This window comes from Mycobacterium sp. MFM001, assembly GCF_003402475.1.
In the GTDB taxonomy this organism is placed as follows: Bacteria; Actinomycetota; Actinomycetes; order Mycobacteriales; family Mycobacteriaceae; genus Mycobacterium.
The window spans coordinates 1-115,343 of sequence record NZ_BFAB01000013.1 but is presented as its reverse complement, the minus strand read 5'-3'; the positions used below and the strand labels follow the sequence as shown (position 1 = coordinate 115,343).

Genomic DNA, 115,343 nt, shown 5'->3' with positions numbered 1-115,343 from the left:
AGCTGGTGGCGTTGTGCTCACGCGCCACCCGGGCCAGCTGTTGCTGCAACTCGACAGGCCACTCCACGGCCACGCGGGCGCCGCGGTAATCGGCAACCGGCGGGTAGGGCCGATCGGTGGGCAACTGGAGCCGTCCGGGCATCCCGGCCAGCGCCCGTTCCCAGTAAGCCAACTGGGAGGCGATGGGGCTGTTGTCATCGTCGAGGTCGCCGAACTGTGCGCGTTGCCACAGCGTGTAGTCGGCGTATTGCACCGCCAACGGGTTCCAGTCGGGAGCGTGTCCGGCGGACCGGCTGGCATACGCGACGCCCAAGTCACGCACCAGCGGGGTGGTCGACCAGCCGTCGGCGGCGATATGGTGCACCACCGTCACCAACACGTGCTCATCGTCGGTGACACGGAAAAGTGTTGCACGCAATGGGATTTCGACTGCCAGATTGAAGCTGTAACGCGCCGCGGCCTCGACGGCCTCGCCCAGCCGGGTTGCGGGCAAACCGGTGGCGTCCACCACCTGCCAGCCGAAATCGGCTCGCTCGACGGGGATTACCAGCTGCTGCGGTATGCCGCCGGGCGCCGCGAACAGTGTGCGCAGGCTTTCATGGCGGCCCACCACATCGGCCAACGCTTGACCCAGCGCATCGGCATCGAGATCCCCGGCCATCCGCAGCGCCACCGCAATGTTGTAAACCGGTGACGGCCCTTCCAGTTGGTCGATGAACCACAACCGGCTCTGCGCAAACGACAGCGGCACGACTGCCGGCCGCTCCGCCGGCCGCAGCGGCTCCAGCCGCTTCCCGTCCCCGCCAATGCGGGGCGCCAGTTGAGCCACCGTCGGCGCCTCGAACACCGTCCGCACCGAAAGGCCCGCATCCAGGCTGGCATTGACCGCGGCGACCAAGCGCATCGCCGACAGTGAATCGCCACCCAGATCGAAGAAGGAGTCGTCGATCCCGACCCGATCGGCGCCGAGGACGTGGGCGTAGATACCGGTCAGGATCTCCTCGACCGCAGTGGTGGGTGCGCGGTAGTGGTCGGCGTCCTGGTACTCCGGCGCCGGCAGGGCGCGCTTGTCGAGTTTGCCGTTGACCGTCCGCGGCAGGGCCTCCAACGCCACCAACGCCACCGGCACCATGTAGGCCGGCAGCCGCTCGGCCAGTGCGGCTTTCACGGTGGCCGGGTCGGCCGTCCCGGTGAAATAGCCCACCAGCTGCTTGTCGCCCGGGCGGTCCTCGCGGGCGATCACCGCCGCCTGCTGCACCCCGTCCAGAGCTGCCAGCGCCGTCTGGACCTCGCCGAGTTCGATGCGATAGCCGCGGATTTTGACCTGCTCGTCGATGCGGCCGAGATATTGCAACTGTCCATCGGCACCCCAGCGCACCAGATCCCCGGTGCGATACATCCGCGATCCGACGCCGCCGAATGGACAGGCCACAAATCGCGACGCCGTCAACCCGGACCGACCCCCATACCCACACGCAACGCCACGACCGGCTGCATACAGCTCACCGACCACGCCGACCGGCACCGGACGCAACCAGCCATCCAGCACGAACAACGCCGCCCCGGACGTCGGCGATCCGATCGGCACCGCGCCCGTGCCCGCCGTGAGCGGCGCGCTGAGCGTCACCCACATCGTGGTCTCGGTCGGACCGTAGGCGTTGACCATCATCCGCCCGGGCGCCCACCGATCCACCACCTCGGCCGGGCAGGCCTCACCCCCCACCAGCAACTCCGTCGACTCCAAACCCTCAGGGGTGAGAACCCCTACGGCAGACGGGGTTTGGCACAAAACACTGACCTGCTCGCCGACGATCAAAGCGTGGAAGTCTCCCGGTGAGGCCGCCACTGCTTCCGGCACCACCACCAATCGCCCACCATGCAGCAAAGCACCGAAGATCTCCCAGCCGGAGATGTCGAAGCCATAGGAATGAGCCTGCGACCACACCCGGTTCGGCGCATCCAAACCGTGATTCACTGACTCCAGCAGCTGGGTCACATTGTGGTGAGTCACCACCACGCACTTGGGGATCCCGGTGGTCCCCGAGGTGTAGATCAGGTAAGCGACATCGTCGGGAAGCGGCGCCGGCAGTGCCGTGTTGGGTTGCGTCTCGATGGCAGGGTCGTTGACATCGATGACCACCGCGCTATGCCCGCGAAGCCGGTCGGCCAGGCCGCTGGTGGTGATCGCGGCGGTCGGCGTGGCATCGTCGAGCATGAACGTGATCCGGGCCTCCGGCAGCACCGGATCGATCGGCAGATACGCCGCCCCGGTTTTCAGCACCGCCAGGATCGTAATGATCGCCTCGGCCGACCGCGACAACAGCAGTGCCACACACTGTCCCGGTCCCGCACCGTGACCAACCAACAAGTGCGCCAACTGGTTTGACGCTTCGTCGAGTTCACGGTAGGTCCACGACCGCCCCCCGCACCTCAGCGCCACCGCATCCGGCGTGCGAGCCACCTGCTCGGCGAACAACACCGGTACCGACACCGACGTCGGCGCTGGCTGGTCCAACACCCCCCGGTTGCCCCAACGATCCAGCCGTGCCTGTTCTGCCTCATCGAGCAGATTCACCGTGGAGAGAGCCCGTACCGGGTCGGTGGTCATCGCGACCAACAGCCTGCGCAACCGCTCGATCAGCGCCTCGATGCTGGCAGACTCGAACACGTCGGTGCGAAATTCCACCTCCCCGCGAATGCCGGCGGGCGCCCCGCCCTCGCTCCAGTGCTCGCCGAGGAAGAACGCCAGGTCCATTCGCGCGGTGTGCGTGTCCACCGGTAGGCGGGTCACCTGCAGATCACCCAACGCCAGCCCGGCCGCGGGATCCTCGTCCTGCCAGTTCTGCCAGCCCAACACCACCTGGACCAACGGGGAATGCGCGAGGGAGCGGACCGGGTTGAGTCGCTCGACCAGTACCTCGAACGGCACATCCTGATGCTCGAAGGCTTCCAGGCTGCGCTGCCGCACTTGGGCCAGCACCCCGGCGAGAGTGGGGTCGCCGGTCAGGTCGACCCGCAGCACCAACGTGTTGACGAAGAATCCCACCAACTCGTCGAGCGCGGGATCGCGTCGCCCGGCGACCGGGAATCCCACTGCCACATCGGAACTGGCGCTCAGCTTGGACAGCAGCACCGCCAGGGCGGCCTGCACGACCATGAAACTGGTCGCGTTGTGCTCACGAGCTACCCGCGCGATCTGCTGCTGCAACTCGGCCGGCCAGTCCACGTTCACCCGGGCGCCGCGCTGATCGGCGACCGGCGGATAGGGCCGATCGGTGGGCAACTGCAGTCGCTCCGGCATCCCGGCCAGCGCCTGCTCCCAGTAGGTCAGTTGTGCGGCGATCCGGCTCTCGTGATCGTCAAGGTCACCGAGATGAGCGCGCTGCCACAGCGTGTAGTCGGCGTACTGCACCGGCAACGGGCTCCAGTGGGGGGCGCGCCCGGCGGCGCGGCTGGCGTACGCCACCCCGAGGTCGTGCATCAGCGGGGTGATCGACCAACCGTCTGCGGCAATGTGGTGCACGACCGCCACCAGCACGTGCTCGTCATCGGCGATACGGAAAAGCGTTGCCTGTAAAGGTATCTCAGTCGCAAGGTCAAACGTGTAACGCGCCGCTGCACCGATCGCGTCATCGATCTGGGTTGCCGGCCAGCCCGTGGCATCCACGACGTCCCAACCGAAGTCGGCCCGCTCGGCCGGCAGCACCACCTGCTGAGGGATGCCCTCATGCGCGACGAACAGAGTGCGCAGGCTTTCGTGGCGGCCCACCACATCGGCCAATGCCTGTCCCAGCGCGTTGACGTTGAGGTGCCCGGCCAGCCGTAACGCGGTGGCCATGTTGTAGACCGGGGACGGTCCCTGGAACTGGTCGATGAACCACAATCGCTGCTGGGAGAACGACAACGGAATCACCGCGGGCCGCGGGCCGACCACCAACGGCTCGAGCCGGCCGGCGTCCCCGCCGATGCGCGGCGCCAACTGGGCCACCGTCGGCGTGTCGAACACGGTACGCACTTCCAGGCCGGCATCCATCGTGGTGTTGACCGCGGCCACCAGGCGCATCGCCGACAGCGAGTCGCCACCGAGATCGAAGAAGGAGTCGTCGACGCCGACCCTCTCGACACCGAGCACCTCGGCGTAGATGCCCGCGAGGATCTCCTCGGTGAGGGTGGAGGGGGCGCGGTACCGCTCGGCATCGGAGTATTCCGGTGCCGGCAGCGCGCGGGTGTCAAGTTTGCCGTTCACCGTCATTGGCCATGCGTCGAGCGTCACCACCGCCGCGGGCACCATGTAGGCCGGCAGCCGCTCGGCCAGTTTCACGCGTAGTTGAGCAGGCTCTGCTGCGCCGGTGACATAAGCCACGAGCCGTTTGTCGCCGGGCCGGTCTTCGCGGGCGATCACCACCGCCTGCTCGACACCGTCCAAACTTGCCAGCGCAGTTTGGATTTCGCCGAGTTCGATGCGATACCCGCGGATCTTGACCTGCTCGTCGGCGCGGCCCAGATAGTCCAACTGACCGTCGTCGCGCCAGCGCACCAGATCCCCGGTGCGATACATCCGCGCACCAACCCCGCCGAAGGGGCAGGCCACAAACCGCGACGCCGTCAGCCCGGTGCGACCCACGTACCCGCACGCCACGCCACGCCCGGCCACATACAACTCCCCGGCCACGCCTGGCGGTACCGGACGCAACCAGCTGTCGAGCACAAACAGCGCCGCCCCTGGCACCGGCGAACCGATTGGTGCACCAGATCCCGGAACCAAAGGCGCGCTGATCGCCGCATAAACCGTGATCTCGGTCGGGCCGTAGGCATTGACCATCACCCGCCCGGGTGCCCACCGATCCACCACCTCGGCCGGGCAGGCCTCACCGCCCACCAGCAATGCTGCCGACCCAGCAATCACCGGCGAGAGCGCCGCCACTGCGAACGGGGTTTGGGTCAGCACGCTGACCTGTTCGCGCGCCAGCAACGCGTGGAAGTCGTCCGGCGACGCTGCCACCGACTCGGGCACCACCACCAGCCGTCCGCCGCGCAGCAACGCACCCCAGAGCTCCAGCACCGAGAAGTCGAAGATATAGGGGTGGCACTGCGTCCACGCCCCTGCCGGCAGGCCGGAGTCCAGGGACTCGAGCAGCTGAGTCACGTTGCGGTGAGTAACCGCAACACCTTTCGGTTTCCCGGTGGTCCCGGACGTGTAGATCAGGTACGCGATGTCGTCGGAAGCCGGCGCCGGTAGCGCGGCAGTGGGCTGAGCATGCACGACTGGGTCGTCGAGGTCGACGACGGACAGGTCATGCCCGGCCAGTCGCCCGGCCACCGCGCCTGTGGTGACCGCGGCAATCGGTGCCGCATCGGAAAGCATGAATTCGAGGCGGGCATCCGGTAGTGCCGGGTCGATCGGCAGATACGCCGCACCGGTTTTCAGCACTGCGAGGATCGCGACGACAGCCTCGGCTGACCGGGAAAACAGCACCGCGACGCGTTGTCCCGGTCCCGCGCCCTGCGCAACCAGCAAGTGCGCCAACTGATTCGACGCCTCGTCAAGCTCACGGTAAGTCATCGAGCGCCCTTGGCAGCTGACCGCCACTGCGTCGGGCATGCGCGCCATCTGCTCGGCGAACAACGCGGGCACCGAGGCCGCCGGTGGCACGGGCCGAGTCAATGTCGCGCGGTTGCCCATCTCATCCAACAGCGCACGCTCAGCGTCATCGAGCACGTCGATCGACGACAGCGGTCGCGTCGGGTCGGCGGTGAGCGCCGTCAACACCCGTGCCAGCCGCTTGATCAGTGTTTCGATGCTGTCGGCGTCGAACACGTCGGTGCGGAACTCGACTTCGCCACCGATTCCGGCGGGCTCACCAGTCTCGCTCCAGCGCTCGGTCAGAGAAAATGCGAGATCCATTCGGGCGGTATGGGTGTCGACCGGCAACGGAGTGATCCGCAAATCACCCAATGCCAGCTCGGCGGTCGTGTTGTTCTGCCAGGCCAACAGCACCTGTACCAACGGGTGGTGAGTCCGCGACCGGGTCGGGTTGAGCCGCTCCACCAGCACCTCGAAGGGCACGTCCTGGTGCTCGTAGGCATTCAGGCTGCGGGAGCGCACCTGGGCCAAAAACTCGGCGACAGTGGGGTCCCCGGTCAGATCAGCGCGCAGCACCAACGTGTTGACGAAAAAGCCCACCAAGTCATCGAGGGCGGGATCCCGCCGCCCGGCGACTGGGAACCCCACCGCCACATCGGAACTGGCGCTCAGTTTCGACAACAACACGGCCAGGGCGGCCTGCACCACCATGAAGCTGGTCGCGTTGTGCTCACGAGCCACCTGCGCGATCCGCTGCTGCAACTCCGCCGGCCAGTCCACGTTCACCCGGGCGCCGCGCTGATCAGCAATCGGCGGATAGGGTCGATCGGTAGGCAACTGCAGCCGCTCGGGTATCCCTGCCAGCGCCTGCTCCCAGTAAGTCAACTGCGAGGAGATGCGGCTGTCGCTGTCCTCCAGGTTCCCCAGTTGCGCGCGCTGCCACAGCGTGTAATCGGCGTACTGCACCGGCAATGGCGCCCAGTCGGGAGGCTGTCCGGCAGACCGGCTGGCATACGCCACCGCCAGATCACGCACCAACGGGGTGATCGACCAGCCATCCGCGGCGATATGGTGCGCTACCGCCACCAAGATGTGTTCGTCATCGGCGATTCGGAAAAGCGTTGCCCGCAAGGGGATCTCGTTGGCCAAGTCAAAGGTATGACGAGCTATGGCATCGATAGCCTCATCGAGCCGCCCAGCCGGCCAGCCGGTGGCATTCACGACGTCCCAACCGAAGTCGGCCCGCTCGGCGGGCAGTACCACCTGCTGCGGGACGCCCTCGTGCGCGGCGAACAAAGTGCGCAGACTTTCATGCCGGGCCACCACGTCCGCCACGGCTTGGCCCAGCGCGTCGGCGTCAACTTGGCCGCTCAACCGCAATGCGGTCGCCATGTTGTAGACCGGTGAGGGCCCCTGCAACTGGTCGATAAACCACAACCGGTTTTGTGCAAACGACAACGGAATAACGGATGGCCGCTCCACCGGTCGCAACGGCTCCAGCCGACCGGCGTCTCCGCCGATCCTGGGCGCCAATTGGGCCACCGTCGGCGACTCGAACACCGCACGCACCGAAAGCCCGGCATCCAGGCCGGTATTGACCGCCGCGACCAAGCGCATTGCCGATAGCGAATCACCGCCCAGATCAAAGAAGGAGTCGTCGACGCCCACCTGGTCCAGGCCGAGAACCTGGGCGTAGATGCCGGCCAAGACCTCCTCTATGGCGTTGCCGGGGGCGCGGTACCGATCGGCATCGGTGTATTCCGGAGCGGGCAGCGCCCGCTTGTCGAGTTTGCCGTTGACAGTCAATGGCCACGAGTCAAGTACCACCACCGCCGCGGGCACCATGTACTCGGGCAGCCGCGGTGCCAGTGCGGCGCGCGTCGCCGCGGGGTCGGCCGTCCCGGTCACGTAGCCCACCAGCCGCTTGTCGCCGGGGCGGTCTTCGCGGACGATCACCACCGCCTGCTCTACCCCGTCGCAGGCAGCCAACGCCGCCTGGATATCGCCGAGCTCGATGCGATACCCGCGGACCTTGACCTGCTCGTCGGCACGGCCAAGATATTGCAGCTGCCCGTCAGCACCCCAGCGGACCAGATCGCCGGTGCGATACATCCGTTGTCCCGCACCACCGAACGGACAGGCCACAAACCGCGACGCGGTCAGCCCGGCCCGGCGCCAATACCCGCAGCCCACCGCGGCGCCGGCCACGTACAACTCGCCGATCACCCCGATCGGCACCGGACGCAACCAGCCGTCCAGGACGAACAAGGACGCCCCTGGCACCGGTGAACCGATCGGTACCACTGCCGACCCCGGTGTCAGGGGCGCACTCAACGTCACCCACATGGTGGTCTCGGTGGGGCCGTATTCGTTGATCATCACCCGGCCGCCGGACGCCCAGCGATCCACCAATTCGGGCGAGCAAGCCTCACCGCCTACCAGTAACTTGGTCGACTCCAACCCCTCAGGGGCGAGAACGCCTACCGCAGAAGGCGTTTGGCACAAGATGCTGACCTGCTCGGAAACAAGCAAGGCGTGGAAGTCGTCCGGTGAGGCCGCCACCGACTCGGGCACCACCACCAGCCGGCCCCCCTGCAGCAGAGCGCTGAAGATCTCCCAACCCGAGATGTCGAAGCTGTAGGAGTGCCACTGCGTCCAAACTTGCTCCGGCGCAGCCAAACCCGGATCCAGCGACTCCATCAGTCGGGTGACGTTGTGGTGGGCGATGGCCACTCCCTTGGGCACGCCGGTGGTACCCGAGGTGTAGATCAGGTAGGCGATGTCATCGGGTGAGGGCGCGGGAAGTGCTGTGTTGGGTTGGGCACACACGGAGGGGTCGTTGACATCGATGACCGCCACGTCGTGCCCGTCGAGCCGGTCGGCAAGCCCCGCGGTGGTGATGACGGCGATCGGGGTGGCGTCGGCGAGCATGAAGCCGACCCGCGACGCCGGCAGCACCGGGTCGATCGGCAGATAAGCCGCGCCGGTCTTCAGCACCGCCAGGATCGAGACGATTGCCTCGGCCGACCGGGAGAACAGTAATCCCACACAGGTACCGGGACCCGCTCCCCGATCAATCAGCAGGTGCGCCAACCGATTAGCGGCCTCGTCGAGCTCACGGTAGGTCATCGAGCGGCCTTGACAGCTGATCGCCACCGCCTCCGGGGCTCGCGCCACCTGCTCGGCGAACAACACCGGAATCGATACCGGCGTAGGCGTGGATGCGGTCAGTGCCGCCCGATTACCGATCTCATCCAGGCGGGTCCGCTCGACGTCGTCGAGAACATCGAGCGACGAGACGCGTCGGGTGGGCTCGGCGGTGATGGCCACCAACATCCGCCGCAACCGCTCGGTGAGGGTTTGGATGCTTTGCGGGTCGAAAACGTCGGTGCGAAATTCCACCTCGCCGACGATCCCGGCGGGATCGCCTGCGTCGCTCCAGTATTCGTTCAGTGAGAACGACAGGTCCATACGGGCGGTCTGAGTGTTGACCGGCAGCGGCGTGACCTGCACGTCGCCCAACCCCATCCCCGCCGCGGGATCGCTGTGCCCGGTGAAGTTCTGCCATGCCAACAGCACCTGCACCAGCGGGGCGTGGGTCAGGCTGCGACTGGGATTGAGCCGCTCCACCAGCACCTCGAAGGGCACGTCTTGGTTCTCGTAGGCGGCCAGGCTGCGTTGACGCACCTGCGCCAACAGCTCAGCCACTGTGGGATCCCCGGACAGATCCATCCGCAGCACCAAGGTGTTGACGAAAAACCCAACCAACTCATCGAGTGCGGGATCGCGCCGCCCCGCGACCGGGAAACCCACGGCCACATCGGAACTGGCGCTGACCTTCGACAACAGCACCGCCAAAGCGGCCTGCACCACCATGAAACTGGTCGAGTCGTGCTCGCGAGCGACCTGCGCCACTCGCTGCTGCAACTCGGCCGGCCACTGCACGGCCACCCGGGCGCCCAGGTGATCGGCGACCGGCGGGTACGGCCGATCGGTGGGAAGGTCAAGCCGCTCAGGCAATCCCGCCAGGGCATCTTGCCAATAGCCCAGCTGCGCAGCGATGCGGCTTTCGGGGTCGTCCAGAACTCCCAATTGGTCCCGCTGCCACAACGTGTAGTCGACATACTGCACCGGCAACGGGTCCCACTGCGGGGCCTGCCCGGCGCACCGGCTGGCGTAGGCCGCGCTGAGATCACGCGCCAGCGGAGTGATCGACCAGCCGTCGGCGGCGATATGGTGCACCACGATCACCAACATGTGCTCGACATCGGTGATGCGGAAAAGCCTTGCCCTTAATGGAATTTCGGCGGCCAGGTGGAAGGTATGCCGTGCTGCCGCATGGATGGCCTCATCGAGCCGGTCGGCCGACCAGCCGGCGGCGTCCACGACGTCCCAGCCGAAGTCGGCCTGCTCCGCCGGCATCACCACCTGCTGCGGGACCCCGTCGGGTGCGACGAACAGGGTGCGCAAGCTTTCATGGCGGGCCACCACGTCGGCCACCGCCTGACCCAGCGCGTCGGCGTCAAGACGCCCGGACAGCCGCAACGCAGTCGCCATGTTGTAAACCGGGGACGGGCCCTGGAACTGGTCGATAAACCACAGCCGGTTTTGGGCAAACGACAACGGAATGACCGCCGGCCGCTCCACCGGCCGCAACGGCTGCAGCCCACTGCCGTCCCCGCCGATCCGCAGCGCCAACTGAGCGACGGTGGGAGCTTCGAACACGGTTCGCACCGAAAGCCCAGCATCCAGACCGGCATTGACCGCGGCGACCAAGCGCATCGCCAACAGCGAATCGCCACCCAAATCAAAGAACGACTCGTCGACGCCCACCCGCTCGACACCGAGTACCTGAGCATAGATGCCGGCCAACACCTCTTCGACCGCGGTGGTCGGGGCGCGATACCGATCAACATCGCTGTATTCCGGTGCCGGCAGAGCGCGCTTGTCGAGTTTGCCGTTGACTGTCAGCGGCAGCGCCTCAACGACCACCACTGCGGCCGGCACCATGTAAGCCGGCAGCCGCTCGGCGATCGCGCTACGCAGCTCGCGCGGGTCGGCTGTCCCGGTGACATACCCGACCAGCCGCTTGTCGCCGGGGCGGTCCTCGCGGGCGATCACCACCGCCTGATTCACACCTTCGAGGACACTCAATGCCGCCTGGATTTCACCGAGTTCGATGCGATACCCGCGGATCTTGACCTGCTCGTCGGCGCGCCCCAGATAGTCCAACTGCCCATCGGCGCGCCAACGCACCAAATCCCCGGTGCGATACATCCGCGCCCCGGGCTCGCCGAACGGGCACGCCACAAACCGCGACGCCGTCAACCCCGAGCGCCGCCAATAGCCGCAGCCCACGCCGCCGCCGGCCACATACAACTCACCGACAACGCCCTCAGGCACCGGACACAGCCAGGCATCCAGCACAAACAGTGCCGCTCGCGGTACCGGCGATCCGATTGGCGCACCCGACCCGGGCTCCAACGGCGCGCTGACCGCCGCATACACCGTCGCCTCGGTCGGGCCGTAAGCGTTGATCATCACCCGCCCGGGCGCCCACCGATCCACCAGCTCGGCCGGGCAGGCCTCACCGGCCACCACCAACGCCGTTGACTCCAGCCCCTGCGGCGACAGCATCCCCGCCGCCGACGGGGTTTGACACAAAACATTGACCTGCTCGTCAATCAGCAAGGCGTGCAAGTCATCTGGCGAGCCTGCCACCGATTCGGGCACCACCACCAGCCGTCCGCCACCCAACAACGCACCGAAGATCTCGAACACCGAAACGTCGAAGACCAACGAATGCCACTGCGACCACACCCCCGGCGCCGGCAGCCCAATGTCCAGCGACGCCAGCAGCTGCGTCACGTTGCGGTGGGCGACCGCAACGCCTTTGGGCACACCGGTGGTGCCGGAGGTGTAGATCAGGTAGGCGATGTCATCGGCAGCCGGGCTCGGCATCGCGCTGCTGGGTTGGCTATCCAAAGCGGGGTCGTTGACGTCGATGACCGTCACGCCATGCGGCTCGAGCCGCTCGGTCAGCCCGCTGGTGGTGATGACCGCAATCGGCGAGGCATCGCCGAGCATGAACTGCAGGCGGGCGGCGGGTAGTGCCGGATCGATCGGCAGATAAGCAGCGCCGCTCTTGAGTACCGCAAGGATCGCCACAATTGCCTCGGCCGACCGGGAAAGCAGCAGCCCCACACAGGCCCCCGGGCGCGCACCCTGAGCGACCAGCACGTGCGCCAACCGGTTGGCCGCCTCGTCGAGCTCCCGGTAAGTCAACGAGACACCACCGCAGGTCAGCGCCACTGCCTCCGGCGTTCGCGCCACCTGCTCACCAAACAACGCCGGAACCGACACCGGCGAGGGTGCCGGCGCCGTCAACACCCCCCGGTTACCGATCTGCTCCAGCCGGAGCCATTCGGCCTCGTCGAGCAGATCCACCGACGACACCGCCCGTTTCGGGTCGGCGGACATCGCCACCAACAACCGCTCCAAACGCCTCGCCAGCTCCGAAACGTCAAACCTCGACCAAGGCTGCCCACCACCAACCGTGCTCAAAAAGAGCTGGTCATCAGCGGTGGAGAAGATCAATCCGAAGCCGCCGACAATGCCGGGATTCGTGTATGACGCCCGTGCTGCAGCACCTCCGAAGGACAGTGTGACCGCAGGCGGAAGGAAATTCACGCTCACCCGGTCGGCCAGCTGCCCCGGGCTGCGGAGGTGGGTCTTGCGTTCGAGCGCTTGCACCGGGAACCTCTGATGCTGCAACGCTTCCCGGATCCGGGTGTCGACGTACTCAGAGAAATCGGCAAGCGTCGAATCCGGCGAAACCCTCAGCACCAGTGGCACAATCCCGGCGAGCATGCCGGGAAGCGTCTTCGACTCGGGACTTACCCGCCGATTGACTGGGAAGTCGAGTACCACCTCTGAGCCGTCAGCGCACCACCCACGCACCAGGAGCGCGCACGCCGCGGTGATGACCGATGATCGGGGCACGTTCCAAGCTCGCGATAATTCGTCAACTCGGCCGACGACTTCGGGGTCCAACTGAACTGTCGCAGAAAGCGCGTACGCATCATCGTCGCCTGCAGCCTGCGACAATCGATAATCCAGTCCGCCTTCCGACGGAAGATTCCCAGTCCAATACGCCTGATCTTCCAGATAATCGTCGGAGGCTTCGTACTCCAACTCGCAGTCGACCAAGTCCTGTAATGAGCCAAACAGCGCAGGAGGGACTGGTGCACCAGAAACGATCGCCGAGTAGACAGAGGCAATCCGATGGCCGACCAGCAAGATGCCCGTTCCGTCAATGACTATGTGGTGGCCGCACGCAAATAAGTAGAATTCATTGGCTTGAGTCCGGAATAACGCAAACTTGAAGAGCGGCCCGGTCGGCGGCATTGGGATACGCCGGATTGATTCCGCTAGCTGGTGCGCCTCCTGCACGGGATCGGGCACGTGCCTGAGATCGTAGAACGGAAGCTCGACGTCCGGGTAGTCAATCGGCCGTTGGAAAACCTGGCCGTCCACCTCGAAAAACGCGGCTCTGGCCGGCTCGGCCTCCGTCACCACCCGGCGGATGGCCCATTCCAGGGCATCACGATCTAGGGCGCCCTCGATCTTCACGAAAAGGGCAAGCTGCCACTCCGTACCAGCGGGATGTGTTTCCTGCGCAAGCCATATATCCAGTTGCCCGCGCGTCACCGGAAGTGCCCGGTCGTCAAGCTCCATCCGCCGCCCCCGCGTTATCTGAAGTTCCCCGTCATTAAGGTCCACCGGACTCCCCCAAACCCAGACGGTTTACTTGTCAGAAGCCCTACTCTCTGCCAGCCTGTCGCGCAGACTCTTCGGCCGTATATCGGGCCAGTTCTGTTCGATGTAATCCAGACACGCCGCACGGTCCGCTTCGCCGTAAACTACGCGCCAACCGGCCGGAACATCTGCGAAGGTCGGCCACAGGCTGTGTTGCTCCTCGTCGTTGACCAAGACGAAAAAGCTGCCATTGTCATCGTCGAACGGATTGATGCTCACCAGCTCTCCAGACCGCCTAGTCGACACGAGTGGAACGGTTCCAAACTCTACTGAAGGCCACAGGGTCGGTCCGGGGTTTCGAGAAAGTTCCTGGTGCGGTTTCCGGCCCAGCCCAGAAATTGGCGGGTGACGTCGGGTTTCGGTGGTGGCGACTTTCGGTGCGGTGACCTCCCCGAGCAGGTTTGGCTTTGCGCCGTTTAGCAATTGAGCAGGCACGACCCTATCGAGGACGAAGTAGTTTTCGGTGCTCGTACTACGGCGACCGTCCCAGGCTGCCACGACATGGATTACTCAGGAGCGGCCCGGAGCGATGCCAGCGATCGACCGAAGCGCTTCTGCGACAAGGACATCGGACGCCCGGCCGACTTAGGTCCTCTTCGTATTGGGCGAACCTGACATGTCCTCTCGAAGAACCCGTCGGGGTGCCGGCACCGGATCCATGACCGTATCAAGCTGCACTCGATCAACTCTTTGCGATGGAGCAGTCACCCCAGTCGACGTCACCAAAGCGTCGGACGTCGGCGCCGCCAGGACGAGGCCTGACGATCGGCGGCACAACCGGTTGGTGCGCCCCTCAATCGCTACGCTGCCTGCGCGAACGCCAAACATACGCCGTACCGCCCCGTTACGCACGTGCCATGCATTACGATCCGATATCGCGTTGGAAACGAGCCGATACGGAGGGCACGGGCATGGTTTACTCGTCAAGATCTGGTCGGGCTCCCGCGGGGCTGCTCGTTTGAAGTGATCGCCGCACAGCTAGCCTGCGACGTCCACCTCATCCGAGATGCCGTCTGGCGTGTCGCGGCCGCGGTGTAGTTGCATGTGCGAACGGGTGACACGGCCAGATATGGAAATAGGTGGAGGAGATTCGCGATTTTCAGCGTTTTGAGACGGGTGTGGATTCCGCTGGTCATACTGGTGGTCATCGCCAGCGGAGGATTCACCGTGACCCGACTCCACAATGTATTCGGCAATGAGAAGCGGCCGTCGTACGCCGACACCAAAGTCGATGACACCAAACCTTTCAACGCCAAGCACCTGAGGTACGAAATCTTCGGACCACCTGGGACTACGGCCGACATTAGCTATTTCGACGTCAATGCCGACCCCCAGCGAGTTGAGGGGGCGCACTTGCCGTGGTCGGTGGAGTTCGCGACCACCGAGGCGACGGCCGTGGGAAGTGTTGTCGCGCAGGGCGACAGCAACACTATCGGCTGCCGCATCTTGGTCGACGATGAAGTAAAAGCTGAACGAACTTCGCACGAAGTAAACGCCTTTACCTTCTGCCTACTGAAGGCCGCATGAGCTACGAACCGCTGGGCAACCACCACACCGCACCGCCATTTTTTGCGCGGACGATTCATCGATGGTCGGCACCTATCATCTTGGCCTGGTTGGTCATCACTGTGATCCTGGGTGCCGCCGTCCCCCCACTCGAGCAAGTCGAGAAAGAGAATTCGGTATCGCTGAATCCTCCGGATGCGCCGTCGTTCAAGGCGATTACGCGCATCGTCGAGGACTTCAAGGAAGCCAGTTCCGGCAATGCGGCGATGATCGTCTTGGAGAGCGATCAACCCCTGGGCGATGAGGCTCACCGCTACTACGATCGCTTGATTCGTAAACTGAAAGACGATCCTAAACACGTACAGCACATTCAAGATTTCTGGGGAGATCCACTCACGGCCGACGCGGCGGAAAGCGCGGATCGCAAGGCCGTATATGTCCAGTTGGACCTCTCCGGTGAGCTTGGCCAGACCCAAGGAAACGAATCGGCCGAAGCCGTCCGCGACATCGTGGCGAACACGCCACCGCCGCCCGGACTCAAGGCTTATGTCACCGGCCCGGCGGCCCTGGCCGCCGACATGGGCCACAGCGGTAACAGGACGGTCATCCTTATTACATTGGTGAGCCTCGCAGTGATCTGCACTACGTTGCTCCTCGTCTACCGGTCGATTGTCACAGTCATTGTTTTGTTGCTGATGGTGGGGATAGAGCTGCAGGTGGCTCGCGGTGCTGTAGCCTTCCTCGGCCATCATCACGCTGTCGGGCTCACGACGTATGTCGTCAACCTGCTGACATCCCTCGCGATCGCCGCGGGAACCGACTACGGCATATTTTTCTTCGGTCGATATCAAGAAGCGCGTCAGGCCGGCGAAGATCGGGAAACCGCGTTCTATACGACCTACCGTGGCGTTGCCAAGGTTGTGCTGGCCTCTGGTTTGACGATCGCCGGAGCGCTTTTCTGTCTGAGCTTCACCCGACTATCCGCTTTCCAAGCAATCGGCGTTCCTTGCGCGGTGGGTATGGTCATTGCGGTCGCGGTGGCCCTCACGCTGGTACCTGCCGTCATTGCGCTGGGTGGCGGTCGCTTCGGGCTTTTCGAGCCCAAGCGCAGGATTTCGGCTCGGGGATGGCGGCGGGTAGGCACGTCGATCGTTCGGTGGCCCGCGCCAATTCTCGCCGCCACTTTGGCTGTCGCGCTTATCGGTCTACTGGCCCTGCCAGGTTTCAAAGCCAGTTTTAACGATCAGAAGTATATCCCTAAAGATATTCCCGGCAATGTGGGTTATGCGGCCGCGGAGCGGCATTTTCCCTCGTCCCGAATGTCAATGCCGGAGCTCCTGTTGATCGAAGCCGATCACGATATGCGCAATTCGGCGGATATGCTGATTTTGAACAAAGTGGCGAAGAACGTATTCGCTGTTCCGGGCATTTCCAGTGTGCAGGCGATAACTCGTCCTACCGGGGACCCCATTGCGCATACGTCGATACCGTTTATCTTGAGCATGGGGCAAGCAAGCCAAATGGCGAACCTGCAGTTCCAGAAAAAACGCATGAATGACATGCTCAAGCAGGCTGACGATTTGGCGCAAACGATCAGTTTGATGCAGCGCATGTATGGCCTGATGCAACAGCTCACCAACACAACCCATCACATGATCGGCGAAACGCATGAGATGGTGGCGATCACGGAAGAGCTGCGAGACCACGTAGCGGATTTCGAGGATTTCTGGAGGCCGATCCGCAGCTACTTCTACTGGGAAAAGCACTGCTACGACATTCCGATCTGCTGGTCGCTCCGGTCCATCTTCGATTCAATCGACGGTATTGACGAGGTCAGCGACAAGTTGGAAGACCTTGTCAAAGATATGGATCAGCTCGATCTGATCATGCCGCAACTGCTCACGCAGTTCCCGCCGATGATCGCAACCATGCAGAGCACGCGGACCATGATGCTGACCATGCACAGCACCATGTCCGGAATTTTCAGCCAGATGGAGGAGTCGAGCGATAACGCGACAGCCATGGGCAAGGCTTTCGACGCCGCCAAAAACGACGACTCCTTCTACCTGCCGCCGGACACGTTCAAGAACAAAGACGTCCAACGCATCATGAAAGTGTTCTTGTCGCCGGACGGTAAGGCGACCCGCATGCTTATTTCCCAAAGAGGCGATCCCGCATCGCCCGAGGGTATTTCACGGGTCGACGCAATAAAAACTGCGGCCGAGGAGGCGCTCAAGGGCACTCCCCTGGAAGACTCCAAGATCTATCTCACGGGCACCGCAGCGATGGCGAAGGACATTGTGGACGGCTCCAAATACGATTTGTTGATCGCGGCAGTCGCGGCGCTCTGCCTGATTTTCATCATCATGCTGATCATGACGCGAAGCTTTATTGCCGCCTTGGTCATCGTCGGTACGGTGGCGCTTTCACTGGGAGCCTCGTTCGGGCTGTCCGTGCTGGTCTGGCAATATCTACTCGGCATACAAATCCACTGGGTCGTCCTAGTGATGGCGGTGATTGTCCTCTTGGCGGTGGGATCTGACTACAACCTGCTGCTGGTATCCCGGATGAAGGAGGAAATAGCCGCCGGCATAAACACGGGCATCATCCGCGCCATGGGCGGCACCGGCAAGGTCGTAACGAATGCGGGCCTGGTGTTCGCCTTCACGATGATGTCCATGGTGGTCAGCGACCTGACCATTGTTGGTCAGATCGGTACCACGATCGGCCTCGGGCTGTTGTTCGACACGTTGGTCGTGCGCGCGTTCATGACGCCGTCGATCGCCGCATTGTTGGGCCGCTGGTTCTGGTGGCCGCAACAGGTGCGGCCCCGCCCCGCCAGCTCGTTACTTCGGCCGGTCGGACCCCGACCGTTGGTCCGTTCCTTGCTGCTGAGGAGCTAGCGGGTGTTCACCTTCTGCTTGGTGAAGCCATCATGAGCACCGAACGCCCGCCATCGCCTTTCGTCGCGCGGACAATCCGCCGGTTGTCACCGCTCGTGATCCTGGCCTGGGTGGCGCTGGTTTTGCTTGTGACTTTCGGAGTTCCATCGCTGGAGCGAGTCGGGCAAGAGCATTCGGTAGCGCTGAGCCCCACTGATGCGCCCGCGGTGCAGGCCATGCTGCGCATGGGCAAGGATTTCAAAGAATTCGATTCGGACAGTTTCGCGATGGTCGTCCTCGAGGGGCAGCAGCCGCTCGGCGAGGATGCTCACAGGTACTACGACGGATTGGTTCGGGAATTACGAGCCGATCCGAAGCATGTGCAGAATGTGCACGATTTATGGGGAGATCGACTCACGGCGGCGGGCGCGCAAAGCTCGGATGGCAAAGCCGCATATGTCCAAGTCAATCTTGCCGGCAACCAAGGTACGACCTTGGGTGAGGAATCTGTGGCGGCCGTCCGGGATATCATAAAGCGAACGCCGCCGCCGCCCGGGGTCAAGACCTATGTCACCGGCGCAGCACCGCTCGTTTCGGATATGCAGCACAGCGGCAACAAATCGATTCTGAAGATCACCATAGTGACAGTCGCGATGATCTTCACAATGCTACTTCTTGTCTATCGTTCGGTCATCACCGTAATTCTTCTATTGGTGACGGTGGGCATTGAATTAGGGGCTGCCCGCGGGATCGTCGCATTTCTGGGCCATCACAATATTCTTGTACTATCGACCTTTGCTATTAACCTGCTGGTGTCCCTGGGTATCGCGGCTGGTACCGATTACGCGATTTTCTTCTTTGGTCGATACCAAGAGGCACGGCAAGCCGGCGAGGACCCCGAAACGGCCTACTACACCACGTATCGTGGTGTAGCTCCAGTTGTTTTGGCGTCCGGTTTGACAATCGCAGGAGCCCTCTTCTGCCTAAGCTTCACCCGGATGCCCATGTTCCAGACTATGGGCGTCCCGTGCGCCCTGGGCCTGTTCGTTGCAGTCGCAGTCGCGCTCACGTTGGTTCCGGCGGTAATTGCGGTCGGAAGTCGCTTTGGCCTTTTCGACCCCAAGCGCGTAATAGGGGTCCGTCGTTGGCGCCGGATCGGCACCGCAATCGTCCGCTGGCCGGCGCCCATCCTTACTGCAGCGTGCGCACTCGCGCTGATTGGCCTGCTCACGCTGCCAGGCTATAAAACGAGCTACAACGATCGGCTCTATATCCCAGCAGACCTTCCGGCCAATTTGGGGTTTGCGGCCGCTGACCGCCATTTTTCACAGTCACGAATGATGCCGGACATTTTAATGGTCGAATCAGACCACGATATGCGCAATCCGGCAGATTTTATCGTGCTGAACAAGCTGGCTAAAGCCACTTTTCGAGTTCCTGGTATCTCTCGGGTCCAGGGCATAACCCGTCCCGAGGGAACTCCAATCGCCCATACATCGATACCCTTTCTGCTGAGCATGCAAAGTGCGGCCCAGAAACAAACCATGCATTATATGGAAGCGCGCACGCACGACATGCTGAAACAAGCCGACGATATGGCGAAAATGATCGGCATCATGCAGCACATGTACGGTCTGATGCAACAACTCAACAACACAACTCATGCCACGATCGCCAAGACGAAAGAAATGAGCCTGGTCATGGATGAGTTGAGGGACCACGTTTCGGATTTCGAAGACATGTGGAGACCGATCCGCAGCTACTTCTACTGGGAAAAGCATTGCTACGAGATCCCGATCTGCTGGTCCCTCAGATCGATATTCGACACCATCGACGGTATCGACATACTCAGCGATAAGGTGCACGACCTGATCAAAGACCTTGATCAAATGGATGCGCTGATGCCTCAGATGCTTCAAAATTTCCCGCCGATGATCGCGACCATGCAGAGCATGCGGACGATGATGCTGACCATGCACAGCACTATGTCGGGCGTTTTCGATGAGATGAATGAAACGAGCGAGAACGCGAGCGCATTGGGCCAGGCGTACGACGCCGCCAAGAACGACGATTCGTTCTATCTGCCTCCGGAAGTGTTCGAGAACAAGGATTTCCAGCGTGCGATGGATTCCTTCCTTTCCCCTGACGGGAAAGCGGCTCGATTCATAATTTCCCAACGCGGCGATCCCGCGACGCCCGAAGGAATCAAACGGATCAAGCAGGTAAAGATGGCGGCCGAGGAGGCGCTCAAGGGAACACCCTTGGCGAGCGCGAAGGTCTACCTTGCCGGCATCTCGTCGACGTATAAAGACTTCGCAGACGGGTCCAAATTTGATCTCTTGATTGCCGGGGTTGGTTCGCTTTGCCTCATTTTCATCATCATGCTCATCATCACGCGAAGCTTTATTGCCGCGCTCGTCATTGTGGGTACGGTTGCGGTTTCATTGGGAGCATCGTTTGGGATGTCGGTGCTGATATGGCAGTATGTTTTGGGCATCAAATTGCACTGGATGGTGCTTCCGATGTCGGTGATCATTCTTTTGGCGGTGGGGTCTGACTACAACCTACTGCTTGTATCGCGCATGAAAGAGGAAATCGCTGCCGGCGTAAAGACCGGCATCATCCGCGCAATGGGCGGTACAGGAAAGGTCGTGACGAATGCGGGATTGGTTTTCGCGTTCACCATGATGTCCATGGCGGCCAGCGATCTGCAGATCATCGCTCAAGTAGGTACCACGATCGGGCTCGGCCTGCTGTTCGACACGTTGGTCGTGCGGTCGTTCATGACACCGTCTATCGCCGCGCTGTTCGGACGTTGGTTCTGGTGGCCGCAAGTAGTGCGCCCGCGGCCGGCGAGCGCCCTCCTGCGACCGTACGCTCCGCGCCCTGTAGTCCGGGCCTTGCTGCTGAGGGACGACGACGAGGACGCGATCACAGCCCCGATTCCAAGGCCCATCCCTCGGGGCTGACCCTCGCTGTCGACGGCGTGCCGCCACCATGCCGCATTGTGACAGCAGACACCGGAACAGCTAGCAGGACAACCGTTCCCGGGCTCCGACCTGATTCGAGTTGCCAGCTATCTGGTTTCGGCCGCCACGCGTCAGCCACGGCACTGCCGCTGCCCAGCCGGTTACACGCCGGAGCGCGGCGCGATTTTCGTCGTCGTACTAGTCTGGTCTGGTTCCGAAAAGCATGGGCAAGGGTTGCGCTGAGCCGTTAGAGTCGATGAAATCAGCTGGGAGGAGTTCACAATGATCAATCTGTCGGTGATCAGACTGGGGGCCGCGGTTTGCGGTCTGGCATTGTCGTTGGCTGCCGGGGCCGGGATTGCGTCCGCAGATCCCGCTACGGATCCGATCGTCAACACCACCTGCAGTTATGACCAGGCAGTGGCAGCGCTCAACGCGGAGAATCCGCAAGCTGCCGCGGAATTCAACTCATCGCCGCAGGCGCAGGCCGCTTTGGGCCAGTTCCTCTCGGCACCGCGGTCTCGACGCGCGATAATGGCCCAGCAGATTCAGAGCTCGCCGTACTTTCCGGTAATGCAACAGATCGCGGCCACCTGCAACAACTACTGAGTGATCGGGCAAGGGCTTCTCGCCTGCGCCCATCCGTTGTCAGGCTCCACGCACTCGGTAGTCCCGTCCGAGTCGGAGTGGGAGCCGAGTCAAGCTCGAGGTCTGCGGTCACGGGTTCAGTTGGTTTGGGCATCCAACGTGCTAGGCGCGGCGGTGGCGACTAAACCCTATGGGACACTGCAGGATTCAGCGTTGTGTGCGTGTCGTCGAATTATCGAGGTTTGTTTCTGATCCTCAAGGCTCGCGGAACTATCCCGAATAGAGCAGATCTGGGCCATCTCTCCGGCCGCCGATTCTCGAATGTCGTCACTGGTCGAGATCCGAACGGGTTTCACGAAATCAGCGGCGCCGCAACGCGAGTGCGTGAACTCATTCCCAGCCTCGGGGAACGTCGCCGCTGAAGTCACCGTTCCGAAACCTCGAAAGCCCATTCCATCCCGAATCAGCCCTCCACTTCTGACGAAATGCCACAATGCCTGCATTGGAAGAACGCGGCTTTTTACGAGGGGGGTCTGTGCGCCAGTCCAGCAGTGTTAGCCCTGTCGAAGGGATGCAGGGTCGGCGCCCGGAACACACGGAATTCCGCTCGGACATCGAGGGCCTGCGTGCCGTGGCGGTGTTGGCAGTTGTCCTGTTTCACGCCGGGGTCCCTGGTGTCGGCGGCGGCTACATCGGCGTGGACGTCTTCTTCGTCATCTCAGGCTTTTTGATCACCGGGCTGCTCTGGCGCGAGGCCAGCAGCACCGGCACCATCCGACTGCGTCGCTTTTACGGAGCGCGAGCCCGCCGGCTACTGCCGGCCTCGGCCACTGTCGGCGTCGTAACCGCGATCGGCGCGGTTATCCTGTTGCCCCCGTTGCAGGCCCGCATCGCCTTCGGAGACGGCATTGCCTGCGCCTTGTATGTCGGCAACTACCGCTTCATTCTGCAAGGCGTCGACTACTCCGCCCCTATCCTGCCGCCGTCGCCGTTTCTGCATTACTGGTCGTTGGCGTCGAGGAGCAGTTCTACCTGCTGTGGCCGGCCTTGATCCTTGGGACCGCGTGGCTGATCCGGCGTGTACGTAAGCGCACCAGAGCCCAAGCCACTTCGTCGCAAACCTCCTACCTGGTCGTCCTCGCACTCGTCGCGCTGGCGTCGTTTGCGCTCTCGCTTGTGGCGACGCACTTCCTGCCTCCGATTGCGTTCTTTTCACTGCCCACCCGGGCCTGGCAGTTGGCCGTCGGTGGCCTGATAGCCCTCACAGCCGGCAGGTGGCGACGCCTACCGCCAGCACTGGCGGCGATCGCGGGTTGGGTTGGACTGGGCCTGATCCTGTTGGGCTGCGCCATATTAGGCACGAGCACGCCCTATCCCGGCACCGCCTCGTTGTTGCCCGTGCTGGGTACCGCGCTCGTGATCGGCACCGGCTGTGCCGCACCCTCGTGGGGATGTGGGCGTGTCCTGGCAGTGACTCCGATGCGGGCGATCGGCCGGGTGTCGTACTCGTGGTACCTGTGGCATTGGCCGGTATTGCTGTTCGCACCACCACTGCTGGGCCATGCACTCGGGTTGACCGCCAGACTGACCGCGGCTGCTGTTTCCGGCGTCCTGGCGGTGCTCACCCTGCATTTCGTCGAAAACCCGTTGCGCTTCGCTAGTTTCATGCGCCGCTCGCCCGGCCGCAGTCTTGCGCTTGGTGGCCTCGCCACAGCAGTCGCGGTGGCGGTGAGCGGGGCGTTGTTGGTAGTCGTGCCCGCGCCGGTCGGGCGTGGCGCGCCCGCTGCGCCGCTGACGGTCACTGCCGCCTCTCCCCCAACGGGCGACAACATTCATCTTTACGACGAAGCGGTGCGGGACGCTTTCGCCCAAGTGCAGGCCGCGGTTGCGGCATCCGTCAACCTCAAGGCAGTACCCTCGAACCTGGTTCCTCCACTTTCGGATGCAGCGGCCGAAAAGCAGGCCATTATGCGCATCGGCTGCCTGCGTAATTTCTTGCAAGTCGAACAGCCCGAGTGCGCGACGGGCGACACTACGTCGGCGACGACGGTGGCGCTGATCGGCGATTCGAATGCCGCGATGTGGAGTCCGGCGTTCCAGCGGGTCGCCGAGCAGCGCCACTGGCGGCTGGAAACTCTGGACAAGGCGGGCTGCCCACTGATCGACCTGCCCATCTTCAACCCCTACATGCACCGCGAGTACACCGAGTGCGAGCAGTGGCGCAGCCAGATTGTCCCTCGCTTACAAGCCGGCCATCCGCGACTGGTGGTGGTAAGCGTGACGCGCACGTACGGTGATCGCTACGGTTATCCGGCAGGTTTCACGTCATACGACCCGCCGTGGATCGACAGCATGGGCCGCCTGGTTCGGCAACTGCGTAGCACCGGCGCCAAGGTACTGGTGCTCGGGCCGATCCCGGATCCCGGTGCACTGATGCCGTTTTGTCTGTCCGCGCACCTCGATGACGCGACAGCTTGCTCGCCGCCCCGGTCTACGGCGGTAAATGAAGCCGGAATCGCGACCGAGACCGCCGCCACCAAAGCCGGCGGCGGACAATACGCCGACCTCACCAAGCTGTTCTGCACCGCCGACCGCTGCCCGGTGATTGTCGGCAACACCCTGGTCTACGTTGACGAGGCCCACGTATCGATCGAGTATTCCCGGCAGCTCGCACCGGTAATGGCGGCTCTGGCCGATCGCGCACTTGCCGGCGATTGATACCTGGCGGACTGTTAAAGACCTTACATAGCAATGGATTTCGTGCTTGACACGTTGGCCTAGGATCGCAGCGCCGGTAGAAACTGCGCCGAAGTGCGCCACCTTGAGCGTCAAGTTGTCGAATTGCGGCGCAGAGAATTTCAAAGCTGCGTCCGCGCTTCCGCTGCGGTGTTCGACCGCCCCTGTCACGAAATGGCGGTCTTCATCTTCCGAATCGCTTCTTTTGGTGCTGGGGGATGTTTGAATCACTTTGCTTGGGATGGTGTTTCTTTTTACCGACCGCGGGGTGATGTTGAGTCAGACGGAGAGTGTGCGTCCTGTTGAGCGGCTGGAGGGTGGGCGGCCGGCGGGGTCGCGGTTTCGTGGTGATATTGAGGGGCTGCGTGCGGTCGCGGTGTTGGCGGTGGTGCTCTTTCACGCCGATGTGCCCGGTGTCGGTGGCGGTTATGTCGGCGTGGACGTGTTCTTTGTCATCTCAGGCTTTTTGATCACCGGGCTGCTGTGGCGCGAGGCCAGTAGCACCGGCACCGTGCGATTGGGCCGCTTTTATGGGGCGCGGGCCCGCCGGCTGCTGCCGGCCTCGGCAGCTGTCGGGGTGGTGACCGCGATCGGCGCCGCAGTGCTGTTGCCCCCGTTGCAGGCCCGCACCGTCTTCGGTGACGGCATCGCCAGCGCGCTGTATGTGGTCAACTACCGCTTCATCTTGCAAGGCGTGGACTACCTGGCCCCCTACATGCCACCCTCACCGTTTCAGCACTACTGGTCACTAGGGGTTGAAGAACAGTTCTATCTGCTGTGGGCGCCGCTGATCTTGGGCACCGCCTGGCTGATCCGCCGGCTGCGCAAACGCAGCAGGGCCCAAGCCACCTCCTCGCGACGGCCCTACCTGGTGGTGCTGGCACTGATCGCCATCTTCTCGTTTGCCCTGTCGCTGGCCACCACCCACTGGCTGCCCTTCGTGGCGTTCTTTTCCCTGCCCACCCGGGCCTGGCAGCTGGCCCTGGGCGGGCTGATCGCATTGACCGTCGGCCAATGGCGCCGACTACCAGCCCTACCGGGCGCGATCACCGGATGGGCCGGACTGGCCCTAATCCTGTTGGGCTGCACCATCATCAACGCCAACACCCCCTACCCCGGCATCGCCGCCCTGCTACCGGTGATCGGCGCCGCACTGGTCATCGGCGCCGGTACCGCCACACCCACACACGGCTGCGCGCGCCTGCTCGACACCGCACCCATGCGCGCCATCGGCCGCATGTCCTACTCCTGGTACCTATGGCACTGGCCCATCCTGGTCCTGGCCCCACCGCTATTCGGCCACCCGCTAAGCCTGCCCGCCAAACTCGCCGGGGCCGCCCTCTCGGCCGTGCTGGCCCTCCTCACCTTGCACCTGCTGGAAAACCCGCTGCGCTTTGCCGCCCCCATCCGCCGCTCCGCCGCAGCCAGCCTCACCCTGGGCGCGGCGGCCACCGCCATCGCCGCCTGCCTAAGCGCCGCACTACTGATCGTGGTGCCACCGCCCGTCGGACACGGCGCACCCGCACCCACCCTGACCGTCACCACCGGCCCCCCACCCACCGGCCACAACCTCCAGCCATACGACACCGCAGTCCAACACGCCTTCGCCCAAGTCCAAGCCGCCGTCAGCGCCTCCGCCAACCTCAAAGCCATCCCCTCCAACCTCACCCCGCCGCTGGCCGGCCAAGATGACGAAGCCAAGGCTCTCCGGACATTGCTCGACGGCTGCCTTCGCAGTTTGATCGAAGTCGGGCACCCGGAGTGCGCGTCGGGCGATACCTCGTCCAAAACCACGGTGGCCGTGATGGGCGACTCGGATGCGGCGATGTGGACCCCGGCATTGCGGCAGGCCGCCGAGCAGCGGCACTGGCGGCTAGAGACTTTGGCCAAGGCAGGTTGCCCACCGATGGACTTGCCCATCACTAGCCCTTACCTTCACCGGGAATACACCGAGTGCATCCAGTGGCGCGGTGAAATCCTCAACCGCTTGCGCGACGAACACACCCAACTGGTCGTCGTGAGCATGAAACGTCACTACGGTACCGAATTCGGTTTCGCATCAAACGGTCCCGCGTGGGACGAAAGCCTGACACGCCTGGTGAAACAGCTTCGCGCGACCGGCGCCCAAGTGCTGGTGCTCGGACCGATTCCCGATCCGCAGTCGCGGATGGTGCCGTTCTGTTTGTCCGCCCACCTCGATGACGCAACGGCTTGCTCCCCCACCAGATCGACAGCGGTCAACGCAGCCCGCATCGCCGCTGAATCCGCTGCCACCAAAGCCGGCGGCGGACACTACCAAGACCTCACCGATCTGTTCTGCACCCCCGACCGCTGCCCCGTCATCGTCGGCAACACCCTGGTGTACATCGACGAATTTCACCTGTCGATCGAATACGCCCGGCAATTAGCGCCCGTAATGGCGACCCTGGCCGACCGCGCCCTCGCCCAGGCTTGACGCTGTAGGCGCGGTGCCGATCAGTCCTTAACGCGCACCCGAGCTCTCTCCTCTAAGAGATCGGCTGCGGCCGTGATGCTTTCGGCGGGTTTGGTCATCCGGGTGGCGAGCTCGCGAGCCCGGGTAGCGTAGTCCGGGGCAAGAATTCTGCGGAGGTCTGCGACCAACGACTTCTCGGTAGTGGTCGACAGGCGCCGAGCAGTGCCCACTTTCAGTCGCTTGACCGCAACTGCCCAGTACGGCTGATCGCCTGTGGTCCAAAGGATTAGCGCTGGCACTCCGGCGCGCAAGCCGATCGCCGTGGTGCCCGCGCCGCCGTGGTGCACGACAACGCGGCAGCCTGGGAAGGTACTCGCATAGTTCACGGCGCCAACGACTTTGACGTGTTCGGAATGTGGGACTTCGCTGAGATCACTACCGCCGGCGCATACCAATGCTCGCTCGCCCAACTGCCCGCAAGCCCCGCTGATCATCGCGAGCGCCTCGGCAGCAGACTCGAGCGGGATGCTGCCAAAAGCGAAGAATACCGGTGGAGTTCCCGCGGCAATCCACGAGGCGACCTCCTCGTCGGCATCGGTCGGCAAGTCCATCGACAGCGCGCCAACGAAAGGCCGCCGGCCATCCCACTTCGCCCATTCGGCTGCCAGCCCCGGAAAGCAAACCTCGTCGTACGCCTGGATTTCCAGTGTTCCGCGTTCGGTGATTCGCCGCGCCGCTGGGCCGGTTGCCTTCGGCAGACCCAGTTCGCGACGCTGAGCATCTTCGGTCTTCTTCGTCAAGCGCCAAAACAGCCACTCGTCGCCCGCCCTGATCGATCGGATCAGCGGAGCGGGCAAAATGGCCGGGTAGAGGCTGTGAGCGTTGACCCGCGCCGGGAAGTAATGCAGGGTGGCCAACGGAATGTCGTAGTACTCAGCGACATTCGCCGCGGGCTGCTCGAAACTCACACCGGTGAACAGCAGGTCGGCTCCATCGGCCAGCGAGAGCAACGTCGTCATCATTTCCGACCAGCATCGGCTACCGATCTCCCAGGCTTCACGCCACAACCTTTTCAGCTCCTGGATCCGCCAGAAGCTGCGGTAGAAACACGTCGAGAAGTTGCGCTGCGCTTCAAGAATGGCCTGCGGATCCAGGCCGTAAGCAACCGCCGGCAATCCAGCCGCTTCGGCGAAGCCGACCAGGTTAGGTGGGACAGCCATGCGCACATCGTGCCCGCGGTGCAGCAACTCACGACCGACAGCAACGCTAGGCTCGATATCACCGCGAGTGCCATAACTTGCCAGCACAAATTTCATCGCGTGATCCTGGCCTTTCACTTCCTGTGCGCCATCTGCGAAACGAAGCGGCAGCCTCGCGCCCGCGGCTCAGCCGTCCCGAAGCATAACCCCTGTACTGGCGTTTTCCTGCTGAAAGCGAGAAGTCCCTGGATGCCAATATTCCTCGCCCGACCGGGTCCGCATGTCGATCGATCTTTGCTGTGGACGCCTCAGTGCCCCGTTTCCATCGGGACGATCGGCCAGGCCCCAATTAGACTGGCCTGCTGAGGAATTAGCGAGCTCTGACTAAGCAGAGAATTGCCTGCTCAAGTGTAAAGTCGCCGAATTGCGTTGGGCGGTTGCCAACGCTCGGTAATGAAATGCGGTCTTCATCTTCCGAATCAGCCCTTCGATCCTGACGGAATGCAACAATCACTCTGTTTGAGGAACGGACCCCTGACACCAAGTGAGTGATGTTGAGTCAGACGGAGAGTGTGCGTCCTGTTGAGCGGCTGGAGGGTGGGCGGCCGGCGGGGTCGCGGTTTCGTGGTGATATTGAGGGGCTGCGCGCGGTCGCGGTGTTGGCGGTGGTGCTCTTTCACGCCGATGTGCCCGGTGTCGGTGGCGGTTACATCGGCGTGGACGTGTTCTTTGTCATCTCAGGCTTTTTGATCACCGGGTTGCTGTGGCGCGAGGCCAGTAGCACCGGCACCGTGCGATTAGGCCGCTTTTATGGGGCACGGGCCCGCCGCCTGCTGCCGGCCTCGGCCGCTGTCGGGGTGGTGACCGCGATCGGCGCCGCAGTGCTGTTGCCCCCGTTGCAGGCCCGCACCGTCTTCGGCGACGGCATCGCCAGCGCGCTGTACGTGGTCAACTACCGCTTCATCTTGCAAGGCGTGGACTACCTGGCCCCCTACATGCCACCCTCACCGTTTCAGCACTACTGGTCACTAGGGGTTGAAGAACAGTTCTATCTGCTGTGGGCGCCGCTGATCTTGGGCACCGCCTGGCTGATCCGCCGGCTGCGCAAACGCAGCAGGGCCCAAGCCACCTCCTCGCGACGGCCCTACCTGGTGGTGCTGGCACTGATCGCCATCTTCTCGTTTGCCCTGTCGCTGGCCACCACCCACTGGCTGCCCTTCGTGGCGTTCTTTTCCCTGCCCACCCGGGCCTGGCAACTGGCCCTGGGCGGGCTGATCGCATTGACCGTCGGCCAATGGCGCCGACTACCAGCCCTACCGGGCGCGATCACCGGATGGGCCGGACTGGCCCTAATCCTGTTGGGCTGCACCATCATCAACGCCAACACCCCCTACCCCGGCATCGCCGCCCTGCTGCCAGTGATCGGCGCCGCACTGGTCATCGGTGCCGGTACCGCCACACCCACACACGGCTGCGCGCGCCTGCTCGACACCGCACCCATGCGCGCCATCGGCCGCATGTCCTACTCCTGGTACCTATGGCACTGGCCCATCCTGGTCCTGGCCCCACCGCTGTTCGGCCACCCGCTAAGCCTGCCCGCCAAACTCGCCGGGGCCGCCCTATCGGCCGTACTGGCCCTCCTCACCTTGCACCTGCTGGAAAACCCGCTGCGCTTTGCCGCCCCCATTCGCCGCTCCGCCGCAGCCAGCCTCACCCTGGGCGCCGCGGCCACCGCCATCGCCGCCTGCCTTAGCGCCGCACTGCTCATCGTGGTGCCACCGCCCGTCGGACACGGCGCACCCGCACCCACCCTGACCGTCACCACCGGCCCCCCACCCACCGGCCACAACCTCCAGCCATACGACACCGCAGTCCAACACGCCTTCGCCCAAGTCCAAGCCGCCGTCAGCGCCTCCGCCAACCTCAAAGCCATCCCCTCCAACCTCGTCCCTCAACTTGCGGACGCGGCGGCCGAAAAGAAGGCGATGTTGGTCGAGGCCTGCATGCGCGGTCTGTTGGGATCCGGACAGCCGGAGTGCGCGTCGGGCGACACCTCGTCCAAAACCACCGTGGCCGTGATCGGCGACTCGAACGCCGCGATGTGGAGCCTGGCCTTCCAGCGGGTGGCCGAGCAGCGGCACTGGCGGCTAGAGACTTTGGCCAAGGCGAGTTGCCCACCGATCGACTTGCCCCTCTTCACCCCGCCTCTTCACCGGGTCTACACCGAGTGCGAGCAGTGGCGCGGTCGAATCCTCAGCCGGCTGCGCGACGAACACCCCCAACTGGTCGTGGTCAGCGTGACGCGACGATACGGCGATCGCTACGGGTTCCCGTCGGGTTTCACGTCATACGAACCGGCCTGGAACGACAGCCTGACCCGCCTGGTGCAACAGCTGCGCACCACCGGCGCGCAAGTCCTGGTTCTCGGCCCCCTGCCAGATCCGCATGGAGAGATGCCGACCTGCTTGTCGGGGCATCTCGACGACGCAACGGCCTGCGCACCGACCAGGTCCGCGGCGGTGGACGAATCCGGCATCGCCAAGGAGACCGCCGCCACCAAAGCCGGCGGCGGACACTACCAAGACCTCACCGATCTGTTCTGCACCCCCGACCGCTGCCCCGTCATCGTCGGCAACACCCTGGTCTTCGTCGACCAGAATCACCTGTCGGTTGAATACGCCCACCAGTTGGCGCCCGTAATGGCGACCCTGGCCGACCGCGCCCTCGCCCAGGCGTGACAGGCTCCCCGCTAAGCCGTAGCTGCGGTAACCTCATTCTCGTAGCGCCTTTGTTGCGCGGCGGAAGAGGAGAGCGGATGGCCGGCACGAACGACGACGTCGAAGTAACGCGCGGCGAGCGTTTCATCAAAACCGCGGTCGAAATCCTCGGCGAAACCGGGCGCACCGATTTCACCGTCCAGGAAGTGGTCGCGCGGTCCAAGACGTCACTGCGGGCGTTCTACCAACATTTCGCCAGCAAGGACGAGTTGCTGCTCGCCCTGTTCGACAAGACCATGGCGCAATCGGCGCAATCCTGGCGTGCCGAGACCACCGGGCTGGACAGCACCGCGGCGATGAAGCTGGTGATCGACCGGATCAGCGCACAACCGGAATCGAGCACGCAGGACAGCCTCAACCGGGCGCTGAGCCTCTACAACCAGCATCTGGCCGAAACCCGGCCCCGCGACTACGCCCGGGTGCTCTCGCCGCTGCACCAGTTGATCCGCGACATCGTGCAGCGCGGCATCACCGAAGGGGTTTTCCGGCCGGGTATCGACGCTGGCGCGGCGGCCGCGATCGTCATGCAGACCGTGTTGGGCGCACAGCGATTGCATTGGCTGGGAGCCGAATTGAGCGGTGCACCGATTGACGCCGCACAGCTTTACGACTTCTGCATCCGCGCGCTCGGCGCCGACGACGAGCGCGAGGTGACGGTGCCGACACTGGGTGAATTGTTCGACCAGATCGGGTTGCGCGACGGCGACGCCGATGACGGGTACGCGATGGAATTGCCGGTCAGCCCACAGGTGGTCAACACCTCCGGCGCGGTCCAGGGCGGCCTGCTGGCCACCCTCGCCGACGTCGCCGCCGGGCAGCTGGGGCTGACCTACCTGCCCGCCGGGGCGGGGCTGACAACCGCCGACCTGTTCATCCGCTACCTGCGGCCGATTACCGGCGGTTCGGCGCGGGCGGTGGCCCGGGTGCTGCGTGCCGGCCGGCGCGCCGTCGTCACCCAGGTGGACATCTTCGGCAACGGCGACGACGAGCTCGCCGCCACCGCCACGGTGAATTTCGCGGTCGTCAACCGCGGAGATGCGGACCAGCCATAAATACGACGCCGACTATTACGCTTTACGGATCAAGGTGGTAATGTCATTACCGCTTAACCTGGATCACCATAGCTAGGAGTCGTCATGCCCTCCCGCGAACTGTCCTTCCCAGTGTTCGACGCGGACAACCACATGTACGAAACCCAGGAGGCGCTGACCAAGTTCTTGCCCGACAACCGCAAGCACGTCATCGACTACGTGCAGGTACGCGGTCGCACCAAGATCGTGGTCCGCGGCCACATCAGCAACTACATCCCCAACCCCACCTTCGAGGTGGTGGCCCGGCCCGGCGCCCAGGAGGAGTACTTCCGGCACGGCGCGGGCGGCAAGAGCTACCGCGAGATCCTGGGCGAGCCGATGAAGGCGATCCCCGCTTTCCGCGAGCCCGGCCCGCGGCTCGAGGTCATGGACGAACTCGGCATCGACTACGCGCTGATGTTCCCGACGCTGGCCAGCCTGGTCGAAGAGCGCATGAAGGACGACCCGGAGATGACCCACGACGTCATCCACGCGCTCAACCAGTGGATGTATGAGACGTGGACGTTCAACTACGAGGGCCGAATCTTCGCGACCCCGGTGATCACCTTGCCGATCGTCGAGCGGGCCCTGGAGGAACTCGAGTGGTGTCTGGAGCGCGGTGCCCGCACGGTCCTGGTTCGGCCGGCGCCGGTGCCCGGCTACCGCGGTAGCCGCTCGTTCGGTCTGGAGGAATTCGACCCGTTCTGGCAGGCCTGCATCAAAGCCGAGATCCCCGTCTCGATGCACGCCTCGGACAGCGGTTACTCAGACTTTGCGAATGTGTGGGAGCCCGGCGACGAGTTCCTGCCGTTCAAGCCGACCGCCTTCCGCTCCCTGACGATGGGCCATCGGCCGATCATGGACGCGATGGGTGCGTTGGTCTGCCACGGCGCGCTGTCGCGCAACCCGGAGCTGCGGATCTTGTCGATCGAAAACGGCGCCGACTGGGTACCGGACCTCTTCAAGGGCCTCAAGGGCGTGTACAAGAAGATGCCGAACTCGTTCAGCGAGGACCCAATTGAGGCGTTCAAGCGCTGTGTCTACATCACTCCGTTCTGGGAGGACCGGTTCAGCGAGATCGTCAAGATGGTGGGCACCGACCGGGTGCTGTTCGGATCCGACTGGCCGCACCCCGAAGGTCTGAAGGACCCCATCTCCTTCGTCGACGAGCTCACCGACTTCCAGCAGGAGGACGTCGCGAAGATCATGGGCGGCAACCTGATGAAGTTGATGAAGGTCGCCAAGCCGGTTGCCGCCTAACCGCGCGAGCAGACGGTCAGCGTCGGACGTCTTTGAACGGCACGTCGCGGTCGGCGGCATACTCGCGGGGGAAATTCAGCACCCGCTCGCCAATCACGTTGCGCGCCATCTCCGTTGTGCCGCCGCCCATGCAGACCGTCTGCCGCGCCAGATACCGCAGCCCGGTCTCCAGGCCCTCCCCCGGCTCGCCGACCACCCCGGTCGATCCGGTGATCGCCAAACCGGTGTCCATATCCAACGTCACGGTGTCGGCGTGAAAGAGCCGGATCAGCGTGCCGGCCGCCGGCGGCAGCGTGCCGTCTTCGACACCCCGATAAACATGCCCGGACAGCTGCTCGCTGACCGCCCGGTGCACCAGCACCCGACCGGCCATCTCCCGCACCCGCTCGTTGCCGGCCTGCCCAGTCTTCTCGACCAGCGCTACATAGTCCACCGGCGTCGAGCGGCCGCCTTCACTGCCTGTGCCGCTGGCGAATTCGGAGCTCTGCCCCACCGCGCGGCGCTCATGGTAGAGCTGACGCGACGCTACCGCCCAGCCGTCGTTCACCTCGCCGACAACCGCGTCGTCGCCGACGTCCACGTTGTCGAGGAACTCTTCACAGAACTCCGTCGAGCCGTTGAGTTGGGTGATGCGCCGCAACGTGATTCCGGGATGGGCGATCGGCACCAAGAACATGGTCAGCCCGTCGTGCTTGGGCACATCCCAGTCGGTGCGCGCCAAGCACAACCCGTAGTCGGCGGCAAAAGCACTGGTACTCCACGTCTTTGCGCCATTGATCACCCAGCGATCGCCCTTACGGTCGGCACGGGTGAGCACACCGGCCAGGTCCGATCCCCCGCTCGGTTCACTCAACAGCTGCACCAGCACCTCGTCGCCGCGCAGCGCCGCCGCGATGTGTTGTTTCTTCTGCTCCTCGCTGCCGGTGTCGAGCAGCGTCGCGCAACAGATCGTGAACGTCGGCGTGTTGAGAATCAGCGGCATCTCATAGTTGACGCTCTCCTCGTCGAACGTCTTCTGGTACTCGTAATCCAAGCCCAGCCCGCCGTATTCGCGCGGAAAGCAGATGCCGGCGAAACCGCCGTCGTAGAGCCGCTTTTGCAGTTCCCGGGCCCGCTGCCAGCTGCGTTCGTCGTCGCGATGCGCGGCCGGCGGGGACGCCGGGTCGATGCGTGGCATGTTGTCGGCCAGCCAGGCCCGGGCGCGGGCTCTGAACTGGTCGACGGACTCGGTCATCAGGCCGACCTCGACGCTTCCTTCCACGCGTACACCGCCAGGTTGTGCTCTTCCGGCGTGCCGAACATGGAGCGATACAACGCAACTCGCCGCAGATACAGGTGCAGGTCGTGCTCCCACGTCACACCGATCCCGCCGTGCATCTGCACGCAGCCCTGCACGATCTGCGGCGACATCTCCCCCACGTACGACTTCGCGATGCTGGCCGACAACCCGGCTTCTGGTGAGCGAGCGGCGATGTCGGCGACCGCGGCGCCCGTCGTCGCCCGGCATGCCTCCAACCACATCTTCATATCGGCGAAGCGATGCTTGAGCGCCTGGTAGGACGCCAGCGGACGGCCGAAGGTATGCCGGTCCAGCGCCCACTGCACGGTGAAGTCGAACACCGTCTGCAAGATCCCGACCACTTCGGCGCACTGCAGCACCTGCGCCATCTGGCTTTGCCGCTCGATCAGTGCGGCGGTCTCGGCAGCGCTGCCGACCGCGGCCTCGACATGCACCCCGTCGAATTGCACTCGGGCGTACTGCTTGACCAAGTCGATCGACTGCTGCGGCTCGATGCTCACCCCGGGCGCGTCGGTCGGCACCAGGAACTGGCGCACACCGTCGTCGGCGCGCGCCACGACCAACAGCAGATCACTCTGTGCGCCGGCTTCCACGCGGTCTTTGACGCCGTCAATGCGGTAGCCGGAGTCTGTCGCGGTGGCGGTTACCGACGGCTGGTGAGGCGCCCAGCCCTGACCCGGCTCGTAGACGGCCCAGGACGCCACGGTCTCTGCGGAAATCAGCGATTCGATGATCGCGGCATGGGTTTCGGGCTCGGCGCTATCCACCAGCCCGGCCAGCACGACGCTGACCGGATAGAGCGGACCCGGAGCGACGGTCTTGCCGAGCAGCTCGGCGACCATGGCCAGGTCGGCGACGCCGCTCTCCGACACGCTGCCCCCACCCAGCTCCTCGGGAACCAGCAAGCCTGTCCAGCCGAGCTCGGCAGCGCGCCGCCACCAGTCCCGGTCGAACGCGATACCCGCGGCATGCAGCTCCCGCACCCGGCTCAGCGGCACCTCTTTTTGAAGAAATGCTTGGGTGGTGGAGGCAAAGAGTATCTTTTCGGGGGAGTCGACGGCAGTCATGGTCCTGGCTACGGCCTTCCTTCGCCGATCGGTCCCAGTCGGGGGTTCGCTGGTCCTCCGATGGTAGCAATGGCCAATACAGTAAGAGATACCGGAGTTCAGTCGATAATGACGTTGACAAGGTGGGTCGGCCGTGGCTAACGCCGAAGATCGAGCCGACGACGCCAAGGCGAAAGAGGACGCCCTCGCGCTGGCCGAGCAGGCCGAGGCCGAAGCCGCCGAAGCCGAAGCGCTGGCCGCCGCGGCCCGTGCCCGGGCGCGGGCAATCCGGCTGCGCCGCGAGGCCGAGGCCGAAGCCAAGGCCGAAGCACCAGCCGACGACACCGAGGCGACATCCGACGAGCCTGTCGATGAAACCCCCGAACCGGCCGAACCAGCCGAGTCCCCCACCGAGTCAGCGCCGCGCCGGCAGCGTGCGCGCATCGCAGCCAGAGCGCTGGCTGCCGCTGCGATCGTCGCGATCTGCGCCCTGCTCGGCGCCAGCGGATACATGATGTGGCACCACCACACCGCCGATCAGCAACGGCAGCGAGACGCAGCGTTCGTTGCGGCGGCCCGGCAGGGCGTCGTCAACATGATGTCGCTGGACTTCCACAAGGCCAAGGAAGACGTGCAGCGGGTAATCGACAGCTCCACCGGCGAATTCCGCGACGACTTCCAAAAGCGCGCCGCCGATTTCACCTCCGTAGTCGAGCAGTCCAAGGTCGTCACGGAGGGATCGGCGAAGACCACCGCGATCGAATCGGTGGGCAAGGATTCCGCCGTCGTGCTGGTGCTGGCGAACGAACGCGTCACCAATTCCGCTGGCGCCAAGGAAGAACCGCGGTCGTTCCGGTTGCGGGTCAGCGTGGCCCGCGACGGCGATCAAATCAAGATGTCGAAAGTCGAGTTCGTGCTGTGAACGTGGACGACAAGACGGAGGCAGAAAACACCGACGAGGCGCGCGATGTCGAGGCCACCGAAGGCGTGGAGATCGACAAAGCCACCGAGGTTGAGCAAGCACCGCAGAAGGCCACGCGCGGGAAGATCACGCTGCGGCTCAAGGTCGTTCCGGTCGTGTTGGTGCTGTTGCTGCTGGCCTCCGGCGGGCTGGCCGCCTGGCTGTATTTCAAGCAGTACCGGCCCGACGAGCAGACCAGCCACGCCGCCGCACAGGCGGCGGTCAACGCTGCAAAAGAGGGCACCGTCGCGTTGCTGTCCTACAAACCGGACACCCTCGCCCAGGATTTCGCGGCCGCCAAGTCGCACCTCACCGGCGACTTCCTGAACTACTACGACGAGTTCACTCAACAGATCGTGACCCCGGCCGCCAAGGAGAAAGCGGTGACCACCACCGCTCAGGTCGTGCAGGCGGCCGTGTCGGAAATGCACCCCGACTCGGCGGTGGTACTGGTCTTCGTCAACCAGAGCACCACCAGCAAGGACAGACCTGACCCTTCGATGGCGGCCAGCAGCGTACTCGTGTCGATGACCAAAGTCGACGGCAAGTGGCTGATCACGAAATTCGAACCAGTCTAATTAGCCGCCGCTGAATTCCCGGCCGCGGCAAGCACTTCGACCACGTCTCAACCCGCGGCACTACCGTCGTTGGGCTTCGTTGCTATTTATACTATGATAGCGATGTTCGGTCCCTCGGACCTCATCGGCTGCTCAGGAGGGATGCTGATGGCAATCAGCACCGTCACGCTCGACCTCACCGGCCAAACCAGCCCGTATCCCTTCTTCGAGTACAAGCGGCGCACCGAACCTGTTTGGCACGGTTCGCTCACCGACCAATCGCAGCTGCCAGACGAGCTCAAACCCGCCGACGAGTGGGTGCTCTTCGGCTACGACGACGTCTTTCACGCCTTCCGCGACGATCGGGTCTTCAGCTCGCACGGCTACGACCAGACCATCGGCCTGGTCATCGGGCACACCATTTTGGCGATGGGCGGCAAGGAGCATCACGACCACCGCAACCTGGTGGCCAAGGCATTTCGCGCCACCGCGCTGGAGCGCTGGGAACCGGCGGTGATCGGGCCGGTCTGCAATCAGCTGGTCGACGAGATCAAGCACGACGGCGCAGCCGATTTGGTCCAGGCCGTCACGTTCGAATTCCCCACCCGGGTGGCGGCGACGCTGCTGGGGCTGCCGCGCGAGGACCTGGACCTGTTCCGCCGGTTGTCGTTCGACCTGATCTCGATCCCGGTCGACATCGAGGCCGGGCTGAAAGCGTCGATCGACCTATACGACTACTTCCTCGACCAAGTCGAGCAGCGACGGCGCAAAATCACCGACGACATCATCGGCGACCTGGTCAGCGCCGAAATCGACGGCGAGAAACTGACCGACGAGGCCATCATCTCGTTCCTGCGGCTGTTGTTGCCGGCCGGCCTGGAAACCACCTACCGCTCGTCGGGCAACCTCCTGTACCTGCTGCTGACTCATCCCGAGCAATTGGCGGAGGTTTACCGGGACCGCAACCTGATCCCCGCCGCGATCGAAGAGGGACTGCGCTATGAAACCCCGCTGACCAACGTCCCGCGCACCACCACCGAAGACGTCGAAATCGGCGGGCAGACAATCCCTTCCGGCTCGCAAGTCGATTTGTGCATGGGATCGGCCAACCGCGACGAAAGCCGGTGGACCGATCCCAACATCTTCGACATCCACCGGCCCCGGCAGGCACACCTGGCGTTCGCCGGCGGTATCCACATGTGCCTCGGTATGCACCTGGCCCGGCTGGAAACCCGGATCATGTTGAACAGCTTGTTCGACCGGGTCACGAATCTGGAGCTGGCGCCCGACGACGACACCGGGATCGTCGGCCTCACCTTCCGCTCCCCCAACAAGTTGCCGGTCACCTTCACGCCGGCGTCATGAGGAGCCGCGCGGCAATCCTGCACGACGTCGGAGGCCCTTGGTCTGTCGAGGAATTCGAACTCGACCCGCCGCGCGCCGGTGAGGTTCTGGTCGAGATGGCCGCCGCGGGACTCTGCCACTCCGACGACCACATCCTCAAGGGCGACATGTCGGCGCCCAACGAGGTGCTGCGCTCGCTCGGATTGCCGACCATGTTCCCGACGATCGGCGGCCACGAAGGTTCCGGGATCGCCCGCGAAGTCGGCGACGGTGTCACCGAATTCGCGCCCGGCGATCATGTGGTGACCTCGTTCGTCGCCGTGTGCGGCCAATGCCGTTGGTGTGCAACGGGGATGGAATACCTGTGCGATGCCGGCATCGGCACGCTGACACCGGGGATGCCGACCGATGGCACTTTTCGCCACCACACCGCCGATGGCAAGCCATTGGGCCATATTTCCAAGATCGGCGCGTTCGCCGAACACACTGTGGTGGCGGCGGATTCACTGGTCAAGATCGAACCCGAGTTGCCGCTGCTGCCGGCCGCGCTGCTAGCGTGCGCCATTCCCACCGGATACGGGTCTGCGGTCAACCGCGGCGAGGTCCGTGGCGGCGACACCGTCGTCGTGATCGGCGCCGGCGGCATCGGCACCGGCGCGATCCAGGGCGCCCGCATCAACGGCGCCGCGCAGATCGTCGCCGTCGACCCGGTGGAATTCAAGCAGAAGTCGGCGCTGCGGTTCGGTGCGACGCACAGCGCGGCCACCGCCGCCGAGGCGCTGGATCTGGTGCGGGACTTGACCTATGGGGTGATGGCCGATGCCGTGGTGGTCGCGCCGTCGCTGATCACCCCCGACGACGTCCGCGACGCGCTGAAACTCACCCGCAAAGGCGGGACGTGTGTCCTCACCGGCATGACGTCGCAGCTGACCCACTCGGTCAGATTGAACCTGCAGGATTTCATCCTGATGAACAAGACGTTGGCCGGCACGGTGTTCGGGTCCTGCAACCCGAGGGCGGACGTCTTCCGGCTGGCTAGGCTTTACCAGACCGGCCAGCTGATGCTCGACGAGATGATCACGCGGCGCTACCGCCTCGACGACATCAACGACGCCTACGCCGATCTGCTCAACGGCGAGATCATCCGCGGAGTCATCGACTTCGGGATCAGCTGACCGCAGCCGGCTCCAGCCTGATCACGATCGCCTTGGATACCGGCGTATTCGATTTGGCCGCAACGTGATCCAGCGCCACCAGAGCATTGGTCTCGGGGTAGTAGGCGGCTGCATTGCCGACCGGGGTGGCGTACTCGACAACCATGAAGTCCTTGGCCCGCCGCTCCTGGACGTCACCGTCGCCGTCGGTGAACTCCGAGACCAGGTCGACGCGGTCGCCGGCTTGTAACCCGAACTTTGCGATGTCGGCCGGGTTGACGAACACCACCCGCCGGCCGCCCTTGACGCCGCGGTAGCGGTCGTCGAGGCCGTAGATGGTGGTGTTGTACTGGTCGTGGCTGCGCAGCGTTTGCAGCACCAGTCGTCCCTCCGGCACCGGCACCCACTGCAGCGGGTTGACGGCGAAGTTGGCTTTCCCTGTGCTGGTGGGAAATTCGCGCGAGTCGCGCGGCGGGTGGGGCAGCTGGAACCCGTCGGGTTGGCGAACCCTGGCGTTGTAGTCCTCGCAACCGGGCACGACGGCGGCGATCGCGTCGCGGATGGTGTCGTAGTCGCCTGCGAACCGTTCCCACGGCACCGGGTGCTGCGGACCCAGCAAGGTGCGGGCCAGCTGGCAGATGATCGCGACCTCGCTGCGCACCTGATCGCTGGGGGGATGCAGGCTGCCGCGCGACAGGTGCACCATCGACATCGAATCCTCTACGGATACTTGCTGTTTGACACCGCCCTGGATGTCGCGGTCGGTGCGGCCCAGCGACGGCAGGATCAACGCCGTCGCGCCGTGCACCACGTGGCTGCGGTTGAGTTTGGTCGACACCTGCACGGTCAGCGAGCATCGGCGCAGCGCGGCCTCGGTCACCGCGGTATCCGGTGTCGCCGAGGCGAAGTTGCCGCCCATGCCCATGAACACCTTGGCCCGCCCGTCGCGCATCGCGCGGATCGCGTCGACGGTGTCCAGGCCGTGCTTGCGCGGGCTGACGATGCCGAACTGGACGTCGAGTGCGGCGAGGAACGACTCGGGCATCTTCTCCCAGATGCCCATCGTGCGGTCGCCCTGTACGTTGGAGTGCCCACGCACCGGGCATAAACCGGCGCCGGGCTTGCCGATCATGCCGCGCATCAGCAGTACGTTGGCGATCTCGGAAATCATCGGCACCGCATGGCGATGCTGGGTCAGCCCCATCGCCCAGCACGCGACCGTCCGCTGCGACCGCGCCAGCATGGCCGCGACGCGCTCCAGCTGATCCCGCGAAATGCCGGTGGCTTCCTGCACGGTGTCGAGGTCGACGGCGCGGGCATGCGCCTCGTACTCGGCGAAATTCGAGCAGTGCGCGGCAATGAAGTCGCGGTCCACCACGCTGCCCGGTGCGCGGTCGTCGGCCTCCAGCAGCAGCCGGCCCAAACCCGCGAACAATGCCATGTCGCCGCCGAGACGGATCTGGACGAATTCATCTGCGATCGGCACCCCACGCCCGACCACGCCGTGTACCTTCTGCGGGTCCTTGAACCGGATCAGCCCGGCCTCGGGCAGCGGGTTGACGGCAATGATTTTGGCGCCGTTGGCTTTTGCCTTCTCCAGCACCGACAGCATCCGGGGATGGTTGGTGCCGGGATTCTGGCCGGCAATGATGATCAGGTCGGCAAGCGTGACGTCCTCGACGGTCACCGAGCCCTTGCCGACGCCGATCGCGTCGACCAGCGCCGCGCCCGAGGACTCGTGGCACATGTTGGAGCAGTCGGGCAGGTTATTGGTGCCGAAGCTGCGCACCATCAACTGGTAGAGGAACGCCGCCTCGTTGCTGGTGCGCCCCGACGTGTAGAACACCGCCTCGTCGGGGCTGTCCAGCCCGCGCAGTTCGTCGGCGATCAGCCGGTAGGCGTCGTCCCAGGCGATGGGCCGGTAGTGGGTGTCGCCGGGGCGTAGCACCATCGGCTCGGCCAGCCGGCCCTGCTGGCTCAGCCAGTGCTCCGGGCGCGCCTGTAGGTCCGCGATCGAATGCCGGGCGAAGAAGTCGGCGGTGACCACCCGCTTGGTGGCCTCTTCGGCGACCGCCTTGGCCCCGTTCTCGCAGAACTCGGCGAGCTTGCGCCCGCCGTGCTCCTCCGGCCAGGCACAGCCGGGGCAGTCGAATCCGTGCCGCTGATTCACCCGCGCGAGCGCCGCGGCGGTGCGCAGCGCGCCCATCGAGGCCAGCCCGCGCTGCAGCGACACCAGAACCGCCTTCACCCCGGCGGCCTCGCGTTTTGGTCCTGCCGCCACCACCGCGTGCTCGTCGTAGCGCACGTCGCGATCCTTCACGACGTCCATCTTGCCGGACGGCTATCGGAACGAGTAGCGCACCGGCAGGTGTTTGAGGCCGCCGACGAAGGTGGTGGCGACGAATTGCGGATCACCGGTGAGCTCTATGGATTTCAGTCGCGGCAGCAGCTCGCTGAAAAAGCTGTTGACCTCCATCCGGGCCAGTGCCGCGCCCAGACAGAAGTGCACGCCGTAGCCGAAGGACAGGTGCTTGTTCGGGTCGCGGCCGACGTCGAAGCCGAACGGGTCGTCAAAGATGTCCTCGTCGCGGTTGGCCGACACGTAGGAGAGCAGCACCGACTCGCCCGCGGCGATCGGCACCCCGTGCACGGTGGTGTCCTCTGCGGCGGTGCGCATGAACGCCTTGACCGGCGTGACCCAGCGGATCATCTCCTCGGTGGCCAGCGGCATCAGGCCGAGGTCGTCGCGCAGCCGGCGGTGCTGGTCCGGGTTCTCGATCAGCGCCAACAGGCCGCCGGAGATGGTGGCGCTGGTGGTGTCGTGCCCTGCCGCGGCGACGATGAGGTAGTAGGACATCGTGTCGATGTCCGACAACGGCTCACCGTTGATGCGGGCATTGGCGATCGCCGACGCCAAGTCCTCGGTCGGGTTTTCGCGCCGTGACGCGGTCACTGCGCTGAAATACTGGAACATGTCGAGCAGCACAGCCGTTTGGTCTTCCGTGGTGGTGCCGCGCTTGAATTCGGTGTCGTCGCTGCCGAACAGCTCCTGGGTGAGTCGCAGCATCCGCGGGAAATCCTCCTCCGGGATGCCCAGCAACGACATGATCACGTAGAGCGGCAGGTTGACCGCGACCTCCTGGACGAAATCGCACTCGGGCCCGGCGGCGGCCATCTTGTCGACGTAGATCTTGGCCAGTTCGTCGACTCGGGCCTTGAGCGCTCGCATTGCCTTGGGGCGGAACCAATCTGCGCCGATCGCCCGTACTTCCCGGTGCTGCGGGTCGTCCATGTGGATCAGGGTGCGCACCCCCAAGGCGACCTGCTGGTCGTCACCCTCGGCGGTGGTCAGTACCGGACGCGGCCAGTTGGTGAACAACATGTTCTCGCGCTCGATGTCCATGATGTCGACGTGTTTGGTGATCGCCCAGAACGGCCGGTAGTTCGGCACCTCGACCCGCGACACGGGCGCGTGGGCGCGCAAATGAGCCAGCGCTGCATGCAGTTTCGGCTCGTCGGTATAGGCCATCGGATCGGCCAGCAGTCTGGCGGCGTCGTCCATTGTCGGTGTACTCACTGTCGCAACTCCTTCAACACGGCAGTAACGGTGTCCTCGGAAAGTGTGGGCGGCAGGGACGGCATCACCCGGTCGATCACGCCGTCGCAGCGGCTGCGCAAGGCGGCTGCCAGCTTTTCGACGGGTGCAACGACGGCGAACGCGTCGAGCATCTCGTCGTCGATCAGCGAGCCCATCGCATCCCATTTGCCTTGCAGCGAAAGCTGATGCAGCTCGGTCGCGGCGTCGCCCCATCCGTGCAGCTCGAGGACCTTGCGGTAGGCGGGTGTCGACCCGTAGAAGGCGATCTGCTTGCGGATACGGGCGACGGCGTCGTCATCGGTCGCCACAAAAACCGGGCACGCCACTTCGACGTCGGCCCGGTCACGGCCGGCACGACGCAGGCCACGCTGCAGCGCTGGAATCGTCACCTCGTGCAGGTAGCGTGTGGTCGTAAAGGCATGGGCCAGTAGGCCGTCGGCGACTTCGCCGCACATCTCGGTCATCGCTTCGCCGACCGCAGCGATGAACACCTTCGGCGCCGGGTACGGCTGCGGCTCAGGGGTGAACATCGGCGTCATGAGCTTGTGGGTGTAGAACTCGCCATCGAAGGCCAGCGGGGTGCCGTCCGTCCAGGCCGACCAGATCGCGTGCAGCGCCAGCACGAATTCACGCATCCGTCGCACCGGGTGACTCCACGGCATGCTGAAGCGCTTTTCGATGTGCGGCTTGATCTGAGTGCCCAGCCCGAGGATGAACCGGCCCTGAGAATACGTCTGCAGATCCCAGCCGAGGTTGGCGACGGTCATCGGGTTGCGCGCGAATGCCACCGCGATGCTGGTGCCCAGTTCCAGTCGCGATGTGTGTTCGGCGGCCAGCAGCAGCGGCAGGAACGGGTCGTGGTTGATTTCGCCGGTCCAGCAGCCGTCGTAGTCCTGTTTTTCGAGCGTGCCCGCCAACTCCGGCACCCGAGCGAGGTCGCAGAAAAGCCCGCCGTCGACCTTCATCTCGCTGACGCTACAGTAAGCAATTCAGTATGGTCAACGGACGTTAGGATACGACCATGACGAAGCCGCCCGATTGGGAGGAGACGCTCGACGACCTCGATCGTCGGCGTACGTATGCGCGCGGCATGGGTGGGCCGGAGCGGCTCGCCAAGCACCGCGGCAAGGGCAAGCTCGACGCGCGGGCACGGTTGGAGCGGCTGCTGGACCCGGGCTCGTTTCGCGAATTGGGCACGCTGGTCGGCGGTGAGGCAGCCGCGGACGCGATCGTGGTGGGGTCCGGCTGCATCAACGGCTCCCCGGTCATGGTCGGCGCCGAGGACTTCACCACGCTGGCGGGCAGCATCGGGCCGGGCGGTAATTCCAAGCGGTACCGCATCGCGGAATTGGCGCTGCGCGACAAGATTCCGTTGGTAATGCTGCTGGAGGGCGCCGGCTTCCGACCGACCGGCGGGCATTACGGGCGCAGCCCGACCGACCTGCTCGCCCAGACGCAGTGCTCGGGGCGGGTCCCCACCGTCGCTGCCGTGCTGGGACCGTCGGCCGGGCACGGCGCGCTGGTGGCGCCGGTGTGCGACTTCCGGATCATGAGCAACCAGGGCGCGATCTTCACCGCCGGCCCACCCGTCGTGAAAGAGTCGACAGGCGAAGACATTTCGAAGGAAGACCTGGGCGGCCCGGATGTCGCGCTGCCCAGCGGGGTGATCCATAACGTTGCCGAGGACGACGAAGCGGTGCTCTCCGAGGTCCGCCGCTACCTGTCGTATTTCCCGCCCAGCGCGTGGTCGTACCCGCCGTCGCTGCCCGCCGACGACACCGCCGAGCCGCGGCCGACACCTGAGCTACTCGGCATCGTCTCGCGCGACAACCGCCGCGTCTACGACATGCGCGCGGTGCTCGACGTGGTGTTCGACCGGCCCGACTGGTTCGAGGTGCAGCCGCAGTTCGGGCGGGCGATCATCTGTGCTTTGGCTCATCTGGGTGGTCACCCGGTGGCGGTGGTGGCCAACCAGCCGCAGGTGCTGGCCGGCTCCATCGACGCCGACGCCGCCGACAAGGCAGCGCATTTCATCATGGTGGCCGACTCGTTCCACCTACCGATCGTGTTCCTGGCCGACAATCCCGGGATGCTGCCGGGAAGCCGGTCCGAGCGCGCCGGGGTGCTGCGCGCCGGCGCACGGATGTTCGCCGCGCAGACCGCGGCCACCACGATCAAGCTGCATCTGACGCTGCGCAAGGCGTACGGGTTCGGGTCGATGGTGATGTCGCTACTCGGATTCGACTCGCAGGCAGCAACATTCGCCTATCCCGGTGCGACGATGGGCGCAATGAGCGCCGCGGCGTTGAGCCGGGCGTCGCACGCTGGCGAAGACCTCTCCGTCCGGCTGCGCAACGCGGAGTTGCAGGCGTCGTACCGGTCGGCCGAACACATGGGTTTCGACGAGCTCATCGATCCCCGTGAAACCCGCGACGCGCTGCTGGCCGCGCTGCAGCGCGGCCTGCACAGTCGCCAGTCGGTGCCTGAGCCGGTCACGCGGACGGTGATCCTGCCCTGATCCTTCAGTACACGTAGTTCTCGCCGCTGGCCCGCACGGTGACGTCGCTGATGGTGATTCCCCAAGGCTGGTCGACGACGTGTACCACTGCGTTCGCCAGGTCGTCGGGGGTGATCAGCCAGTACTGCATTGATTCGCTGTCCATCTGCTCGGGCCGAAGGGTGCCGTTCTGCAAATTGCCGACGTTCTCGAGGAACTGGGCGGCCTTCTGTCCGACGATGCCGATCACCGCTGCTTCGTTGACGACCCAGCTGGCGAGATTGGTTCCCAGCACGCCGGTCGGCTTGACGTTGGTCACTTTGATCTTGCCCTGGGCTTCGACGCGCAATGACTCCGACAGCGCGTCGACAGCAGCCTTGGTCGCGCTGTAGACCCCGGAGCCTTCAGTTCCGGCGTTGCCGTAGATCGACGAGATGTTGACGACGTGACCTCGGCCCTGCTCGACCATCGTGTCGTAGACGGCCGAGATGCCGTTCACGACGCCCTTGATGTTGATGTCGATTGCCTTGTGCCACTTCTCCCATGCGCGTTCGTGGTCGGCGAAGAACGCCAGCGGCATCACGCCCGCGTTGTTCACGATCACGTCGATCGCGCCGTAGGTGTCGACGGCAGTGCGGGCCGCCGCTTTGAGCTGGGCCATGTCGGTGACATCGGCGACATGGGCGGTGCCCGCAAAGCCGGCGGCCCGGATATCGTCGAAAGCCTGGTTCAGGTTCTCGGCGTTGACATCCACACCGACGACCTTCGCGCCACCGGCGGCACACTTTTCCGAAATCAGCTTCCCGAAGCCGCTACCGGCTCCGGTGACGATAATGACTCTGTCCTTTATGTACGTCATGTACTTCGACATACCGCTCATGGTTGCACGGCGCGGTATGCGGCGACGATCGGTTCCAGCTCGTCGGGCGTTGCCCCGTGCATGATCACCGCGTCGGCACCGTAGTCGAATTCTGTGCGGATGCGGTCGACGCACTGAGTAGCCGATCCGGTGGCCGAGGGCTCCAGCCACTCGTCGGGAATCAACGTCGCGATGTGCTCGATCTGCTCGGGAGTGGCCTTGTGGTCGATGCCGCCGGCAATCGACGTCACCACGGGGTCTTCCCGGAAACGTTGCAGCACAGCGGGATCCCAGCCATTGGTCTGCACCATCAGATCGCCGTAGCCCTGCAGATAGGTGGCCAGTCGCGCGACCGTCTTCTTCAGCCGCAGCTGTTCGGGCAAGTGGTCACCCACGGTGGCGAAACACGACCACACCCGCACGCTGGATGGGTCGCGGCCGGCTTGTTCCGCGGCGTCTTTCACGGTTTTGACGCAGCGCTGCAACGTTTCCGGTGTGAAGTAGGTGTGCAGGATGACATCGTCGAAGACCCGGCCGCCCAGCGCAAGCGTCTTCGGCCCGAACGCCACCAGCGCCAGCCGGATGTCCTCGTCGAAGTCAGGGTCGAGAAACAGCACCTGGTACTTGCCCATCGGGCCGTCGTGGTTGAAGATCACCTCGCCGTGCCACAGCCGGCGCATGACCTGAGCCCAGTCCTCCATCTGCGCGGTCGTCACTGTCGGGATACCGAACGCGTTGTAGATGGCGCCGATCCCGCGGCCGATGCCCAGCGTGAACCTACCGCCGGACAGTCGGTGCATGGTAGTTGCCCACGACGCAATGATCAGCGGATGACGGGTGTTGTGATTGGTTGCGGCGGTGGCGATCTGCATCCGATTGGTGACCGCGCAGGCGGCGCCGACCAGAGACGACGCTTCTTTGACGTTCCAGCGTTCGGAGATGAATGCGGTGCCGAAGCCCAGCTCCTCGCCGCGGCGGGCCTCGTCCATCAACGTCGCGGGTCCTTCACCACCTGCACCGGCAAGCAGGTAGTAGCCCAGTTCGTCAAGCACCCGATCGCTCAATGCCCAACTCCTTCACCACTTCTCGCAGGAATCGCTCCGATACCGCCTGCACGCGGCGGGAGAAGATATGGCCGACGTGACTGCCGTCGTACCAATGGAACTGGCCGCGCCACCGCTCCTGCAAGGCCAGCGCCGGCTCGCGCATCGCCATCCGGTCGTGCCATGCCCCGACGATGAGCCGGCGCTGCGGCGGCGGCGCCGGCTCGACGGTCAGCGGGTCGATCGCCGACGTCAGCGCGGACACCACTTCAGACTGCAACAGCTCGCGGATGCCGTCGCGCGCCCCTCCCCTGCGGGCCAGATGCTGCGCAATCATCGCATTGAGACCCAGGATCGGCGTGTACAAAGCGACCGCGTCGACCCGTTTCTCGAAGTGCGAGACCAGGGCCGCCACCGCACTGCCCATCGAAACACCCGATAGCACAACAGCTGTCGCCTGCGGCTGAACCCATTGCACGATGGCCCGAACCTCGGACACCGCACGCATCATGCCGGCGACGTTGGTCAGCGGATCCATGTCCGGGTAGGGCGGCCACTGCCGGCGCCGGCTGCCGTGCCCGGGCTGCACCGGTACCGCAACGTTGAAGCCAAGCCGTCGCTGCAGCCGCCCGGCCCGCGACACCAACAGGTCGTCGGGTCGACCTTGGCCGGCGCCGTGAACCCACACCAGCCACGGCCGCGGCCCGTCGCGGTGCCGACACAGGTGCACCACCGCGGTCGCGGGACCACCCAGACCCGCCGCCTCAAGCGTGCTCGGCAGCGCGGGGTCGTGCTCATAGGTCACTTGCTCGTAGGCGAGCATCCCGAGGCGACGACGCCGGATCGACCGCACCCGCAGTGGTTGCGGGTCGGCGTGCGCACCGTCGGTGCCCAGTGCGGACAGCTGCTCGGCCGCCGCGCTGCAGGTGTCCAGCGGCCGCACCGCCAGATCGACCGGCATCAGCGAAAAACCCGCCAGCACAAGCTCGTCCATCACCACCTCGCCCAGCTGGCGCACCCCGCGGGGCGAGGCCGGCGACCAACCGTTCGACGCGGTGATACCCGACACCGCGCGCGGCAGCACCAGGGCCAGCTCGCGGGTGACGTCGAGTGCGCGGTTGGTCATCTATGCCTGCGCTCGATGTAGAACTGGGCCGCCCGCCGTATCGCCTCCGATGTCGGACGGGGTTGCCAGCCCAACTCGCGGACGGCCTTGCTGTGATCCAGCGGCGAGGTCAGCCGCATCAACCGCACGGTGGTGGCGTTCACCGGGAAATCGCGACGTAGCAGCTTGCCGCCCACGCTTGCTGCGTAACCGAATGCAGTAACCACCGACAACGGAACACCGACGCGCGGCGGCTCGGCCCCGACGGCGTTGGCGGCAGTTTCGAGGGTTTCGCGCATGGTCATGAAGCTTTCGGAGATGATGTAGCGCTCGCCGACGCGGCCGTGTTCTCCGGCCAACAGCAATGCCGCGGCGGCATCTTCGATGCCGACCACTTCCGCCGCCACGCCCTTGACATACAACGGCATCTTCCCCATCGCGGCGCGCGCCACGAGCGAGCCGTGCGGTGTCGGCTGCCAGTCTCGCGGGCCGTAGGTGTTGGAGACGCACATCGCCACTGCCGGCAGGCCGCGTTCTCGCGCATACTGCAAAACCAACTGCTCGGCCTGCAGGCGGGACTCGATATAGGGCCCGCCCTTGCCGTGCCAGTTGAACGGCGCGTCCTCGTCGGCCGGCGCGCCACGAGTGCCGACCGCGACGGTGCCGATGGTGCTCAGGAACATGAAGCGGTGCAGGTTCGCCGCGGCGGCGATGTCGAGGACGCGACGAAGCCCCCCTACATTCGTGGCGAACAGCGGCGTCGAATCACGCAGCCACGCACGGGCGTCGACCACGCAGTAGTACACGACGTCGCGGTCGGCGATCGCGCCGCGCACGGCTGGCTCGTCGAAGATGTCGCCGTAGTGACGCTCGACGTCCAGGTCGTCGATTCCCCGGGTCGAGCTGGTTCGCCGCAGCAGCACCCGCACGTCGTCGCCGCGCTCCACGAGCTGGCGGGTGACATGCGAACCCACGAAGCCGCTGGCACCCATGACGAGCGCTCGGGTGTGGTGTTCCATCGCTGCTCCCAGGGCCGACCGTCTGCCGAATTGATACTGTAACAATTACAGTATTGCTTTACCCAGCCCGCAGGACGGCGGACCCCACACGCTGGACCCGATCGCGGCGTTGAGCTTCGGCTCGTCGAACGTGGGGGATATGGACGAAAAGTGGTCGGGTTATGTGCATTTCCCCACGCTCGGCGTACCTAGTCAGGCGAATCCCCCGTCACCTTCAGGATGGTTCGGGTCAGATGCAGGGTCTTGATCCGCCACGCGCCGTCCTGTTTGACGTAGGTCTCGTGGTAGTGGCCAGCGCCGTGCAACTCGCGGCCGTCGGGAAAGATCAGCCAGTCCTCCATCGCCCAGACACCGGTGGCCGTGGTGGCCGAGGTGAGCGTGAGCTCCGGGGTGTGGCAGTGGTGCATGGTCGCCACGCCCTCGAGACCGCCCATCACCGTGGGAGCGAAGTTGTCGACGCCCTCGATCGGCGGGGCGGTCAGCGGGTCGGCGCCGCCGGTTGACACCGCCATGTCCAACGTGACCACAACATCGCTGGTGAACACGCCGCGCCACGAGTCGAGGTCCTTGGTGTCCAGGAAACGGCAGTAACGCGCCTTCAACTGCCGGATCGCTTCGAGTTCGTCGTCCACCGTGCCTCCTTTACCTGAAACCACTACTGTAATGTCCTTAGTATCAACGCACGGATGCGGGAGGCGACGGCGTGAAGGTCCCATTCACCTGGAAGGTCACCGGCTGGTTCATGATCGGCTGGTCACCGGAGTTTCCGATTGGTGAGGTCAGGCCGCTGCACTACTTCGGCGAGGACATGGTGGCCTACCGCGACGAGGACGGTGAGCTCCACGTCCTCGAAGCGCACTGCAAGCACCTCGGTGCGCACATCGGCCACGGCGGCAAGGTGGTCGGCGACTGCGTCGAGTGCCCCTTCCACGGCTGGCGCTGGGGGCCCGACGGTTGCAACAAATACATTCCGTATCAGCCGGACCGGCCCAACCGCGCACTGAGGTTGCGCGTCTACCCGGTCGCCGAACAGCATGACTGCGTATTCATCTGGCATCAGCCGGACGGCAAAGAGCCGCAGTGGGAGATGCCGGACATCTTCGGCAAGTTCCCGCAATTCGAGACCGATCCCGCCGCCTACTACCGCGCGTACCCTGAGTTCTCGCGGCGTGCGGAGCGCGAACCGGTGCATCCGCAGATCGTCGCCGAGAACGCCCCCGACAGTGCACATTTCGAGTACGTACACCACGCGACGGTGACGCCGAAGGTGCTGGACTGGAAAATCGTCAACCACGAGTGGCAGTTCGTCGCCGGCTGGCCGGACGCCAGCAGCGACAACCCCGACGATCTCGCGTTGCGGTTCCACAGTCACTTGTTCGGACTCGGCGGGGCGATCAGCGTCTTCGAGGGCGCACAGAACCACCGCCTGATCTTCACCTGCACACCGGTCGACGACGAGTGTTCCGACTTGTTCTACTCCATCTGGTGGCCACGCAATCCCGGCGACACCGCCGACGTGCCGTCCGGCAAGCTCCGCGAGGTCATCGAAAAGCAGTTCTTGTCCACCGTCTTCGACGACCTGCAGATCTGGCGCTACCAGCGCTACGTCGAGCATCCGCCGCTGTCCAAGACCGACGCGAAAGGCTATATGGCGCTGCGGAAGTGGGCGACACAGTTCTACGACGTGCCGGCATGACCGCGCCGCGACGATGCAGAGCGAAGCGATGAGGAGGAGCGGCGCCATTGGCACCGGCCTCGACGAGCTCGCGGCCCCGGCGCACACCGCGAGCATCACCCAGGAGTGCCAGGGCGCGCCACGTGGGCGGCCACCACGCGGCGCACGGCGGCGTGATACCACTTCCATATGAGTTGCATGGTCCGCCTGCTCCCCCGCCAACCGTGAGAGGCACGATGTCAGAAACGCAGTTCACGGTGCCGCAGGTGGCGGCCGCCGTCGCCGCGGCCATTCCGGACCGCGAGTTCGTCGTCCAGGGCGACAAGCGCTACACGTACGCGCAAATCCTCGAGCGGTCCAACCGGCTCGCGACCTACCTGCATTCGCGGGGGCTGGGGTGCCACACCGAACGCTCGGCGCTGGCCGGGCACGAGGTGGGCCAGGACCTCGTCGGGCTCTATGCCTACAACGGAAACGAATTCGTCGAAGGGTTGCTCGGCGCCTTCACCGCGCGGGTCGCCCCGTTCAACGTCAACTTCCGGTATGTCAAAAGCGAGTTGCAGTACCTGCTCGCCGACGCCGGCGCCACCGCGCTGATCTACCATGCCGCGTTCGCGCCGCGGGTGGCCGAGGTACTGCCGGACCTTCCGCAGCTGCGGGTGCTCATCCAGATCGCCGATGACTCCGGTAACGACTTGATCTATGGCGCAGTCGATTACGAGAAGGTCGTCGGTTCCAGTGCGCCGACGGCACCACCGGTGCAGCACTCGCCGGACGACCTGTACGTGCTGTACACCGGCGGCACCACCGGGATGCCGAAAGGCGTGCTGTGGCGCCAGCATGACATCTTCATGACGTCGTTCGGCGGACGAAACCTGGTGACCGGTGAGCCCTTCGGCTCCCTCGACGAGATCGTCGCGGGGGTCACGGCTGGGCCGGGCACCAAGCTGATGGTCTTGCCGCCGCTGATCCACGGGGCCGCGCAGTGGACCGTGATGACGGCGCTGACCACCGGGCAGACTGTCGTATTCCCCTCGGTTGTCGACCATTTGGACGGCGACGACGTCGTCCGCACGATCGAGCGGGAGAAGGTGTCGGTGGTGACGGTGGTCGGTGACGCGGTGGCGCGGCCGCTGCTCGCCGCGATCGACAAGGGCATCGCGGATGTGTCGTCGCTGGCGGTGATCGCCAACGGCGGCGCGCTGCTGACTCCGTACGTCAAGCAGCGACTGATCGAGGTGCTGCCCAACGCGATGGTCGTCGACGGCGTCGGGTCCTCGGAGACCGGTGCCCAGATGAGCCATCTCTCGACGACGGGCGCGGTGTCGACCGGCACGTTCAACCCCGGCCCGGACACCTTCGTCGTCGCCGAAGATCTCGACTCGGTGCTGGCACCCGGCCACGACGGGATGGGTTGGCTCGCGCAGCGCGGTTACGTGCCGCTGGGCTACAAGGGCGATGCCGCCAAGACCGCCAAGACCTTCCCGGTCATCGACGGCGTGCGCTACGCCGTCCCGGGCGATCGGGCACGCCACCGCGACGACGGCGCCGTCGAACTGCTCGGCCGCGACTCGGTGTGCATCAACTCCGGCGGCGAGAAGATTTTTGTCGAGGAGGTCGAGACGGCAATCGCGTCGCATCCCGCGGTGGCCGACGTGGTGGTCGCGGGGCGGCCGAGCGAACGCTGGGGCCAGGAGGTGGTCGCCGTCGTCGCGCTTGCCGAGGAAGCTGCCGCCGACACCGACGAGTTGATTGCGCACGCGGCAAAGTCGTTGGCGCGCTACAAGCTTCCCAAAGCAGTCGTGTTCCGTCCGGTCATCGAGCGCAGCCCGTCGGGCAAGGCGGACTACCGGTGGGCGCGCGAACAGGCGATCAGCGACAGCTAGGCGATCGCCTACCCCAGCCTGGGTCTACGCTCGAAGAGGTACTCAGGAAAGGTACGCGATGTTTGCAGCGTTCGGATTCGAGACCCTCGGGGTAGTCATCGGCGACATGTACTTCGTCGACCCGAGCCCGCTGGAAGGTCAGGAGACCCCGGAACGGGGAGTCAGACTGGAACTCCGCCTCGTCGACCGGGATGCGCCCCAAGGTTCCATCTACGCCGGCGTCCCGATCATCCTCGGCCGCCCGGTCTGGCGGGTGGACCTGTTCGGGTCGACCGAAAGTCCGCCCGGCACGCTGGATCGGGCGCATCACCACCCGCGATTCGACGGGTGGGAACCGGGACGCCGACACTTCGTCCCCGAGCTGTCGGCCGACCCGGTGGCCTGGCTGGCCGGTCAGCTGGCCGACCCAGCCGCTGTACTGGCCCGGGCAGGCGTCGACCCGGACGAGACCAGCGACGCCGACAAGGCCGGGCTCGCCGCGGCCGGCCCGGAGATTGTCGCCACAGTGAAACGGATGCTCGATGGTGTGCGCGACGGCGAATTGGCGCCCGTCCCCGCAGCGCCGGTTGCTGCCGCTCGCACCGGCTGGCTCTAGTCGTTGGTGACCTTGGTGACCAGTGCCGCTAACTTGGCGTCGAGTTGCTCTGCGGCGCTGAGCAATTCGGGATTATGCTCGACGACCATCAACGACGAGGGCTTGACGTAGGTCAGACTGCTGCGGCCCTGCCCCTCGTCGACGAGCAGCATCTCGGCCGGTGCGAACAACCCTGCGGTCACGTCGTGGCGCAGCATCGTGATCGCGATCAGCGGGTTGCCGAGGATGACACGCAACACCTTGCGGTCGATACCCGCCTTGGTGATCCAGGCGCCGTGGTCGACCAGGCCGAACAGCATGAATCCGCTTGGCCCGACGTGGGATTCCACCCGTTCCCGGTAAGCGTCCCAGCTGTCGGTGCCCGCCGCTATGTCGTTGATCGGCACTGGCTTTTCGCCGATATCGGCCAGCAGCGCGGCGACCAGCTCGTCGTAGCTCTTGGCACTGTCGTAGCGCACTCGCACTCCGTCAAAGCTGATCTCACGCGGCTCAGACTGCGGCACAATCGTCCTCCTTACACGCGTACTCGAGTTCGAACAGCGAGCGGTGTTCGTTTACGAAGTCCCCGACCGTGCTGAGGCGATGCCCGATTATTGTCGGGGCTACATCGCTGATCCCCGCCAAGCGTCCTTCTTGTTGATCGATTGTCACCGCCTCGAAATGCCTGAGCTTGGCCGTGTCATCAGGCATGCCAATAAGATCCAGGAACGTCGTCACGGTGGTTTGTTCGAACGGTAGGTCCTTACCGAGGACACGGCTGACCTCTGCAGCCAGCTCCCGATGGGTGTACTCAACGGGACCGGTCAATGTGTAGGTGCGGCCGCCGTGCCCCTCAGGTTTGGCCAGGATGGTGGCCGCGGTTAACGCGATATCTCGTGCGGCGATCGGGGCGAAGCGACTGTCAGCGTCAAATGGCATGACGTAGCGGCCGTATCGGATCAACTCGGCAATGTAGGTCAACCACTCCATGAAAAACGTGACCCGCAAATTAGTAGTCGGGATTCTTGACCAGTCGAAGACCTGCTCGGAGAGCCAGTGGTTCTGCGTCGTTTTACTCCGGGCCGCGGGGCGCGACTGGATTTGTGACATGTTCACGATCAGCTCGAGGCATTGTTCCTTTGCTGCCTGGGCGAACATGACTGCACTTTCGACAAGTCCTTCGCCGACCGGGAAATTGAAATAGGCACGCTGCACGCCGTCCAGTGCCGCGCGAACATCGCGGAGGGCCTGCAGGTCACCGAACACGACTTCGGCACCGCTATCGCGAAGACGTCGGGCCCGATCGTCGTCTTTGCGGACCATCGCCCTGACCTGTAGTCCCCTATTGAGTAAGTACTCGACCATCGGGCGTCCGGTATCGCCATTGGCGGTCGTCACCAGGACTGTCGTCATCGCAGTGTCGTTCGCTAGCCGAGTCGTTCGATGATGGTGGCGTTGGCCGTGCCGCCGCCCTCGCACATCGTCTGCAAGCCGTAGCGACCGCCGCGTTGCTCCAACGCATTGACCAACGTCGTCATGATGCGAGCACCGCTGGCGCCCAACGGATGTCCGATAGCGATGGCGCCGCCGTTGACGTTGGTCTTAGCCAGATCGGCCCCGGTGTCATGCGCCCATGCCAGCACTACCGGAGCGAACGCTTCGTTGACCTCGAACAGGTCGATGTCGGAAAGGTCCAGACCGGCCCGGCGTAACACCTTCTCGGTCGCCGGGATAACACCGGTCAGCATGTAGAGGGGGTCGGAGCCCACCACCGTCGCGGTGTGGATTCGGGCCAGCGGTCGCAGGCCGAGTTTCTTCGCGGTTTCGCGGCTCGCGATCAGCACCGCGGCGCTGCCGTCCGACAGCGGCGACGAGTTGCCGGGCGTGATCTCCCAATTGATCTGCGGGAAGCGCGCTTCGGTTGCCGGATCGTAGAAGGCCGGCTTGAGCCCGGCCAGGGTCTCGACCGTGGTCCCGGGCCGGATGATCTCGTCTGTGCTCAACCCGGCGATCGGGGCCAACTCGTTGTCGAAGAGCCCCTCCTTGGTCGCCCGCGCCGCTTTCTCGTGACTGGCAGCGGAGAATTCGTCGAGCTGTGCGCGCGAGAATCCCCACTTGGCGGCGATCAGTTCGGCGCTGATGCCCTGCGGCACCAGCCCGTCGGGATACCGGCGCGTCATGTCCTCGCCGAACGGGTTGCTGCCCGGCAACACCGAGCTGCCCATCGGAACGCGGCTCATCGACTCCACACCGCCGGCGATCACCAGGTCGTAAGCGCCGGAGACGACGCCCTGGGCGGCGAAGCTGATGGCCTGCTGGCTGCTGCCGCATTGCCGGTCGACGGTAGTACCGGGTACCGACTCAGGAAAGCCGGCGCCCAGCAGGGCGTTACGTGCGATGTTGACCGCCTGGTCACCCACCTGCGTCACGGCGCCGGCGATGACGTCGTCGATCTGGCCGGGTTCCACGCCGGTGCGCTCAACCAGTTCTCGCAAGCTGTGCGCCAGCAGGTCGGCCGGCAGCACGCCGTGCAGTGCGCCACTGGCCTTGCCCTTGCCGACGGGTGTCCGTACCGCACCAACGATGACGGCGTCTCGACCCTGATATGCCATGACTCCTCCTTGAGCCGATGCTAAGTATCAATAGCTATACCCAGCTAAACACCTAGGTATACTGGATGCAACCCAGATTGGAGGTGATGTGCGTGACACTCCTACAGGGAGCGCTGGCCGATCGTGACGCGTGGTCGGCAGTTGGTGAGTGCGCTATCGAGAAGACCATGGCGGCGGTCGGCACCAAATCCGCGATGCTGATCATGCGCGAGGCGTATTACGGCACCACCCGGTTCGACGACTTCGCTCGTCGGGTGGGCATCACGAAGGCCGCTGCCTCGGCGCGGCTGGCCGAATTGGTCGAACTCGGCCTGCTGACGCGACGGCCATATCGCGAGCCGGGGCAGCGGACCCGCGACGAATACGTTCTCACCGACGCCGGCATCGATTTCATGCCGGTGGTCTGGGCGATGTTCGAGTGGGGCCGCCGGCACCTGCCCGGCCGCCATCGGCTGCGACTCATCCACCTCGGTTGCGGTTCCGAAGCGTCCGTCGAAATTCGTTGCACAGAGGGCCATCCAGTGCCGCCCGACGAGCTCGGCGTGCAGTTGGTCAGCCGCAACTCACGCCGTCGCGATTGAGCCAACGAGAGCTGTTTCAGGTCGGCGGCATTGCGGAGGGCGGACGAAATCCCGAGTGCGCCAATGAAACAGACACACCACTGCCCACCGGACCGTTGTGGTCGACGAGCACGGCGGAGCCGACGGCTATCCCGTCGTCGCTGTAGTGGGCAAGTGAGGCAAGGCCTATGTGAGGTCCTTCGGGCAGGCGACTCAGCGTGAGGGTGTAGTCGACGTTGATGAACTGCAAGGCGCGGGTTCCCCAGTTGGCGATGGAAGCCGTGACATCGCCGGCCATCGCCGCGCGCGTGAATGCGCTCAATGGCTCCGCGTCGACCAGCGGGCGGGTCTCTTCCAACCACGTGTATTTCGGTCCAGGTGCGTCGTCATCCCATTCGGGATCGGGATTCTGAACGCCGGCGCCCCAGCCGTAGGTCCGGATGAAAAGCGACGGGTGGTTGCCGTTCTGCTCGACGGGTAGCGGCGGCATCTGCACAGGCGGTGACCACACATCTCCCTCCGGCTGCTCTCCGCGCCGCAAAAACAGCGCGCTCCCGCGTGCCACCGCGGCCCCCCGCTGCATGAGAAGAGCCTCCACGAGCCGCAACCGCCACCGATCGTGGTGGACGCGAGTATGCACCTCCAGCGATTCGAGCGCGGTGGGCGCGGGCAGGTCGACGGTCAGCCGTGCGGGGTGCAGCTCCGGATCGTCGACCGCGTGTTCGACCGCCCGGGCCAGGAGGCCGCCGACGACATGCCCGCTGATCGTCGGGCCCCACCCGCCACGTGCGATCGCGGTTGGCACGTAGCGATGTTGATCGCGCAGAAAGTATGCCGAGAACGCCGTCGGGTCAAGGTCATTCGCGACGGTGGTCACTGAGCTGCCTTCCGGAGTCGACGGTGCGTGCGCATGCGGGCGAACTGCATCGCGGCGTTGGCGCCGAGCCGCAACGGCATGCCGAACGGCGGTGCCGCCGTCCCGGTGATGGAAAACGGCAGATCGTTGCCCACCACGGTGCGGTAGTGGCTGAACGTGTCGAAGCCGGCCTTGCCGTGATAGGCGCCCATTCCACTGCGGCCCACTCCCCCGAACGGTGCGGCGGACGGAATCATCTGTGCGGCAAAGTCGTTGCGTGCGACACCGCCGCTGCGGGTGCTCCGGATGAACGTGCGAAAGTCGTCATCGTCCGGCCCGAACCAGTAGGCCACCAGCGGCGCGGGTCGCTGGTTGATGTCGTCGATGGCGTCGCTCAGCCGCGAATATCCCCTCACCGCCAAGACCGGTCCGAAGATCTCTTCCTCGGCGATCCGCATCCCGTCGTCGATGCCCCGAACTATCGTCGGCGCGATCTTGCGGCTTGCCCGGTCTGGCAGTGACTCGCCTTCGGGCGCAATGGTTTCGACCATGGCGCCCTTGGCCGTCGCGTCCTCGATCAGCTGGATGATCCGGTCGAAATTAGCCTCGTTGACGGCCGAGCAGTAGTCGTCGTTGCCGACGATGGTCGGGAACATTGCGCGCAACGTTTCGCGTGCGGTGTCGACGAACGTGTCGAGGTGATCGTCGGGCACCATGACGTAATCGGGGCAGACGCAGACCTGCCCGCCGTTGACCATGCGGGCCCGCGCGATGCGAGTCGCCGACCGCCGGATGTCGGCGCTCGGCGCAACGACCACCGGGTTCTTGCCGCCAAGCTCCAGCGTCACCGGCACCAAGTTCTCGGCAGCCGCCTGCTGCACCAGCGCACCGACCGACGGCGAGCCGGTGAAGAACAGGTGGTCGAACGGCAGCGACGCGAACGCGGCCGCGACGTCCGGGCCCCCGGTCACGACATCGAGCTCGGTTGGATCGAAGTATTTCGGCGCCGTCGCCTTCATCAGCTCCGCGGTGTGTGCGGTGATCTCCGACATCTTGATCATCACCCGGTTGCCGGCCGCGAACGCCGCCGACGCGGGCAGCACCACGAGGTTGACCGGGAAATTCCACGGGCCGATGATGCCGACGACGCCCAGTGGTGTCGGCTGCACCTCGGCCCGCAGACCGCACACCCGCGCAACCGGCATCAGCCTGGTCGGGCGCATCCATTGCGCCACATGGGCTCTGGTGTGCTCGACCACCGAGATGATGCCGACGATCTCGGTGAACAGCGACGCTGCTTTCGACCGGGTGCCGTAATCGGTGGCCATCGCCTCGATGAACGCGTCGCTGTTGTCCAGCAACAGCGCCATCAGCCGGTCGATGCGGTTGCGCCGGACCGCGGCGCTGGGTGGCCCCTCCGCTGCGAACGCTTGCCGCTGGCGCTCAAGCATCGCCTGTACGCCCGGATGCTCAGATGACTCCACCCGATGTAGTCTACTGTAATCTTTACAGTACGACCGCCTACCTGAGCCGGAGAGCCGCCGTGGAACTTGTGGACGCGACCGCCACCGACGACAAGCCCGTCGGCTACCTTCGCGACCCCTACCCGTACTTCGCGCAGAAACGCCGAGAGGCCGGGGTGTTCGACGGCACGGTCATGGACTACTCCAAAACCCCCGAGTCGCTGCGGCCCAAAAGATCCTTCGCCGCCATGTCGTTCGACGCGGTCAACAAAGCGCTCCGCGACGGCCGGGTGTTCAGCTCGAAGATGTACGACACCACGATCGGCCTGTTCATCGGCCCGACCATCCTGGCGATGGAGGGCAAGAAGCATCGCGAACACCGCAACCTGGTGAGCGCGGCGTTCAAGTCGAAGGCCCTCGCGCGCTGGGAGCCCACCATTGTGCGGCCGATCTGCAATGCGCTCATCGACGAATTCATCGATGCCGGCGAGGCAGATCTGGTCCGGCAGTTCACGTTCGAGTTCCCTACCCGGGTCATCGCCAAGTTGCTGGGCCTGCCGGAGGCAGACCTGCCGATGTTCCACCGGCGCGCAGTGGAATTGATCAGCTACACGGTTCGCTATGAACGCGCCTTCGAGGCGTCGGCGGCGTTGAAGGACTACTTCCTCGAGCAAATCGAAGCACGCAAGGCCGCCCCGACGGGGGACATCATCGGCGATTTGGTCACCGCGGAGATCGACGGCGAAAAGCTCAGCGACGAGGCCATCTATTCCTTCCTGCGGCTGCTGCTGCCCGCCGGGCTGGAAACCACCTACCGATCCTCCGGCAACCTGCTCTACCTGTTGCTCACCCATCCGGAGCAATTCGCCGCGGTCCAAGCCGATCACGAGCTGATCCCCAAGGCGATCGAAGAGGGGCTGCGCTTCGAGACGCCGTTGACGACGGTGCAGCGGTTCACCACCGAGGACACCGAATTGGAAGGAGTCAAGATTCCGGCGCGGTCCGTCATTGACGTATGCATCGGTTCGGCGAACCGCGACGAGCAACGGTGGGAGCGCCCGGAGGACTTCGACATCTTCCGTCCGCACATGCCACACATCTCCTTCGCCGCCGGCGAACACACTTGTCTGGGTCTGCATCTGGCGCGGATGGAGACGCGGGTGGCGCTGGAATGCTTGCTGAATCGGCTGACCAACATCGAGCTTCAGATGAACGACGACCCGCACATCTTCGGCCAGCCGTTCCGCTCGCCCACTGCGCTTCCGGTGACGTTCGACGCCAAGTAGGTTTCGGAAATGGTCAAGGTCATGGAGGGCTTCCGGGTCTTGGAAGTCGCGCAGTTCACGTTCGTGCCCGCCGCCGGAGCCATCCTCGCCGACTGGGGCGCCGACGTCATCAAGGTCGAGCACCCGCTGCGCGGCGATACCCAGCGCGGCTTCGTCAACATGGGCGGCATCCAACTCAACCCCGACCGGCATCCGCTGATCGAACACCCCAACCGCGGCAAGCGAAGCGTCGGCATTGACCTGTCCACGCCGGGCGGCCAAGAAGTGTTGCACGAGCTTGCCCGGACTTCTGATGTGTTCCTGACCAACTACCTGCCCGCTGCGCGGCAGAAGAACAGGTTCGACGTCGAACACATCCGCGCGGTCAACCCGAACATCGTCTACGCGCGTGGCACGGCATACGGCGACAAGGGGCCGCAGCGCGACGTCGGCGGCTACGACGGCACCGCATTCTGGACCCGCAGCGGCATCGGCCACGCGTTGACACCACCCGAGCTCGGCGCCCCGCTGGCACAAGGGATTCCGGCTTTCGGCGACTCGATCGGCGGCATGAATATCGCCGGCGGCATCTCCGCCGCACTCCTGCACCGGGAACGCACCGGCGAAGCCCTCGAGGTTGACGTGTCGCTGTTGAGCACCGCCTGGTGGGCGGCCGGCGCCAGCGTGACCCAGGGCATGGATACCGGCGAGACCATGCGCGCTGCCATGCCGCAGTCCGGTGGCTCACCGATGAATCCATTCCTGGGCAACTACCAAACCTCCGACGGCGGAACCATCAACCTGTGCATCGTCAGCCCGACCGGCTACATCCGGGATACCTTCGAACACCTCGGCATTCCGGAAGCCGCCGACGATCCCCGCTTCGCCGATGTACTGCCGTTGATGCAGAACTCCGAAGCGGCCAGCGAGCTGATTGCAAAAGCTTTTGGAGCCAAGTCGTTTGAGTACTGGCGCGAGCACCTGAAGACAATGAAGGGCCAATGGGCGCCGTGCCAGAGTCTGGTCGACCTCGCCGAGGATGAGCAGGCCATTGCCAATGACATGATCGTCGAAGTCGAGGCCAGCGACGGCGGAGCGCCGTTCAAGGTTGTGCGCGGGCCGGTTCAGTTCAACCACGAGCCGCTCGCCACTACCCGTGCCCCGCAGGCTTCGGAGCACACCGAGATCGTGCTGATGGAGCTCGGGATGGACTGGGACCGGATTGCCGCGCTCAAAGAGTCAGGAGCTATAGCGTGACTAGTGACGTCGCGATCATCGGGGTGGGTCTGCATCCGTTCGGCCGCTTCGAGGGCAAGTCGGCGATGCACATGGGCGTCGACGCGATCTTCGCCGCCGTCGCCGATGCCGGTGTCGAATGGAAGGACATCCAGGCCGCGACGGGTGGCAGCTGGACGGTGGCCAACCCGGATGCGATCGTCAGCATGGTCGGGCTGTCGGGCATCCCGTTCACCAATGTGTTCAATGCGTGTGCGACCGCGGCCAGCGCCGCCAAGGCGTGCGCCGACGGAATCCGGCTGGGCGACTATGACATCGGGATTGCCGTCGGGCTGGACAAGCATCCGCGCGGCGCCTTCACCGAGGATCCCGCTTTGGTGGGGATGCCGCGCTGGTATGCGGAGAACGGACAGTACCTCACCACACAGTTCTTCGGCATGAAGGCCAACCGCTATCTGCACGACCACGGCATTTCGCACCAGACCCTGGCCAAGGTGGCGGCCAAGAACTTCCGCAACGGTGCGCTCAACCCGAATGCGTTCCGTCGTAAGCCGATTCCGGAGGACGAGATTCTGGGCTCGACGATGCTGAATTACCCGCTGACCCAGTACATGTTCTGCGCACCCGACGAGGGCGCGGCTGCTGTGGTGATGTGCCGCGCGGACATCGCACACCGCTACACGTCCACGCCGGTTTTTCTGCGGGCGGTCGAGGTGCGCACCCGCCGTTATGGCGCCTACGAGGTGAACACCACGTTCGCGCCGGTCGACGAGGATGTGGCGCCGACCGTTTACGCCGCCAGAGCCGCGTTCGAAAAGGCCGGCGTCGCACCAGAAGATGTCGACGTGATCCAGTTGCAGGACACCGACGCGGGCGCGGAAATCATCCACATGGCCGAATGCGGTTTCTGCGCGGACGGCGATCAGGAAAAGCTATTGGCCGACGGCACCACCGAGATCACCGGTTCCATGCCGATCAATACCGACGGCGGGCTGATCGCCAATGGCGAACCGATCGGAGCGTCCGGTCTGCGTCAAATCCACGAGCTGGTACGCCAATTGCGTGGTGAGGCCGGCGATCGGCAGGTAGCCGGCAAGCCGCGGGTCGGGTTCGCCCAACTCTACGGCGCACCGGGCACCGCGGCTGCGACGGTGCTGACCAGGTAGCGCGTCACCTCACCCGGCCGCGATCGCTACGTGCGGGGCGCCGTAACCGTTGTGGGCGTGCGGCCTCAGTCCTCGGTGTCGAGCTACCGTAACGAGAAGGTCCCGCAGCGCGCCGCATTCCTCGGGGGCGAGTCCGGCGGTGAACTGGGTTTCGTGCTGTCGCGTGAGACCAGACAGCTTGCGCATCAGCTTCTTTCCCGCGTCGGTGAGATAGAGGGCGTGCAGGCGGCGGTCACCGGGGTTGCGGCGACGCTCGACATACCCGCGTTCCTCGAGCTCGTCGACATGCGCGACCAAGCGACCGGGCAACACGCCCAGGTAAGCACCAAGAGCATGCTGACTGCTGCCAGGCATTGCGGCGATCGCACGCAAGATGCCCGCTTGTGTCAGGCTCAATTCGATCGTTGCCATCTGTTCGGCGAACAGGCTGGCGGCGTGATGGCCAAGCTGGGCCAGCAGGAAGCCCACACCATCCGTATGTGTCAGACAAGATTCAGTCATGGTGGAACCAACGCCTCCCGTGTACTCAGGTCAGGTTCGCCTGTAGTGCCGGAATGCGCATGAGTAATGCACTACCTGTTTTGGTATGCAGGTGCTCCACGGCCCGCCTGGCCACCTCGACTACATGTGGTATACGGGAAGCATCACGCTCCCTTGAAGCTGCTGTCAGCAGATTGACCCAAGTAGAGTGCCTGGGACGCGCGGTTAGAGTAGTGCCAGGAACTCAAGTGCTCGCAACGGTACGCCAGCGTCATGTCTCGGAGCGCTCGAGGCTCATCAGGTGGGCGAGCTGGCTACGGTGGTTGATGCCAAGTTTTGCGAAGATGCGGTACAGATGCCCGTCTACCGTCCGCGCCGAAACCACCAGCCGATCGGCGATCTGCTGGTTGGACAGACCGGCCACAACCAGCATCGCGATCTCGCGCTCACGGCCGGTGATAGGCACCGGATGAGCCGCAGCCTCGACTGCCGGCGAACGCAGACCGCATTGGGTGGCCAGCCCATATGCCAGGGTCGAGGACGCGACTTGCTTGCCATGATTGCCTTTTCGGGCGTGTTCGTCAGCCGCCTGGGCCGCTGCGTCGGCGGCAAACGCGCATGCACCCAGATCGGCGAACCGCAACGCCGCGACGTCGAGCAGGTCGCCGTCATGCTCGGACAGTCCGCGAGCATGGGTAGCGACCACTTGCGCCATTGGGGTGTTCAGGGTCGTGGCAAGTTCCGCGAGTCGTGCGGTGCACGATCGATCACCAAAGCGGACAGCCGTGTGCAGCGCGCGCATCTCCATGGCGTACATCCCGGATTGTTGCGCGGTCTGCACAGCACGCATCGCATGCATTCGGGCGGCCGTCGTCTCGCCTACCGCTGCCCGCGCCCATGCCCGGGCAAGCTCAAGTTTCGGCAGGAACACCGCGACCTGGGGTCCGTAGGCTTCCTCCGCAGTGCGCAAGGCGGCGGCGGCAGCCTCACCATCGCCGCGCGCGCCCTCAGCCTGTGCGCGCCAGGTCGCCACCGCCATCACCCCAATGTGAAAGCCGCGAGGCATAGCCGATAGCGAATCGCGGAATGCAGCACACGCGGCCGGCAACGCACCGCGACCAAGGTGCATGAAGCCGAGTATCGCGTGCACGAAGGCGCCTGCCTCGGCGCCCAGTGTGGCTGTCGGACCATAACGCTCCCAAACCCGCTCGGCCGCTGGAAAATCACCGGCGACCGTCGCCGCCATGACCTCAGCCATCGCGATGACGAACCGGTGCGGTCCCATTTGGCCGAGCACATCCGCCCCGCCGGCATTCGCAATCCGGTGAACCTCATCAACCCGGCCGGCGAGCGCCAACGCCCAGGCCGTCGAGATAACCGCCCACGTCATCGTCAACGGTTGTTTATCGGATGCGCACAAGGGCAGCCCGAGATTGATCGCCCTTGGAATATCGCCGGAGAAACAGGCAAACGCCGCCTCCATGGCAGTGACGAGACCGGTCATCTCCGGGGAGTCAACGCGATCCCTCATCTGGGTGAGTAACAGCCGTGCCCGCTCTACCTGCCCGCAACCAAAGAACAGATTCGCAGCCCGCAGACACGCCCACTGCACGGTCAGCCATCGAGTCGCGCCGTCAGAGGGGTCGACGTCGGCAAGCACCGCCTCTGCCTCGTCGGCTCGCCCTTGCCACCTCAACGTCTCAGCCAGCACGACGGCTGCCGCCACGCCACCACCATGGTCGAACGCGAATCGCGACAGCTCTTCGCCCAGAGCAACATTCGACATGGCCACCGCGCTCGCCGCGGCCTCGATGATCAGGTCGATGTCTGGCGACAGGTCGCTTCGCATCAAGTACTGGGCCGCCCGTATCCGAGTGCGCACGTCAGGCGACCTCGACCGCTGCTCTTTGGCCTGCATCTTCTTCCGAAGATGTTGTGCCAGCATGCCGTTGAGTTGCCGCGAACGCACAACGCCACCGCGCTTCAGGGCCACTTCACCGATGAGGGGGTTTGCCAATCGAACTACAGCGTGTAATTCGTCGTCGACTACTTGGATCATTCCGCTGCGCTCGAGACGTGCCACCGCGTCGGCATCGCAAATCCCACGCAAGGTGTCCCAGCTCAAGGCTTCGGCAGCGGCCAACACCTCTACCGCCTCCAGCTCCTCGGCGGCCAGGGATTGCAGGCGGACCTCAAGAAGGTCATAGAGTTCGCGGTCGGCGCGCAGCGCACCTCGCAGCTGCCAGCCGTGCTTCGAGCGCACCAGCACACGGCCATCGCGGGCCTCGCTCAGCACGCTTCGCAGCATCAGCGGATTGCCGGCTGTCTGCCGATGTAATTCGTCGATTAGCCGGGTTTCGACCGCGTCGCCGAGCACGGTGCACGCAAGCTCTTCCGTCTGTTGCCGGGTCAACGCGTCGATGTGCACGCGAAGCAACAGTCGCTCTTTCCAGAGGGCCGTCACCGCATCCGGTACGGAGTTGCCCGAGCAGATTGTCACGATCAGACGTGTTTCACCAAGGGCTGCAAGGTGATACACCAACGTCGCAGACAACGGATCGAGCAAGTGGGCGTCGTCGACGACGATGAGGAGATTCTTTTCCTGCTCCAGGGTTCGTTGCGCGGCGGCGAGCATCACGGCAGGCTCACGCACCGCATCGAGAGTCATCAACCAGTAGAACGCACCCAATGGGACCGCCTTGCTGGTTTCGGTCCCCAGCACAAACCGCACCGCAGAGCTGCGCCGCTCGCCGGCCTCGGCGAGCACATGGGCTAGCGTCGATTTGCCTGTCCCGCTGTCGCCGACGACGACGACACCGTGAAATTCACTCTCGTTTTCAAGTACAGCCAAGCCCTGGCGAACCTCATTATCGCGGCCCACCAGCGGCCATCCCGACCAACTGCTGCACACTTGCACCCGACGCCGAACCTCCCTGAGCAAGGTCCTGCGCAAACGCTACTGCGGCTCCATCCACGGTTTAGCCGAATACCAGAACTGCAGCAATATTCGGGTAATTCGTTAATTGACAGCATTCCAATTAAATTGAGCTTTTTGCGGGTAAGGATCACCGGCGGGGCTGAGCCATCCACCTGTCCAGAGCGCGGTAGCCGGGATGGACACGGGGCGTAAGGCCCTCGTGTTGGGCTACCGTCGCGAGTAGGTCCCGCAATACAGCGGTACTTTCCGGGCCAAGTCCCGCGGTGAGCTGACTGTCATGCTGGCGCGCCAGACCAACGACCCTGCGCATCAGCTTCTTACCCTCGGCAGTGATGTACAGGGCGTTGCGACGGCGATCACCGCAGTTGCGGCGACGCTCGACATATCCACGCTCCTCGAGCTCGTCCAGGTAACCAACCAACCGACCGGGCACCACGCCCAGATAAGCACTGAGGTCATGCTGACTGCGGCCCGTCTCTGCCGCGATCGCCCGCAGGATGCCCGCGTGCGCCGCGGTGAGATCGAGCGTCGCGAGCTGTTCGGCGAACACCGTGGTGGAGTAAAAGCCAAGTTGGCGTAGCAGAAAGCCCACGCCCTCCGCGTAGTCGGCTGTTGCCGGGGCCGCCACCGGCTAATCATCTCATACGAATCGTTCGGTAACGGTTCATCGGCGGAAACGGTTCGCGTACGTGATCCGTCATGGAATGAGCCGAAAAAGGGTTAAGTTTCTTCATTATTGTGTATAAATAATTGATTTTGCTATGAACTTTGCTATGAGCCAGTCTAAATAAATCCAATGTTGGCTTTCACGCCTAGGAGTCGCGCAGCGGTATTGACATTTCTATATTTGAGGTTCTAGCATTCCGCCATCGCCCTTCACGGGCTGTGAACGGATTGGACGCCGATATGGCTCGCAACAAAATCAACCGCGATAGGAGCGGCCACCGCCGACAGCGGAGTCATGCTCCTGGAGGTGGCGAGTCAGGCTCTAAGTTGCAGGTCAGAGCTACTGATGAGGACTGCTCTACGCTCAATCATCCAGTCCGCCCAACCGGCGCAGGCTTGTCGTTCCAGGGGCGCGAGACGGAACAGAGACCCCGGCTAAAAGCTGTGGTTAACGACAACCAAGTCAGCGATATCGATCGTTTCGAGCCTTTCGGGTACGGAGGGAATACGGCAGTTGTAGCCGCGACGACGGCGCACTTACCAATAGTTAACAATGATTTGCAGGACATAAATTATCCCGTTGCTGAACGGCATAGCAGCAGTGCCGGGTTGCAAAAAAACCTTTCGATGGGCGCCGATGAGGTGCCGGCGTTGACGGCGGCGCAATTTTCTGCGCATGCCGTCACGTATCGGATGACGTGCGCCAGGGCAGCGCAGCTCCATGACCTGATGGGAAGCCGGGGATGGGTCCCCCGGAACTTCGGGACGCAGGCCTCTGCCTTGGCGATGGCGAGCCAAGCCCGGCTGCACATACCCCGACCGGGCTTGGCTCGCCGCTCCCGAAAACTGTCCGAGCGAACCGATTTCTGAGGAGGAAGCACATGTCATTTGTCAATACGCAGCCGGAAATGATGACGGTTGCGGCTCTTGATTTGCAGGGTGTTGGTTCGCAGATGGCTGCAGGTAATGCGGCGGTGGCGGGCCCGACCACGGCGGTGGCTCCGGCTGCTGCCGATGAGGTGTCGGCGCTGACTGCGGCGGTGTTTTCCACGCACGCGGCGATGTATCAGGCGGTGAGCGCGCAGGCCGCTGCGATCCACCAGATGTTTGTCACCACCCTGGGGTCCAGCGCCGGCTCGTATGCGGTCGCCGAGGCCGCCAACGCGGCCGCGATGAGTTAAAGACGCGGTGCAGCGATGGACTGGGCGCTGTTGATGCCGGAGGTCAACTCCGCGCGAATCTATGCCGGCCCGGGGCCGTTCCCGCTGCTGGCCGCCGCGGCGGCTTGGCACGGGCTGGCCGCCGAGTTGGAGTCGGCGGCTGCCGCCTATCAGTCGGTGGTGGTGGGCCTGACCGGCGGACCGTGGCTGGGCCCGTCGTCGATCGCAATGGCGGCCTCGGCCGCCACCTATGTGACGTGGATGCACACCACCGCGGCACATGCCGCGCAGACCGCCGGACAGGCCCAGTTGGCGGCGTCGGCGTTCGAGGCGGCGTTCGCGATGACGGTGCCCCCGCCGGTGATCGCCGCTAACCGGGCGCTGTTGATGGCGCTGGTGGCGACGAACTTCTTCGGGCAAAACACCCCGGCGATCATGGCCACCGAGGCCCACTACATGGAGATGTGGGCCCAAGACGCCGCGGCGATGTACGGCTACGCCGCGGCCTCGGCGGCCATCACCGCGGGCGTGACACCGTGGACGCCGGCAACACCGAACACCAATTTGGCCGCGCTGCCCGCCCAGCACCTCGCGGCCGGCGGGTCCGCCCTGGGTGCGGTCGCCAATCATGCGCAGACCATCGCGGTGGCCCCCCAGGCGATGGCGGCGGGGACCCAGGCGCTGCAGTCACTGGCCTCACCGGCGGCGTCATCGTCGACGACCGGGTCGTCGCTAGCGTCGTCCCTGCTATCGAACCTGTTCTCGAACCCTGCCAACGCGTTCTTCCTGATGTATCCGATTGTGTACGGCCTGATGCTGCCCACCCAGATGATGAGTGCGTTCTCGCAGATGGCGAGGATGGGCGTGGCTGCGCCGGCGATCGTAGGTGGCGCGGCCGGCGCTGCCCGGCCGTTGCAATTGATGTTGCCCGGGATGGGCGGGGCGGCCGGACTGGGTTCCGGGCTGAACCCGGCAGTATCGGCGGGGATGGGGCGGGCCCTGTCGATGGGGCCATTGTCGGTGCCGCAGAGTTGGGCCGCGGCGGCGGCTCCGGAGGCTCTGCTGGGCCGCGTGCCGCTGGTTGGTGTGCCAATGGGGGTGCCGGGCAACGGGTTTGGCGGCGGGTCAGGTGTCCCCATGATCTTCGGTGGGCTACCCCGGGCTGCGACGGCGGGCAGCGGCAGTACAGGCGCTGCCACATACGGGCCGCGGCTTGCCGGGGTGGTGGCTCGGCCACCAGCGGCTGGATACCCCCGGGCCCCGGAATCCCCAGCCGCCGGAGTCGCGGCGCCGGTCCCCGGATACCGGCCGACCATCGTGTACTTGCCGACCAACGGAAATGCGAACCTGCCGACCAACGGGCATGCGCCGGTCGACGCGCTGACTGAGGTGTGACGGGAAGGAGGGATTCCTTTGGTATCCGGTCACAGCGACCCCAGTTATTCGATGAACGCACGTAAGGAGACAGTCAAGTGACTACACGTTTTATGACCGACCCAGATCAAATGCGGGCAATGGCAGGACGTTTCGACGTGCACGCCCAAACCGTGGAAGACGAGGCCCGGCAGATGTGGGCGTCCTCGCAAAACATCGCCGGCGCCAGCTGGAGCGGCATCGCCCAGATGAGCTCTTACGACACCATGGGCCAGATGAATCAGGCGTTTCGCAACATCGTCAACATGCTGCACGGTGTGCGCGACGGGCTGATCCGCGACGCCAACAACTACGAGACGCAAGAGCAGGCCTCGCAGCAGATCCTCAGCAGCTAACCCGCTGCCGGACAAACACTCTCACGTCAGGAGACACTAATGAGCATCAATTACCAGTTCGGCGACGTGGACGCCCACGGGGCGTTGATCCGCGCTCAGGCGATGGCGTTGGAGGCCGAGCATCAGGCCATCATCCGCGATGTCCTTGCCGCCGGGGACTTTTGGGGTGGGGCCGGCTCGACGGCATGCCAGCAGTTCATCACCGAGCTGGGTCGCAACTTCCAGGTGATCTACGAGCAGGCCAACGCGCACGGCTCCAAGGTCCAAACCGCCGGCTCCAACATGTTCAACACCGACTCCGCGGTCGGATCCAGCTGGATCTAGCCGCGCAGGTCACCACCTGAACCGCGAAAGGGGGTGCTTCACAGTAACTGTGGGCCATCGCCCGCACCGAACCCATTGAGAGAACAGGGATTCCAATGAGTAACAAATCACGCCGTCGCGTGAAGATGGCTGCCGGCGCCATGCTGGCCGGCGCGGCCCTCCCGATCGCCGCGGCCGGCACCGCTTGGGCCGACGTCGACATCTCGTATGACGGAAAGGTCGTCATCGACACCTTCCCCGGTGCACCGCTTCCGGGCCAGAGCGACGCCGGTACACAAGCGTTGTCTGGCACGCAGAACGATCTCGCGACCTACAGCGGTCCCGCCTCGAACACCGAGGTCGGGCTTGCCAATGATTCAGTCGGCACTGACAAGAACGACATCGCTTATGCCAGCAACAGCAGCGCAAGCCAGACGCCCAGCTCGGCGCTCATCAGTGATGCGCAGAACAGCACCGCTACGGCCACTACTGGCGGTCACGCGACGATCGAAAATCTAACGCCGGGCACCGGTACCGTCACCAACGATGCCGCAACCGCATCCAACGGCGGTACCGCGGACGTTCTAAACGCCGGCGGAACCGGCGCCGTTTCGCACGACGTTGCTACGGCTAACGGCACAGGCAGTGTGGCGGCGGTAGGAGCCGTTGGCGTTGGCCCCTCGACCGGCGATGTGCAGTTCGACTCCGCAAAGGCCAGCAGCGGTGGCGAGGCGATCGTGTCGAACGGCAGCTTCTTCGGCGCCGGACCGGGTGGCACCGGCAACGTCGATTTCAACAGTGCCACGGCCAGCAACGGCGGCGGTGCTGGCATTGGGAACCTGGGCGGGTCTGCCGATGTCACGCTTAACACGGCAAACGCCAGCGGGACTGGCAGCACGGCGGGTGTCATCGACAGTAACACCGCTGGCACCAGCAGTGAGGCGGTCACTGCTAACTCGGCCACTGCTACCCATGGCGGTCACGCGGCCATTGGGAACGACGGTGCTGCTACCCAGCCGGTCACCTTCGATACCGCAAATGCTAACAACGGCACAGCTCAAATTGCAGACGCCAACGCCAGTTCGGCGACGGCCGTGAACACAGGGCCGGTCACCGCCGTCGGCCCGCCAAACAACGAAGCGGTATCACCGGGGGCCTACGTTGTCTTCGGCAGCTTCGACTCGGCGACCGCGCACAACCCCGGAAGCACAGCCGGAGTTACCGGCACCGCGACTGACTACACCATCTTCAGTCACGCGGTGGAGACGGCTGGCGGTACAACCATCGTGACCACCAGCTTCGACCCGAGCGTCAACGTCGCCCCAAGTGGCGGCGAGTCGTTCGTCGCACCTACTGGTCACGAAATGTTCTTCATGCCCGACCACATGATGCCGTTCGTGCCGTAGTTCGTTAGCGGCGGGATCGTGAGCGAGCCCGGTCGCGTCACCGTGGCCGGGCTCGGCTCACATTGGCCGAGCAGACGCAAAGTGCCCTAATTTCCATGGGAAATAGGGGACTTTGCGTCTGCTCGCGGTAGCTGCTTGCCCAGGCCCAAGACGTACTGGGCGATCATGTTGCGGAATACTTCCAGTGTGCCGCCGTAGATTCCGACCAACGGAGCAAACCGGTAGACGTATTCGGAGGCGCCGTCGTCGGTGGCGCCGTCGGTGCCTAGCGGCAGAGCCGACGCGGCGCCCTGGATGTCCATCAAGTCCGGCGAGATGTCGCGCATGGTCTGAGCAAGCGCGACCCGACCGAAGATGCTCGGCGTGGATAGCGCGGCTTCCATCCGAGTGACGCTGCGGCCCAAGCGATATGCGACCGCGCCGTCCTCAATCAGGCCGCGGCCCGCCCGCTTGGCAGCTTTGTCCACCGCCTCGGCCATGAACCCGGCCTGGTGCATCATGATCGAGGGGTCCTGCAGCCCGTCGGGCGCGGCCGCGACCGCGCCGTGTTCGACGTTGAGCGGCTCACGCAACACGGTCCAACCTTGGTTGACCTCGCCCAGTCGGTACCTGTCGTCGACGCGGACGTCGCTGTAGTACACGATGTTGGTGCGGTCGCCGTCGATCGTTCGGATGCCCTGGATTTCGATGCCGGGTGAATTCAGCGGAACCAGAAACATCGTCAGGCTCTGGTGCTTCGACGCGTCCGGATCGGTGTTGGTGATCAGGAAAACATATTGACAGTTGTGGGCTCCGGTGGTGAACATCTTGGAGCCGCTGATGATCCAGCCGTCGCCGTCGCGCACCGCGCGCGTCTTGCAGGTGGCCACGTCCGAGCCGCCCTCGGGTTCGGTGTAGCCCAGGCACAGCCGGACGTGCCCGCTGAAGACGCCCGGCAGCACCTCGTCCTGCAATTCCTTCGAGCCGAATTTCGCCACCGACCGCGCCACCATCGCGGTGGTCCCCCACGTCACCCACGGCACGTGTGCGCGGCGCTTCTCCAACTCCCAAATGCGACGGCGCACCCGGGAAAACCCGCCGTCGGATTCCGGCTTCCACTCCGCTTCCAAGTAGCCGGCGGCGCCCAGTGCCAGGTGCACGCCTTCGTCGAAGTTGTCGCCGGTCTCGCGATCGCGCCGCTTGACCTCTTCGGTCACATGGGTGGCCAGAAACGCGCGCGCTTCGTCGAGGAACGCTTTGTCCTCGTCGGACAGCTCGACTCGTGAGAAATCCATCGCTTTGCTCCTAGACTTCGCGTGCCGCAACGATTTCGGCGATGCGCCGGGCGCTGGCGCCGGGGTCTCCGCCCGCCAGCGGCCATCCCCTGGCCCGCACCAGATACGCCGTCGCGGCGGCCTCGGCCGAAACGCCCAGGCCGCCCTGGATGTGCACCGCCATGGTTGCCGCCTTGGCGGCCTCCTCGGCCATGAAGACGAACGCCGACGGCGCCAACTCGGGCCGCTCGTCGGGTTCGTTGTCCAAAAACCAGGCGGCGCGGCGGGCCAGGTTGCGACCGCCCTGCACGGTGATCGCCATGTTCGCCAGCGGATGGGAGATGGCCTGCAGGGTAGAGATCGGCACTCCCAGCGTGTAACGGGATTTAGCGAATTCTGCGGCGATGGTCATCGTCTCGTCGACAAGCCCAACCAACGCGGCCGCGATCAAGAGCCGCCACTCGTCCAGTGCGCGACCGTAATTCGCCACTGCATCGCCGCCACTGGCCAACACCGTGCGGGTGTCGGCAGCGGCCGGATCGACCCACGCCATCGGCTGCCGGCCGATATTGTCGACCTTCGCCGGGCGGGTGGCGAACGTCAGGCGCACAACTTGGTCGCCGTCGCGCACGATCACGTGGTCCGCGATCGACCCGGTCGGGATCAGCCTGGGTCCTGCGCCGCTGTCGATTTGCGCGTCCAGCGCCGCGAGCTGCTTGCCGCTGACGACGTCGCCATCCACCGCCCCCAGCCGCGCGAGCAACCGGGCGGCGCACACGTGGTCGATCCAGGGCACCGGCGCCAGCGAACGGCCGATCTCTTCGGCCACCAGGGTGAGGTCGACCAGCGTCGCCCCGTCGCCGCCCGCGGACTCCGGTAGGGCCATCGTCGTGACCCCCATCGCGCACAGCCGCTCCCACAGGTTCTTGTCGAAGCCGGATTCCTCTGCGGCGCGGACGGTCTCGATCGGACAGCGGGTCTTGAAGAAATCTCGATAGGCGGCCTGCAACGCCTCGTGATCCTCGGTGAGGCTGTAGTCCAGCCTGCGCAGCTCGAAGCGGTCCATCGTCACTGCTCCTGTTCCCGGTCGCCGAAGAAGAACTCCTGAGCGTTGTTGTACAGATAGTTGTCGAGCACCTCGGCGGGCAAATCCAACGCCCGCGCTTCCGGCACAACGCGGCGCATCGGCAGCACCGGCCAGTCCGATGCGAAGATCACTTTGTGCTGACCGCGGGTGCGCATGTAATGCAGCAGGCTTTCCGGTAGGCGCTTCGGCGACCACGCCGACGTCATCAGCCGCAGGTTGCGGTACTTGATCAGCAGTCGGATGGCCACGTCCCACCATGGGTCGGCGCCGTGGATCATGCAGAGCCGAAGCTCCGGAAAGCGCACGCACACCCGGTCGAGATGCATGGGATGCTGCACCTCACCGGGGATCGGCGGACCGGGAATTCCGGTGTTGATGCACAGCGGTAGATCCAGTTCGGCGCACTTGGCGTAGAGCGGATAGTAGACGGCGTCGCTGGGCGGGTACTGCCCGTCGCCCCAGAAGCTGGGTCCCACGACCGCGTAGGCGACCGGCAGATCCTCGACGACTGCGGTCAATTCCCGCAGCGGCTTGACCGGACGCAACAGGTTGACACCGCCCATCGCCAGCGCGAACCGATCCGGCTGGGCTGCAACGAATTTGCGTGCCGTCACCGAGGGGTTGGCCAGCGAGTCCATCAGGATGGCCTTCTGCACGCCCTGTTCGTCCATCTCGTCGAGCAGCTCGGCCAGCTCGACCGGTTCGAACATCGACTTCGGGCCCTTGAAGTAGTCGTCGCGAACCTTCAGCATCCAGCTCGGCTGCTTCTCGGTTTCGCCGAAGTGCACGTTGACCAGACAATCGATCGCTTTCATGTCGACATCGGCGCCTTTTCTTTCACTTGACGTTTCGCCCACCGGTAATCAGGTTTGCCGTTGCCCAGCCGACGAACCTGCTCGACAAAGATGAACTCCTTGGGCGCCTTGAACCGCGCCAGCTGCCCCGTGCAATGTGCATGCAGCGGGTCACGGTCCGCGCTGGCGCCATTCCGCAATGCGACGAGCGCGACGAGTTCTTCACCCCAGCGCTCGCTCGGCCGGCCCACCACTAAGGCGTCGGCGACAGCCGGGTGCGCCCGCAGAATTTCTTCCACCTCTTCGACGAACACCTTTTCGCCACCGGTGTTGACCACCAACGAATCACGGCCGAACAACCGCAGTGTGCCGTCGTCGTCGAATTGGGCCCGGTCTCCGGAGATCACCACCCGCCGTCCTTCGACCTCGGGAAATGTTCGGCGAGTGGCTTCCGGGTCGTTGAAGTAGCCGAGTGGAATCCGGCCGGCGCGGGCCACCCAGCCGACCTCCTGTTCGCCGGGCTGCAGGAATCGAGTGCAATCCTCGGACAGGATCAATCCGCCCTCGCGAAGCGTGAACGTCTCGGTTCGCGTATCGCACCGACTGTGCCCGAAGCCCATGTTGCCGGTTTCCGACGAGCCGTACCCGTTGATCAGTGTGATCTGTGGCAGCAATTCCAGCAGTGCCCGTTGGTATTTGGGGTTGGTTGCGGCACCGCCGGTGCCGATTGCGTACAGCGAGGACAGGTCGTAGGAGCCCCGCTGCAGTTCTTCGACCAATGGTGCGGCATAGGCGTCGCCGACCATCGTCATCAGGCCGACCTTCTCGCGCTCGGCGGTCTGCCACACCGCCTTCGGGTCGAGCTTCGTGCCGGTGTCGTAGAGCACCACCGTCGTGCCGTGCAGGATGGCCGAAAACGCCGTCCACATCCCGGCGGCATGCATCAGCGGGGACACCGCAAACCACGGCGCACCGGTCGGCCCGCGTACCTTGTCGTGGATCTCCGCGGCGGACTCATGGTCGGCGCCGACCATCGAGGACACGTAGATGTCGGATTGGCGCCACAGCACGCCCTTCGGGCGACCGGTGGTGCCTCCGGTGCAAATCATCAGCACGTCGTCCGGCGACGGCGTCACGGGCTGGTCGGTATCCCCTCGCGCCAGTGCGTCATCCAGCGAGACAGCGCCGGGCAATTCGGGCGCGAGACTTCCGTCGTCTACGGACACCAACAGATCGGCACTACTGAACACCGCGGCGAACTTCGCGCCCAACGACCGGTGATAGACGACCGCCCGCGGCCGGATGTAGTCGAACAGTTCCTCGACTTCACGCGGCGTGTAGTTGTAGTTGACGTTCACCGGAACGGTGCGCGCCTTCAGGCACCCGACCACCATGTCGGGGTAGAGGTCGTTGTGCATGACCAGTGCAACCCGGTCCTGGCCGCACTCCCAGCGCTCCAGGCTATTGCGCTCGCGGTGTACACCGAACCCGTTGCCCGCGAGGAAGTTTGCCAGCCTGCGGGTCCGGTCCGCGGACTCCGCGAAGGTGCTGCGGCGGTCGCCGCACACGGTCATCGTCCGATCCGGAATGACGTCGGCGATCGCGTCGAGAACCGCGCCGATGGTCCACTCGGGCACTAGGCCGCCGATCCCACCTTGAGTCCGAGCAGATCCAATGCGTTGTCGCGCATGATCTTTCGGATATCGGTTTCGCTGAAGCCCTTGAGTTCCTCGGTGAACGCGACCGGGTTCTCCAGGCCTTCGCCGTGCGGCCAGTCCGACCCGAACAGGATCCTGTCGACGCCGATGACCTCGGCCAAGTCCGGCAGGTCGTCTTCGTAGTACGGGGCGATCCACACGTTGTTCTTCAGCTGCTCCACCGGATCCTCGGGGAACAGTTGCGGATAGTTGTTGGCCGCCTTCTTCAGCCGCTTGATCAGGCGGTAGACGAAGTACGAACCGTTTTCGATACTGACCACCTTCAGCTTCGGGTGGCGGGTGAAGACACCGTGCACGATCATCGAGGCCATCGTGTCGTGGATGGCGCGGTCGTCGAGGAGCACGGTGTCCAGCGGATCCTTGGCGCCGAAGCCCTCGAACGTGGACTTGCCGCCCCACATCGCGGCGATGTGCAGATATCCGCTGTCGCTCAAATGAAATCCGACCGGCACCCCGGCCTCGGCGAGCCGGGCCCACACCGGGTCGTGGGTGCGGTCGCCCAGCGATCGCGGTTTGACCTCGCCGGGCACCGGCGCCGGCCGGACCAGCACCAGCTTGGCGCCGCGTGACAACACGAACTCGACCTCGTCGAGCGCCTGGGCCGGGTCGGCGAGTGAGATGATCGGCGCCGCAATGATTCGGTGGTCGGGCCGGTCGAATCCCCAGTCCTCGTCGAGCCACAGGTTGAATGCGTGCACCGACGCCATCGTCGCCTCGATGTCGTGCTTGAGCGCCTCCTCGACGCCGCACGCGAATGTCGGCAGCATGAAGACGGTTTCGATGCCCTGGGTGTCCATCACCCGGATGCGCGCGTCGCGGTTTTGGTACTCGGGGTGATCCGCCAACCGCTCGACCTTCATCAGCGATGCCGGGTCCACGCCTTCGGGAATTTCGCCGCGGAACAACAAGTCCAGGCACCCCGGCACGATGATCGGGTCGAAGGTGGGGTTGGGGATGAAGTGGTTGACGCGGTCGCCGATCACTGCCCAGGTGCGCTTGCCGTCGCTGAGCATCTGCACGCCGCGGCGTTTGAACTTCTTGTCCAAGTGGCGGGTAAACGCGTCCAGCGGCTCGTAGTAATGGTTGTCGACGTCGATCGCCTGATAGCCCAAGTTCGTCATGATGATCCTTTCAGCCCGGGAAAATTGGGGCTCCGCTTCTGGAGGAAGCTTGTGATTCCTTCGATGACATCGGGCCGCTGCAGCGATTCCTGCAGAAGGGTTTCGGCTCGGGCGCTGGCCTCGGCGACGTCGCGCATGGCATCACCGTAGGCCTGCCGCTTGATGACGGCCATCGATGCCGGCGAGCAGTTCGCGGCGATGTCTTCGGCGTAATCCATCGTGCGCCGCATCAGGTTTTCCGGTGCGACGACTTCCTTGACCAGACCCAACTCGGCGGCCTCCTCGGAAAGGAACGTCCGGCCGCTCAGCAACAGGTCGAGCGCGACGGCCCAGCCGGTGAGCCGCGGCAGTATCCACGAGACGCCGTACTCGGCGATCAGCCCGCGGCGTGCGAACGATGCGGCGAATTTTGCTCCGGCAGCAGCGAATCGGACGTCACACATCAGTGCCTGAGTGAGGCCGATGCCGACGCAGGATCCGTTGACGGCCGCAATCACCGGCTTGCTCAGCGTGGTGAGGTAGTACGGTTGCCGCTCCCCGACCAACTCCGACAGATCGCGCCGCTCGCCGTTCCCCAGCGACTCGCCCACCGTCGCCGTCGACCCCAGATTGGCGCCTGCACAGAATGCCTTGCCGCGACCGGTCACCACGATCACTCGAACGTCCGAGTCGGCCTCGGCGCGATCGAGACCGGCGTAGTAAGCGGTCGCGATGTCACCACCCCAGGTGTTCAGCCGGTCCGGGCGGTTCAGCGTCAGGACCGCGACGCCGGTCGGCGTCGTTTCGTACAGCACCGCGTCATGGTCAGGTGTGCTCACAATGACGCTCCTGGCGGCTGTCCGACTGAAAGCTATGACTCATACTGTATACCTTTCGATAGCGGGACCTTGCAAGTGACGGCCGGCGCCGGCTACGCCGTCAATTGCTGGTCAGAAGTCGGATTTGGTGGGGCTGGCCGACTGACTGGCAGCGCGACGCGAACTCGGTAAGCTGACGACCATGTCGCCCGACAACCTGGAAGCTCGCGTGACCAATTTGGAGTCGCAGGTGCACCAACTCAGCGAGCGGGTTCGGGCAAGCGAACAAGACGCCGCTGCGGCGCATGTCCTCGCCGGCGCGGCCGACCGCGACGTCACCGAATTTCGCGACGAGCTGCGCGACTTCCGTCGAGCCACCACGGCCAGCTTCAATGCCGTGCGCGAAGACATCACCGACCTGCGGGGGCATGTCACCGACCTGCAGGGCCATATCGGTGAAATCCACGGCAAGCTCGACGTGGCGGCCGCTGGCCAGCAACACATCGTCGAACTTCTCGAACGGCTGATCGCCGATGAGAATTGAGTCGGCTTACGCCTCGACCAATCCCAGCCGCCGGTAGGCGTTTTCGATCTGGGTCTTGGCCTCCGCCGGCAACTCGGCTTGCGGCGGCCGCGAATGCGGATAGTCCCCGATCGGCAGACCCAGCAGCGACGCGGCGTACTTGAACGCACCACCCCAGTGGGTGAAGTAATCGGCCCGCCCCGGATAGCAGGTGAACCACGACCCGAGGTCCAGGTCGAACTGGTCCAGACCGGATTCCCGGCCGTAGTCCATCGCCTCGACGAGTTTGTCGTTGACGATCAAGTCCCAGTACTCGGAGAGCAAGCGCCGCTGCGGCGTCTCGAATAGGTAGCCGGCGGTGCCTAATTGGGCCGGGCAGACGATCCCGTCGCGCAGCCATCCGGCCCGGTAGACGGTCTTGTCGCATTCCCAGAGCACCAGCCCGGACGCCAGTTCGTGCAGCAGACGACTGGCAGCGGGCCGGAAGGCGCCCTCCTTGGTGGCGCAGACGGCGGGAACCTCGTCGTAGATGCGAGCGCTTTCGGCGGGGGTCAACACATAGCCCGACGACGGCGAATTGAACATTCCGAGCGCGATATCCGTATGGCTGGCAATGTATTTGAAGAATCGCAGCACGCCCTCGCCGCCGTGTGTCTCCATCATCGGCGTCTGGATGTAGGCGATGTCGGCACCGGCCTGCTGGGCATGCAGCGTCAAATCCAGGCAGTCCTTGGCCGACATCGCCGCCGTGCACGCCTGTACGACGACGTCCGGGTTAGCGGCGCGCCCCTCCTCGATCGCCACCTCCAGCAAGCGTTTACGCTCGTCGAGCGTCAACGACCAGAACTCGGCGATACCACTGGTGCACCACAACAGCGGATGACCGAGATCGCTGACGCAGTAATGCACCAGCGTCCGATACGCGTCCCAGTCGATGTCGTCGCCGTCGGCGCCGCAAAACGGCGTGTACAGCGAGTCGCCGATTCCGCGCAACGCGCTGCGCGCCCACGCGCGTGCCTCAGAAGCCGTCGCCACCATCCGCTCCTTGCATGAAGTCCGAGCCGCCGTCGACGTCGACCGCGCCGGCGTCAGTGATATCGGCCGTCAATCCGATAGCATCGGGGCTGCCGCGGCCCGCTAAGTCGGCTGCCGCCCGGTCAAGATCGGCGCGAGAGCGTGAGATCAACGCCACCCGGGCGCCGTCGTCGGCCAGACAGCGCGCAGTGGCCAGTCCCATGACGCGCCCGCCGCCGACGACGACGGCCGTAGCGTTTGCCAGCCCGAGGTCCATGAAGTACCAAAACCCCTACGATAGGTATTACAGTAGTAGACCGTAACGGTGACCAGACCGCAATGGCGCAGTCAACTGGACCCGCGTAGATATCTCATGGAGGTGCCCCTCGTGGCAAAGCAAGCGACTGCCGAAAAGCGTCAGCGACGCGAACGCGGGTCCATCAACCCCGACGACATCATCAGCGGTGCGTTCGAACTCGCCGAGCAGGTGTCGATCGACAACCTGAGCATGCCTCTGCTCGGCAAGCACCTCGGTGTGGGAGTCACCAGCATCTACTGGTACTTCCGGAAGAAAGACGACCTGCTCAACGCGATGACGGACCGCGCGCTGAGCAAGTACGTGTTCGCCACGCCGTATGTCGAAGCCAGCGATTGGCGCGAGACGTTGCGCAACCATGCCCGCTCGATGCGGAAGACGTTTCTGGGCAACCCGATCCTGTGCGACCTGATTCTGATCCGGTCCGCGCTGAGCCCCAAGGCAGCGAGACTGGGAGTTCAGGAAATCGAGAAGGCGATCGCGGGTCTGGTCGAGGCGGGCTTGTCTCCGGAGGAGGCCTTCGACACCTACTCCGCGGTGTCTGTGCATGTTCGCGGATCGGTGGTCCTGCACCGTCTGCACCAAAAAAACCAGGCGACCGAGAACGGGGCACGCACCATCGACGACGCCATGGTCATCGACGCTCAAACCACGCCCCTGCTGGCTCAGATGACCGCCAAGGGCTACCACATCGGCGCGCCCGACGAGAACAACTTCGAATACGGCCTCGAGTGCATCCTCGACCACGCCGGCCGGCTGATCGAGCAGAGGACGAAACCAACTGCCCGGCAACGGAAACCTCGGGCACGGCCCAAAGCCACGCGCTAAGCCCCGTTCCGGCGCGAGCGTGCGTGTTTGTACACGACACGCCGCGGAAACCGGCATTCTGTGAACGCTCCCGGTGAAAGGTCACCTACTGCGCGTCGGGTTCGGGGACGTCGAAGTGTTCGTCGCGTAGCCGGAATGCTTCCTTGGTTCCGTGCTGCGCACGGGTCTTGACGAAGTTGAACTCCCCCAGCGCGAATTGCAGGTTCGTCCCGAATGCGTGGAACAGGTAGCTGGCGACTTCTTCGCCCTGGTAGACCTGGCTCTGTTCGACGAGCCGGAACGCTTCCTTGGCGATAACCACCCCATCGGCGGGCATTTTCGCCGCCTTCTCTGCCCAGTACCGGGCTCGCTTGGTCACCATCCCGGGATCGCAAGTGTCCGTGAAGATTCCGAGATGCTCGACGGCGCCGGCCTCGACGATGTCGCCGGTCAGCAGCAGCCGCCGGGCCAGCACCGGACCCAGCCTGTGGAAGAACATGTGCAGGCTGCCCAGCGCCGGCCCCAGAAAGCGGGTAGCCGGCATCCCGATTTTCGTGTCGCGCGCGATCACCGAAATGTCAGTCATCAAAGCCATTTCGAAGCCGCCGCCGAGGGCGTAGCCACTGATCTCGCCGACGGTGACCTTCGGAAATCCCATCAGGTTGTGGTAGAAGCCGAACGATTTGCGATCCACCGCTAATCGGCGGCGCTGACTAGGACGTGTCTTGACACCCGGCGAGCCGTACCAACCGTAGGCGTTGTTCATGTCGGCGCCGGTGCTGAAGACGCCGTCGGCTCCGCGCAACAGCACCACGGTGAGATCGTCGTCGTCGGCAACCCGATCGAGGTAACGCGCGATCGCGTCGCGCATCGTCGCGTCGTACGAGTTGCGCTGCTGGGGATTGTTCAACGTGATCGTCGCGATGCGCTTAGCCGGATCGACTTCGAAGAGAACACGATCGTCTGCCGCTGTCATCTGAGCGACTCCTTTCTTCGCCCGCCGTTCGACATCCGCTTGGCCTCAATGGTTTTGTCGGTGCCGAAGGCAAGAGTGTTGCGACGCGCAGCGGCCAGATGTTCCTGTGCCAGCCGGACCGCTCGTGCGGCATTGCCGTCGCGGATTGCGTCGAGCAGACGCTGATGGTCGCGTAGCGCGGCGCGCCTGGTTTTACCGCCTATGGGCGCGGTGGTGCCGTCGTCGCTCCACACCGACGACTCGTGCGCGGACCAGATCAGTTCCAGTGAGCCGATCAGCAGGATCATCGGTTCGTTGCCGCATCGGGAGACCAGCGCCTCATGGAATCGGCGGGCGTTGGGAACGTAGCGGGCGACATCGTCGAATTGTTCTGCCTGTGCGTCGATTTCGGCCTGAAGATAGGGCACCACTTCGGTCATCCGGTCATCGCGGGCGGCACACATGCCAGCGCAGATCGGTTCCAGATGCATCAGGGCCTCGCTGACGTCGGCCGGCGTCGCGGCCCGGGCCTGCAGAACCATGCTGATCATCTGCGCGGTCCGCTCGGCCGTCGGTTGATGCACGACCGCCCCTCCGACGTTGCCGCGGCGCACCGAAATCAGGCCGTCGGCCTCCAAAATGTGGATCGCCTCGCGCAGCGCCGGCGGGCTCACCCCGAATTCTCCGAACATACTCTCCTGCGACGGCAGCACGTCGCCTTCCTTGAGCCGCCCGGACAAGATGTCGTCGCGCAACCGCGAGGCCACGATTTCGGCGACACGTGGTTGGCGAATGCGCGCCATGTCAGGACTTCTCGGCTCGTCGCTTGCCAAACCGGTATCCGGTCAACTTGTCCGGCGGCATCGCCAGCGTGTCGACCTCGCCGGTGCACAGCACCTCCTCGTCGAGCGACAGCCGGGCCGTCGACATGATGCCGCGCTCGACCTCAGAGCGGGTGATGTCGAAACGCAGTTCGGTGAGGATGGGTGTCGGCCGCCGGAAAGCGATGTTGAGCGAACGGGTCTTGCCGGACAGCCCGGTGACGCAGTTCTGGTGCTGGATGACACAGTCGAAGAAGACACCCAGAAACCCGCCGTGCACCAATCCCGGTGGGCCCTCGTATACCAGCGGGAAAGTGACCCGCCCCGACCCAGTCTGGCCGTCGAGGTGATCGAAGCGGTATTCGGGAAAGCACGGGTTAAACGCGCCGATGTCGGTGGCGTGGTCGAGATATACCCGCCGGCTGCCGCTGTCGTCGTCACCGATGCGGGGCGTGGCGTCCGGCGGTACCGCCGCCGCCAACTCACGTTCCCAGTCGGCGCACTGGGCGAGAATCGAGTCCACGGTCGGATGCGGGTGTTCCAACGACAGCAGCAGCGAGCTGAGCCGCCGGATGGCGCCGGCAGCGGCGACCGTCTGGGCGAGCGGTTGTTCGCCGAACCGGGCGCCTCCGGGTCCGCTGGCCTGCGCCATTGTGTCCTCTTTCCCGACGCGGATGTTCCGCCGACCGGCTTTCCTTGCTAAGTTATACAGGGCAGAAATCGTATTGCCTACTGTAGGGCTAACCGTAGTGGCGGGGAAGGGCGGATTCAACGGTGAGTCAGGAGCTTGATTCCACGCGCGACGACGGCTCACTCACGGCCCAACGGGACGGCCCGGTCTTGCGGCTCATCCTTGACCGGCCCTCCCGGCGCAACGCCTTAAGCCATTCGATGATCGACGCGTTAGTCGACACGCTGACCGCGGCCGCCACCGACGATTCGTTGCGCGCCATTCTTATTCGTGGTGCAGGCGGCGACTTCTGCGCGGGCGCTGATTGGGTCGCCACGAACGAATCCGGCCAGCCGCGGCCGCGGACCGGTGATCTGGTGCGGCGCATCCCACACGCCGCCCACCGCGTCATCGAACTGATCCACGGCATCCAGCTGCCGGTGGTATGCGCCGTGCGGGGCTGGGCGGTCGGCCTGGGGTGCAATCTGGCGTTGGCGGCGGACTTCACCGTGGCAGCGTCGGATGCGCTGTTCTGGGAGCCGTTTTTGGCCCGGGGTTTCAGCCTGGACTCGGGCTCCAGCTGGCTGCTGCCGCGGCTGATCGGGCTGACGCGGGCCAAGCAGATGCTGTTGCTGGGCGAGCAGGTCGAGGCATCGGAGGCCGCCGATTGGGGACTGATTTATCGCGCCGTCGACCCGGCAGACCTCGACGACATGGGCGAAGACCTGGTGGCCCGGCTGGCAGCCGGGCCCACGGTGGCGATCGGACTGGCCAAGCAGGCGATCCATTACGGCCAGCACGCGACGCTGAGCCAGTCGATGACGCAAGAACTTTTCAATCTCGAGTTGTCCTGCCGCACCGGTGATTTCAAAGAGGGCCTGGCCGCATTTCGGGAACGCCGGGAGCCCGATTTCCGTGGGCGCTGACGAAGGGAAGACCATGTCGTTCGACACCGTCAAATACGAGGTCGACGGGCACAAGGCCACGATCACCTTGAACCGCCCGGATGCCCTCAACGCGCTCAGCCCGCACATGATCACCGAGTTGCGCGCCGCCTACCACGAAGCCGAAAACGACGACAACATCTGGCTTCTCATCGTGACCGGCACCGGCCGGGCCTTCTGCACCGGCGCCGACGTCAAGGCCATACCCGGTGACGGCAAGGTGATCAACGAACGGCCGTATCTGTCGACCTACGAACAATGGGAAGCGCCGCAGGAGGGTACGCCGCCGTTTCGGACGATGGCCAAGCCGGTGCTGGCCGCCATCAACGGAATCTGTTGCGGCGCCGGCCTGGACTGGGTGACCACCGGGGACATCGTCATCGCATCCGACAAGGCGACGTTTTTCGACCCGCACGTCAGCATCGGCCTGGTGGCCGGGCGTGAGGTGGTCAGGGTGGCCCGTGTGTTGCCGCGCTCGATCGCCTTGCGGATGGCGCTGATGGGCAAGCACGAGCGGATGAGCGCCCAGCGGGCCTACGAACTCGGGATGATCAGCGAAATCGTCGAGCACGAGCGGTTATTGGAACGTGCCCACGAGATCGCCGACATCGTGAACTCCAACGCGCCGCTGGCCGTGCGCGGCACCCGTCTGGCGATCCTCAAGGGCCTCGATCTGCCGCTGCACGAGGCCGAGATGCTTGCCGAAGCCTTCCGGGAGCGCAACCTGCACACCGAGGATTCACTCGAAGGTCCCAAAGCCTTCGTCGAAAAGCGGGCACCGGAGTGGCAGTGCCGATGAGCTTCGAAACCATCCTGCTCGAGGTCGATCCCGACGACCGGGTCGCCACGATCACGCTCAACAGGCCAGACCACTTGAATGCATTCAACCGCACGATGTGCGAGGAGATGGCGGAGGCGTGGCGGATCGTCAAGGCCGACGACGCGGTCCACGCGGTGGTGCTGCGCGCGGCCGGTGACCGCGCATTCAGCGCCGGGCTCGACGTCAAGGCGCCGTACGGCCAGCCCGAAAACATCTGGAACCACGAGGATCCCGGTGAAGCGCTCAGCCCCAAGTGGCAGAAGATGTGGAAGCCCGTGGTGTGCGCGGTGCAGGGCATGTGTACCGCCGGCGCGTTCTATTTCGTCAACGAGTCCGACGTGGTGATCTGCTCCACGGATGCGACGTTTTTCGACTCGCACGTGTCGGCGGGGTTGGTTTGCGCACTGGAGCCCATTGGGTTGATGCGCCGCATCGGGTTGGGCGAAACGTTGCGAATAGCGTTGATGGGCAACGACGAACGCGTCGGCGCGGACACCGCGCTGCGGATCGGATTGGTCACAGAGGTGGTCCCCCCCGACCGGCTCTGGGCGCGTGCGCACGAGATCGCAGCGACCATCGCGGCCAAACCGCGGTCGGCGACCCAGGGAACGGTCAAGGCGATCTGGGAATCGCTCGACAAGCCCTATCGCGCGGCCATGGAGCAGAACCTCATCTACACCCGGCTCGGTAATCCGATCGGCACCGCCGAACTCGCCTCCCAGGCGCGCACGGCGGTGCAGCCGAGGATCCGGTGATGCATCGGCTCAGTCAGCGCATCGCCGACGTCCTCGCTCTGCATCCCGACGCACCGGCCATCGAGTATGAGGGCCAGTGGTTGTCGTGGGGTGAGCTCGACGAGGCGGCTGCCGAATTCCGTTCCCTCGCCGGAACGGGACAGGTGGGCATCCTGCTGCGCAACAAGCCGGCTCATGTGGCTGCGCTGCTGGGCGTACTGCTGAGCGGCGGGACCGTCGTCACGATCAACCCGTCGCGCGGGAACGACCGCACCAAGGCCGACATCGAACAGCTCGGTCTCCCGGTGATAATCGGCGAACCCAGTGATCTTGCCCGTTCGGCGGCTCCGATCGGTGAGCTGGCGGTGGTTCGTTCCGGCGCCGCTGAGGATGTCCGACGGCCCGGGGTTGCGGTGCGGATGTTGACCAGCGGAACCACCGGCCCGCCCAAGCGAATTGACCTCACCTACGACATGCTGGCGCACAGCGTGATGGGCCCTGAGGGCAACCGGTCACCGGCGCCCACGGAGCTGCGCCGCGGTGTGGCGATCGTCAACTCGCCGCTGGTGCACATCGGCGGGGTGTTTCGGGTACTGCAATGCGTCGCGGAGGCAAGGCCGTTCGCGCTGTTGGAGCGGTTCGAGCTCGAGCGGTGGGCCGACGCGGTGCGCCGGCACAAGCCTCGGGCGGTGTCGCTGGTTCCTGCGGCGCTGCGGATGGTGTTGCACTCCGACTTGACACGCGAGGACCTGCAGAGCGTCCGGGCCGTGACATCGGGGACCGCGCCGCTGTCGGCTGATGACGCGGATGCCTTCTATGACAAGTTCGGCATCCCGGTGTTGACATCCTATGCCGCAACGGAATTCGGGGGCGGCGTCGCCGGCTGGACATTGGCCGACTACCACACGTACTGGGCGGCCAAGCGCGGCAGCGTGGGGCGTGCCAGCCTTGGCGCGCAGTTGCGGGTGGTCGGCGACGACGGCGCACCGCTCGGGCCCGACGAAGTAGGCCTACTCGAAGTCAAACCCGGGCAGCTGGGGCCGTCGACGGATTGGATGCGCACCACGGACATGGCACGCATCGACGCCGACGGCTTTCTGTGGATCATCGGGCGCGCCGACCAGGCGATCATCCGCGGCGGTTTCAAGGTGATGCCCGACGACGTGCGACTCGCGCTGGAGAGCCACCCGGCGGTGGCCGGCGCCGCGGTGGTCGGCCGACGCGACGACCGCCTTGGGGAGACGCCTGTCGCGATGGTGGAGCTACGCGAGCCAGCGGATGTGGCCGCCCTGACGGACCATCTTCGGGCGCGGTTGGCGCGTTACGAGATCCCCAGCGACATCGCGATTGTCGACCAGATTCCGCGAACGCCGTCGGGCAAGCCGGACCTGACTGCGGTGCGCGCCTACTTCAACGAGTCGGCTCATGCGGGCTGACTCGCCCACCGTAGGCCATGTCCTCCGGCTGCAGGCGAGTGCGCGCGGGAGGCATCCATTTCTGGTCTGCGACTCCGAGCGCATCAGCTATGGCGAGGCCGAACGGCGCTCGGCGCGGCTGGCTCGTGGTCTCCTCGCTCTCGGCGCCGGCAAGGGGACTCATGTAGGGCTGCTGTACCCCAACGGCGTTGCCTTCATCGTGGCGATGCTGGCAGCGGCGCGGATCGGCGCCGTCGTCGTCCCGTTCTCCACGTTCGTCACCGCGTCGGAGTTGCAGGAGCAGTTGGTCGACAGCGATGTCGAGATCCTCCTCGCAGCCCCGTCGTACCGCTCCCACGATTACCGGCAACGGCTGGCGGAAGTGCTGTCGGACGTTGAACTCGACTCTGCCGACCCGCTATTCAGCATCCGGGTGCCCCAGCTGCGTCATGTGCTATTCGATGTCGACCGGGTAGGCCGATTGGCCGACGATCGGTTGTTGACGGCAATGGAAGACGACGTCGACGGATCGGATCCGCTGGCGATCATCTACACGTCGGGCACCACCAGCGCACCCAAAGGGGTGGTGCACACGCATGCTACGCTGCTCGACCACCAGAAGAATCTCAACGAGATTCGCGGCTTGACCGCCGATGACAAGCTGTTCTGCAATTCGCCGTTCTTCTGGATCGGCGGCTTCGGGTTCGCGGTGCTCGCCACGCTGGTCGCCGGGGCCACGTTGGTGTGCTCCAACGCCACCGACGCCGCCACGACACTCGACCTGCTCGAGGCCGAAAAACCCACGGTCGCCAACGGTTTCGCCGCCGGGGTCGCCCACCTTGCGCGGCATCCGAGCTTCGCCGATCACGACCTGTCGTCGATGCGCCGCGGCAACTTGTATCCGATCATGGCACCCGAGGTGCGACCGGCCGATCCCGAGCTGCGGCACAACATGCTCGGACTCACCGAGGCCGGCAGCGTCGTGCTGATCAGCGGCGACGAAACCGACCAACCCGAGCATCGGCGCGGATCGTTCGGAAAACCGGCGCCCGGCTTCGACATCAAGGTCATCGACCCGTCTTCTGGCCGGGGGGTTCAGGAGGGTGAACTCGGCGAACTGTGCCTTCGCGGGCCGTATCTGATGCAGCGGTATTACAAGCGCAGCCGCGAAGAATGCTTCGACGCCGACGGCTGGTTCCACACCGGTGACCTGGTGGCCGTCGACAGCGACGGGTTCGTGTATTTCATTCGGCGTCGCGGCTCGATGATCAAGACGGCCGGCGCCGACGTGGCACCGGCGGAGGTGGAGAAGGCGATCACCAAAGTCACCGGCGGGGCCGTCGCGCATGTGCTCGGCATTTCCGATCCGGAACGGGGGCAGGTGGTTGCCGCGGTGGTAGCCGTGGAGAACGGCACGCCGTTCGACGAAGCGGCGCTTCGCGAGCGGCTGCGGGCCGAACTGTCGGCATACAAGATTCCCAAGCGGTTTGCGGTGGTGCGGCCCACCGACATTCCGCTGCTGGCCAGCGGCAAGGTCGATGTGCGTCAGCTGAGGAAGGTATTCGATGTCTGACACCATCGACCGGGTCGTGCGGACGCGTGCCGCTGAGCACGGCGCCAAACCGATGGTGATCGACCCGGCCGACCTGCTGAGCTACCGCGAACTCGACTCGAGCACACGCGATTTGGCTGCGACATTCGTCGAAGCCGGCATTGTGAAAGGAACGCGGGTCGGGCTGATCATGCCCAACAGCGCGCGCTGGGTACAGATCGCGATTGCGTTGACACGCATCGGCGCGGTACTGGTGCCGTTGAGCACCCTCTTGCAGCCGCGGGAGTTGGCGGCGCAGTTGCGGGTCGCCTCGGTGCAATTTCTGGTCAGCGTCGAGGAGTTCCGCGGGCACCGCTATCTCGACGACCTGCAGCGTGACCAGCTTCCGGGGCTGCGACACGTCTGGACCGCGGACCAGGTGCCAACGATGCGCCCCACCCAACGTGCTGCCCGGATCTTTGGCGCGCTCACCGATGCGGTGACACCCAGCGACCCGCTGGTCATCATGTTCACGTCCGGCAGTAGCGGGCCGCCGAAAGGCGTCGTGCACTCGCACGGCAGTGCGCTGGCTGCCGTGGAATCCGGTCTGGCCAGCCGCTGCATCGACCGGGATACCCGCCTGTATCTGCCGATGCCGTTTTTCTGGGTGGGTGGTTTCGGCGGTGGTGTGCTCTCGGCGCTGCTGGCCGGTGCCACGTTGGTAACGGAGGAAACCCCCCGACCGGAAACCACGCTGCGGCTGCTGGAGCGTGAGCGGGTCACACTGTTTCGCGGCTGGCCCGATCAGGCCGAAGCGCTGGCGCGCCACTCGGATTCGGCTGATTTGTCGGCGCTGCGGCCGGGTAGCCTGGAGGCTTTGCTGCCGCCCGGGCAACGCTCGGAGCCCGGAGCGCGGGCAACGCTGTTCGGGATGACCGAGTCGTTCGGCCCCTACTGCGGCTATCCTGCCGACACCGATATGCCGCGATCCGCCTGGGGCAGCTGCGGCAAACCGTTTCCCGGGATGGAGGTCCGGATCACCGACGCCGATACTGGAGAGCCGGTTCAACCGGGAACCGTTGGGATGATCGAGATTCGGGGGCCGCACACGCTGCGCGGCATCTGTCGACGCAGCCGCGAAGATGTGTTCACGGTCGACGGTTTCTACCCCACCGGTGACCTCGGCCGCCTCGAAGAAGACGGGTTCCTGTTCTACCACGGCAGAGCCGACGACATGTTCAAAGTCAGCGGCGCCACCGTCTATCCCGGCGAGGTCGAACGGGCGTTGCGCGAAATCGACGGTGTCGAAGCCGCCTATGTTACCAATGTGCCTGGGACGCAAGGCGATCAGGCGGGCGCAGCGGTCGTGTGTGATACCGCCGTGATGACCGTCGAACAGTTGCGCGCCGCGGCGCGCAAACTACTCAGCTCCTTCAAGGTGCCGACGGTATGGCTGTTGGTCGACTCGGATGACGCGATTCCACGGGGCGCCACGGGCAAGGTCGACGGTCGCCGACTGCGTCAGATCTTTGGCCCAGCAGTCGGGGGCCTCTAAGTAACGGCAGCATGCCTGACGATCTTGTGGCTATAATACACTTACAAGAAATCGCCACTTTGAGAGGCGGGGCGGGCATGGAAGTCGGTGTTCGGGAGCTGCGTGACCAGCTGAGCCGGCACTTGGCGGAAGTTCGCGAAGGTCGGACAGTAACGGTGACGGATCACGGACGTCCGATCGCGCGCATCGTGCCGGTGCAACGCCCGACGAAGCTAGAGCAACTCCGCGAGGAGGGTCGTATCCAGCGCGCGCGGAAGCGTAAACAACCCGCCCCGGCCCCCTTGACCGCGGGTGGAACGGTCAGTGACCTTATCGGCGAGCAGCGTAGGTGATCGGCTATCTGGACACCTCGGCGTTCGTACCCTTGCTGGTCGGTGAGCCAACCAGCGAATCGTGCCGGCGATTCTGGGACAGCGCCGACGTCGTCGTGTCGTCGAGGCTGCTTTACCTGGAAGCCGCTGCGGCGCTGGCGCAAGCGCGAAGAATGAGACGTCTCAGTCAGGGCACGCACATCCGAGCGCGTCGGCGTCTGGACCAGATGTGGTCAGAGCTGGACGTCATCGAGGTGGACGAGCAGATCGTCGCTCGAGCGGCCGAACTGGTGCACCGTCTTTCGCTGCGCGGGTACGACGCTGTGCACTGTGCGTCGGCGGAGCAACTCGATGACGACGATGTCGTCGCCGCGTCGGGAGACCAACAGCTGCTGAACGCATGGTTGGAGGTCGGCATGGCAACCTACGACACCAACCGGGAGCCGACGGCATAGGGCGCTCATGAGTTGTTGGTTTCGTCGACGACCCCGTGCTCGACGAGGTGCTCGATCAATGGCTTTGCCCCGGCGGCGAGGTGCTCGGACATCGCTTTGCGGGCCAGTTCCGCGTCATGTTTCGCCAGCGCGGCCAGCACTCGGCGGTGGTCTTTGATCGACTGGGCCGGCCAGCCCGGGATGGTCGGAAACACCGATTCCGGTGCGTAGCGGGTGATCTGGGACATCAACTGAGCGAGCTTCGGTGAATCGGCGGCGACGTTGATTGCCCGGTGGAAGTCGTGATTGAGCCGAACGGTCAGCTCGTCGTCGCCACCGGCATAGGCATCCTCCAGCTGTGCCTGGATTTCCTTGAGCTCGCGCAGCTGGTCCTCGTCGATGTTGACCGCTGCGCGTGCGGCAAGCTCACCGCCGACGTGTGCCTGGACGTTGGCGACGTCGGCGAGATCGCGTCCCGTGACCGGCAACACCACAAAACCGCGGCGGGGCTGTTGTGCCAGTAGCCCTTCGGCGCGCAGCTCGAACAGCGCCTCACGCACCGGGGTGACGCTGATACCCAACTCAGCGGCCAACTGATCCAGACGCACGTACTCCCCCGCCGAGTAGGTGCCGTCGAAAATCCGCTTGCGAACATAGCGCGCAACGTCTTCGGACAGCTGCGGCCGCGCAGCGAATTCCGGAATGCTCATATTCGGTACTCGGCCAGGAGTCGCTTGCTGATGATCTGCTTCTGGATCTCGCTGGTTCCCTCGCCGATGAGCAGAAACGGAGCGTCGCGCATCAGCCGCTCGATCTCGTACTCCTTGGAGTATCCGTAGCCGCCGTGAATGCGGAAGCTCTGCTGGGTGACCTCCGAGCAGAACTCGCTGGCCAGATACTTCGCCATACCCGCGGCGACGTCGTTGCGCTCGCCGGAGTCTTTCAGCCGGGCAGCGTTGACCATCATCAGATGTGCGGCCTCGACTTTGGTTGCCATTTCGGCTATTTGGAACGCGATAGCCTGATGGTCGGCGATCGGCTTTCCGAAAGTGTGGCGCTGCTGCGCATAGCGCACCGCAAGCTCGAACGCCCGCAGCGCCACCCCGCATGCCCGCGCCGACACGTTGACCCGGCCCACTTCGATGCCGTCCATCATCTGATAGAAACCCTGTCCTGGAACGCCCCCGAGGATGTCGTCGGCGCTGGCCACATACCCGTCGAAGATGAACTCGGTGGTGTCGATGCCCTTGTAACCGAGCTTGTCGATCTTGCCAGGTATTACCAGGCCGGGTGCCACTTCGCCGAACCCGACCGGCTTTTCGATGAGAAAAGCCGTCAGATTGCGATGCGGCGTGTCGGCTCCTTCGTCGGTGCGCACCAACGTCGCCACCAGCGTCGAGCTGCCGCCGTTGGTCAGCCACATTTTCTGGCCGTTGATCGTGTAGGTGCCGTCGGCATTGCGTTCGGCCCGGGTACGGATCGCCGCTACGTCGGATCCCAACTCCGGCTCGGACATCGAAAACGCCCCTCGCACTTCCCCGGTCGCCATCCGTGGCAGTAGCCGCTGCTTCTGCGCGTCGGTGCCGTGCTGGCGGAGCATGTAGGCCACGATGAAGTGCGTATTGAGCACCCCCGAGATGCTCATCCAGCCGCGCGCCAGCTCCTCGACACACAACGCATAGGTCAGCAGTGACTCGCCCAGTCCGCCGTACTCGGCGGGGATCATCAGGCCGAACAGGCCCATCTCCCGCATTTTGTCGACGATGTCCTGCGGATAGCTGTCGGTGCGTTCTAGCTCCGGCGCATTGGGGATGACTTCCTTGTCCACGAATTGCCGCACCGTCGCGACGATCTCGGTCTGGAACTCGGTGAGACCAACCGTCTGGGCGAGCTTGGTCATGACATACCTCTCCTAGCAGGCAATGGTTTTCGCGGTTGTCAGCCGCTCGATGTCGGCGGCACTCAACCCGAGCCGCTCGGTCAGCACGTCGGCAGTGTCGTGTCCCAGTGCAGGTGCGGGCTTGCTCGTCGGGTGGTGACCGTCAAGAGCGGCCGGCATGCCCGGAGCGAGATAGTCGCCGAGCCCGTCTTGGTGCAGACGCGAAAACAACGGATTTGCCGTCACCTTTTCGTCTTCGGCGACCTCGGCGAAGGTGCGGTAGCGCTCGTAGAGCACGGTGGTCGCCGACAGCGCCTCGGTGATCTCCGCCGCGGTTCGCTCTGCGAACCAGGTGGCGAACAACCCGCTCAGCACATCCCGATACCGGTAGCGCTCGCCCTCGTCGCTGAAGTCGACCCCCAGAGCCTCGGACAACGCCGACACGGCGGCACCGGTTCCGGTTACCTCGACCAGATCGCGGAGGTGACGTCCGGTCAGTGTCACGACCATGAATGCCACGCCGTCGCGGCTGGTGAAATCCTGGCCGTACTGCCCATAGATGGCATTGCCGAGCCGTTGCCGCTGGGTGCCGTTGACTTGAGGTTCGGTCAGCAAGCCCAGATTGCCCGCGGTGGCCAGTGCGACATCTTCGAGCGCAATGCTGATTTGAGCGCCCGCCCCGGTTTGGTCGCGACGGCGCACCGCGGCCGTCACCGCCAACGCGGCGTACAGTCCGCAGCACACGTCCCAGGCCGGCAGCACATGATTGATCGGGCCGGCGTGATTGGGCGGGCCGGTCACCAACGGGTATCCCGTGGCCGCATTGACCGTGTAGTCCACGCCCGTGGACCCGTCACCGCGGCCGAGCAACTGCACATGGATCACGTCAGGGCGCAGCGCAACGAGGGTCTCATACGACAGCCAGGACAGTCCCGCAGCGTTGGTCACCGCGACGCCGTCGCCCTCGACGATCAACCGCTGCACCAGCTGCTGACCGTCGACGGATCGCAAATCGATTGTGGCCGAGCGCTTTCCCTTGTTCAGCCCGGTCCAGTAGATCGACGCCCCACTGGCGGCCAGCGGCCAGCGATGCACGTCGGAAGCGCCGCCGATGGGGTCGACCCGGATCACCTCGGCGCCCAGCTGGCCCAGCGTCATTCCGCACAGCGGCGCGGCGACGAAGCTGGACACCTCGACGACGGTGAGATCCGTCAACGGCATATTCACTGGGACGCAACCCGTTCGAACACCGCGGCCAGGCCCTGGCCGCCGCCGATGCACATGGTCTCCAGGCCGTAGCGGGCCCCGCGTCGATTGAGTTCCCGTGCCAGCGTGGCCAGCATCCGCCCGCCCGTCGCGCCGACCGGATGGCCCAATGAAATCCCGGAACCGTGCACATTAGTCCGCTCACGGTCGGCCGCCGTGAACCCCCACTCCTGCATCACCGCAAGTGCTTGCGCGGCGAAGGCCTCGTTGAGTTCGATCAGGTCGATATCGCTCAGCTGCAGCCCCGCTTTGGCGAGCGCCACCTCGGTCGCCGGCACCGGACCGATGCCCATCACGTGGGGCGGCACCGCCGCAACTCCCCACGACACCAGCCGCACCAGCGGCGTCAGCCCCAGCTCGTTCGCCTTTTCCGGTGTCGTCACCACACACATCGACGCCGCGTCGTTTTGACCGCTGGCATTGCCGGCGGTCACAGTCGCCTCCGGATCGTCAGCCAGCAGAACGGGTTTGAGCTTGGCCAGTGACTCCACCGTGGTATCGGCGCGCGGGTGCTCGTCGGTGTCGATCAGCTCGTCACGCACCGGCACGGGAATGATCTCCTCGGCCAGGATGCCGTTCTTCTGCGCGGCCACCGCCCGCTGATGCGACGTCACCGCGAGCTCGTCTTGCTCGTGTCGCGAAATGCCGTACTCGCGGCGCAGGTTCTCGGCCGTCTCCAACATGCCGCCCGGTACAGGGTAGTGCCGACCGCCGGCGGTGGTGCGCCCGCGAGCGAGCCCGTCGTGCACCCGGATGCCGGTTCGGGCGCCGCCCCAGCGCATGTCGGTGGAGTAGAACACGACATTGCTCATGCTCTCCGCACCGCCGGCGATGACGAGATCGCTGTCGCCGCTGGAAATTTGCAGACAGGCCTGGATGACCGCCTGCAGGCCCGAGCCGCAGCGGCGGTCGACCTGCATGCCGGGCACCGTGACCGGCAAGCCGGCATCCAGCGCCACCACGCGCCCAATCGCCGGTGCCTCGCTGCTGGGATAGCAGTGCCCGAGGATGACGTCCTGCACCGATTCGCGCGGAATGCCGGTTCGGTCCAGCAGCCCCTTCAGCGCGGCGACACCAAGGTCGACGGCGGTCAGCGACTTGAACATCCCGCCGTAGCGGCCGATCGGCGTGCGCACCGGTTCGCAAATCACGGCGTGGCGCATGGCTACATGAACCTCCCGCCGGTTACCTCGAGCACGGTCCCGGTCATGTACGACGAGAGGTCCGATGCCAGGAATAGCGCGACGTTGGCCACCTCGGCCGGCTCACCCGCGCGGCCCATCGGCACCTCGGCCACCTTCTCGTCCCAAATACGTTGCGGCATAGCCTCAGTCATCGCGGAGCGGATCAAGCCGGGCGCAATGGCGTTGACGCGAACACCGAGGTGAGCCAACTCCTTGGCCGCGGCCTTGGTCATGCCCACGATGCCGGCCTTAGCCGCCGAGTAGTTGGTCTGCCCGACCAGCCCGACCTTGCCCGACAGCGACGACATGTTCACGATGGCGCCACGCTTGTTCTCCCGCATGATCGCCGCCGCCTTGCGGGTGCCGTTCCAGGTCCCCTTCAGATGCACCGCGATCACCTCGTCGAACTGATCCTCGGTCATCTTGCGCATCGTCGCGTCACGGGTGATCCCGGCGTTGTTGACCATGATGTCCAGTCCGCCGAACCGCTCCACAGCCCTTCCGATGAGCGTGTCGACGTCAGCCGCCGCGGTGACGTCGCAGCGCACGGCCAGCGCAACCTCGTCGCCGCCGAGGCGCTTCGCCGCTGCCTCGGTCGCCTCGAGATTCACGTCGCCGAGCACCACCCGCGCACCCTCGGCGACGAATCGTTCGGCGATGGCGAATCCCAATCCCTGCGCGCCGCCTGTGACGACCGCCGTCTGACCGGTCAGCAACGACACCTGATCACCGTCCTCCCATCGACCCTCCGTAATCTCAGACATCCTATTTCATATATGATCCCTCCCGGTAGCGGCCCGGAAGGAGCGGCGCAGATGACGACCGTCGACGACGACGACTTCCAGCAGATCCTCGCGCAGACCCGCGAGTTCGTCCGCACCGCCGTCGTCCCGCGCGAGCAGGAAATCCTGGCCAACGACCGGGTGCCCGACGACCTGCGCGACCAGGCCAGGCAGATGGGCTTGTTCGGGTACGCCATCCCCCAGGAATGGGGTGGGCTCGGCCTGAACCTGGCGCAGGATGTCGAGCTCGCGATGGAGCTCGGCTACACGTCTTTGGCGTTGCGCTCGATGTTCGGCACCAACAACGGCATCGCCGGTCAGGTCCTGGTCGGGTTCGGCACCGACGAGCAGAAGTCCCGCTGGCTGGCCGCGATGGCCTCCGGCGAGGTGGTCGCATCCTTCGCGTTGACCGAGGCCGGGGCCGGATCCAACCCCGCAGGCTTGCGCACCAAAGCCGTTCGCGACGGCGACAATTGGGTGATTTCCGGAGAGAAGCGTTTCATCACCAATGCGCCGGTCGCCGATTTGTTCGTGGTGTTCGCCCGCACCCGGCCGGCCGACGACGCCGGGCCTGGCATCGCGGTGTTCCTGGTCCCTGCCGACACACCCGGTGTCCAGGTCGGCACCAAGGACGCGAAGATGGGCCAGGAGGGCGCCTGGACGGCCGACGTAGGTCTCAGCGACGTGCATGTGCCGGCCGGCGCGCTGGTGGGCGGCAGCGAAGACCTCGGTTATCGGGCGGCGATGACGTCGCTGGCACGCGGCCGGATCCACATTGCCGCGCTCGCCGTGGGAACGGCGCAGCGGGCACTCGACGAATCGGTGACCTACGCGGCCACCGCGACACAGGGCGGCACGCCGATCGGCAACTTCCAGTTGGTGCAGGCGATGCTCGCCGACCAGCAGACCGGCGTGATGGCCGGGCGCGCACTGGTTCGCGAGGCCGCCCGGTTGTGGATCACCGACCAGGACCGCCGGATCGCACCATCGGCAGCAAAGCTGTATTGCACCGAAATGGCCGGCAAGGTCGCAGATCTCGCCGTGCAGATTCACGGCGGCAGCGGCTACATGCGTGAGGTGCCGGTGGAGCGGATCTACCGCGACGTTCGCCTGCTACGACTTTACGAAGGAACCAGTGAGATTCAGCGCCTGATCGTCGGGTCGAATCTGGTGAGAGCGGCTTCGAAGGGACAACGCGCATGACCGGTCGACTCGCGGGCAAGGTGGCGTTCATTACCGGGGCGGCCCGCGGTCAAGGCCGCGCGCACGCCGTGCGGATGGCCCGCGAGGGCGCCGACATCATCGCGGTCGACGTTGCCGGCAAGCTACCGTCTTGCGTCCCTTACGATTCGGCGACTCCCGAAGACCTGGCCGAAACGGTACGACTAGTCGAGGCCACCGGTCGTCGAATCCTGGTCACCGAAATCGACGTCCGTGACTTCGACGGGCTGCGGGAGACGGTTGACGACGGTGTGGCCACGCTGGGGCGGCTGGACGTCATCGTCGCCAACGCCGGCATCTCGGCTCCGCAGGCTTGGAACGACATCACTCCCGAGGACTTTCGGGATGTCATGGACGTCAACGTGACTGGTACGTGGAATACCGTGATGGCCGGTGCGCAAAAGATCATCGATGGGGGCCGCGGTGGGTCGATCATCTTGATCAGCTCCGCGGCAGGCCTCAAAATGCAGCCGTACATGGTCCACTACACGGCCAGTAAGCATGCCGTGACCGGGATGGCCCGTGCGTTCGCCGCGGAACTCGGCAAGCATTCGATTCGGGTCAACAGCGTGCACCCTGGTCCGGTCAACACGGCGATGGGAACAGGGGACATGCTCGCCGCAATGGGAAAGGCCAGCGAAGCCAATCCCCAGCTGATGACCATGATTACGCCGTTCCTGCCGAGTTGGGTTGCCGAGCCGGAAGACATCGCCGACGCGGTCTGCTGGCTGGCCAGCGACGAATCTCGCAATGTCACTGCGGCGGCGATTCCGGTCGATCAGGGCTCCACGCAGTACTGATCCCCTTCTCCTCCCTCGCGAGCGTGCGTATTTGTACGTCGACACGCCGAAAATCCCGGCATTCTATGCACGCTCGCGGTAGAGGAGTTACCCCCCGATCAGGTCCAGTGTGCCCAGGTCGCGGATCGCTTGGCAGCCGCGCGCCAGCATGGTCAGCACCATCTCGTCACCGCGGTCGGTGGCGGTGGCGAACGCGAACCCTAAGGCAGAGATCAACAGCGCTTGCGGCATGCCGAGTCGGTAATCGCGCCAACAGGTTTCGCGGTCATAGTCTGTGACGCCGTAGTCGATCAGTGCCCGATGGTATTCGTCGACGAGACCCGTTTCGATTTCTGCGCGTAGTTCCGGCTTGAGGCTGGTGGCGGTGAAGTACGCGAGATCGCGCGCGGGCAGCCCGATGCCGAGCGTCTGCCAGTCGACCACGCTGACCGTGTTGGCCTCGCGATCGAACAGCATGTTGTCCAGGCGGTAGTCGCCGTGCAACAGCGCGAACCTGTCCCGCTCGGCCAGCAGCCACGGCGTCACCAAACCCATTGCAGTGGTGAAGGTTTCCCGGTCGACCGTGCTCATCCGATCGCCGAGCTTGTCCAGCGTGATGTCCGCACTCATCCGCGCGACCTCACCGAGACCCTGGGCCGACGCTTCGTCGGGCCGCGCGAAAGCAATTCCCGGGAAATCCAGCCAGACCGGGTCGCACCAGCTGGGCCCGTGCAGGCCGGCCAGCGCGGTGACGGCCAGCCGTGCCTCCTGCTCGCCGCAGCCGGCGAGTTGGTCGCCCTGCACCGCGGGCGCTTGATCCGCCAGCAGCAAGGCATAGTCCATCGCGTCGTCGGTGATCTCGCTGTAGAAGCATCGCGGCACCGGTACCCGCACCCGGTCGGCCACCGCGGAGTAGAACGCGCATTCGCTGCGGTAGCCGATCGTGACGCGGTCGCGCACCGTATCGTCTTGGGCCGGTAGCTTGATCACAAAGGTATCCGGCAGGCCACCAGGATTGCTCGCGTAGCGCGCCGACACCCGGTAGGTCGCCCCGGTCTGACCGGTACCGATGGCGGTGACGTCGACGGCCGATACCTCGACGCGTGCGCCACGGTCGCTGCTGAGGACCGCCGACAGCCACTCGCAGGTGACGTCGTCCGGGTAGCGGGGTATGGCCATCGACGTAACTGTAAGGCATACGGCAAGAGCGGTGGTCACCGGATCTGATGGAATTCCAGATGCAGCTCGGTCAGGCCGCGCATCTGCTAGGTCGGTTTCGTAGGTGTAGTGCCGTGCGTCCGGCGAGCAATGCGCCGCCTCTCAGATCGCGATGTCGGACATCCGGTCGACAATGCGGTTGAGCGAGATTCGCCCTTCAGGTCGAGCCAACGGTGCGCCCGGGCGCGAGCCACGTCCGAAAGCCACATGCTCGCGCGCATTGGACCGGCCGAGGAGAAACGCACGAAATACAAGCGCTCATCCAGACAACCGCTGACATAATCGCGGCAACCCGGGCCCGTCGAGCAGGCTCAGCAGAGCGGTACGTCCGCAGACAGCCATCATCAAGGCCGAAACTGGCCCACGAATCTCTGCTCCGCTCCTCCAGACTCGAGGAACATCAGTCGCACGCAATCGGATTCCACGCAGTCGGCCTAATGGAACGAAGCCAAACGGCCACGTGCCCGTCAGGAAATCCATTGCCAACGCTGCTAACTGCGGGTCGGGCTCGAATGGCAGACCGAGTGGGATTCTGATGTCACCACTATGGACCAAGATGTCCGCGAGCGGGTCCACGGGCCCGAACAACGGCGGACTAATTTGGCGATCTGCGCACCGACGCAGGTTGGCAGCGATTTGGGCAGCCGGCAATCGCGCACCACGTCGCGCCAGCTCGTCGATCGCGCGAGCCATGCTTCTACGACGTAGTGCAAGCCGTAGAAATGTCGACGTACCGTCGGTGACTGTACTGACGATATGGGCGGCTACCGTCTTGACGTCCCAACTTGCGCAGAGGCTCGGCGTCCCCAGCTGTGCGTCGTCGAGGCCGTCAAGCAGGCTTGCTACCTTGCGTCGCTCGTTCGCGACAGCCGCGAAAACCGGTTCGTACTTGGCTGCCGCTTCTCCGGTCATTTCCTATGTCGTTCTCGAAGTCCTGGCGCCACAGCTGATTTCGGAAGCCCCATCCGTCTACAACCCTCAGCCCGCGGGGTATCCCACAGACTTGATCTCGGTGTACTGGTCGAACCCGGCGACGCCGTTCTGCCGGCCCACCCCGCTGTACTTGTATCCGCCGAACGGCGTGTCGGCGCCGTAGGGAGCGCCGCCGTTGACACCGATGAAGCCGGCCCGGATCCTGCGCGCCACCGCTAGTGAACGTTCCAGCGAGCCCGACATCACGTTGCCTGCCAACCCGTACATGCTGTCGTTGGCGATCCGGATGGCGTCCTCTTCGTCGTCGAAGGGAATGACGGAGAGGACCGGGCCGAAGATCTCTTCCTGGGCGATAGTCATCGAATTGTCGACATCGGTGAAAAGTGTTGGGCGGACAAAGTATCCCTTGTCGAAGCCGGTCGGTGCGTCAGGGCCGCCTACCAGGGCCGTGGCGCCCTCTTCGACGCCCTTGCGAATGTAGCCCATCACGCGGTCGCGCTGCTTTTCCGAGATCACCGGACCACAGAGGGTTCCCGGATCCTGCGGGTCGCCACACGTGACGTTCTCGTAGATGCCTTTGAGGATCTCCACGCCCTCGTCGTAGCGGGACTGTGGCAGCAGCATCCGGGTGGGGTTGGCGCAACCCTGCCCGGCGTGCATGCATGGCGCGATGCCAATTGCGCACGCCAGCCCGAAGTCGGCGTCCTCCAAGACAATCGTGGCCGACTTGCCGCCGAGCTCGAGGAACAACCGCTTCATGGTCGCGGCGCCCTTTTCCATGATCCGCTGGCCGACCACGGTGGACCCGGTGAACGAAATCAGGTCAACTTTTGGCGACAGCGTGAGTTCTTCGCCCACAAAGTGATCCGAGGCGGTGACGACGTTGACGACACCCGCCGGAATGTCGGTCTTTTCGGCGATCAACCGGCCCAGCCGGGTGGCGTTGAACGGGGTGTTGGGCGCGGGCTTGAGCACCACGGTGTTGCCGGTTCCCAGTGCCTGGCCGAGCTTGTTGAGGGTGACCTCGAACGGGAAGTTCCACGGCACGATCGCGCCCACGACGCCGACCGGCTCCCGCCAGACCTTGATGGACGTGTTGGTGCCGGTGAGGCTGATAACCCTGTCGCCGAGGTCGGTTTCCCAGGCGTACTCGTCGATCAGCCTGGCGGGATACTTCAGGCCGTCGGCCAGCGGGGCGTCCAGCTGCGGGCCGAACGTGATCGCCCGGGGAGAGCCAACTTCGAGGATGAGTTCCTCCCGCAGTTCTTCCTTCTCATCTTCGATCGCGTCGTGCAGCTGCAACAGGCAGCGCTTGCGCAGCTCGCGGTTGGTCGACCAATCGCTCTCGTCGAAAGCCCGCCGGGCGGCGTCGATGGCCCGGTGCATGTCCTCCTTCGACGCATCGGCCACCTCGCCGATCGACTCTTCGGTCGCCGGATTGATGTTGGTGAACGTGCCGGCCTGGCCGTCGACGAGCTTGCCGTCGATCATCATCTTGGACTCGAAGCGGACCTTTACAGCCTCAGTCATGTCTGTCACTCTCTTCTCACTCGTCAGAGGGCCCTACAGAGAGCCTTACTGGAAACTAACCGATTGGCAAGGTGCGGCCTTTGCGGGGCCGACTATTGGGGGTCGAAGAGAACAGGGACCGACGTCGGCGATCGGAAAACCTGGCCGCGGATGTGCGGGTCATCAGCGTCCGGGTCTAGTCGGAGATTCGGCAGCCGATCGAGTAAAAGGTTGATGGCCGTGCGCATTTCGAGCCGTGCCAGATGCATTCCGAGGCACACGTGCACACCGTGGCCCCAGCCCAGGTGCGCCCGGGCCTCTCGGTGGATGTCGAACTTGTCCGGATCGGGGTAGCGATCCTCTTGCCGGTTCGCCGAACCGAGCATCGGCATCACTGTCGCACCGGCCGGGATCGCCACGCCGCCGAGTTCGGTGTCGCGAGTCGCCACCCGGGTAATGGTCAGCAACGGTGATTCCCACCGCACACCCTCCTCGATCGCCTGCGGCAGCAGCGACCGATCCGCGCGGATGGCATCCAACTGTGCCGGGTCGGACAGCAGCGCCAAAAGCAGGCTGCCCAGCGCCCGATAGGTCGTCTCGACGCCGGCGGGCAGCAGCAGTCGAAGGAACGAGAAGATCTCCTCGTCCGCGAGCTTCTGTCCGTCGATCTCGGCCGCAGCGAGCGCGCTGATCAGGTCGTCGCGCGGCTCGGCCCGCCGGGCCTCGAGTATCGGCGCGAAGTAGTCGCACAGGGCGGCCGAGGCCGCGAGCCCCCGTTCCGGGTTCATCAGCCAACTCAGCAGCGAAATCGACCACCGCTGGAACTGTGGGTAGTCCTTTTCCGGCAGACCCAGCAGTCCCGCGATGACCTGGCTCGGGTAGTCGAAGGTGAATTCCTTGACCAGATCCGCCTTGCCGTTGGCCGCAAAGTTGTCGATCAGGCTATTGGCCACCCGGCCGACCAACTCGTCCTGCCAACGCGCCAATGACTTCTGCGAGAACGCCTTTGACACGAGCGACCGCAGCCGGCCATGGATGGGCTCGTCCATCCCGAGCATGACGCCTTCACCTAGCACAGGGCCGAACGCCGCGATGACGGCCGCCGACGAGAACGTCTCGTTGTCGCGCAGCATCGCCTGGATATCCTCGTGGCGATACACGATGAACATCGGCAGCGATTCCTCGTGCGGCAACGCTCCCGACGTCTCGAGTCGCTGCACCGGCTCCTCGCGGCGCAGCCGCGCCAATTCGGTGTAGGGGTCACGCACATCACCGGATATCGCGTCGTCGAAGGCGCCGAAGTCTTCCAGGTCGTCGAAAAGCTGCTCCATTGTTACCCTTCAGTTCCCTTGCGGCGCTTGGCCGCCAACGACGCCAGGCGTTGCATCACCGGCGCCGGAATAACACGCGTCGCGAACACCATCCCCTTTTGGGCCGTCGTCAACGGCCATGCCCCGCCTCGCATTGATCCCTGCCTGGGTATGCCGAGCACGATCCGCGACAAGTGATGCATGCCTGACGACGGGAGAATCCTGTTGAGAGCCAACAGCATCGAGGCATCCGGGCCGACACCGCGGCGACGGAACGGCGCCCGGTCGTCCAGTGCCTTGAGCAGGCCGTCGCTGAACCGCTCCGGTGGTCTGGCAAGACGCATAGCGAACCGTCCGCGGGTGTTCATCGTGTGGTGCAGCCGGGCGTACGGGCCGGCTAAGTCGCGGTCGTCGGTGGTGCCCGCGTCGGTGATGATCTCGGTGTCATAGGTGCCGGCCACCAAGACCGTGACACCGAGCCCGAACGGCGCGATCTCGCACGCCATCGACTCACCCCAGCGCTCCAATGCTCCCTTGGCCGCCGAATACGGCGCGGTGGCAGGCTGACCGCGTACCCCGGCCGCGCTGGATACCAGCACGATGCGTCCCTCGCCCGCCACCCGCATCGCCGGAAGCAGAGCCTGAGTCAACGCGACGGGGCCCAGAACGCTGGTGGCGAATAGCCTCTGCCACGACGCCATATCAGTCTCCTCCACCATCCCGGCGGCGGAGATCCCGGCGTTGTGCACAAGCGCGTAGGGCGCCCCGACGGCCTCTTCAATCGCCTTGGCCGCAGCGGTAATCGACGCGCTGTCCAACAAGTCCAACTGCACGCCGATCAACCGGTCGTCGACCGCCCCTGTCGCCTCTCGCAGAAGCGGAAGCCCCACATCGGGTGTCCGCATCGTCGCGACTACGCGCCATCCCTCGCGATACAAGCGCACGGCCGATGCGAACCCCAGGCCGCGCGATGCACCGGTGATGACGACGCTGCGCGGATCACCCATTGCCCGGTCCACACCGTCCGCCGTCGGCCGGTGGCTCGACGTTCGGGCGTCCGTTGGGTTGACCGCTCAACCAGGTCGACCAGATGCCCACCGAGTACGGACCGGGCTGGCCCTCCTTCTCGTAGAAGCCTTGTGGGTCATAGATTTTGGCTTCAGGGTACGGCCACGGGCAGGCGACGGTACGTGACAGGTGCGCCATTTTCACCAGGGCGAACGTACCGCCGTAGCAGAAGTAGCCGACGTTGATCAGGACCAGCATCACCACGAACATGCCGAGGGTAGGACGGCTGGCGAAGATTTTCGCCCGCTGCGCCAATTTCTCGGCCACGGTGCGGCCGGTGTCGTCGCGGTAGAGTAGCACCCCGGCCGGCACCATCACGAAGTTGACCGCCAATATCTCGATGATGAAGGGGAATTGGTGGGTCTGGCCGACGAAGATCGACCCGATCGGGACCTGGGAATAGATGTACATCCCGGTTTGAACCAGGGTGATCTCCAGTGCCGCGTCGAGCACCATCCCGAACGGGAGGATGCAGATCGCCAGGCTGATCAAGGGATGGCGCCACACGAAGGAATCGACGGGCCGACGCGCCTGGATCCGGCGCAGCAGCCAGATGCCCGGGAAGTAGGGCCCCAGGTAGAACATGATGTAGCCCAGGACCAGCAGCGGCTCGACCGTCGGTGACAGTGACACCAGTGGCCAATCCTCGGGCAGGTGATGCAACTGCGGGTTGTAAACGGCGAACGGCGCCCAGTTCATGATGGGGTCCTGCCAGACGATCAGCGTCGTGACGATGCCCATCAACAACACCGGGTGATACGGGTGTCGGCGCCACGCCACCACGTAGGTGACGGCGATGAGGGCCATCACGACGACCGTGAACGCCTCTAGTACCCCGAGCCAGTGTTGGAAGCCGAACAGCACTGGCACTGGTCGCGGTGTCCCGGTGACATCCGGGTTACGAACCCGGTCGGACTCCAAACCCGTGCGGGCATTGGCAAGAAGGAATCCGAGCACGCTTAGTGCGGCTACTACCCATACCCAGGTCCAGGGCGATCCTCGTCTGGGCTCGGCTGTCGGTGCTGCGGCGGACGGCGCTGTCTGCTCGGCGGTCATCAGTTATTCCTCTCCGAAGCGGTCGACGAGATGGGAGTTGACGCCGTCGGGATCGAGCTTGCGCGCCACCAGGTAACCGGCGCCCATCCAGGCGCGACGGGTCCAGTTCCCGAACGACACCCGGGTGCCTGGTGCGCCGGAGGCGGCAGGCATCATCTTCACCCGCTCGAGGGCTTCCTTGACCCCGCGCGGGCTCAACGGATGCGCGTCGCTCAATGCGCGCACCAATGTCATCGCGACATCGCGGTTGACAACGGGCACACACCATTCCGGGCGCCGCCCGTACGCCTCGTGGTATTCGTCGAGGAACTTCTGCCCGACCATGTTGCCCTCGTCGTACTGGTCCACGCCGGTCCAGCCCATGAACCCGTTCCACATGATCGGGTTGAGCCAGGCGTTCTGGAACGCGGTGCTGGTGAATCGGGGCGGATTCCAGTCCAGCGCCTCGAGTGCCGGGTTGATGAAGACAATCCCGAACCCAAAGCCGCAGTGCACCAGCGCGCTGGGCTTGGCGTCGTGAACTGTTCGGACTGCCTCGCTTACGTCCTGGGCCGTCTGCGCGATGGCTGCCTCGGCAACGATGCGAATACCTTTGCGCTGGCAGGCTTTACGGAAGTTCTCCAGATAGGTCTTGCCCACCAGCGATTGTTCGACGAGAACGCCCACCTCGGTGTGCCCGCCCTTGGCCAGCAGGTCCGACCAGAAGATCGGCTCGTCGGTCAGCGATCCCATCGGGAACGAGAAGACCCACTCCCCCAGCGCAGCATCGGATCCGGTGACGCTGATCGCCGGCACCTTGAAGCGTTCCTCGATGGCCTCCCGGGTAGGGACCACGTTGTCGGTGATGTTCGGACCGAAGACGGCCAGGCATCCCTCGTCGCACAGTTCGCCATAGGCGTCGATAACCGCCTTGACCGATCCCTTCGGCAGACCTTCCACCTCGCGGTAGATGATCTCGATGGGCCGGTCGAGCAGGCCTTGTTCGGCGGCTTGCTTGAAGACCAAATCGAAGGGCTGCGTGAGGTCTTCGAAATATGTCTTCGGAAACCCTTCGGGCAGCCGGAAGTCCATCAGGTAGCCGATCTTGATCGGCTCTGCGGTGCTCTCGTAGGACATCTCACCTCCATTGGTGCAGCGCTACGGCCGCCGTCCCACAGTGGAACCTAAAATTTGTTCAGACCCTAGCGCGGCTGGCGTCCGGTCGTCAATCATCGTGTCCGCCTTGCCCGGGCAGATACACGTCGATCATCTTGTCCAGGCCGCTGGTCACTGCGGCGTCGTCGGTGAGCGGCCCCGCGATGGCCGCCCGGGCCGCTTCGCGTGCGCTCAGTCCCTCGGCGATCAATCGCCCGGCGGCGATCAGCACCCGGGTCGAGGCCACCTCGCGCAGTCCCGCGGTGTCCAGTCGCCTAATCGCCTGCCCGAACCGCACCAGCTCAACTGCGGTCTCGTGATCGACGCCCGCCTCGCAGGCAACGATTTTCTCCTCGACGTCCGGTGTGGGAAATCCGAACTCGATGGCCACCATGCGTTGGCGTGTGGAGTCTTTGAGATCCTTCAAAACGCTTTGGTATCCCGGGTTATAGGAGACCACCAGGCAGAAGCCGGGCGCCGCATCCAGCGTCGTCCCCAGCCGCTCTATGGGAAGCTGGCGGCGGTGGTCGGCCAGCGGGTGCAGCACCACTGTGGTGTCCTGGCGGGCCTCCACCACCTCGTCGAGGTAGCAGATGGCACCCTCACGTACCGCGCGCGTCAACGGCCCGTCGACCCACTCGGTTTCGCCGCCGCGCAGCAGAAATCGGCCCACCAAGTCGGCCGTCGTCAAGTCGTCATGGCACGCCACGGTGATGAGCGGCCGGTTCAGGTCGTAGGCCATTGCCTCCACGAAGCGGGTCTTCCCGCAACCGGTGGGGCCCTTGAGCACCACCGACAACCCTTGCCGGAACGCCGCTTTGAACACATGCTCCTCGTTGCCGACAGGCACGTAGTAGGGCCGTGGCGCGTGCTTTTGGCTAGTCATGCCACCATCCGTCGTCGAAGGTCTGCTGAGGCCAGTGCTGACCGGAACAGCGGGCCGATCAGTTGGTTCAGTTGCTCGAGCCGCGGAATAGTGACATGCGCGGCGCTGCCGAATACTCGCTGCAGCTCGGCAACGTCGGTAGCGGCACCGATGGTCAAGCACAGGCAGCCGGTGCCCCGCCGACGAGCCTCGGCCAGCGCGCGGCGCGCATCAGCCGCGCCGTAGTCGCGTTCGTAACCGTGGTCGTAGGCCAACCCGTCGGACAGCACGACCAATAACCGCCGCGGAGTGCCACCCCGACTTTCCAATACCGCGGCGCCATGCCTGATCGCGGCCCCCAATCTCGAATAGCCGCCGGGTGTCAGCCCGGATAGACGCCGCATCGCCAGGGCGTCGAGGTCATCGTCGAACCGCTTCACCGGTAAGAGATGCACCGCCGACCGCCCTTGGGAATGAAAACCGTACAACGCCACCCGATCTCCCAGATCGTGCAACGCCCCCGTCAATGCGGCAGCCGCTGTGCGCTGCTGCTCGTGCACGGTATGGCCGATCGATCCCGGTTCGGCCGACGAACCCGAGATGTCAAGGAGGATCAGGACGGAAAGGTCGCGGCGGCGACGCAGACTGTCGACGTAGACCGCTTCGTCGGGCGCTGATCCGGCGATGGTCTCCACCCGCGCCTCGACCGCCGCATCGATATCGACGTCGTCGCCCTGAACCTGGCGGTGATATCGATCCAGACCCACCGCGAGCCGGGCGAGTGCCCGACGCAACCGGTACCCGTCGGCCACGCTGATCGACGCGCCGTCGCTGGGTCGAGGCGCGACTTCCTGCACGGTGCACCAGTCCGGCCGATATTGCATGCGGCGAAAGTCCCACTCGGGGTAGTTGATTCCAGCAACCTCGCCGGCAAGGTCGTACTCGTCGACGCCAGCGGTCATGTTCGATACGACGGCAGAGCCACCGCCACGCATGCCCGACCGCAATCGGTGCGTCGGTGCGTCCGCACCCGGTGGTCCATTGCCGTTGAGCCGACGCACCGGAGCCAGCATCTTTTTCAGCCACCGGCCGAGAGCACCTCCGCCGCCGACCGGGCTGGAGAACAAGTCCGCGATGTCTTCCGGGTCGGAGTCCTCGAGCTCTGCCAAGGGCCTGCGCTGCTGTTGTCGAGCAACATGCGTACCGGATGGGTCTTTCGTTCGGCTCTTGCTGGCAGCCAACAGCTTTCGAGGGTAAATAGCTCCGAATACTGCCGGTGGCTCGCTGCCGACCGCACGGCTGCTTGCCAGTGCCAGCGAGCATGCCGGCGAGTCGCTGCGGGCCGCCATGTCGCGGTCAACGAGCAAAGACACCGCTGCCGGCAGCAATTCCTCGTTGGCTGCGAGCGCCCGATGTCCTTCTATCGCAAGGTATCGCGCGGTCAGGGCAGGCCGCCGGCCGAGCCGGCGCATGACGGCCGGCTCCAGGCTTCCCGCTGCCAGAAGGCACGCTTGAACCGCTACGGACCGTAACTGGTGGCGCGGGCCGACGTCGGCGTCGAGAAATATCGTCTTGCCGTCCGTCCACGCCGGCTCACCGGCGCCGGTTGCCGCCACGTCGACGCTGCGGCCGGCAACCGCAGACGCCAGCATGCTCCACCGCTGCAGGGCATCGGTTGCAGTGTGGTTCGCCAACGACTCTCTCACCGCCAATTGTTGACCAAATATCTGTTCCACCCTAGAGTCCGTGCTGTCCGCAGTCAATCAACTCAGGTGGTGCCAGGCATGATCGATTTCACCGAGCAAGTCGTGATCGTCACCGGTGCCGGCCGCGGACTCGGTCGCCTCTACGCGCTCGAGTTAGCCCGGCGCGGTGCGTCAGTGGTGGTCAACGACCTCGGCGGCTCCATGCACGGCGACGGCGCCGACACCGTGGTGGCCGACCAGGTTGTCGCCGAGATCGAGGCCGCCGGCGGCACAGCGGTGGCGTCGCACGACTCGGTGGACAGCCCGGAGGGCGGCGAAGCCATCGTCGCGTCGGCGGTCGAGCGATTCGGCCGCCTGGACGCAGTGGTCAGCAATGCCGGCATTTTCACCAGCATCCCGTTCGAGGAGCTGTCGGCCGATGACTGGCGGCGCATGCTCAGTGTCCACTTGGACGGCGGCTTCTATTTGAGTCAGCCGGCATATCGAGTGATGAAATCGGCGGGTTACGGCCGGTTTGTGTTCATCTCGTCGTCCGGCGGAATGTTCGGGCAACCGCTGGAAGCGCACTACGCCGCCGCCAAGGCCGGACTGGTCGGGCTGGCGAACGTGATCGCCATCGAGGGCGAACCGCACGGGATCCGCGCTAATACGGTGTTGCCGTTCGGGTTTTCCCGGATGGTCACCGAAACCGTCGGCGACCCCAAGGCGCTCGAGCAGACCGGTTTTCTGAAGGTGATTCAGCCGGAGCTCGTCGTGCCGGTCGTCGTCTACCTGGCCAGCCGGGCCTGTGGGTTCACCCATCAGAACTACTCGGCCTGCGCCGGCCGGTTCGCGAGGGTCTTCGTTGGCCTCGGTGAAGGCTGGCTCGCCGAACCTGGCAGTAACCCCACCGCCGACGACATCGCGGCACATCTACCCGAAGTGACTGCGACAGAACCGTTCACGGTGCCCGCGTCGATTTTCGAGGAGGTGTTCGGCGTCTGCGCGCGGCTGGGCATCGACGTATTCTCGCAGTGACGCCAGACCCCCGGCAAAGTAGCTACTGTCTGGTAGCGTTTAACCAAACATTCGGTCAGAAGGCCCTCTTGCGGGAAGCTGTGGAGGTGACGTGGGGCGCCAGCAACCAGCCGGGGCGGCAACCTCCAACGGCGCCTACGACGACGGGACGCGCCGCACCGAGATCCTTCAAACCGCCGCGTCGCTGATCGCCTCCTCCGGGTTGCGCACCTCGCTGCAGGAAATCGCCGACGCGGCGGGCATTCTGCCGGGAAGCTTGTATCACCATTTCGAGTCCAAAGAAGCGATCCTGGTCGAGCTGGTCCGGCGGTATTACGCCGATCTGGAACGCATCGGCGACACCGCATATCAGAAATTGGACGAACCGGGCTCGCGGCCGGTCTCCGAAACGATCACCGAGCTGGGGTCGGCGATAGCGCGCTGCGCCGTGGCGCACCGCGCGGCCCTGCAGATGTCGTTCTACGAGGCGCCGAGCGCAAATCGCGAGCTGGTGGAACTGCTTCGTCATCCCCCCACCGCCGTGCAACAGGCGATGCTGCAAACCCTGCGTGCCGGCAGGTGGAGCGGCTACATCCGGGCGGACATCGATCTTCCGACGCTGGCGGACCGGTTGTGCCAATCGATGATGCACGTCGGTCTGGACGTCATACGCCACACCGCGGCCGCCGATCAGGCCGCCGCGCTGCTGTGCCGCATCATGCTGCAGGGGCTGGCCAGCCACCAGCACAGCGATCAAGAGTTGGATCGCTCCAGTGCATTTGCGGCTGCGGAGGCGGCGATCAAGACATGGCCGGAGACCGATTCCGAGGCCAACGACAAAGCGGCACATGTCCGGGCGGTCGCCCGAGCCGAGTTCGGCCGCAAAGGATATGAGGTCACCACCGTCCGCGACATCGCCTCGGCGGCGGGTCTGGGCACCGGGACCGTCTATCGGCTGATCGGCTCGAAGGACGAGTTGCTTGCGTCGATCATGGAGTCGTTCGGCAAGAAAGCCGGCGGCGGCTTCGTCAACGTCCTTCGCGCGGACGCGACACCGATCGAGAAATTGGACGCGCTGGCCTGGGTCAACATCAACGCGCTGGATCAGTTCCCGGATGAGTGGAAGATTCAGCTAGCCTGGATGCGGCAGTCCCCGCCCGATACTCCGAATCCCGGCCTGCTGTTCACCACACGCCTGCGGCAACTCAAAACACTGCTGTCCGAAGGGATTCGCTCGGGCGACATCCGTGTCGAAACTCCATCCATCGAGATGCTGGCCCGATGCGTGATGGATGTCATTTGGATGCCCGAAAACATCGTGCGCGACCAGGGCAAGAGCGCGGCACTGATCCATGCCCGCGACACGGTCGTGCGTGGCGTCGCACAGCGGGACACCGGCTAACCACCCGCCCTAAATCGGGTATTGAACCAAAAATATGTTCCCCGTAGAGTTTTTGCGTGTCCGCAGAGTGGCGGGCCAAGAGAAGAGGGAGAGCAATGACCGGCATCGAGCAATTCCGGTACGACGGCAAGCGAGTGCTCGTCGTGGGTGGCGCCACCGGCATGGGGGCAGCCGCCGCCCAGACGGCAGCGGCGCTCGGTGCCGAGGTGATCGTGATGGACTATGCGCCGGTCTCGTATGAGGCTGCCCGCGAGGTGAGCGTGGATCTGTCCGACCGATCCTCGATCGACTCCGCGATCGACCAGGTCGAGGGGCCCATCGACGCAATCTTCTCGGCCGCCGGTGTTGCCGACGGGCCAAAGCTGATGAGAGTCAACTTCATCGGTCATCGTCATCTCATCGACCGGGTTCGGGCCGATGGCAAGCTTTCGCGCGGTTCGGCAATCTGCTTCATCTCCTCGGTCGCCGGGATGGGCTGGGAGAACGACTTGCCGCTGCTTCAGGAGTTCTTGGCCACGCCTGACTACGAATCGGCCGATGCCTGGGTCGCGGCCCACGAGCCGGAGGGCATCATCCACTACGGCTTCAGCAAAAAGGCCATCAACGCCTACGTGGCGACCCAGGCCTTCGACCTGTTGAAAGAGGGCGTGCGCATCAACGCCATCTGCCCCGGCCCCACCGACACGCCGCTGGCCCGCGCCAACGCCGACCTGTGGCTCACCTTCGCCCAGGACTACCGGGACGCCACCGGCTGCGGAGTCCACACTCCCGAGCAGATGGCCAACACCATGGTCTTCCTCAACAGCCAGGCGGCCAGCGGCATCAGCGGTATCACCCTGCTCGTCGACAACGGCCACGTGATGTCCTCGCTCACCGGAGCATTCCCGCCCGGAAAGCCCATCATGGATCTGATCATGGGCCGCGTTTCGCTCACCTAGAGCGCGTGGCGGGGCAACGTGATCGGCAAGTCCAGCGAACTCAAAAGCCCCGCAGGCGCATCCACCACATAGGGGATGGCGTTGACGACGCGCATGGCGGTGGCCGTCATCGCGCCCCGGCCGGCGCCGTGGCCTTCGGCCTCCCCCAGTGTCATCGAGCAATGGATGTCGGGCTCGCCTTCGATGTCGACGCGGTAGGTAGCGTCGCAGTCTGAGTTCGGCCAGTCTGGCGCCACGTCGCGCGCCATCCGAATGACGTGTTCGATCACGATCGCTTCGCGGCCGTCGACGACGCCAGCCGCACGTGTGGACACCGCCCCGCATGTTTCTGCCTTGATCGTCCCGAAGGCCACCTCGATGTCGCGGTGCGTCAGACGGCGGTCGAGCGTGCCGCGAGTCTCTTGCACCTCCACACCTAAGCCCTCGGCTATCAGACGAATTGGTGCGCTCCAAGCCATCTCGATGAAGCCCGGCGTGCTCAACATCGGTTCGAAGTCGAGCGGACGACCGAACCCCATCCCGTCCATCATCACGTCGGCAACCGGATAGTGATCGTTGAGCGCTATCTCCGAAACCTTCACGGCACGAATTGTTTTCGACTGCGTCGACAACACAAGCGCAAGCTGATCCGAGCCGAATCCGGGAAAGATTCCGGAGACGTAGAACGAGGCGTTTCCGGATTTGGCGGCCGCCTCGAGTTGGTCGCGCCACTCGGCGTGAAAGTAGGCGGGTGGGTAGACCAAGCTGGTGGACGACGTCGACGCCACATTGATTCCCGCCTCGAGCAAGCGCAGATAATCGGGCACCGCACCGGCATCACGTTGCGGACCGCTCGCGGTGTACACGACGCAGTCCGGGCGCAACGCGATAAGCGCCTCGGCGTCATTGGTCGCCGCGACACCGATGGCCGCGCCACCGGCGAGCTCGCCCGCGTCGCGTCCGACCTTGTCCGGCGAATGTACCCACACCCCAACAAGTTCGAGGTCCGGGCGGCGTCGAATCGCGTCGATGGCAATGGAACCGACGCCTCCGGTTGCCCAGACGACGACTCGAGTTGGCCTCACGGTCATGTTTCTCCTTACTGCGTTGACGCCGCGGCCGCGCGCTCGAGATAAGGCCACGCCAGCCTCGGCGGCAGACCTCCGCAGAGCGGCAGCAGCCGTCCGCGCGATCGCATGTCGACAGCGAAGTGCTGGTATTCCTCGCTTCCTTGGGTCGATCACGAGCCACGCAGACTATAACCTAATCTTTGTTCCAGGCGGTCAGTTCACGGCCTTCCGATTCCGCCAAGAACCCGCCCAAAGTGACGGCGCACTGGTAGAAAGACGTGCGACGAACCCGTGAAATGGAGGTGGCCGGTGAAAACCCGGTTCGTCGCGGCCGCGGTGACGGCTTCGGTGGTGGTGCTGGGCACTTCGGGTTGCTTCATGCGCTCGGAGAAGGTGCCGCAGAAAACGGCTCGGATCACCGTCAACAACACCACTCGGACGTCACACGCCGTTTCCTGTAGCCAGGTGCAGTGGCTGCTGACCGCTGACATCGGCGCGGCGCCTGCACACGTCCAGGCGGTCGTGCGACTCGATGCGGAGAAGCCCAAACCTGAGTCCGTGCACATCGACAACTTCGACGGCTTCACCGGCGTTGCGGACGCCGGAGTTGGCAAGGCCAAGGCTGCTTTTGCCGGCGATACCTACACCATCACCGGTACTGCCCAGGGGACTGACCCGAACGACGTCAACACACCGGCTACGGCTGACTTCAAGATCGAAGTGAGTTGTTGACCACCACCGGATAGATTTACTGCGATGACAAGTCCCATCCTGCTCAGCATCGCTGTGATCGCCTCGGTCCTGTTAAGCCTCTGGCTCGTCCAGCGCGGCGGTCGCAATCGCTGAGGGCGGCCGTACTTAATCGGGCGGAAGAAGCCGCTTGGAACTGGCTTCCGCTTCACGCCGCAGCCTGATCGCCCGTGCCCGCGCCTCGGCAGCCAGAGCTTCGGCTTCCCCGGCTTCTGCTCGCGCCCGCGCCTCGGCGGCCACGGCTTCCGCTTCGGCGGCTTCTGCTCGCGCCCGCGCCTCGGCGGCCACGGCTTCCGCTTCGGCGGCCCCTGCCCGTGCCCGGGCTCGCGTCCGCGCCTCGGTGGCCAGAGCTTCGGCTTCGCGCGCTGCTGTCCGCGCCCGGGTCTGGGCCGAGAGAGCTTGGGCTTCAACGACTTCTGCGCGGGCCCGCAGCTCGGCGGCCAAAGCTTCAGCTTCGCCAGCTCCTGCTCGCGCCCGGGCCTCAGCGGCTGCAGCTTCGGCTTCGGCGGCTTCTGCCCGCGACCGCGCCCGGGCAGCGACAGCTTCAGCTTCGGCGGCTTCCACCCGCGCCCGCGCTCGCGCCCGCGCCTGGACGGCCAGAACTTCAGCGTCGCGGGCTGCTGCTTGCGCCCGCGCCTCAGCGGCCGCGGCTTCGGCTTCGGCCGCTTCTGCCCGCGACCGCGCCTCTGCGGCGAGAGCTTCGGCCTCGTCGGCTTCTATCTGTGCCCGCGCCTCGGCGGCCAGAGCTTCGGCTTCGGCGGCCAGGATTCCGGCTTCGGCGGCCAGAGCTTCGGCTGCGGCCGCGCCTGCCCGCGCTCGAGCCTCATCGGCCCGGGCTTCTGCTGCGCCGGCTCGTGCTTGGCTCCGCGCCTCGGCTCTCAACTTCAGCTGCGACAGCTTTCGCCCGGCCCGGGCCCTCGCATGGTCGACGCCCAATAAGCGGTTGCGTTTCGGTGGGCCGGCCGTGAGCCGCGGGTGCCGCGCGACCGCTTTCTTCGGGCCGTTGAAGAAATCCATCACGCCTAAAGCCAAGCCGGCCAGCCCGATCGTCAGTGGGATCGCGAACGCCACCGTCGCACTGTCTTGCCAGTTCACCACGGTCGCGTCCCAACGCCGTACCGCGGTAATGACAGTCTCCGCGGACGCGCTCGCCGCCCGCGGCTGCCGATCCGGACCGCTATTTTCTCGGAGACCACCGCAACCACTGCATGATCCCTCTCCTTCGCGGAGATACCGGGATGTAGCGTACTGCGATAGACCTCACAGTGGCGTGATAACCGCTCGTTTCTGGCCAAGAAGTCTGCACAAGTTGCGTGCTTTTGGACTGGTTAGGCGAGCTACGCCGCAGCCGGGACTT

Annotated in this window: 89 protein-coding genes and 2 pseudogenes (1 of these 91 running past the window's edge); 43 read left to right on the top strand and 48 right to left on the bottom strand. The window is 64.8% G+C overall.

Annotated features, from left to right (window positions below; all coding sequences use genetic code 11):
- Window positions 1-13,321, bottom strand: the 5' portion of a protein-coding gene (locus tag MFM001_RS20145) for a non-ribosomal peptide synthase/polyketide synthase (protein ID WP_116377025.1). It extends 12,704 nt beyond the left edge of the window; 13,321 of the gene's 26,025 nt are visible here — the first part of the coding sequence; it begins with the start codon at window positions 13,319-13,321; its stop codon lies off the left edge, out of view.
- Between the two features lie 69 nt (window positions 13,322-13,390).
- On the bottom strand, window positions 13,391-13,621 hold the full coding sequence (locus tag MFM001_RS20140) for an MbtH family protein (RefSeq protein ID WP_116377024.1): 231 nt from the start codon (window positions 13,619-13,621) through the stop codon (window positions 13,391-13,393).
- 888 nt (window positions 13,622-14,509) lie between these two features.
- Between MFM001_RS20140 and MFM001_RS20135 the strand changes: the two genes are divergently transcribed.
- From MFM001_RS20135 to MFM001_RS20110, 6 genes and pseudogenes are all read left to right on the top strand, one after another.
- Window positions 14,510-14,929, top strand: coding sequence for an MmpS family protein (locus MFM001_RS20135; protein WP_116377023.1), 420 nt, complete (start codon window positions 14,510-14,512; stop codon window positions 14,927-14,929).
- Window positions 14,926-17,811 carry an RND family transporter gene (locus tag MFM001_RS20130; protein WP_116377022.1) on the top strand — a complete coding sequence of 962 codons (2,886 nt, stop codon included), beginning with the start codon at window positions 14,926-14,928 and terminating at the stop codon, window positions 17,809-17,811. Before MFM001_RS20135 ends, MFM001_RS20130 begins: the two co-directional genes overlap by 4 nt.
- Window positions 17,812-17,843: 32 nt before the next feature.
- A complete protein-coding gene (locus MFM001_RS20125) occupies window positions 17,844-20,759 on the top strand; it encodes an RND family transporter (RefSeq protein WP_116377045.1) in 2,916 nt (971 codons plus the stop codon).
- Between the two features lie 285 nt (window positions 20,760-21,044).
- Window positions 21,045-21,368, top strand: coding sequence for a hemophore-related protein (locus MFM001_RS20120; protein WP_238159305.1), 324 nt, complete (start codon window positions 21,045-21,047; stop codon window positions 21,366-21,368).
- A 550-nt stretch (window positions 21,369-21,918) separates the two neighbouring features.
- Window positions 21,919-24,065: pseudogene (locus tag MFM001_RS20115) on the top strand (acyltransferase family protein).
- 289 nt (window positions 24,066-24,354) lie between these two features.
- Window positions 24,355-26,538, top strand: coding sequence for an acyltransferase family protein (locus tag MFM001_RS20110; protein WP_116377044.1), 2,184 nt, complete (start codon window positions 24,355-24,357; stop codon window positions 26,536-26,538).
- A gap of 20 nt (window positions 26,539-26,558) precedes the next feature.
- On the opposite strand, the gene MFM001_RS20105 is transcribed toward MFM001_RS20110, so the two are convergent.
- Window positions 26,559-27,833: a glycosyltransferase gene (locus MFM001_RS20105; RefSeq protein ID WP_116377043.1), complete on the bottom strand. Its 1,275-nt coding sequence runs from the start codon at window positions 27,831-27,833 to the stop codon at window positions 26,559-26,561.
- Window positions 27,834-28,267: 434 nt separating this feature from the next.
- Here MFM001_RS20105 and MFM001_RS20100 point away from each other — a divergent pair, with 434 nt between their 5' ends.
- The 3 genes from MFM001_RS20100 to MFM001_RS20090 all read left to right on the top strand — a co-directional run bounded on the left by MFM001_RS20100 (window position 28,268) and on the right by MFM001_RS20090 (window position 32,823).
- The gene (locus MFM001_RS20100) at window positions 28,268-30,454 is read left to right on the top strand and encodes an acyltransferase family protein (RefSeq protein ID WP_116377042.1); all 2,187 of its coding nucleotides are present in this window, start codon (window positions 28,268-28,270) and stop codon (window positions 30,452-30,454) included.
- Window positions 30,455-30,531: 77 nt separating this feature from the next.
- Window positions 30,532-31,545 (top strand): hotdog fold thioesterase, encoded by a 1,014-nt coding sequence (locus MFM001_RS20095; protein WP_116377020.1) that lies wholly within the window; start codon window positions 30,532-30,534, stop codon window positions 31,543-31,545.
- A gap of 84 nt (window positions 31,546-31,629) precedes the next feature.
- Complete coding sequence (locus tag MFM001_RS20090; protein WP_116377019.1) at window positions 31,630-32,823, top strand: amidohydrolase family protein; 1,194 nt, start codon at window positions 31,630-31,632, stop codon at window positions 32,821-32,823.
- A gap of 16 nt (window positions 32,824-32,839) precedes the next feature.
- Here the strand turns inward: MFM001_RS20090 and MFM001_RS20085 are convergent, their stop codons facing one another.
- Both MFM001_RS20085 and MFM001_RS20080 read right to left on the bottom strand, forming a co-directional pair.
- Window positions 32,840-34,060 carry an acyl-CoA dehydrogenase family protein gene (locus tag MFM001_RS20085; RefSeq protein ID WP_192887005.1) on the bottom strand — a complete coding sequence of 407 codons (1,221 nt, stop codon included), beginning with the start codon at window positions 34,058-34,060 and terminating at the stop codon, window positions 32,840-32,842.
- Window positions 34,057-35,190 (bottom strand): acyl-CoA dehydrogenase family protein, encoded by a 1,134-nt coding sequence (locus MFM001_RS20080; protein WP_116377018.1) that lies wholly within the window; start codon window positions 35,188-35,190, stop codon window positions 34,057-34,059. The genes MFM001_RS20085 and MFM001_RS20080 overlap by 4 nt, the downstream gene beginning before the upstream one ends.
- A 133-nt stretch (window positions 35,191-35,323) precedes the next feature.
- On the opposite strand from MFM001_RS20080, the gene MFM001_RS20075 reads away from it, so the two are divergent.
- The 4 genes from MFM001_RS20075 to MFM001_RS20060 all read left to right on the top strand — a co-directional run bounded on the left by MFM001_RS20075 (window position 35,324) and on the right by MFM001_RS20060 (window position 39,206).
- On the top strand, window positions 35,324-36,091 hold the full coding sequence (locus MFM001_RS20075) for a hypothetical protein (protein WP_116377017.1): 768 nt from the start codon (window positions 35,324-35,326) through the stop codon (window positions 36,089-36,091).
- The gene (locus tag MFM001_RS20070) at window positions 36,088-36,708 is read left to right on the top strand and encodes a hypothetical protein (RefSeq protein WP_116377016.1); all 621 of its coding nucleotides are present in this window, start codon (window positions 36,088-36,090) and stop codon (window positions 36,706-36,708) included. Before MFM001_RS20075 ends, MFM001_RS20070 begins: the two co-directional genes overlap by 4 nt.
- 141 nt (window positions 36,709-36,849) lie before the next feature.
- Window positions 36,850-38,052 (top strand): cytochrome P450, encoded by a 1,203-nt coding sequence (locus MFM001_RS20065; RefSeq protein ID WP_116377015.1) that lies wholly within the window; start codon window positions 36,850-36,852, stop codon window positions 38,050-38,052.
- Window positions 38,049-39,206: a Zn-dependent alcohol dehydrogenase gene (locus MFM001_RS20060; protein WP_116377014.1), complete on the top strand. Its 1,158-nt coding sequence runs from the start codon at window positions 38,049-38,051 to the stop codon at window positions 39,204-39,206. Before MFM001_RS20065 ends, MFM001_RS20060 begins: the two co-directional genes overlap by 4 nt.
- Here the strand turns inward: MFM001_RS20060 and MFM001_RS20055 are convergent.
- From MFM001_RS20055 to MFM001_RS20045, 3 genes are read right to left on the bottom strand one after another with little or no spacing between them, the layout of a single operon-like run.
- On the bottom strand, window positions 39,199-41,514 hold the full coding sequence (locus tag MFM001_RS20055; RefSeq protein WP_116377013.1) for an FdhF/YdeP family oxidoreductase: 2,316 nt from the start codon (window positions 41,512-41,514) through the stop codon (window positions 39,199-39,201). The two genes, MFM001_RS20060 and MFM001_RS20055, sit on opposite strands and share 8 nt — an antisense overlap.
- Window positions 41,515-41,526: 12 nt before the next feature.
- A complete protein-coding gene (locus MFM001_RS20050) occupies window positions 41,527-42,747 on the bottom strand; it encodes a cytochrome P450 (protein WP_116377012.1) in 1,221 nt (406 codons plus the stop codon).
- A gap of 11 nt (window positions 42,748-42,758) precedes the next feature.
- Complete coding sequence (locus tag MFM001_RS20045; RefSeq protein WP_116377011.1) at window positions 42,759-43,748, bottom strand: LLM class F420-dependent oxidoreductase; 990 nt, start codon at window positions 43,746-43,748, stop codon at window positions 42,759-42,761.
- Window positions 43,749-43,804: 56 nt separating this feature from the next.
- Between MFM001_RS20045 and MFM001_RS20040 the strand changes: the two genes are divergently transcribed.
- Window positions 43,805-45,301, top strand: coding sequence for an acyl-CoA carboxylase subunit beta (locus tag MFM001_RS20040; RefSeq protein WP_116377010.1), 1,497 nt, complete (start codon window positions 43,805-43,807; stop codon window positions 45,299-45,301).
- A 4-nt stretch (window positions 45,302-45,305) separates the two neighbouring features.
- On the opposite strand, the gene MFM001_RS20035 is transcribed toward MFM001_RS20040, so the two are convergent.
- The 5 genes from MFM001_RS20035 to MFM001_RS20015 all read right to left on the bottom strand — a co-directional run bounded on the left by MFM001_RS20035 (window position 45,306) and on the right by MFM001_RS20015 (window position 49,938).
- The gene (locus tag MFM001_RS20035; protein WP_371685582.1) at window positions 45,306-46,139 is read right to left on the bottom strand and encodes an SDR family oxidoreductase; all 834 of its coding nucleotides are present in this window, start codon (window positions 46,137-46,139) and stop codon (window positions 45,306-45,308) included.
- A 17-nt stretch (window positions 46,140-46,156) separates the two neighbouring features.
- The gene (locus MFM001_RS20030) at window positions 46,157-47,203 is read right to left on the bottom strand and encodes a TIGR03857 family LLM class F420-dependent oxidoreductase (protein ID WP_116377008.1); all 1,047 of its coding nucleotides are present in this window, start codon (window positions 47,201-47,203) and stop codon (window positions 46,157-46,159) included.
- Complete coding sequence (locus MFM001_RS20025; protein ID WP_116377007.1) at window positions 47,184-48,308, bottom strand: alpha/beta fold hydrolase; 1,125 nt, start codon at window positions 48,306-48,308, stop codon at window positions 47,184-47,186. Before MFM001_RS20025 ends, MFM001_RS20030 begins: the two co-directional genes overlap by 20 nt.
- Window positions 48,305-49,306, bottom strand: coding sequence for an NAD-dependent epimerase/dehydratase family protein (locus MFM001_RS20020; protein WP_238159300.1), 1,002 nt, complete (start codon window positions 49,304-49,306; stop codon window positions 48,305-48,307). The genes MFM001_RS20025 and MFM001_RS20020 overlap by 4 nt, the downstream gene beginning before the upstream one ends.
- A 188-nt stretch (window positions 49,307-49,494) precedes the next feature.
- Window positions 49,495-49,938 (bottom strand): nuclear transport factor 2 family protein, encoded by a 444-nt coding sequence (locus tag MFM001_RS20015; protein WP_238159299.1) that lies wholly within the window; start codon window positions 49,936-49,938, stop codon window positions 49,495-49,497.
- A 71-nt stretch (window positions 49,939-50,009) separates the two neighbouring features.
- On the opposite strand from MFM001_RS20015, the gene MFM001_RS20010 reads away from it, so the two are divergent.
- The 3 genes from MFM001_RS20010 to MFM001_RS20000 all read left to right on the top strand — a co-directional run bounded on the left by MFM001_RS20010 (window position 50,010) and on the right by MFM001_RS20000 (window position 53,462).
- Complete coding sequence (locus MFM001_RS20010; protein ID WP_116377005.1) at window positions 50,010-51,002, top strand: Rieske 2Fe-2S domain-containing protein; 993 nt, start codon at window positions 50,010-50,012, stop codon at window positions 51,000-51,002.
- Window positions 51,003-51,217: 215 nt separating this feature from the next.
- Window positions 51,218-52,867, top strand: coding sequence for an acyl-CoA synthetase (locus tag MFM001_RS20005; RefSeq protein ID WP_116377004.1), 1,650 nt, complete (start codon window positions 51,218-51,220; stop codon window positions 52,865-52,867).
- 58 nt (window positions 52,868-52,925) lie between these two features.
- Window positions 52,926-53,462, top strand: a complete 537-nt coding sequence (locus MFM001_RS20000; protein ID WP_116377003.1) for a hypothetical protein — start codon at window positions 52,926-52,928, stop codon at window positions 53,460-53,462.
- On the opposite strand, the gene MFM001_RS19995 is transcribed toward MFM001_RS20000, so the two are convergent.
- Genes MFM001_RS19995 through MFM001_RS19985 form a run of 3 tightly spaced genes read right to left on the bottom strand, consistent with a single transcriptional unit; the run spans window position 53,459 to window position 56,053 of the window.
- Window positions 53,459-53,965: a DUF302 domain-containing protein gene (locus MFM001_RS19995; protein ID WP_116377002.1), complete on the bottom strand. Its 507-nt coding sequence runs from the start codon at window positions 53,963-53,965 to the stop codon at window positions 53,459-53,461. The genes MFM001_RS20000 and MFM001_RS19995 overlap by 4 nt on opposite strands.
- Window positions 53,952-54,854, bottom strand: a complete 903-nt coding sequence (locus tag MFM001_RS19990; protein ID WP_116377001.1) for an NmrA family NAD(P)-binding protein — start codon at window positions 54,852-54,854, stop codon at window positions 53,952-53,954. The genes MFM001_RS19995 and MFM001_RS19990 overlap by 14 nt, the downstream gene beginning before the upstream one ends.
- A 14-nt stretch (window positions 54,855-54,868) precedes the next feature.
- The gene (locus MFM001_RS19985; protein ID WP_116377000.1) at window positions 54,869-56,053 is read right to left on the bottom strand and encodes an acetyl-CoA C-acyltransferase; all 1,185 of its coding nucleotides are present in this window, start codon (window positions 56,051-56,053) and stop codon (window positions 54,869-54,871) included.
- A 92-nt stretch (window positions 56,054-56,145) separates the two neighbouring features.
- Between MFM001_RS19985 and MFM001_RS19980 the strand changes: the two genes are divergently transcribed.
- Window positions 56,146-56,634: a helix-turn-helix domain-containing protein gene (locus MFM001_RS19980; RefSeq protein ID WP_116377039.1), complete on the top strand. Its 489-nt coding sequence runs from the start codon at window positions 56,146-56,148 to the stop codon at window positions 56,632-56,634.
- A 16-nt stretch (window positions 56,635-56,650) separates the two neighbouring features.
- Here the strand turns inward: MFM001_RS19980 and MFM001_RS19975 are convergent, their stop codons facing one another.
- Together MFM001_RS19975 and MFM001_RS19970 are read right to left on the bottom strand one after the other, a co-directional pair.
- A complete protein-coding gene (locus MFM001_RS19975) occupies window positions 56,651-57,439 on the bottom strand; it encodes an acyl-CoA thioesterase domain-containing protein (protein ID WP_116377038.1) in 789 nt (262 codons plus the stop codon).
- A gap of 47 nt (window positions 57,440-57,486) precedes the next feature.
- Window positions 57,487-58,953: a coniferyl aldehyde dehydrogenase gene (locus tag MFM001_RS19970; protein WP_255422439.1), complete on the bottom strand. Its 1,467-nt coding sequence runs from the start codon at window positions 58,951-58,953 to the stop codon at window positions 57,487-57,489.
- Between MFM001_RS19970 and MFM001_RS19965 the strand changes: the two genes are divergently transcribed.
- From MFM001_RS19965 to MFM001_RS19955, 3 genes are read left to right on the top strand one after another with little or no spacing between them, the layout of a single operon-like run.
- On the top strand, window positions 58,944-60,218 hold the full coding sequence (locus MFM001_RS19965) for a cytochrome P450 (protein ID WP_116376998.1): 1,275 nt from the start codon (window positions 58,944-58,946) through the stop codon (window positions 60,216-60,218). The two genes, MFM001_RS19970 and MFM001_RS19965, sit on opposite strands and share 10 nt — an antisense overlap.
- Window positions 60,219-60,239: 21 nt before the next feature.
- Complete coding sequence (locus tag MFM001_RS19960; RefSeq protein ID WP_116377037.1) at window positions 60,240-61,454, top strand: CaiB/BaiF CoA-transferase family protein; 1,215 nt, start codon at window positions 60,240-60,242, stop codon at window positions 61,452-61,454.
- Window positions 61,451-62,599, top strand: a complete 1,149-nt coding sequence (locus MFM001_RS19955; protein WP_116376997.1) for a thiolase family protein — start codon at window positions 61,451-61,453, stop codon at window positions 62,597-62,599. The genes MFM001_RS19960 and MFM001_RS19955 overlap by 4 nt, the downstream gene beginning before the upstream one ends.
- A gap of 9 nt (window positions 62,600-62,608) precedes the next feature.
- On the opposite strand, the gene MFM001_RS19950 is transcribed toward MFM001_RS19955, so the two are convergent.
- From MFM001_RS19950 to MFM001_RS19940, 3 genes are all read right to left on the bottom strand, one after another.
- Window positions 62,609-63,067, bottom strand: coding sequence for a MarR family winged helix-turn-helix transcriptional regulator (locus tag MFM001_RS19950; RefSeq protein WP_238159297.1), 459 nt, complete (start codon window positions 63,065-63,067; stop codon window positions 62,609-62,611).
- A 283-nt stretch (window positions 63,068-63,350) separates the two neighbouring features.
- Window positions 63,351-65,960 (bottom strand): LuxR family transcriptional regulator, encoded by a 2,610-nt coding sequence (locus tag MFM001_RS19945; protein WP_116377036.1) that lies wholly within the window; start codon window positions 65,958-65,960, stop codon window positions 63,351-63,353.
- A 184-nt stretch (window positions 65,961-66,144) separates the two neighbouring features.
- Entirely contained in the window at window positions 66,145-66,645 is a 501-nt protein-coding gene (locus MFM001_RS19940; RefSeq protein WP_116376995.1) for a MarR family winged helix-turn-helix transcriptional regulator, read from the bottom strand.
- Between the two features lie 278 nt (window positions 66,646-66,923).
- Between MFM001_RS19940 and MFM001_RS24965 the strand changes: the two genes are divergently transcribed.
- The 6 genes from MFM001_RS24965 (at window position 66,924) to MFM001_RS19910 (ending at window position 71,321) form a co-directional block, all read left to right on the top strand.
- Window positions 66,924-67,553 (top strand): PE family protein, encoded by a 630-nt coding sequence (locus MFM001_RS24965; protein WP_304481787.1) that lies wholly within the window; start codon window positions 66,924-66,926, stop codon window positions 67,551-67,553.
- 11 nt (window positions 67,554-67,564) lie between these two features.
- Entirely contained in the window at window positions 67,565-67,864 is a 300-nt protein-coding gene (locus tag MFM001_RS19930; RefSeq protein WP_116376993.1) for a PE family protein, read from the top strand.
- A 15-nt stretch (window positions 67,865-67,879) separates the two neighbouring features.
- Window positions 67,880-69,238 (top strand): PPE family protein, encoded by a 1,359-nt coding sequence (locus MFM001_RS19925; protein WP_116376992.1) that lies wholly within the window; start codon window positions 67,880-67,882, stop codon window positions 69,236-69,238.
- A 77-nt stretch (window positions 69,239-69,315) separates the two neighbouring features.
- On the top strand, window positions 69,316-69,612 hold the full coding sequence (locus tag MFM001_RS19920) for a WXG100 family type VII secretion target (protein ID WP_116376991.1): 297 nt from the start codon (window positions 69,316-69,318) through the stop codon (window positions 69,610-69,612).
- A 39-nt stretch (window positions 69,613-69,651) separates the two neighbouring features.
- On the top strand, window positions 69,652-69,936 hold the full coding sequence (locus tag MFM001_RS19915; protein WP_116376990.1) for a WXG100 family type VII secretion target: 285 nt from the start codon (window positions 69,652-69,654) through the stop codon (window positions 69,934-69,936).
- A 95-nt stretch (window positions 69,937-70,031) separates the two neighbouring features.
- On the top strand, window positions 70,032-71,321 hold the full coding sequence (locus MFM001_RS19910) for a hypothetical protein (RefSeq protein ID WP_116376989.1): 1,290 nt from the start codon (window positions 70,032-70,034) through the stop codon (window positions 71,319-71,321).
- 86 nt (window positions 71,322-71,407) lie between these two features.
- Here the strand turns inward: MFM001_RS19910 and MFM001_RS19905 are convergent, their stop codons facing one another.
- The 6 genes from MFM001_RS19905 to MFM001_RS19880 are packed head-to-tail and all read right to left on the bottom strand — an operon-like array spanning window position 71,408 to window position 78,112.
- Window positions 71,408-72,595, bottom strand: coding sequence for an acyl-CoA dehydrogenase family protein (locus tag MFM001_RS19905; RefSeq protein WP_116376988.1), 1,188 nt, complete (start codon window positions 72,593-72,595; stop codon window positions 71,408-71,410).
- A gap of 10 nt (window positions 72,596-72,605) precedes the next feature.
- Window positions 72,606-73,640, bottom strand: a complete 1,035-nt coding sequence (locus MFM001_RS19900; protein ID WP_116376987.1) for an acyl-CoA dehydrogenase family protein — start codon at window positions 73,638-73,640, stop codon at window positions 72,606-72,608.
- A 2-nt stretch (window positions 73,641-73,642) separates the two neighbouring features.
- Window positions 73,643-74,476, bottom strand: coding sequence for an amidohydrolase family protein (locus tag MFM001_RS19895; protein WP_116376986.1), 834 nt, complete (start codon window positions 74,474-74,476; stop codon window positions 73,643-73,645).
- Entirely contained in the window at window positions 74,473-76,092 is a 1,620-nt protein-coding gene (locus MFM001_RS19890) for an acyl-CoA synthetase (protein ID WP_116376985.1), read from the bottom strand. The genes MFM001_RS19895 and MFM001_RS19890 overlap by 4 nt, the downstream gene beginning before the upstream one ends.
- Complete coding sequence (locus tag MFM001_RS19885) at window positions 76,092-77,294, bottom strand: amidohydrolase family protein (protein WP_116376984.1); 1,203 nt, start codon at window positions 77,292-77,294, stop codon at window positions 76,092-76,094. The genes MFM001_RS19890 and MFM001_RS19885 overlap by 1 nt, the downstream gene beginning before the upstream one ends.
- On the bottom strand, window positions 77,291-78,112 hold the full coding sequence (locus MFM001_RS19880) for an enoyl-CoA hydratase (RefSeq protein WP_238159295.1): 822 nt from the start codon (window positions 78,110-78,112) through the stop codon (window positions 77,291-77,293). The genes MFM001_RS19885 and MFM001_RS19880 overlap by 4 nt, the downstream gene beginning before the upstream one ends.
- 181 nt (window positions 78,113-78,293) lie before the next feature.
- On the opposite strand from MFM001_RS19880, the gene MFM001_RS19875 reads away from it, so the two are divergent.
- Window positions 78,294-78,635 (top strand): hypothetical protein, encoded by a 342-nt coding sequence (locus tag MFM001_RS19875; protein WP_116376982.1) that lies wholly within the window; start codon window positions 78,294-78,296, stop codon window positions 78,633-78,635.
- A gap of 6 nt (window positions 78,636-78,641) precedes the next feature.
- On the opposite strand, the gene MFM001_RS19870 is transcribed toward MFM001_RS19875, so the two are convergent.
- Window positions 78,642-79,649, bottom strand: coding sequence for a dihydrodipicolinate synthase family protein (locus MFM001_RS19870; RefSeq protein ID WP_116377035.1), 1,008 nt, complete (start codon window positions 79,647-79,649; stop codon window positions 78,642-78,644).
- A 40-nt stretch (window positions 79,650-79,689) separates the two neighbouring features.
- A pseudogene (locus MFM001_RS19865) lies at window positions 79,690-79,905 on the bottom strand (SDR family NAD(P)-dependent oxidoreductase); the annotation flags it as partial.
- Between the two features lie 96 nt (window positions 79,906-80,001).
- Between MFM001_RS19865 and MFM001_RS19860 the strand changes: the two are divergent.
- Window positions 80,002-80,772: a TetR/AcrR family transcriptional regulator gene (locus MFM001_RS19860; RefSeq protein WP_116376980.1), complete on the top strand. Its 771-nt coding sequence runs from the start codon at window positions 80,002-80,004 to the stop codon at window positions 80,770-80,772.
- Window positions 80,773-80,857: 85 nt separating this feature from the next.
- Here MFM001_RS19860 and MFM001_RS19855 read toward each other — a convergent pair whose 3' ends face one another.
- The 3 genes from MFM001_RS19855 to MFM001_RS19845 are packed head-to-tail and all read right to left on the bottom strand — an operon-like array spanning window position 80,858 to window position 83,179.
- Entirely contained in the window at window positions 80,858-81,727 is an 870-nt protein-coding gene (locus tag MFM001_RS19855; RefSeq protein WP_116376979.1) for an enoyl-CoA hydratase/isomerase family protein, read from the bottom strand.
- Window positions 81,724-82,509 carry a FadR/GntR family transcriptional regulator gene (locus tag MFM001_RS19850; RefSeq protein ID WP_116376978.1) on the bottom strand — a complete coding sequence of 262 codons (786 nt, stop codon included), beginning with the start codon at window positions 82,507-82,509 and terminating at the stop codon, window positions 81,724-81,726. Before MFM001_RS19850 ends, MFM001_RS19855 begins: the two co-directional genes overlap by 4 nt.
- 1 nt (window position 82,510) lies before the next feature.
- Entirely contained in the window at window positions 82,511-83,179 is a 669-nt protein-coding gene (locus tag MFM001_RS19845) for a hypothetical protein (RefSeq protein WP_116376977.1), read from the bottom strand.
- A gap of 122 nt (window positions 83,180-83,301) precedes the next feature.
- On the opposite strand from MFM001_RS19845, the gene MFM001_RS19840 reads away from it, so the two are divergent.
- From MFM001_RS19840 to MFM001_RS19805, 8 genes are read left to right on the top strand one after another with little or no spacing between them, the layout of a single operon-like run.
- Complete coding sequence (locus tag MFM001_RS19840; protein ID WP_116376976.1) at window positions 83,302-84,123, top strand: enoyl-CoA hydratase/isomerase family protein; 822 nt, start codon at window positions 83,302-83,304, stop codon at window positions 84,121-84,123.
- 13 nt (window positions 84,124-84,136) lie between these two features.
- Entirely contained in the window at window positions 84,137-84,940 is an 804-nt protein-coding gene (locus MFM001_RS19835; protein WP_116377034.1) for an enoyl-CoA hydratase/isomerase family protein, read from the top strand.
- Window positions 84,937-85,716, top strand: a complete 780-nt coding sequence (locus tag MFM001_RS19830; RefSeq protein ID WP_116376975.1) for an enoyl-CoA hydratase/isomerase family protein — start codon at window positions 84,937-84,939, stop codon at window positions 85,714-85,716. Before MFM001_RS19835 ends, MFM001_RS19830 begins: the two co-directional genes overlap by 4 nt.
- Window positions 85,716-87,131: a class I adenylate-forming enzyme family protein gene (locus tag MFM001_RS19825; RefSeq protein ID WP_116376974.1), complete on the top strand. Its 1,416-nt coding sequence runs from the start codon at window positions 85,716-85,718 to the stop codon at window positions 87,129-87,131. Before MFM001_RS19830 ends, MFM001_RS19825 begins: the two co-directional genes overlap by 1 nt.
- Window positions 87,121-88,683 carry a class I adenylate-forming enzyme family protein gene (locus MFM001_RS19820; protein ID WP_116376973.1) on the top strand — a complete coding sequence of 521 codons (1,563 nt, stop codon included), beginning with the start codon at window positions 87,121-87,123 and terminating at the stop codon, window positions 88,681-88,683. The genes MFM001_RS19825 and MFM001_RS19820 overlap by 11 nt, the downstream gene beginning before the upstream one ends.
- Complete coding sequence (locus tag MFM001_RS19815) at window positions 88,676-90,196, top strand: class I adenylate-forming enzyme family protein (RefSeq protein WP_116376972.1); 1,521 nt, start codon at window positions 88,676-88,678, stop codon at window positions 90,194-90,196. The genes MFM001_RS19820 and MFM001_RS19815 overlap by 8 nt, the downstream gene beginning before the upstream one ends.
- An 11-nt stretch (window positions 90,197-90,207) precedes the next feature.
- A complete protein-coding gene (locus MFM001_RS19810; RefSeq protein ID WP_371685579.1) occupies window positions 90,208-90,528 on the top strand; it encodes a type II toxin-antitoxin system Phd/YefM family antitoxin in 321 nt (106 codons plus the stop codon).
- A complete protein-coding gene (locus tag MFM001_RS19805; RefSeq protein WP_116376971.1) occupies window positions 90,525-90,962 on the top strand; it encodes a type II toxin-antitoxin system VapC family toxin in 438 nt (145 codons plus the stop codon). The genes MFM001_RS19810 and MFM001_RS19805 overlap by 4 nt, the downstream gene beginning before the upstream one ends.
- Window positions 90,963-90,967: 5 nt before the next feature.
- Here the strand turns inward: MFM001_RS19805 and MFM001_RS19800 are convergent, their stop codons facing one another.
- The 5 genes from MFM001_RS19800 to fabG are packed head-to-tail and all read right to left on the bottom strand — an operon-like array spanning window position 90,968 to window position 96,034.
- Entirely contained in the window at window positions 90,968-91,651 is a 684-nt protein-coding gene (locus tag MFM001_RS19800) for a GntR family transcriptional regulator (protein ID WP_116376970.1), read from the bottom strand.
- Window positions 91,648-92,841, bottom strand: coding sequence for an acyl-CoA dehydrogenase family protein (locus MFM001_RS19795; protein WP_116376969.1), 1,194 nt, complete (start codon window positions 92,839-92,841; stop codon window positions 91,648-91,650). Before MFM001_RS19795 ends, MFM001_RS19800 begins: the two co-directional genes overlap by 4 nt.
- Before the next feature lie 12 nt (window positions 92,842-92,853).
- On the bottom strand, window positions 92,854-94,041 hold the full coding sequence (locus tag MFM001_RS19790; protein ID WP_116376968.1) for a CoA transferase: 1,188 nt from the start codon (window positions 94,039-94,041) through the stop codon (window positions 92,854-92,856).
- A 2-nt stretch (window positions 94,042-94,043) separates the two neighbouring features.
- Entirely contained in the window at window positions 94,044-95,249 is a 1,206-nt protein-coding gene (locus tag MFM001_RS19785) for an acetyl-CoA C-acetyltransferase (protein ID WP_116376967.1), read from the bottom strand.
- Between the two features lie 2 nt (window positions 95,250-95,251).
- Window positions 95,252-96,034: a 3-oxoacyl-ACP reductase FabG gene (gene fabG / locus MFM001_RS19780; protein ID WP_116376966.1), complete on the bottom strand. Its 783-nt coding sequence runs from the start codon at window positions 96,032-96,034 to the stop codon at window positions 95,252-95,254.
- A 51-nt stretch (window positions 96,035-96,085) separates the two neighbouring features.
- Here fabG and MFM001_RS19775 point away from each other — a divergent pair, with 51 nt between their 5' ends.
- Both MFM001_RS19775 and MFM001_RS19770 read left to right on the top strand, forming a co-directional pair.
- A complete protein-coding gene (locus tag MFM001_RS19775; protein WP_116377032.1) occupies window positions 96,086-97,255 on the top strand; it encodes an acyl-CoA dehydrogenase family protein in 1,170 nt (389 codons plus the stop codon).
- A complete protein-coding gene (locus tag MFM001_RS19770) occupies window positions 97,252-98,073 on the top strand; it encodes a mycofactocin-coupled SDR family oxidoreductase (RefSeq protein ID WP_116376965.1) in 822 nt (273 codons plus the stop codon). The genes MFM001_RS19775 and MFM001_RS19770 overlap by 4 nt, the downstream gene beginning before the upstream one ends.
- An 87-nt stretch (window positions 98,074-98,160) precedes the next feature.
- Here MFM001_RS19770 and MFM001_RS19765 read toward each other — a convergent pair whose 3' ends face one another.
- The 9 genes from MFM001_RS19765 to MFM001_RS19720 form a co-directional block, all read right to left on the bottom strand.
- On the bottom strand, window positions 98,161-99,231 hold the full coding sequence (locus MFM001_RS19765) for a phosphotransferase family protein (RefSeq protein WP_116376964.1): 1,071 nt from the start codon (window positions 99,229-99,231) through the stop codon (window positions 98,161-98,163).
- A 297-nt stretch (window positions 99,232-99,528) separates the two neighbouring features.
- On the bottom strand, window positions 99,529-100,182 hold the full coding sequence (locus MFM001_RS19755) for a maleylpyruvate isomerase family mycothiol-dependent enzyme (RefSeq protein WP_116376963.1): 654 nt from the start codon (window positions 100,180-100,182) through the stop codon (window positions 99,529-99,531).
- Window positions 100,183-100,248: 66 nt separating this feature from the next.
- Window positions 100,249-101,733 (bottom strand): aldehyde dehydrogenase family protein, encoded by a 1,485-nt coding sequence (locus MFM001_RS19750; protein WP_116376962.1) that lies wholly within the window; start codon window positions 101,731-101,733, stop codon window positions 100,249-100,251.
- A 92-nt stretch (window positions 101,734-101,825) separates the two neighbouring features.
- Complete coding sequence (locus MFM001_RS19745) at window positions 101,826-103,043, bottom strand: cytochrome P450 (protein WP_116376961.1); 1,218 nt, start codon at window positions 103,041-103,043, stop codon at window positions 101,826-101,828.
- A 2-nt stretch (window positions 103,044-103,045) separates the two neighbouring features.
- The gene (locus MFM001_RS19740) at window positions 103,046-104,029 is read right to left on the bottom strand and encodes an SDR family oxidoreductase (RefSeq protein ID WP_116376960.1); all 984 of its coding nucleotides are present in this window, start codon (window positions 104,027-104,029) and stop codon (window positions 103,046-103,048) included.
- Window positions 104,022-105,149 (bottom strand): spirocyclase AveC family protein, encoded by a 1,128-nt coding sequence (locus tag MFM001_RS19735; protein ID WP_238159304.1) that lies wholly within the window; start codon window positions 105,147-105,149, stop codon window positions 104,022-104,024. Before MFM001_RS19735 ends, MFM001_RS19740 begins: the two co-directional genes overlap by 8 nt.
- A complete protein-coding gene (locus MFM001_RS19730) occupies window positions 105,150-106,262 on the bottom strand; it encodes an ABC transporter substrate-binding protein (RefSeq protein ID WP_116376958.1) in 1,113 nt (370 codons plus the stop codon).
- Between the two features lie 88 nt (window positions 106,263-106,350).
- A complete protein-coding gene (locus MFM001_RS19725) occupies window positions 106,351-107,166 on the bottom strand; it encodes a CbbQ/NirQ/NorQ/GpvN family protein (protein ID WP_116376957.1) in 816 nt (271 codons plus the stop codon).
- On the bottom strand, window positions 107,163-108,839 hold the full coding sequence (locus MFM001_RS19720; RefSeq protein WP_371685584.1) for a nitric oxide reductase activation protein NorD: 1,677 nt from the start codon (window positions 108,837-108,839) through the stop codon (window positions 107,163-107,165). Before MFM001_RS19720 ends, MFM001_RS19725 begins: the two co-directional genes overlap by 4 nt.
- A 90-nt stretch (window positions 108,840-108,929) precedes the next feature.
- Here MFM001_RS19720 and MFM001_RS19715 point away from each other — a divergent pair, with 90 nt between their 5' ends.
- The 3 genes from MFM001_RS19715 to MFM001_RS19705 all read left to right on the top strand — a co-directional run bounded on the left by MFM001_RS19715 (window position 108,930) and on the right by MFM001_RS19705 (window position 112,187).
- The gene (locus MFM001_RS19715) at window positions 108,930-109,868 is read left to right on the top strand and encodes an SDR family NAD(P)-dependent oxidoreductase (protein WP_116376956.1); all 939 of its coding nucleotides are present in this window, start codon (window positions 108,930-108,932) and stop codon (window positions 109,866-109,868) included.
- Between the two features lie 91 nt (window positions 109,869-109,959).
- Window positions 109,960-111,249, top strand: coding sequence for a TetR/AcrR family transcriptional regulator (locus MFM001_RS19710; protein ID WP_116376955.1), 1,290 nt, complete (start codon window positions 109,960-109,962; stop codon window positions 111,247-111,249).
- Between the two features lie 95 nt (window positions 111,250-111,344).
- Window positions 111,345-112,187: an SDR family oxidoreductase gene (locus MFM001_RS19705; RefSeq protein WP_116376954.1), complete on the top strand. Its 843-nt coding sequence runs from the start codon at window positions 111,345-111,347 to the stop codon at window positions 112,185-112,187.
- Here the strand turns inward: MFM001_RS19705 and MFM001_RS19700 are convergent.
- Window positions 112,184-113,257 (bottom strand): dihydrodipicolinate reductase, encoded by a 1,074-nt coding sequence (locus MFM001_RS19700; RefSeq protein WP_116376953.1) that lies wholly within the window; start codon window positions 113,255-113,257, stop codon window positions 112,184-112,186. The two genes, MFM001_RS19705 and MFM001_RS19700, sit on opposite strands and share 4 nt — an antisense overlap.
- Window positions 113,258-113,545: 288 nt before the next feature.
- On the opposite strand from MFM001_RS19700, the gene MFM001_RS19690 reads away from it, so the two are divergent.
- The gene (locus tag MFM001_RS19690) at window positions 113,546-113,968 is read left to right on the top strand and encodes a lipoprotein LpqH (RefSeq protein ID WP_116376952.1); all 423 of its coding nucleotides are present in this window, start codon (window positions 113,546-113,548) and stop codon (window positions 113,966-113,968) included.
- 126 nt (window positions 113,969-114,094) lie between these two features.
- On the opposite strand, the gene MFM001_RS19685 is transcribed toward MFM001_RS19690, so the two are convergent.
- Window positions 114,095-115,081 carry a hypothetical protein gene (locus tag MFM001_RS19685; protein WP_116376951.1) on the bottom strand — a complete coding sequence of 329 codons (987 nt, stop codon included), beginning with the start codon at window positions 115,079-115,081 and terminating at the stop codon, window positions 114,095-114,097.
- Window positions 115,082-115,343 lie beyond the last annotated feature (262 nt).

Bases quoted from the DNA above. Each gene is read 5' to 3' on its own strand.
- MFM001_RS20130 (WP_116377022.1), top strand. From the start codon at position 14,926: ATGAGCTACGAACCGCTGGGCAACCACCACACCGCACCGCCATTTTTT.
- MFM001_RS20125 (WP_116377045.1), top strand. From the start codon at position 17,844: ATGAGCACCGAACGCCCGCCATCGCCTTTCGTCGCGCGGACAATCCGC.
- MFM001_RS20110 (WP_116377044.1), top strand. From the start codon at position 24,355: ATGTTGAGTCAGACGGAGAGTGTGCGTCCTGTTGAGCGGCTGGAGGGT.
- MFM001_RS20105 (WP_116377043.1), bottom strand. From the start codon at position 27,833: ATGAAATTTGTGCTGGCAAGTTATGGCACTCGCGGTGATATCGAGCCT.
- MFM001_RS20100 (WP_116377042.1), top strand. From the start codon at position 28,268: ATGTTGAGTCAGACGGAGAGTGTGCGTCCTGTTGAGCGGCTGGAGGGT.
- MFM001_RS20095 (WP_116377020.1), top strand. From the start codon at position 30,532: ATGGCCGGCACGAACGACGACGTCGAAGTAACGCGCGGCGAGCGTTTC.
- MFM001_RS20090 (WP_116377019.1), top strand. From the start codon at position 31,630: ATGCCCTCCCGCGAACTGTCCTTCCCAGTGTTCGACGCGGACAACCAC.
- MFM001_RS20080 (WP_116377018.1), bottom strand. From the start codon at position 35,190: ATGACTGCCGTCGACTCCCCCGAAAAGATACTCTTTGCCTCCACCACC.
- MFM001_RS20065 (WP_116377015.1), top strand. From the start codon at position 36,850: ATGCTGATGGCAATCAGCACCGTCACGCTCGACCTCACCGGCCAAACC.
- MFM001_RS20060 (WP_116377014.1), top strand. From the start codon at position 38,049: ATGAGGAGCCGCGCGGCAATCCTGCACGACGTCGGAGGCCCTTGGTCT.
- MFM001_RS20055 (WP_116377013.1), bottom strand. From the start codon at position 41,514: ATGGACGTCGTGAAGGATCGCGACGTGCGCTACGACGAGCACGCGGTG.
- MFM001_RS20050 (WP_116377012.1), bottom strand. From the start codon at position 42,747: ATGGACGACGCCGCCAGACTGCTGGCCGATCCGATGGCCTATACCGAC.
- MFM001_RS20045 (WP_116377011.1), bottom strand. From the start codon at position 43,748: ATGAAGGTCGACGGCGGGCTTTTCTGCGACCTCGCTCGGGTGCCGGAG.
- MFM001_RS20040 (WP_116377010.1), top strand. From the start codon at position 43,805: ATGACGAAGCCGCCCGATTGGGAGGAGACGCTCGACGACCTCGATCGT.
- MFM001_RS20035 (WP_371685582.1), bottom strand. From the start codon at position 46,139: ATGACGTACATAAAGGACAGAGTCATTATCGTCACCGGAGCCGGTAGC.
- MFM001_RS20025 (WP_116377007.1), bottom strand. From the start codon at position 48,308: ATGACCAACCGCGCACTCGACGTCACCCGCGAGCTGGCCCTGGTGCTG.
- MFM001_RS20020 (WP_238159300.1), bottom strand. From the start codon at position 49,306: ATGGAACACCACACCCGAGCGCTCGTCATGGGTGCCAGCGGCTTCGTG.
- MFM001_RS20005 (WP_116377004.1), top strand. From the start codon at position 51,218: ATGTCAGAAACGCAGTTCACGGTGCCGCAGGTGGCGGCCGCCGTCGCC.
- MFM001_RS20000 (WP_116377003.1), top strand. From the start codon at position 52,926: ATGTTTGCAGCGTTCGGATTCGAGACCCTCGGGGTAGTCATCGGCGAC.
- MFM001_RS19990 (WP_116377001.1), bottom strand. From the start codon at position 54,854: ATGACGACAGTCCTGGTGACGACCGCCAATGGCGATACCGGACGCCCG.
- MFM001_RS19985 (WP_116377000.1), bottom strand. From the start codon at position 56,053: ATGGCATATCAGGGTCGAGACGCCGTCATCGTTGGTGCGGTACGGACA.
- MFM001_RS19965 (WP_116376998.1), top strand. From the start codon at position 58,944: ATGACTCCACCCGATGTAGTCTACTGTAATCTTTACAGTACGACCGCC.
- MFM001_RS19960 (WP_116377037.1), top strand. From the start codon at position 60,240: ATGGAGGGCTTCCGGGTCTTGGAAGTCGCGCAGTTCACGTTCGTGCCC.
- MFM001_RS24965 (WP_304481787.1), top strand. From the start codon at position 66,924: ATGGCTCGCAACAAAATCAACCGCGATAGGAGCGGCCACCGCCGACAG.
- MFM001_RS19930 (WP_116376993.1), top strand. From the start codon at position 67,565: ATGTCATTTGTCAATACGCAGCCGGAAATGATGACGGTTGCGGCTCTT.
- MFM001_RS19925 (WP_116376992.1), top strand. From the start codon at position 67,880: ATGGACTGGGCGCTGTTGATGCCGGAGGTCAACTCCGCGCGAATCTAT.
- MFM001_RS19915 (WP_116376990.1), top strand. From the start codon at position 69,652: ATGAGCATCAATTACCAGTTCGGCGACGTGGACGCCCACGGGGCGTTG.
- MFM001_RS19910 (WP_116376989.1), top strand. From the start codon at position 70,032: ATGAGTAACAAATCACGCCGTCGCGTGAAGATGGCTGCCGGCGCCATG.
- MFM001_RS19905 (WP_116376988.1), bottom strand. From the start codon at position 72,595: ATGGATTTCTCACGAGTCGAGCTGTCCGACGAGGACAAAGCGTTCCTC.
- MFM001_RS19900 (WP_116376987.1), bottom strand. From the start codon at position 73,640: ATGGACCGCTTCGAGCTGCGCAGGCTGGACTACAGCCTCACCGAGGAT.
- MFM001_RS19895 (WP_116376986.1), bottom strand. From the start codon at position 74,476: ATGAAAGCGATCGATTGTCTGGTCAACGTGCACTTCGGCGAAACCGAG.
- MFM001_RS19885 (WP_116376984.1), bottom strand. From the start codon at position 77,294: ATGACGAACTTGGGCTATCAGGCGATCGACGTCGACAACCATTACTAC.
- MFM001_RS19875 (WP_116376982.1), top strand. From the start codon at position 78,294: ATGTCGCCCGACAACCTGGAAGCTCGCGTGACCAATTTGGAGTCGCAG.
- MFM001_RS19860 (WP_116376980.1), top strand. From the start codon at position 80,002: ATGGAGGTGCCCCTCGTGGCAAAGCAAGCGACTGCCGAAAAGCGTCAG.
- MFM001_RS19855 (WP_116376979.1), bottom strand. From the start codon at position 81,727: ATGACAGCGGCAGACGATCGTGTTCTCTTCGAAGTCGATCCGGCTAAG.
- MFM001_RS19850 (WP_116376978.1), bottom strand. From the start codon at position 82,509: ATGGCGCGCATTCGCCAACCACGTGTCGCCGAAATCGTGGCCTCGCGG.
- MFM001_RS19845 (WP_116376977.1), bottom strand. From the start codon at position 83,179: ATGGCGCAGGCCAGCGGACCCGGAGGCGCCCGGTTCGGCGAACAACCG.
- MFM001_RS19835 (WP_116377034.1), top strand. From the start codon at position 84,137: ATGTCGTTCGACACCGTCAAATACGAGGTCGACGGGCACAAGGCCACG.
- MFM001_RS19830 (WP_116376975.1), top strand. From the start codon at position 84,937: ATGAGCTTCGAAACCATCCTGCTCGAGGTCGATCCCGACGACCGGGTC.
- MFM001_RS19825 (WP_116376974.1), top strand. From the start codon at position 85,716: ATGCATCGGCTCAGTCAGCGCATCGCCGACGTCCTCGCTCTGCATCCC.
- MFM001_RS19820 (WP_116376973.1), top strand. From the start codon at position 87,121: ATGCGGGCTGACTCGCCCACCGTAGGCCATGTCCTCCGGCTGCAGGCG.
- MFM001_RS19815 (WP_116376972.1), top strand. From the start codon at position 88,676: ATGTCTGACACCATCGACCGGGTCGTGCGGACGCGTGCCGCTGAGCAC.
- MFM001_RS19810 (WP_371685579.1), top strand. From the start codon at position 90,208: ATGCCTGACGATCTTGTGGCTATAATACACTTACAAGAAATCGCCACT.
- MFM001_RS19800 (WP_116376970.1), bottom strand. From the start codon at position 91,651: ATGAGCATTCCGGAATTCGCTGCGCGGCCGCAGCTGTCCGAAGACGTT.
- MFM001_RS19795 (WP_116376969.1), bottom strand. From the start codon at position 92,841: ATGACCAAGCTCGCCCAGACGGTTGGTCTCACCGAGTTCCAGACCGAG.
- MFM001_RS19790 (WP_116376968.1), bottom strand. From the start codon at position 94,041: ATGCCGTTGACGGATCTCACCGTCGTCGAGGTGTCCAGCTTCGTCGCC.
- MFM001_RS19785 (WP_116376967.1), bottom strand. From the start codon at position 95,249: ATGCGCCACGCCGTGATTTGCGAACCGGTGCGCACGCCGATCGGCCGC.
- fabG (WP_116376966.1), bottom strand. From the start codon at position 96,034: ATGTCTGAGATTACGGAGGGTCGATGGGAGGACGGTGATCAGGTGTCG.
- MFM001_RS19775 (WP_116377032.1), top strand. From the start codon at position 96,086: ATGACGACCGTCGACGACGACGACTTCCAGCAGATCCTCGCGCAGACC.
- MFM001_RS19770 (WP_116376965.1), top strand. From the start codon at position 97,252: ATGACCGGTCGACTCGCGGGCAAGGTGGCGTTCATTACCGGGGCGGCC.
- MFM001_RS19765 (WP_116376964.1), bottom strand. From the start codon at position 99,231: ATGGCCATACCCCGCTACCCGGACGACGTCACCTGCGAGTGGCTGTCG.
- MFM001_RS19755 (WP_116376963.1), bottom strand. From the start codon at position 100,182: ATGACCGGAGAAGCGGCAGCCAAGTACGAACCGGTTTTCGCGGCTGTC.
- MFM001_RS19750 (WP_116376962.1), bottom strand. From the start codon at position 101,733: ATGACTGAGGCTGTAAAGGTCCGCTTCGAGTCCAAGATGATGATCGAC.
- MFM001_RS19745 (WP_116376961.1), bottom strand. From the start codon at position 103,043: ATGGAGCAGCTTTTCGACGACCTGGAAGACTTCGGCGCCTTCGACGAC.
- MFM001_RS19740 (WP_116376960.1), bottom strand. From the start codon at position 104,029: ATGGGTGATCCGCGCAGCGTCGTCATCACCGGTGCATCGCGCGGCCTG.
- MFM001_RS19730 (WP_116376958.1), bottom strand. From the start codon at position 106,262: ATGTCCTACGAGAGCACCGCAGAGCCGATCAAGATCGGCTACCTGATG.
- MFM001_RS19725 (WP_116376957.1), bottom strand. From the start codon at position 107,166: ATGACTAGCCAAAAGCACGCGCCACGGCCCTACTACGTGCCTGTCGGC.
- MFM001_RS19715 (WP_116376956.1), top strand. From the start codon at position 108,930: ATGATCGATTTCACCGAGCAAGTCGTGATCGTCACCGGTGCCGGCCGC.
- MFM001_RS19705 (WP_116376954.1), top strand. From the start codon at position 111,345: ATGACCGGCATCGAGCAATTCCGGTACGACGGCAAGCGAGTGCTCGTC.
- MFM001_RS19700 (WP_116376953.1), bottom strand. From the start codon at position 113,257: ATGACCGTGAGGCCAACTCGAGTCGTCGTCTGGGCAACCGGAGGCGTC.